The 115,343-nt window shown below is 72.4% G+C and carries 90 protein-coding genes and 9 pseudogenes (1 of these 99 running past the window's edge); 59 read left to right on the top strand and 40 right to left on the bottom strand.

Annotated elements, in window-relative coordinates:
* From ACZ7LB_RS25905 to ACZ7LB_RS25880, 6 genes and pseudogenes are all read right to left on the bottom strand, one after another.
* A pseudogene (locus ACZ7LB_RS25905) lies at window positions 1-2,957 on the bottom strand (SDR family NAD(P)-dependent oxidoreductase) (its annotated part extends 1,429 nt beyond the left edge of the window); the annotation flags it as partial.
* Window positions 2,958-2,987: 30 nt separating this feature from the next.
* On the bottom strand, window positions 2,988-3,854 hold the full coding sequence (gene fabD / locus ACZ7LB_RS25900) for an ACP S-malonyltransferase (protein WP_471471612.1): 867 nt from the start codon (window positions 3,852-3,854) through the stop codon (window positions 2,988-2,990).
* 310 nt (window positions 3,855-4,164) lie between these two features.
* Window positions 4,165-5,583 carry a PfaD family polyunsaturated fatty acid/polyketide biosynthesis protein gene (locus ACZ7LB_RS25895; RefSeq protein WP_471471611.1) on the bottom strand — a complete coding sequence of 473 codons (1,419 nt, stop codon included), beginning with the start codon at window positions 5,581-5,583 and terminating at the stop codon, window positions 4,165-4,167.
* A 330-nt stretch (window positions 5,584-5,913) separates the two neighbouring features.
* On the bottom strand, window positions 5,914-6,660 hold the full coding sequence (locus ACZ7LB_RS25890) for a 4'-phosphopantetheinyl transferase family protein (RefSeq protein WP_471471610.1): 747 nt from the start codon (window positions 6,658-6,660) through the stop codon (window positions 5,914-5,916).
* A 127-nt stretch (window positions 6,661-6,787) separates the two neighbouring features.
* A complete protein-coding gene (locus ACZ7LB_RS25885) occupies window positions 6,788-7,300 on the bottom strand; it encodes a hypothetical protein (RefSeq protein ID WP_161228342.1) in 513 nt (170 codons plus the stop codon).
* 198 nt (window positions 7,301-7,498) lie between these two features.
* The gene (locus ACZ7LB_RS25880; protein ID WP_471471609.1) at window positions 7,499-8,188 is read right to left on the bottom strand and encodes a YczE/YyaS/YitT family protein; all 690 of its coding nucleotides are present in this window, start codon (window positions 8,186-8,188) and stop codon (window positions 7,499-7,501) included.
* Between the two features lie 261 nt (window positions 8,189-8,449).
* Between ACZ7LB_RS25880 and ACZ7LB_RS25875 the strand changes: the two genes are divergently transcribed.
* Window positions 8,450-8,956 (top strand): GbsR/MarR family transcriptional regulator, encoded by a 507-nt coding sequence (locus tag ACZ7LB_RS25875; protein ID WP_471471608.1) that lies wholly within the window; start codon window positions 8,450-8,452, stop codon window positions 8,954-8,956.
* Between the two features lie 693 nt (window positions 8,957-9,649).
* Here ACZ7LB_RS25875 and ACZ7LB_RS25870 read toward each other — a convergent pair.
* On the bottom strand, window positions 9,650-10,279 hold the full coding sequence (locus ACZ7LB_RS25870) for an HAD-IA family hydrolase (protein ID WP_471471607.1): 630 nt from the start codon (window positions 10,277-10,279) through the stop codon (window positions 9,650-9,652).
* A 188-nt stretch (window positions 10,280-10,467) separates the two neighbouring features.
* Between ACZ7LB_RS25870 and ACZ7LB_RS25865 the strand changes: the two genes are divergently transcribed.
* The 8 genes from ACZ7LB_RS25865 to ACZ7LB_RS25830 all read left to right on the top strand — a co-directional run bounded on the left by ACZ7LB_RS25865 (window position 10,468) and on the right by ACZ7LB_RS25830 (window position 18,887).
* Window positions 10,468-11,676 (top strand): helix-turn-helix domain-containing protein, encoded by a 1,209-nt coding sequence (locus tag ACZ7LB_RS25865; protein ID WP_471471606.1) that lies wholly within the window; start codon window positions 10,468-10,470, stop codon window positions 11,674-11,676.
* 147 nt (window positions 11,677-11,823) lie between these two features.
* Window positions 11,824-12,033: a hypothetical protein gene (locus ACZ7LB_RS25860; protein ID WP_265291755.1), complete on the top strand. Its 210-nt coding sequence runs from the start codon at window positions 11,824-11,826 to the stop codon at window positions 12,031-12,033.
* A gap of 1,671 nt (window positions 12,034-13,704) precedes the next feature.
* Window positions 13,705-15,054 (top strand): histidine kinase, encoded by a 1,350-nt coding sequence (locus ACZ7LB_RS25855; RefSeq protein ID WP_471471605.1) that lies wholly within the window; start codon window positions 13,705-13,707, stop codon window positions 15,052-15,054.
* The gene (locus ACZ7LB_RS25850) at window positions 15,047-15,484 is read left to right on the top strand and encodes a roadblock/LC7 domain-containing protein (RefSeq protein ID WP_265291753.1); all 438 of its coding nucleotides are present in this window, start codon (window positions 15,047-15,049) and stop codon (window positions 15,482-15,484) included. Before ACZ7LB_RS25855 ends, ACZ7LB_RS25850 begins: the two co-directional genes overlap by 8 nt.
* A 26-nt stretch (window positions 15,485-15,510) precedes the next feature.
* Window positions 15,511-15,840: a DUF742 domain-containing protein gene (locus ACZ7LB_RS25845; RefSeq protein ID WP_202551636.1), complete on the top strand. Its 330-nt coding sequence runs from the start codon at window positions 15,511-15,513 to the stop codon at window positions 15,838-15,840.
* Complete coding sequence (locus ACZ7LB_RS25840) at window positions 15,818-16,420, top strand: GTP-binding protein (protein ID WP_161228349.1); 603 nt, start codon at window positions 15,818-15,820, stop codon at window positions 16,418-16,420. Before ACZ7LB_RS25845 ends, ACZ7LB_RS25840 begins: the two co-directional genes overlap by 23 nt.
* Window positions 16,417-17,667, top strand: coding sequence for a cytochrome P450 family protein (locus tag ACZ7LB_RS25835; RefSeq protein WP_471471604.1), 1,251 nt, complete (start codon window positions 16,417-16,419; stop codon window positions 17,665-17,667). Before ACZ7LB_RS25840 ends, ACZ7LB_RS25835 begins: the two co-directional genes overlap by 4 nt.
* The gene (locus ACZ7LB_RS25830; RefSeq protein ID WP_471471631.1) at window positions 17,667-18,887 is read left to right on the top strand and encodes a cytochrome P450 family protein; all 1,221 of its coding nucleotides are present in this window, start codon (window positions 17,667-17,669) and stop codon (window positions 18,885-18,887) included. The genes ACZ7LB_RS25835 and ACZ7LB_RS25830 overlap by 1 nt, the downstream gene beginning before the upstream one ends.
* A 152-nt stretch (window positions 18,888-19,039) precedes the next feature.
* Here the strand turns inward: ACZ7LB_RS25830 and ACZ7LB_RS25825 are convergent, their stop codons facing one another.
* From ACZ7LB_RS25825 to ACZ7LB_RS25800, 6 genes are all read right to left on the bottom strand, one after another.
* Complete coding sequence (locus ACZ7LB_RS25825) at window positions 19,040-19,894, bottom strand: alpha/beta fold hydrolase (RefSeq protein WP_471471603.1); 855 nt, start codon at window positions 19,892-19,894, stop codon at window positions 19,040-19,042.
* Window positions 19,895-19,918: 24 nt separating this feature from the next.
* Complete coding sequence (locus ACZ7LB_RS25820) at window positions 19,919-20,716, bottom strand: 3-methyl-2-oxobutanoate hydroxymethyltransferase (protein WP_471471602.1); 798 nt, start codon at window positions 20,714-20,716, stop codon at window positions 19,919-19,921.
* Window positions 20,713-21,210 carry a 3-methyl-2-oxobutanoate hydroxymethyltransferase gene (locus ACZ7LB_RS25815; protein WP_471471601.1) on the bottom strand — a complete coding sequence of 166 codons (498 nt, stop codon included), beginning with the start codon at window positions 21,208-21,210 and terminating at the stop codon, window positions 20,713-20,715. Before ACZ7LB_RS25815 ends, ACZ7LB_RS25820 begins: the two co-directional genes overlap by 4 nt.
* 3 nt (window positions 21,211-21,213) lie before the next feature.
* Entirely contained in the window at window positions 21,214-22,494 is a 1,281-nt protein-coding gene (locus ACZ7LB_RS25810; RefSeq protein WP_471471600.1) for an aromatic ring-hydroxylating dioxygenase subunit alpha, read from the bottom strand.
* A 38-nt stretch (window positions 22,495-22,532) separates the two neighbouring features.
* Window positions 22,533-22,856, bottom strand: coding sequence for a 2Fe-2S iron-sulfur cluster-binding protein (locus ACZ7LB_RS25805; RefSeq protein WP_471471599.1), 324 nt, complete (start codon window positions 22,854-22,856; stop codon window positions 22,533-22,535).
* Window positions 22,857-23,213: 357 nt separating this feature from the next.
* Window positions 23,214-24,146 (bottom strand): ABC transporter substrate-binding protein, encoded by a 933-nt coding sequence (locus ACZ7LB_RS25800; RefSeq protein ID WP_471471598.1) that lies wholly within the window; start codon window positions 24,144-24,146, stop codon window positions 23,214-23,216.
* A gap of 252 nt (window positions 24,147-24,398) precedes the next feature.
* On the opposite strand from ACZ7LB_RS25800, the gene ACZ7LB_RS25795 reads away from it, so the two are divergent.
* The 3 genes from ACZ7LB_RS25795 to ACZ7LB_RS25785 are packed head-to-tail and all read left to right on the top strand — an operon-like array spanning window position 24,399 to window position 27,243.
* Window positions 24,399-25,547, top strand: coding sequence for a zinc-dependent alcohol dehydrogenase (locus ACZ7LB_RS25795; RefSeq protein WP_471471597.1), 1,149 nt, complete (start codon window positions 24,399-24,401; stop codon window positions 25,545-25,547).
* Window positions 25,547-26,254, top strand: a complete 708-nt coding sequence (locus ACZ7LB_RS25790; protein ID WP_471471595.1) for a 4-carboxy-4-hydroxy-2-oxoadipate aldolase/oxaloacetate decarboxylase — start codon at window positions 25,547-25,549, stop codon at window positions 26,252-26,254. The genes ACZ7LB_RS25795 and ACZ7LB_RS25790 overlap by 1 nt, the downstream gene beginning before the upstream one ends.
* Window positions 26,251-27,243, top strand: coding sequence for an amidohydrolase family protein (locus ACZ7LB_RS25785; RefSeq protein WP_471471593.1), 993 nt, complete (start codon window positions 26,251-26,253; stop codon window positions 27,241-27,243). The genes ACZ7LB_RS25790 and ACZ7LB_RS25785 overlap by 4 nt, the downstream gene beginning before the upstream one ends.
* 229 nt (window positions 27,244-27,472) lie before the next feature.
* On the opposite strand, the gene ACZ7LB_RS25780 is transcribed toward ACZ7LB_RS25785, so the two are convergent.
* Window positions 27,473-28,207 carry a FadR/GntR family transcriptional regulator gene (locus tag ACZ7LB_RS25780; RefSeq protein WP_471471591.1) on the bottom strand — a complete coding sequence of 245 codons (735 nt, stop codon included), beginning with the start codon at window positions 28,205-28,207 and terminating at the stop codon, window positions 27,473-27,475.
* A gap of 1,113 nt (window positions 28,208-29,320) precedes the next feature.
* Here ACZ7LB_RS25780 and ACZ7LB_RS25775 point away from each other — a divergent pair.
* The 7 genes from ACZ7LB_RS25775 to ACZ7LB_RS25745 all read left to right on the top strand — a co-directional run bounded on the left by ACZ7LB_RS25775 (window position 29,321) and on the right by ACZ7LB_RS25745 (window position 37,566).
* Window positions 29,321-30,157, top strand: coding sequence for an ABC transporter ATP-binding protein (locus tag ACZ7LB_RS25775; protein WP_471471589.1), 837 nt, complete (start codon window positions 29,321-29,323; stop codon window positions 30,155-30,157).
* Window positions 30,154-30,996 carry an ABC transporter permease gene (locus tag ACZ7LB_RS25770; protein ID WP_471471587.1) on the top strand — a complete coding sequence of 281 codons (843 nt, stop codon included), beginning with the start codon at window positions 30,154-30,156 and terminating at the stop codon, window positions 30,994-30,996. The genes ACZ7LB_RS25775 and ACZ7LB_RS25770 overlap by 4 nt, the downstream gene beginning before the upstream one ends.
* A 108-nt stretch (window positions 30,997-31,104) precedes the next feature.
* Complete coding sequence (locus ACZ7LB_RS25765; protein ID WP_471471585.1) at window positions 31,105-32,139, top strand: ABC transporter substrate-binding protein; 1,035 nt, start codon at window positions 31,105-31,107, stop codon at window positions 32,137-32,139.
* 43 nt (window positions 32,140-32,182) lie between these two features.
* Window positions 32,183-34,276, top strand: coding sequence for a hydantoinase/oxoprolinase family protein (locus ACZ7LB_RS25760; protein WP_471471583.1), 2,094 nt, complete (start codon window positions 32,183-32,185; stop codon window positions 34,274-34,276).
* The gene (locus ACZ7LB_RS25755; RefSeq protein WP_471471581.1) at window positions 34,273-35,988 is read left to right on the top strand and encodes a hydantoinase B/oxoprolinase family protein; all 1,716 of its coding nucleotides are present in this window, start codon (window positions 34,273-34,275) and stop codon (window positions 35,986-35,988) included. Before ACZ7LB_RS25760 ends, ACZ7LB_RS25755 begins: the two co-directional genes overlap by 4 nt.
* A 10-nt stretch (window positions 35,989-35,998) precedes the next feature.
* Window positions 35,999-36,811, top strand: a complete 813-nt coding sequence (locus ACZ7LB_RS25750; protein ID WP_471471580.1) for an NAD(P)-dependent oxidoreductase — start codon at window positions 35,999-36,001, stop codon at window positions 36,809-36,811.
* The gene (locus ACZ7LB_RS25745; RefSeq protein ID WP_471471578.1) at window positions 36,808-37,566 is read left to right on the top strand and encodes an SDR family NAD(P)-dependent oxidoreductase; all 759 of its coding nucleotides are present in this window, start codon (window positions 36,808-36,810) and stop codon (window positions 37,564-37,566) included. The genes ACZ7LB_RS25750 and ACZ7LB_RS25745 overlap by 4 nt, the downstream gene beginning before the upstream one ends.
* A 689-nt stretch (window positions 37,567-38,255) precedes the next feature.
* Here ACZ7LB_RS25745 and ACZ7LB_RS25740 read toward each other — a convergent pair.
* Complete coding sequence (locus ACZ7LB_RS25740) at window positions 38,256-39,662, bottom strand: MFS transporter (RefSeq protein WP_471471576.1); 1,407 nt, start codon at window positions 39,660-39,662, stop codon at window positions 38,256-38,258.
* A gap of 327 nt (window positions 39,663-39,989) precedes the next feature.
* Here ACZ7LB_RS25740 and ACZ7LB_RS25735 point away from each other — a divergent pair, with 327 nt between their 5' ends.
* Both ACZ7LB_RS25735 and ACZ7LB_RS25730 read left to right on the top strand, forming a co-directional pair.
* Entirely contained in the window at window positions 39,990-40,637 is a 648-nt protein-coding gene (locus ACZ7LB_RS25735) for a cupin domain-containing protein (RefSeq protein WP_471471574.1), read from the top strand.
* Window position 40,638: 1 nt separating this feature from the next.
* Window positions 40,639-41,247, top strand: coding sequence for a cupin domain-containing protein (locus ACZ7LB_RS25730; protein WP_471471572.1), 609 nt, complete (start codon window positions 40,639-40,641; stop codon window positions 41,245-41,247).
* Between the two features lie 256 nt (window positions 41,248-41,503).
* Here ACZ7LB_RS25730 and ACZ7LB_RS25725 read toward each other — a convergent pair whose 3' ends face one another.
* On the bottom strand, window positions 41,504-42,742 hold the full coding sequence (locus ACZ7LB_RS25725) for an NAD(P)/FAD-dependent oxidoreductase (RefSeq protein ID WP_471471570.1): 1,239 nt from the start codon (window positions 42,740-42,742) through the stop codon (window positions 41,504-41,506).
* 593 nt (window positions 42,743-43,335) lie between these two features.
* Here ACZ7LB_RS25725 and ACZ7LB_RS25720 point away from each other — a divergent pair.
* The 12 genes and pseudogenes from ACZ7LB_RS25720 (at window position 43,336) to ACZ7LB_RS25665 (ending at window position 60,698) form a co-directional block, all read left to right on the top strand.
* Window positions 43,336-43,926: a cysteine hydrolase family protein gene (locus ACZ7LB_RS25720; RefSeq protein WP_471471569.1), complete on the top strand. Its 591-nt coding sequence runs from the start codon at window positions 43,336-43,338 to the stop codon at window positions 43,924-43,926.
* A gap of 57 nt (window positions 43,927-43,983) precedes the next feature.
* A complete protein-coding gene (gene hypE / locus ACZ7LB_RS25715; protein ID WP_471471567.1) occupies window positions 43,984-45,009 on the top strand; it encodes a hydrogenase expression/formation protein HypE in 1,026 nt (341 codons plus the stop codon).
* Window positions 45,010-45,017: 8 nt separating this feature from the next.
* Window positions 45,018-47,390: a carbamoyltransferase HypF gene (hypF, locus tag ACZ7LB_RS25710; RefSeq protein WP_471471565.1), complete on the top strand. Its 2,373-nt coding sequence runs from the start codon at window positions 45,018-45,020 to the stop codon at window positions 47,388-47,390.
* Window positions 47,387-48,661 (top strand): ATP-grasp domain-containing protein, encoded by a 1,275-nt coding sequence (locus tag ACZ7LB_RS25705; protein WP_471471563.1) that lies wholly within the window; start codon window positions 47,387-47,389, stop codon window positions 48,659-48,661. Before hypF ends, ACZ7LB_RS25705 begins: the two co-directional genes overlap by 4 nt.
* A gap of 14 nt (window positions 48,662-48,675) precedes the next feature.
* On the top strand, window positions 48,676-51,306 hold the full coding sequence (locus tag ACZ7LB_RS25700; RefSeq protein ID WP_471471561.1) for an ATP-grasp domain-containing protein: 2,631 nt from the start codon (window positions 48,676-48,678) through the stop codon (window positions 51,304-51,306).
* Window positions 51,303-52,622 (top strand): MFS transporter, encoded by a 1,320-nt coding sequence (locus ACZ7LB_RS25695; RefSeq protein WP_471471559.1) that lies wholly within the window; start codon window positions 51,303-51,305, stop codon window positions 52,620-52,622. The genes ACZ7LB_RS25700 and ACZ7LB_RS25695 overlap by 4 nt, the downstream gene beginning before the upstream one ends.
* An 80-nt stretch (window positions 52,623-52,702) precedes the next feature.
* Window positions 52,703-54,250 (top strand): pyridoxal phosphate-dependent decarboxylase family protein, encoded by a 1,548-nt coding sequence (locus tag ACZ7LB_RS25690; RefSeq protein ID WP_471471558.1) that lies wholly within the window; start codon window positions 52,703-52,705, stop codon window positions 54,248-54,250.
* 70 nt (window positions 54,251-54,320) lie between these two features.
* Window positions 54,321-55,538 carry a fatty acid desaturase gene (locus ACZ7LB_RS25685; RefSeq protein WP_471471556.1) on the top strand — a complete coding sequence of 406 codons (1,218 nt, stop codon included), beginning with the start codon at window positions 54,321-54,323 and terminating at the stop codon, window positions 55,536-55,538.
* A 63-nt stretch (window positions 55,539-55,601) separates the two neighbouring features.
* The gene (locus tag ACZ7LB_RS25680; RefSeq protein WP_471471554.1) at window positions 55,602-56,045 is read left to right on the top strand and encodes a cobalamin-dependent protein; all 444 of its coding nucleotides are present in this window, start codon (window positions 55,602-55,604) and stop codon (window positions 56,043-56,045) included.
* Window positions 56,038-57,291: pseudogene (locus ACZ7LB_RS25675) on the top strand (methylaspartate mutase); the annotation flags it as partial. The gene ACZ7LB_RS25680 and the pseudogene ACZ7LB_RS25675, both read left to right, overlap by 8 nt.
* A gap of 168 nt (window positions 57,292-57,459) precedes the next feature.
* The gene (locus tag ACZ7LB_RS25670; protein WP_471471630.1) at window positions 57,460-58,854 is read left to right on the top strand and encodes an aminotransferase class III-fold pyridoxal phosphate-dependent enzyme; all 1,395 of its coding nucleotides are present in this window, start codon (window positions 57,460-57,462) and stop codon (window positions 58,852-58,854) included.
* Between the two features lie 965 nt (window positions 58,855-59,819).
* Window positions 59,820-60,698: a glycoside hydrolase family 19 protein gene (locus ACZ7LB_RS25665; protein WP_471471552.1), complete on the top strand. Its 879-nt coding sequence runs from the start codon at window positions 59,820-59,822 to the stop codon at window positions 60,696-60,698.
* Window positions 60,699-60,930: 232 nt separating this feature from the next.
* On the opposite strand, the gene ACZ7LB_RS25660 is transcribed toward ACZ7LB_RS25665, so the two are convergent.
* Complete coding sequence (locus ACZ7LB_RS25660) at window positions 60,931-61,410, bottom strand: winged helix-turn-helix transcriptional regulator (protein WP_471471550.1); 480 nt, start codon at window positions 61,408-61,410, stop codon at window positions 60,931-60,933.
* A gap of 87 nt (window positions 61,411-61,497) precedes the next feature.
* Here ACZ7LB_RS25660 and ACZ7LB_RS25655 point away from each other — a divergent pair, with 87 nt between their 5' ends.
* Complete coding sequence (locus tag ACZ7LB_RS25655) at window positions 61,498-62,727, top strand: MFS transporter (RefSeq protein WP_471471548.1); 1,230 nt, start codon at window positions 61,498-61,500, stop codon at window positions 62,725-62,727.
* A 115-nt stretch (window positions 62,728-62,842) separates the two neighbouring features.
* On the opposite strand, the gene ACZ7LB_RS25650 is transcribed toward ACZ7LB_RS25655, so the two are convergent.
* The 3 genes from ACZ7LB_RS25650 to ACZ7LB_RS25640 form a co-directional block, all read right to left on the bottom strand.
* Window positions 62,843-63,268 (bottom strand): ankyrin repeat domain-containing protein, encoded by a 426-nt coding sequence (locus tag ACZ7LB_RS25650; protein WP_471471546.1) that lies wholly within the window; start codon window positions 63,266-63,268, stop codon window positions 62,843-62,845.
* 278 nt (window positions 63,269-63,546) lie between these two features.
* Entirely contained in the window at window positions 63,547-65,007 is a 1,461-nt protein-coding gene (locus ACZ7LB_RS25645) for a catalase (RefSeq protein WP_471471545.1), read from the bottom strand.
* A gap of 745 nt (window positions 65,008-65,752) precedes the next feature.
* Window positions 65,753-65,965 (bottom strand): hypothetical protein, encoded by a 213-nt coding sequence (locus ACZ7LB_RS25640; RefSeq protein ID WP_471471543.1) that lies wholly within the window; start codon window positions 65,963-65,965, stop codon window positions 65,753-65,755.
* 866 nt (window positions 65,966-66,831) lie between these two features.
* Here ACZ7LB_RS25640 and ACZ7LB_RS25635 point away from each other — a divergent pair.
* From ACZ7LB_RS25635 to ACZ7LB_RS25595, 9 genes and pseudogenes are all read left to right on the top strand, one after another.
* Window positions 66,832-67,557 (top strand): S1 family peptidase, encoded by a 726-nt coding sequence (locus tag ACZ7LB_RS25635; protein ID WP_471471541.1) that lies wholly within the window; start codon window positions 66,832-66,834, stop codon window positions 67,555-67,557.
* Window positions 67,558-67,947: 390 nt separating this feature from the next.
* On the top strand, window positions 67,948-68,928 hold the full coding sequence (locus ACZ7LB_RS25630; RefSeq protein ID WP_471471539.1) for an AraC family transcriptional regulator: 981 nt from the start codon (window positions 67,948-67,950) through the stop codon (window positions 68,926-68,928).
* 354 nt (window positions 68,929-69,282) lie between these two features.
* Entirely contained in the window at window positions 69,283-70,179 is an 897-nt protein-coding gene (locus ACZ7LB_RS25625) for an alpha/beta hydrolase (protein WP_471471538.1), read from the top strand.
* A gap of 1 nt (window position 70,180) precedes the next feature.
* Window positions 70,181-71,815 (top strand): flavin-containing monooxygenase, encoded by a 1,635-nt coding sequence (locus ACZ7LB_RS25620; RefSeq protein ID WP_471471537.1) that lies wholly within the window; start codon window positions 70,181-70,183, stop codon window positions 71,813-71,815.
* 76 nt (window positions 71,816-71,891) lie between these two features.
* Window positions 71,892-73,028 (top strand): NAD(P)-dependent alcohol dehydrogenase, encoded by a 1,137-nt coding sequence (locus tag ACZ7LB_RS25615; protein WP_471471535.1) that lies wholly within the window; start codon window positions 71,892-71,894, stop codon window positions 73,026-73,028.
* Window positions 73,029-73,074: 46 nt separating this feature from the next.
* On the top strand, window positions 73,075-74,541 hold the full coding sequence (locus ACZ7LB_RS25610; protein WP_471471534.1) for an aldehyde dehydrogenase family protein: 1,467 nt from the start codon (window positions 73,075-73,077) through the stop codon (window positions 74,539-74,541).
* Window positions 74,542-74,572: 31 nt separating this feature from the next.
* On the top strand, window positions 74,573-75,319 hold the full coding sequence (locus ACZ7LB_RS25605) for an SDR family NAD(P)-dependent oxidoreductase (RefSeq protein WP_471471533.1): 747 nt from the start codon (window positions 74,573-74,575) through the stop codon (window positions 75,317-75,319).
* A gap of 1,869 nt (window positions 75,320-77,188) precedes the next feature.
* Window positions 77,189-77,746, top strand: a complete 558-nt coding sequence (locus ACZ7LB_RS25600; RefSeq protein WP_471471531.1) for an avidin/streptavidin family protein — start codon at window positions 77,189-77,191, stop codon at window positions 77,744-77,746.
* 1,157 nt (window positions 77,747-78,903) lie between these two features.
* Window positions 78,904-79,011: pseudogene (locus ACZ7LB_RS25595) on the top strand (hypothetical protein); the annotation flags it as partial.
* 195 nt (window positions 79,012-79,206) lie between these two features.
* Here ACZ7LB_RS25595 and ACZ7LB_RS25590 read toward each other — a convergent pair.
* Window positions 79,207-79,662 (bottom strand): annotated as a pseudogene (locus ACZ7LB_RS25590) (GNAT family N-acetyltransferase); the annotation flags it as partial.
* A 63-nt stretch (window positions 79,663-79,725) separates the two neighbouring features.
* On the opposite strand from ACZ7LB_RS25590, the gene ACZ7LB_RS25585 reads away from it, so the two are divergent.
* Together ACZ7LB_RS25585 and ACZ7LB_RS25580 are read left to right on the top strand one after the other, a co-directional pair.
* Complete coding sequence (locus tag ACZ7LB_RS25585; RefSeq protein WP_471471629.1) at window positions 79,726-80,199, top strand: IS3 family transposase; 474 nt, start codon at window positions 79,726-79,728, stop codon at window positions 80,197-80,199.
* A pseudogene (locus ACZ7LB_RS25580) lies at window positions 80,126-80,275 on the top strand (IS3-like element ISRhosp1 family transposase); the annotation flags it as partial. The gene ACZ7LB_RS25585 and the pseudogene ACZ7LB_RS25580, both read left to right, overlap by 74 nt.
* Before the next feature lie 435 nt (window positions 80,276-80,710).
* Here the strand turns inward: ACZ7LB_RS25580 and ACZ7LB_RS25575 are convergent.
* The 5 genes from ACZ7LB_RS25575 to ACZ7LB_RS25555 all read right to left on the bottom strand — a co-directional run bounded on the left by ACZ7LB_RS25575 (window position 80,711) and on the right by ACZ7LB_RS25555 (window position 85,814).
* Entirely contained in the window at window positions 80,711-81,532 is an 822-nt protein-coding gene (locus tag ACZ7LB_RS25575) for an ABC transporter ATP-binding protein (RefSeq protein ID WP_471471628.1), read from the bottom strand.
* 29 nt (window positions 81,533-81,561) lie between these two features.
* The gene (locus ACZ7LB_RS25570) at window positions 81,562-82,479 is read right to left on the bottom strand and encodes a FecCD family ABC transporter permease (protein ID WP_471471627.1); all 918 of its coding nucleotides are present in this window, start codon (window positions 82,477-82,479) and stop codon (window positions 81,562-81,564) included.
* A 143-nt stretch (window positions 82,480-82,622) separates the two neighbouring features.
* Window positions 82,623-83,615, bottom strand: coding sequence for a FecCD family ABC transporter permease (locus ACZ7LB_RS25565; protein ID WP_471471626.1), 993 nt, complete (start codon window positions 83,613-83,615; stop codon window positions 82,623-82,625).
* Between the two features lie 367 nt (window positions 83,616-83,982).
* Window positions 83,983-84,798, bottom strand: coding sequence for a siderophore-interacting protein (locus ACZ7LB_RS25560; protein ID WP_471471529.1), 816 nt, complete (start codon window positions 84,796-84,798; stop codon window positions 83,983-83,985).
* On the bottom strand, window positions 84,795-85,814 hold the full coding sequence (locus tag ACZ7LB_RS25555; RefSeq protein ID WP_471471527.1) for an ABC transporter substrate-binding protein: 1,020 nt from the start codon (window positions 85,812-85,814) through the stop codon (window positions 84,795-84,797). Before ACZ7LB_RS25555 ends, ACZ7LB_RS25560 begins: the two co-directional genes overlap by 4 nt.
* Before the next feature lie 101 nt (window positions 85,815-85,915).
* Between ACZ7LB_RS25555 and ACZ7LB_RS25550 the strand changes: the two genes are divergently transcribed.
* On the top strand, window positions 85,916-86,746 hold the full coding sequence (locus tag ACZ7LB_RS25550) for a helix-turn-helix transcriptional regulator (protein ID WP_471471525.1): 831 nt from the start codon (window positions 85,916-85,918) through the stop codon (window positions 86,744-86,746).
* 597 nt (window positions 86,747-87,343) lie between these two features.
* On the opposite strand, the gene ACZ7LB_RS25545 is transcribed toward ACZ7LB_RS25550, so the two are convergent.
* From ACZ7LB_RS25545 to ACZ7LB_RS25525, 5 genes are all read right to left on the bottom strand, one after another.
* Window positions 87,344-88,618, bottom strand: coding sequence for a beta-ketoacyl-[acyl-carrier-protein] synthase family protein (locus ACZ7LB_RS25545; RefSeq protein WP_471471523.1), 1,275 nt, complete (start codon window positions 88,616-88,618; stop codon window positions 87,344-87,346).
* The gene (locus ACZ7LB_RS25540; RefSeq protein WP_471471521.1) at window positions 88,611-89,819 is read right to left on the bottom strand and encodes an MFS transporter; all 1,209 of its coding nucleotides are present in this window, start codon (window positions 89,817-89,819) and stop codon (window positions 88,611-88,613) included. The genes ACZ7LB_RS25545 and ACZ7LB_RS25540 overlap by 8 nt, the downstream gene beginning before the upstream one ends.
* Window positions 89,820-89,916: 97 nt before the next feature.
* Window positions 89,917-91,128 carry a 5-aminolevulinate synthase gene (gene hemA / locus ACZ7LB_RS25535; protein WP_471471520.1) on the bottom strand — a complete coding sequence of 404 codons (1,212 nt, stop codon included), beginning with the start codon at window positions 91,126-91,128 and terminating at the stop codon, window positions 89,917-89,919.
* A gap of 28 nt (window positions 91,129-91,156) precedes the next feature.
* Window positions 91,157-92,701 carry a 3-hydroxyacyl-CoA dehydrogenase gene (locus tag ACZ7LB_RS25530; RefSeq protein WP_471471518.1) on the bottom strand — a complete coding sequence of 515 codons (1,545 nt, stop codon included), beginning with the start codon at window positions 92,699-92,701 and terminating at the stop codon, window positions 91,157-91,159.
* Window positions 92,702-93,437: 736 nt separating this feature from the next.
* Entirely contained in the window at window positions 93,438-93,830 is a 393-nt protein-coding gene (locus ACZ7LB_RS25525; protein WP_471471517.1) for a hypothetical protein, read from the bottom strand.
* A gap of 378 nt (window positions 93,831-94,208) precedes the next feature.
* On the opposite strand from ACZ7LB_RS25525, the gene ACZ7LB_RS25520 reads away from it, so the two are divergent.
* The 3 genes from ACZ7LB_RS25520 to ACZ7LB_RS25510 all read left to right on the top strand — a co-directional run bounded on the left by ACZ7LB_RS25520 (window position 94,209) and on the right by ACZ7LB_RS25510 (window position 97,253).
* A complete protein-coding gene (locus ACZ7LB_RS25520) occupies window positions 94,209-95,501 on the top strand; it encodes an extracellular solute-binding protein (RefSeq protein ID WP_471471515.1) in 1,293 nt (430 codons plus the stop codon).
* Window positions 95,491-96,405: a carbohydrate ABC transporter permease gene (locus ACZ7LB_RS25515; RefSeq protein WP_471471514.1), complete on the top strand. Its 915-nt coding sequence runs from the start codon at window positions 95,491-95,493 to the stop codon at window positions 96,403-96,405. Before ACZ7LB_RS25520 ends, ACZ7LB_RS25515 begins: the two co-directional genes overlap by 11 nt.
* A 68-nt stretch (window positions 96,406-96,473) precedes the next feature.
* Entirely contained in the window at window positions 96,474-97,253 is a 780-nt protein-coding gene (locus ACZ7LB_RS25510; RefSeq protein WP_471471625.1) for a carbohydrate ABC transporter permease, read from the top strand.
* A 655-nt stretch (window positions 97,254-97,908) separates the two neighbouring features.
* Here ACZ7LB_RS25510 and ACZ7LB_RS25505 read toward each other — a convergent pair.
* The 5 genes and pseudogenes from ACZ7LB_RS25505 to ACZ7LB_RS25485 all read right to left on the bottom strand — a co-directional run bounded on the left by ACZ7LB_RS25505 (window position 97,909) and on the right by ACZ7LB_RS25485 (window position 102,057).
* Window positions 97,909-98,532, bottom strand: coding sequence for a hypothetical protein (locus ACZ7LB_RS25505; protein WP_471471632.1), 624 nt, complete (start codon window positions 98,530-98,532; stop codon window positions 97,909-97,911).
* 40 nt (window positions 98,533-98,572) lie between these two features.
* Window positions 98,573-98,638, bottom strand: a pseudogene (locus ACZ7LB_RS25500) (hypothetical protein); the annotation flags it as partial.
* A gap of 228 nt (window positions 98,639-98,866) precedes the next feature.
* On the bottom strand, window positions 98,867-100,423 hold the full coding sequence (locus tag ACZ7LB_RS25495) for a xylulokinase (protein WP_471471512.1): 1,557 nt from the start codon (window positions 100,421-100,423) through the stop codon (window positions 98,867-98,869).
* Between the two features lie 27 nt (window positions 100,424-100,450).
* Complete coding sequence (locus ACZ7LB_RS25490; RefSeq protein WP_471471510.1) at window positions 100,451-101,125, bottom strand: hypothetical protein; 675 nt, start codon at window positions 101,123-101,125, stop codon at window positions 100,451-100,453.
* A 35-nt stretch (window positions 101,126-101,160) separates the two neighbouring features.
* Entirely contained in the window at window positions 101,161-102,057 is an 897-nt protein-coding gene (locus ACZ7LB_RS25485; RefSeq protein WP_471471508.1) for a DUF7973 family transport facilitator, read from the bottom strand.
* Window positions 102,058-102,175: 118 nt separating this feature from the next.
* Between ACZ7LB_RS25485 and ACZ7LB_RS25480 the strand changes: the two genes are divergently transcribed.
* Window positions 102,176-102,997 carry a DeoR/GlpR family DNA-binding transcription regulator gene (locus tag ACZ7LB_RS25480; protein WP_471471506.1) on the top strand — a complete coding sequence of 274 codons (822 nt, stop codon included), beginning with the start codon at window positions 102,176-102,178 and terminating at the stop codon, window positions 102,995-102,997.
* Window positions 102,998-103,021: 24 nt separating this feature from the next.
* Here the strand turns inward: ACZ7LB_RS25480 and ACZ7LB_RS25475 are convergent, their stop codons facing one another.
* Window positions 103,022-104,350, bottom strand: coding sequence for an aminotransferase class I/II-fold pyridoxal phosphate-dependent enzyme (locus ACZ7LB_RS25475; protein ID WP_471471504.1), 1,329 nt, complete (start codon window positions 104,348-104,350; stop codon window positions 103,022-103,024).
* Window positions 104,351-104,469: 119 nt separating this feature from the next.
* Here ACZ7LB_RS25475 and ACZ7LB_RS25470 point away from each other — a divergent pair, with 119 nt between their 5' ends.
* The 6 genes and pseudogenes from ACZ7LB_RS25470 to ACZ7LB_RS25445 all read left to right on the top strand — a co-directional run.
* Window positions 104,470-105,183, top strand: coding sequence for a YggS family pyridoxal phosphate-dependent enzyme (locus ACZ7LB_RS25470; protein ID WP_471471502.1), 714 nt, complete (start codon window positions 104,470-104,472; stop codon window positions 105,181-105,183).
* A gap of 269 nt (window positions 105,184-105,452) precedes the next feature.
* Window positions 105,453-106,034: a helix-turn-helix domain-containing protein gene (locus tag ACZ7LB_RS25465; protein ID WP_471471501.1), complete on the top strand. Its 582-nt coding sequence runs from the start codon at window positions 105,453-105,455 to the stop codon at window positions 106,032-106,034.
* Between the two features lie 1,155 nt (window positions 106,035-107,189).
* On the top strand, window positions 107,190-107,987 hold the full coding sequence (locus ACZ7LB_RS25460; RefSeq protein ID WP_471471499.1) for an aldolase: 798 nt from the start codon (window positions 107,190-107,192) through the stop codon (window positions 107,985-107,987).
* Window positions 107,987-108,913 carry a dihydrodipicolinate synthase family protein gene (locus ACZ7LB_RS25455; protein WP_471471497.1) on the top strand — a complete coding sequence of 309 codons (927 nt, stop codon included), beginning with the start codon at window positions 107,987-107,989 and terminating at the stop codon, window positions 108,911-108,913. The genes ACZ7LB_RS25460 and ACZ7LB_RS25455 overlap by 1 nt, the downstream gene beginning before the upstream one ends.
* 50 nt (window positions 108,914-108,963) lie before the next feature.
* Window positions 108,964-109,183, top strand: a pseudogene (locus ACZ7LB_RS25450) (transposase); the annotation flags it as partial.
* A gap of 21 nt (window positions 109,184-109,204) precedes the next feature.
* A pseudogene (locus ACZ7LB_RS25445) lies at window positions 109,205-110,169 on the top strand (CoA transferase); the annotation flags it as partial.
* A 98-nt stretch (window positions 110,170-110,267) separates the two neighbouring features.
* Here ACZ7LB_RS25445 and ACZ7LB_RS25440 read toward each other — a convergent pair.
* Entirely contained in the window at window positions 110,268-111,242 is a 975-nt protein-coding gene (locus tag ACZ7LB_RS25440; protein WP_471471495.1) for a helix-turn-helix transcriptional regulator, read from the bottom strand.
* 80 nt (window positions 111,243-111,322) lie between these two features.
* Here ACZ7LB_RS25440 and ACZ7LB_RS25435 point away from each other — a divergent pair, with 80 nt between their 5' ends.
* Window positions 111,323-112,057, top strand: coding sequence for an alpha/beta fold hydrolase (locus ACZ7LB_RS25435; protein ID WP_471471493.1), 735 nt, complete (start codon window positions 111,323-111,325; stop codon window positions 112,055-112,057).
* A gap of 245 nt (window positions 112,058-112,302) precedes the next feature.
* On the opposite strand, the gene ACZ7LB_RS25430 is transcribed toward ACZ7LB_RS25435, so the two are convergent.
* Both ACZ7LB_RS25430 and ACZ7LB_RS25425 read right to left on the bottom strand, forming a co-directional pair.
* Window positions 112,303-113,082, bottom strand: coding sequence for a glucose 1-dehydrogenase (locus tag ACZ7LB_RS25430; RefSeq protein ID WP_471471491.1), 780 nt, complete (start codon window positions 113,080-113,082; stop codon window positions 112,303-112,305).
* A 39-nt stretch (window positions 113,083-113,121) separates the two neighbouring features.
* On the bottom strand, window positions 113,122-113,925 hold the full coding sequence (locus ACZ7LB_RS25425; RefSeq protein WP_471471489.1) for an SDR family NAD(P)-dependent oxidoreductase: 804 nt from the start codon (window positions 113,923-113,925) through the stop codon (window positions 113,122-113,124).
* A 175-nt stretch (window positions 113,926-114,100) separates the two neighbouring features.
* Between ACZ7LB_RS25425 and ACZ7LB_RS25420 the strand changes: the two genes are divergently transcribed.
* Both ACZ7LB_RS25420 and ACZ7LB_RS25415 read left to right on the top strand, forming a co-directional pair.
* Window positions 114,101-114,757, top strand: a complete 657-nt coding sequence (locus ACZ7LB_RS25420) for a TetR family transcriptional regulator (RefSeq protein WP_471471487.1) — start codon at window positions 114,101-114,103, stop codon at window positions 114,755-114,757.
* Between the two features lie 88 nt (window positions 114,758-114,845).
* Window positions 114,846-115,086 (top strand): annotated as a pseudogene (locus ACZ7LB_RS25415) (hypothetical protein); the annotation flags it as partial.
* Window positions 115,087-115,343 lie beyond the last annotated feature (257 nt).

Genomic DNA, 115,343 nt, shown 5'->3' with positions numbered 1-115,343 from the left:
GCGGTGATGTGCCCGGGGCGCAGCGGCATGTCCTCGCGCACCGCCAGCACCTCCTCCACGTCGGCCGCCTCGTTCTTGCTGGCCAGACAGAGCAGGACGCCCTCCGCCCGCCGGGCCACGGCCCACTCCTGCACCGCGCGGTGCGCCGGACCCAGCCGCACCCCGCGCGGCCCGTCCTCGCCGACGACACCGCCCCACAGGGTGTTGTCGCAGTCCAGGACGATCACCTTGGTGGGCGCGGTCAGCACGCCGTGCGCCGCCCGGGCCACCCCGGCCGCCAGCGCGGCACAGCCCTCCCGGGTGAACGGGATGTGGGCGGCGGCCTCCCGCGCCCCGTCGTGGTGCGTCTCGCCCGCCGGGACGGTTCCGCCCGCCCAGCGCTCCCGCCCGAGCACACGCACGCCCGGCACCCCGTCGAGTTCCCGTGCGATCAGCGCCTCGGCGGCGGTCAGCTCCTCGTCCCGCCCCCGGCCCCCGGTGTGCCCGGGGGAGGGCGGGCACAGCAGCACCAGGATCGGTACGGGGCTGTGTGCCGCGTGGGCGCGCACGGCACGGGCGAACTCCCCTGCCGTGCGCTCGGTTTCACCGTCCGGCCAGTCCTGCGTCCGGACCAGGGCCGCCTTCGCACCCCGTTCCTGCGTGGCGAACACGCCGCCGGGGGAGAGGAGTTCCTGGAAGACCTGCCCGTATCCGGCGGGTCTGACGGCCAGTCCCAGCCCCAGCCGGTCGCACCAGTGCTGGAGCGGTTCCAGCAGCGGATCGAGCGTGAAGGTGGCCACGAGGCCGAGGTCGCGGTCCCGTACCGGCGGCGCGGCACCGGCGGGCACGGCACCCTCGCCACCGCCCGTCGCCACGTCGTCCGTCGCCGCGTCGGGCTCGGCCACGCCGCCTGTCCCTGCGCCGCCCGTGTCTGCGCCGCCCGTGTCTACGCCGTGTGTGCCCTCGCCGCCGGGTGTCCCCATGCCGTCCGTCCCCGCCCTGTCCGCTCCGGTCCCGTCCGCCCCTGCCGGCGCCGCGCCGTGGGCGTGCCGCGCGGTATCCGTACCGCCGTCCCCGGTGCCCGGGGCGTCCCGCGAGATGGGCCCGGGCTCAGTCCCGACTTCAGCTCCGGCCCCGACTTCGGCCCCGGCCCCCGTCCCGGTGTCCGCGCCCCCGTCCCGCGCGGGCTCCGCACCCGGGGCGCGGCCCGGGGCCGCCGCTCCGTACGTGTCCCCGGCGCGTCCGGTCCCCGGTGCCACACCCGGGCCGCCCCCGCCCGCCTCCGGGACCGGGGCGGGGGAGCCGCCGGACCCGTCACCACCGGGCTCCGCCGGGAGTCCCCGCCGGGTGTCCGCCGTCGCCGTCCCGTCCTCGGCGAAGGACAGCACCCGCACCCCGCCCGCCGGAGCGGACCCGCCCAGCGCGTCCGCCAGGGCCGCGGCCACCGGCTCCACCGGCGCGGCCCGTACGCCTCCCAGCGCGGCGGCGGTCATGCCGGTGCGCAGCCGGGGCGGGCGGGCGATCAGCCAGGCGGCGCCGGGGTGTTCGGCCGCCGCGGCGCGCACCAGGCCCTCGACGGCGCATTTGGCCGTCACATAGGCGGACCAGCCCGGCGGCGGGGCGGCCGCCCACGCGCTGGAGACGACGGCGATCCCGCCGCCCCGCCCGGCGACCTCCGCCGCGAGAGCGGCCAGCGGCTCCCGCACCAGCGCGAGCGCCCGCGCGACATGGGCGGCGGCGCGCTCCGACGTCCCCGGTTCCAGGGGGAGTTCGGCCGGGGTCGGGCCCGCGTTGAGCACCAGGACGTCGAGCCCGCCGGACTCGGCCCGGACCCGCTCCAGCACCCCGGCGGCCCACTCCGGGTCGGCGGCGTCCCCGGGCACCGGCCGCAGGCGCGCCCCCGCCCCACCGAGCCGCCCGGCGGCGGCCCGCGCCTCCTCGGCACCGTGGTGGAAGCCCGCGTACACCACGGCGCCCTGGAGCGCGAGCGCCTGCGCGACGGCCGCGCCGAGCCCCCGGCTGGCCCCGACGACCAGGGCGGTACGACCCCGCAGCGGCTCCCCGCCCGGCAACGCCGCCGCGAGCGCCCCGACATCGGCCACCGGGGCCTCGGCGCGGTGGAAGGCGCGTACGTCGACGGAGGCGCGCACCCCGGACACCCCGGCGCTGCCGGTGAGCCGCAGCATCCGGAACCGCTCCCGGACGTCGGCCACCTCGGCGTCGGCGGTGAAGCCCCCGGCGGGCCCGCCCGCCCCGTCCTCCGGGCGGAACACCGCCTCGAAGTCCGACAGCAGCGCCGCACGGCCGGGCGCCTCCATCCCGGCCAGATAGCTGACCCACGCGAGGACCCCGACGTACGCCGGTCCGACCCCTCGCTCCGCCAGGCCGAGTTCGCCGACCAGCCGGTCCACGGCCGCCCAGCGCGGCGCGTACCCCTCACCGAGGGCAAGCCCGGGAGCGAACTCGCCGAGGGCGGCGTCGCGCGCCCGCGCCCGCCGCACCCCCGGGCCGTCCCCGTCCCCGTCCCCGGAGACCGGCGCACCGGACGCGCCCTCCACGCCGTCCCCCGGAGCGGAGCCGTCCACGCCTGGCGCGTCCGCCACGCCCTCCCCGGTCCCGGTGACCGGCCGGAACTCAGCCGTCACCTCCAGGAGCGCCCGGCTGCCGTCCCGGAGGCGGGCCACGGCACGCCCGGCCGTGTCCTCCACGATCTCGCGGGTGTACTCCTGGTCGGCGTGCACCGGCGCGTGGAACCGGGCGGAGATCCGCACCGGCGCCCGCCCGGACCGGGGCTCCAGGCCGGACAGCGTGAGCAGCACGCCGAGCACCCCGTGGACCACGGGGGTGCCGAAGGCCGTGCGCCGCGCGTAGCCGGGGTCGACGTGCAGCGGGTTCTCGTCGGCGCTGGCCCGCCGGAACAGGTCGACCACGGCGGCGGAGGCCCGCGTCCGGATCGGCGTCGTCTGGTCGTCTTCCATGGTCGCCTCTCGACTCGCTCGCTCGTGGGGTCAGGCGGGGGCGGACAGTGCCGGGTGCCGGGCCGTGACCCGGGCGATGAGCCCGGTCAGCACCCGGCCGGGCCCGACCTCCCGGAACTCCGGACCGGGCCGCTCCAGCAGATGCGCGACGGTGTCCGACCAGCGCACCGGGGCGGTGATCTGGCGGGTGAGCAGGGTGGCGGGGTCGTCCCCGCCGTACGGCCGGGCGGTCACGTTCGAGATGACCTCGATCCGGGGCGGTGACAGCCGGTACTGGGCGAGGAAGCCGCCGAACTCGGCGGCGGCGCCGGCCATCCGGCGGGAGTGGAAGGCCCCGCCCACGTTCAGCGGCACCACCGCCCCCGCCTCGCCGCCGAAGACCTCCCGGAGCCGGGCGATCTCCTCGCGGGGACCGGAGACGACCGTCTGGTCGGGCGCGTTGAGATTGGCGACGTCGACCTCCGGAGCCCGTTCGGCGAGGATCTCCCGGATGCGCCCCTCGTCGACGCCCATCACCGCGGCCATGCCGCCCTCCGGCGCCCTGGCCATCAACTCGCCCCGGCGCAGCACGATTTCGAGACCGGTCAGAAAGTCGAAGGTCCCCGCCGCGAACAGCGCCACGTACTCGCCGAGGCTGTGGCCGGCGACCACGTCCGGCACCAGGCCCGTCTCGCGGACGGTGTCCAGATAGGCCAGCGCGCTCACGGCGTACATCGCGGTCTGGGTGTTCCGGGTGTCGGTCAGCTCGCGGGGGGAGGCGTTGAGACACAGGTCAGCGAGGGAGCGGCCGAGGACCGAGTCGGCCTGGCGCACCAGGTGGGGGAATTTCGGGAAGAGGTCCCGGCCGATGCCGGGGCGGTGCGAGCCCTGGCCGGGGAACACGTGGATGAGCGTCATGTCCGGTTCTCCCAAGGGAAGATGGGGGGCTGGGGGCCGGTCGCGGGGGACGGGCGGGGTGGGCGTGGACGGCCCTTCGGCCGGGACCGCCGCGGCCCGTCGGCGGAAGCGGACGGCGGCGGACGCGGACCGCGGCGCGCGGGCGGGTTTAGGGCCTCTCGTTTGGATCACGCCGGGCTCGCGGGCCCTGGCGCCGCACCTCGCCGCGTTGTCGTCGGTCGCCGGGGCTCCGCCCCGGCTCCCTCCTCCGCCTCGCGACGCATGGCGCCGGACCCCGCTCCCCGATCCGGCCCGACCCGAACGAAAGACCCTAGGCCGCGGCGTGCGGCCGGTGCGGGGCGGCGGGGCGGGCGGCGCGGGCGAGCAGGTCGGCCGCGCCGGTCATGATCAGCCGGGCGAGGTCGTCCGGGTGGCGGGCGCGCCAGTCCTCCCGGTCCGTGCCGCGCAGCCGCTCGTTGAGTGCCCCGAGCGCCGGCCCGCACGGGATCTGGAAGTCGACGCGGCGGTCCGTGTCACCCTCCATGGCGGCCCGGGTCGCCCGGGCGAAGTACCAGGTGAAGACCAGCGCCATCCGGCGCTTCGGGTCCGCCTCGGCGCGCTCGACCACGGACGGGCGGGTGGCGGCGTAGCGGGCCCGCACCTCCTGCCACACCTCGTCGAAGGTCCTGCCGAGGATGCGCCGCTGGACGTGGTCCGCCGTCGCGGGATCGAGGTCGTCCAGCGACCCGTGCCGCAGCCACAGCTCGTAGAGCTTGTTCGCCCGGGCCGGGAAGAACAGGCCCCGGCGCAGCACCTGCGCCCTGGCACCCAGTTCGAACATGTCCCCGGCGGGCACCAGCGCGGTGTCCTGCACCTGGGCGCGCTGGAGCAGGTCCTTGGCGGCGTCCGAGGTGCCCGCCTCCACGGTGCACTGGTTGACGCTGCCGGTCAGCACGAAGTCGGCACCCATCACGAAGGCGGCGGCGGCCCCCTCGGGAGTGCCGATGCCGCCCGCCGCGCCGACCCGGACCCGCCGTGTCCCGGCGGCACCCGGTGCCTCCCGGTCGCGCAGGGCGAGGAGCGCGGGCAGCAGGGCGGTGAGCGGACGCTGGTCGGTGTGGCCGCCGGAGTCCGCCTCCGCGCAGAGGTCGTCGCACATGACGACCGACGGGGCGAGCCGCGCCTCCCGCTCGCTGATGCGGCCCGCGGTGGCCAGCTCGCGCACCATCGCCGGGGGCGGCGCGGACAGGAACGCGCGGGCCACCTCCTGGCGGGACACCTTCGCCAGGATCCGGTGCGGGGTGCGCACGGTGCCGTCGGCGGCGAGGCGCGCGCCCGTCAGCCGGTAGCGCACCAGCGCGGGTGTGATCCGCACGAACGAGGCGGCCTCGATCCGTTCCACGCCGTGCGCGAGGAGAGCGTCGACGGTGCGCTCCTCGCGGTCCGGACGGGAGGCGAGGAGGTTGACCCCGAAGGGCCGCCCGGCGCCGAGCCCGGCGCGGATGCGCCGCAGCCCCGCGTCGAGCTCGTCCGGTGCGAGGCCGCCCGCGCCGAAGTAGCCGAGGAGCCCCGCCCGGCCCATGCGGACCACCAGTTCGACGGAGGCGATGGCCTTGTACATCGACCCCGAGGCGTACGCGTAGGCGACGCCGTGGTCGGCACGGAATTCCGCGCTGCCGAGGTCCTCCGGCCGAGGACCGGGCCGGGGCACGGCGGCCCGCGGACCTGACGTGGCGTCGGGCGAGAGCAAGGGAGTCCTCCATGAGGGACGACGGTCGATGACGGGGAGGGAACGGGGCGACGGGGACGAGGACGACGGGGGACGAGGACGACGGGACGGACACGGACGCCGATCGGCGGCGCCCGGACACCCGGCGCGAGGCCGGTGCGGGTGCGGCGCGCGGCAGCCCGGGACGCCCCGGCGGCCTGGGCACCGGACGGCGGGACCACCGCACGGTCGCGCCTGACCACGCCCCACAGGGACCCCCGCACCGGGCGAGCCCACCGGGGACACCCCGCACCGGGCCCGCCGCGCCAGGACAGCCGGACGGACGCCACGCGGCACCGGGCCGTACGCCCCCTACGGCGGCGGGGCCTCGCGCAGGGCGAACCGCAGCGGCTCGTCCGCCCGCCCCGCCACGCACACCGCCGCGTGGAACCCGGCGGGCATCCGGACGGAGCCGTAGCGCCAGCGGTCGGGCCGGTCCGCCAGTGAGGGCCCGAGCACGAGCCGTGGACCGCCCCCGCCGCCGGAGAACAGGACGGAGACGTCCCGCAGCGGCAGCGAGAGGCCCCGCCCCCGGGCCTTCACATACGCCTCCTTGAACACCCACGCCTCCAGGAACCGGGCCTTCCACTCCCGCGCGGGCAGCCGGCGCAGCTCCTCCGTCTCGGATTCGGACATCACCCGGTGGACCAGGCCGGGCAGGGAGATCCGCGGGTCGTCCCGCTCGACGTCCACCCCGACCGCGCGGCCCCGGGCGACACCGAGCAGGCACATGCCGCGCGAGTGCGACAGGTTGAAGTCGAGGTCGAGACCCAGCCGGCGGTGCACGGACGGCTTTCCGTACGCATTGGACTCGAACTCCCACTCCCCGGGCGCGAGATCGGCGTACCGGGACAGACAGCGGCGGACCAGCGAGCGCGCCAGGACGTACTGCGCCCGGTCCCGGGCGAAGTGGAACCGTTCCGCCCGGTCGCGTTCCTCCGGTGACAGGAACCGCTCGTGCGCGTCCGTTCCGGCGGGGCGGCCGTCCCGTCCCGCGAGGGACGCCGTCCACAGGTGGACGTCCGTCCCGCTCAGGACGGCGCGGGCCGGTCCGGTCACCGTCCCCCGCCGCCCTCCGGGAGGCGGGCGCGGGCGGTGGCCCGTCCCGGACGCGCGGGGCGGGGCCCGGCGCGGCGCCCCCGGCGGGCCGTCCGGGAGCGCCCGGGCGACGACCCGGCGGGCCGGATCAGTTCGCCGCCGCGTTGCGGTGCTCCTCGAAGACGTCGAAGACGCCCTCCAGCTTGCGGGAGATGACGCCGTACAGCCGCTCCATCCGCCGCAGCCGCTCCAGCCGCTCCTCCGGCTGGTCCTTGAGGACGTCCAGGCCGTGCTGGACCGCCGCGTGGAACTCGGGTATCCGGCGGAAGGAGTGCTCCACGGCGTTGGGCCACGCGCCGTCGTTGAGGGTGAGGTGGTAGTCGTCGCCGCCGGGGATCGGCTCCCGGCTGTAGACGCCCGGCGGGGTCAGCAGGTCGGCGATCCAGTCCACCGGCTCCCGGGGGATGTCCAGCGTCCGGGCGATCTCGTCGGCGCTCTGCTTCGCCGGGTAGTTGATGATCATCCAGCCGATGACGTAGCCGCGCTCCCACTCCATTCCGTCGGTGATGTGGTAGTGCTCGGCGATCTTGTGGACGAAGGACTTCTCGGCCTCGGTGAGGGTCGAGCGCTCGGAGAGGGCACCCTCGGTCTTTTCGGTCATGCGCTCAAGTATTGGCGCCCCGAATGACCGGTCAAGGTGTCCGCGAGTGGCGCCCGGGAGATTCCGCAAGCATTCCCACCGATCGCTGACGGGCGATCACCATCGCTCTGTACTGGCACTTTTCCCTCACCTTTCTCGTAGCTGACGTGCGCTTCGCATTCCGCTTCATTCGCCGCTGGGATGCAGTCCAGGCAACCCTCACGGAGAGCTGCCCGACATTTGTCGTGCCCGTGCGCCGCGCGCCGGATCGTCGGACAGGCCGTGGTTGCGCAGCCGCAGCACCCGGTGGTTGAGCGCCATGCAGGGCTGGATCAGACCGTCGACGAAGACCAGGAAGCACAGCGTCCCGATGCCGACCGGACCGCCGAGCAGGAACCCGGCCGCGAGCAGCACGGCCTCCACGCCCGCCTTGGCCGCCCAGAACGGCCATCTCCACCGCAGGGTCATGGAGATGACGACGAGGTCCATGGCCCGGATGCCGATGCCGCTCATGATGATCAGTGCGCTGCCGTAGGCGCACAGCGGCACCGCGGCCACGAGGGACGGGACGTTCCCGGCCGGCGACAGGTCGGCGAGCAGCATCAGGTCGATCAGGCTTCCGCAGAGGAAGAAGGTGACGAACGGGGCCACGACCGGGCGCCGCCGGTTCCAGGCGGCCCACACGGCGATGCACACCACGGCGATCCCGGCCTGGGCGATGCCGATGGTGAGGGGGAGGTGCTCCTTGAGTCCCAGGGCGAGCACGTCCAGGGGGTCGGTGCCGAGGTCGGAGTGGATGAACAGGGTGGCTCCCGCGGCGAACACGGCGCAGCCGGCCAGATAGACGCCCAGCCGTCCGGCCAGGCCGGCGGCGGGCAGGGGGGAGCGCGGAGCGGGCGGTCGGGGCATGGGGGTCCTTCGCGTCGGGGACGACGGTCTGCTGCACTCGCTGTGACGTTACGAAGGTCCGTGCAAGCCGTGTATCAGGGCAAGGCAAGGCAAAGGGCAAGAAAGCGCAGGGAATGCGAAGGACCCGGCCCTGGTCCCGGTCTCGGCCCCGGCCCCGGGAGGCACGGCGCGGGCCGCCGGAGCCGGGCGGGGCGGTGCGGCCGCGGCTGAGGGCACCCGGTGGGACCGGCCGGTTCCCAGTGTTCGGGGTATCCTGAACGAATGGAACAGAGCGCACCGGGCCGGCCGCCCGCCACCGAGGAAGAGCTGGCCTTCGTGGAGGAGGCCGCGATCAGCCTTGAGCGGCAGGGGTTGTTCCGGATGGCCGGGCGGGTGCTCGCCTGGCTGCTGATCTGCGATCCGGTGGAGCAGACCGCCGGGGACCTGGTCGAGGTGCTCCGGGCCAGCAAGGGGTCGGTCAGCGCGGCGACGCGCTTCCTGGTGCCCAGCGGCATGGTGGAGAAGATCTCCCGCCCCGGGGAGCGCCGGGACTACTACCGGATCAAGGAAGGCGTGTGGCCGGTGCTCGCCAAGAGCCAGGCCGAGCACTACCAGTCGTTCGTCGACATCACGGAACAGGGGCTGCGCATCCTGCGGGACGCCCCGGCGCACCGCAAGGAGCGGCTGCGGACCATGCACGACTTCTACGCGTGGCTGGCCAAGGAGATGCCGGTGCTCTGGAAGCGCTGGGAGGAGGAGCAGGGCGCCCGCGGCGCGGGCCGGCCCTGACCGGCCGGGAAGCCCCGCGCGCACGCCCGGTCACGCGTCCGCCCGCGCCCGTCGGCGGTGACCCGCTGAAGCGTCCCCGCTCGGCCCGCGGCGCCGTCCGTCCCGGGGCCGGACGCCGGGGCGGTGCGCCGGCGCCATGGCCGGGACCGCCGTGCGCCCCCGCCGCCGGACGGTCACGGGGTCCTCGTACGCGATCACGCCTCCCCGCCCCCGGGCGTACGGGAATTCCGGGTGTCCCGCGCCGTGGTCGTGGCGCACCACGCCCCCGCGCCGGGAATCACCGGGAACGCTCCGACGGCGGATCTCCCTCGGTCCGCCGTCGGAATATGAACGTCCCTCGACAAACAGGTGACGTTTCCCCGGTGGCCGCTCCGGCCGACGCTCTTGCGCGAACCGTTCGGTGAGGGGTGTGGAGAAACCATTTTCCGAACGATCGGGGGAGGGGTCGCCGATTGAAGCGGAACCGGATCTGGTGGGTTCCGCCGGAAAGGCAAAGACAGTCCGAGCCGGGGTGCGGACATCTTCCGCACCCCGCCCGTGAGATGAAGGGGATTCCCCTCCGGAACCACGGAGGGGAAGTGAGGAGATCATTCCCCTTTCGCCCCGGCCGGGCCCCGCGCGCGACGGTCCCCGGAATCGGATCACCGCACCGGATTCACCCGGGGAATGCGCGCGGTGCCGCCGGAATCCGCGTCAAGCCGCCCTGCTCTCCAGCAGCGCGTCGAGCCGCGCCGCCGTCGCCCCGGGATCCGCCGTGTGATGGATGGTGCGGATTCCGAGCCGCTCCGCCGGCGGGAGATTGCGGGCGTGGTCGTCGACGAACACGCATTCCGGCCCGGTCAGGCCCAGTGCGTCCAGTGCCCGCCGGTAGATCGGGTCCGAGGGCTTGCGGACGCCCTCGCGCTCGGAGAGGATCACCGCGTCGAACGCGTCCTCGCCCATGCCCAGCGCCTCGTAGGGGTTGTACGGGTCCAGGCCGAAGCTGTTCGAGAGCAGCGCCACCTTGACGCCCGCGGCGCGCGCCCGGTCCGCCGCCGCCACGATGGCCCGCTCGGGGCGGAGGCGGGCGAGCGCCCGGCGCATGAGGTCGGTCGGGTCGATGCCGAGGATGCCGCCGATCACCTCGTTCCACTCCTTCTGGGTGGCCTCGCCGACCTCGAGCCGGGCGTAGACCGCCGAGCCCTCGGGATGCTCGCCCAGGGCGTGGAAGTAGGCGCCGGGTTCAAGGCCTTCGGACCGCTCGAATGCCTGTCCGTTCAGCCGCATGCACGTGGTGAGGACCCCGCCGAAGTCGAGGATCAGGCCGCGGTAGGAGGAGAGCAAAATGGAACTCCTTGCGAGACGCGGAACACGGGTCGGCCGCCCGCCGCCGTGGCCGGGAGACCTCGCAGCGTCCTCCGCCGGGGAAAAGGCGGTCGGCACGGGTTCTTCGGCCCGCCGACTGCCCTACGCTGGCCCCGATTGCTTCGCTCCCACGGAGGACAGACCAAATCATGTTAAGTGCACGATCTTTGTTCAGTATCGGGCAAAGAGTCAAGTACTTCCGCGAACGGCGCGGCATCTCGCAAAGGGGCCTCGGGGAGTTGATCGGCCGCTCGGAGAACTGGGTCTACAAGGTCGAGCACGAACAGATCCCCGTCGACAAGCTTTCGCTGCTCCTGGATCTCGCGAGGGTTCTGCGCTGCACCCTGGAAAACCTCACGGGCGGATTCCTGTCCGGCGTCGGAGCGCGCCTCGACACGGAGCACGAACACGTTCCCGCGATCCGCGGCGCCCTCTCCCTGCCGTCCTCCGTCGTGCCCCCCGTCGCCGGCCCGCTCTGCGCCCGGGCGTTCGAAAGGGATGTCGACGCGGCGTGGAAGATCTACGAGACCCAGTCCAAGGGCCGGTACCAGGACGTCGGCGCCCGCATTCCGCTGCTGCTGCGGCAGGGGAACGCCGTGCTGCGGGCCGCCGCCTCCGGCGCCGACGAGCGGACGGCGCTGCGCCAACTCGTCCGCCTCTACAGCCTCATGCAGATATGGCTGCGCCGGGTGGGGGAGCCGACCCTCGCCCGGGTCGCCGCCGACCGCGGACTGTCGCTCGCCGACAGCGCGGGCGACCCGGCCCTCATCGAGGCCGCCGCCTGGAACCTCTCCTGCGTCCTCACCTCCGTCGGCGAAGTGCGCGACAGCGTCGAGCTGGCGCGGGCGACGATCGCGACCTGCGCCCCCGGCGACTCGTCGTCCCGGGAGCACTGGTCGGTGCACGGCGCGCTGCACCTGCAGGCCGCCGTCGCCGCGGCGCGCGCCACCAAGGGACCCGCTGCCTGGGACCTCTACCGGGGAGCCAAGTCGGCCGTCGCGCGCGTCGGTTCGGGCCGCAACGACTGGCACACCTGCTTCGGGCCGGACAACGTGGCGATGCACGAGGTCCATCTGACCGCCGAGGAGGGCAACGCGAGCGAGGCCCTGCGGCTGGCGGACACGGTGGAGATCAACCCCCGGCTGCCGCTGGAGCGCCGTACGCGCTACCTGATCGAGGTCATGAACTGCAACCGCATCCAGCGCGACGACTACGCGACGGTGCATGTGCTGACCAAGTTGATGGACCAGTCGCCGGAAGAGATCGTTTTCTCGCCATTGGTGAGAGAAGCCGTGACCGAGCTGCTGAAGCGGGAACGGCCCCTGTTCCGTGATGCCCTGCGGACCGTGGCGGGTCACATCGGTGTCGCCGCGTGATCGTTAACTGGCCATCCCCGCCCTGAATCCCGCTCAGCCCTGAACCGGATTCAGGGTCCGTCCCGGCGGATGACCCTAAGCTGTGGAGCCATGACGAAGGGTCACCCGCCGGATGGGCCTTCCACCGCGTTCTTACCTGCCTGGCGAGTGGAGCGCGCGGAAGACTCGCCGCTCCACCACACCCAGGCCGGCCGGTTCGCCGTCCCGCTGAGCCTCATGCGCGGGACGCAGCGAGTGGAGGACCTGGCGCTGATCCTGACGGCCGATCAGATGGAGGCCCTGTACGAGGAGATCGGCACCATCCTCCATCTGCGCGGCCCGGCCGGACTGCCCCCGACCGCGGAGGCCGTCTCATGAACGCTCCGCGCGGCACGGCGGGCCGGTGCCCGCCTCGTGCCGTGCCCCGCGGCCCGGCGTCCCCGGTCTCCGCACGGAACAGGTCCGTGACGGAGCCACCACGCATGCCCCGCCCCCCTCAGGGGCGGACCGGAGCCCGGAAGGTGCCGGAGGCAACCGCCGGACCGGCTCCCGCCCGCCGCGCCACCGCGTTCCCCCACGGGGTCACCCCCTGCCCCCGTTGAGCGCGGACCGCCCGCCCCCGCCCTGTACGACCCGATGACCGCAGTGATCCCGCCACCGCCCCCCAGCGCGGAGGAGAACCGGGCTCCCGCAAGGAATAGTGCGATGCTCACAGAAGTCCCGTCCCCACCGCCCGCCGGACCGGCCGGCGTGCCCGCCCGGAACGCGGGCGGCGTCCACCCGAGCGATCTCCGGGAAACTCGGGGCAGGACCCGGCGGAGGACCGTCGCGGCCGGCCCCCGCCCGGTACGCGCACGCGTGCTCGGCGGTCCGGAGGTGCCCGCATGAGGATCCGGGACGTTCCCCCGCACTTACCGCAGGACCCCTTCCACCCGCGCACCGCGGCCACCGGCCGCCACCGCGGCCCCGCCGCCCCGTGCCACCGGCGGCTCCGCCCGCCCGCGGCGGACCGGGCGTCCGCCCCAGCCCCGGGCGACCGCCGGAGTGGTCCGGCGGCCCCGGACCAGGACGCCGACCCGTTCCCCGCCCCGCACCACGACGGCACCGGCAGCGGGCGGGGCGCCCACCGCCGGCCCACGCGGACCCCGCGCCTCCTCCCTGCGCACCGCGCCTCCCCCCGCGCGCACACCACGACGGGCCGCCCCGGGCCCGCGCAGCGGTGTGTCCGGGACGCGGTGAGCGGAGCCGGCTCCCCCTGCGGCCGGCGCGGGGGTCGTGCCCGGACGGCGTCCCCGCGTCGGCGGCCCCTTCCCGCTGAGGGCCGCCCCCGTGCCGTTCCGGAGGCCACCGGCCACCGCCGGGTCCACCTCCGCGCCGGGACCGCGCGGCACCGGGGCCCGGACCGGTGCGCCACCCCGCCGTGGCCGTCCCTCCGCGCCGCGCGCCGGCACGGGCCCCCGGCCCCTGCCGGGAACCGGCGGCGGCACGGGCCCGCCCGCCCCGGTCCGGCCGCTCCCGGCACCGCTCGCCGCGCCACCCGCGGGAACCGCCCGGCCCCGAACACGGACGGGGCAGCGCTCCTCCCCGTCCACCCCAGCCGCTCACACCCCCAGCCCCACAGCCAAGGAACCCGCCATGCCCTCGCCCCACGCGCCCATACCCCCGCCCGCCCCCAGGGCTGACGGCCGTACGGCGCTCCCCTCCTCGCCCCGGTCCCTCCGGGGCCGGGAGGCTCCCGCACGGCCGTCGGGACGGCGCGGGCACCGGGTCACCACCGGCGCCCCCACACCACCGGACACGCGGGTACCGCCCGGTACCGCGGACGGCGCCGCCACCGCCCCGCCCGTCCCGCTCCGTCCCGGACAACTCCCCCCGGCCGCCACCCCCACGGCCTCCCGCGCCCCCCGCGTCCGACGGCCGGCGGTGTCCGGACGATGACGCCGACCCCCGGGACGACCGTGCCCCCGACGGCGCCCCCCGAGTGCGGTGCCCCGGACGCCCCGCACCGGTCTCCCCTTCCTGTGAGGACATGACGTGTTCGATCCCTCAGTGACCGTAAGCGCGCTGCTCGGCGCCGGACTGGCCGCCGCATCGGCCGGTCTGATGGTCCAGACCCGCGCCAAACGCACCCAGGCCGCCCAGATCGCCCTGCTCGAGAAGCGGTGCGGCTCGGCCCTGGACCACCAGCGCGCGATGGAGGAGCAGCGGGACGCGGCCGTCGACTACAACCGCGCCGTCGAGACCGAGGTCCGGCACTTCGCCGACGCCCGGATGCCCGCGCTGATGGACACCCTCGCGCGCGGCCACCACGGCGTGCGGGTCCCCGGGCTGAGCCAGGAGCGCCTCGCCGGAGGCTCCGTCGACCTCGGCCACCAGGCGGTGATAGGGCTGTTCCAGGAGGCCGTCACCACGGTCCGGGAGCAGGTCGGGCGGACCGCCCGGTCCTCCGTGCGCGACATCATCGACGAGGCGCAGACCCAGCTCCACCGCTGTCAGATGAACGTCATCGCGGAGATGGAGCGGTACCCGGAGGGCACCGCCTACCACCAGAGCCTCATGGGCTTCGACCATCTGGTGACCCAGGCCCTGCAGTACCTCCAGCGCACCCGCATCCTCACCGGTTCGTGGCCCGGCCTCCAGCGGGCCGACTGCGAGTTCCGCGAGGTCGTCGAGTCCGCGCGCGGCCGGATCGGCGACTACCAGCGGGTCAAGTACGCCTACGACGAGGCCACCGGCAGCACCTGGCTCGAAGGGCGGGTCGTCGAGCCGGTCGCCGTCGCCCTGGCGGAACTGCTGTCCAACGCGACGTCGTACTCCGACGGCCAGGTCTTCGTGGAGGTGCAGGCCTTCCAGACCGGGTACTGCATCGTCGTCGACGACGGCGGACTCAACATGAACGCCTCGCAACGCACCCAGGCGGCAGCCCAGTTGACCCAGCACACCGTGCTGGACGTCACCACGCTCCAGGACACCCGGCAGCTCGGCTTCGCCGTCATCGGCCGCCTGGCCGGCGAGTACGGCTTCGCCGCCGACGTCAGCAGCACCTCCCCGTACGGCGGGGTGCGCGCCGTCCTGCGCATCCCGCGCGACCTGTTCGGACAGGGCCCGACCGAGGAGGAGGCCGCCGCCGAGCGCGCCGTCGCCGCCTCCTACGCGGCCCGCGCCGAGGCCCACCCCTACCAGGACGACGACCACGTCCAGGAACCCTCCGCCCAGGGCTCCGGCAACCAGCTTCCGCAGCGGCGCAGGCGTGCCCCCCGCCCCGCCGCCGCCCCCCGCAGCAGCGCTCCGGCTCCGGTGGACAACGCCGACGCGTTCTCGGAGAGTTTCGCCCGTCTGGCGCAGACGATCCGCGACACCGAGTCCGGACACCCCTTCGAAGGAGACCACCGTGCCTGACCAGCAGCCCGCCGCCGACACCCACGACATGTCCTGGGTCCTGAACCGTCTCACCCAGGAGAAGGGCGTCCTGAACGCCGTCCTCCTCAGCTCCGACGGCATGGTGCTGGCCCAGTCCGACACCGTCCACCGCGACACGGCCGAACGCGCCGCCGCCAGCGCCTCCAGCCTCTTCGGCCTCGGCCGCTCCATCGCCGAACTCGCCGACGCCCCCGAGGGGCAGAACACCCCCCGCAGGGTCATCATCGACCTGCCCGAGCACTGCATCCTCGTCTTCAGCGCCGGACACAACACGGCACTCGCGGTGGCCGTCGCCGCCGAGATGACCTCCCCCGAGGTGGCCGTCGCCTCGGGGGCCACCATCAAGGCCGTCAACGGCCTGGCTCCCGCGCTGTCCGCCCGGGAGCGGACCGCGTACAGGTCCGCGTGACGCCGCGCGGCCGCCGACGTGCCGGGATGGTGCGCCCCTACACCCCGACCGGGGGCAGGGCCGCACCCACCCGCCGCACCTTGGACCTGGCCACCCTCCTGATCGCCGACCCCGAGAAGCCGCTCCGGGGCCTGGACTCCCACTCCCACCGGCTGATGCAGCACTGCCTGCCCGGCGTCCTGTCGCTCGCCGAGGTCAGCACCGACCTGCAACTCCCCGCCGCCGTCACGAAGGTACTGGTCTCCTCCCTCGTCGACAGCGGCCACCTGATCAGCCGCAACCCTGTGCCCGCGGCACAGCAGCACGACATGCATCTGCTGGAGAGGATTCTGGATGCACTCCACAAGAAGCTCTGAGGGGAACTACCTGGCGCCCGGCGTCAGCCACTCGGTGAAGATCGTCGTGCTCGGCCCCTTCGCCGTCGGCAAGACCACCTTCGTCGGCGCGGTCTCCGAGATCCGCCCCGCCTCCACCGAGGAGCGGATGACCCGGGCCGGCGCGGTCGTCGACACCCTCAAGGGCCTGTCGGACAAGGACACCACGACGGTCGCCCTCGACTTCGGCCGCCTGACCCTGACCGACGACATCGTGCTCTACATGTTCGGCGGCCCCGGCCAGCCCCGGTTCAGCTACATGATCGACGAGCTGATGCAGGGCGCCCTCGGCGGAGTGGTCCTGGTCGACACCGCCCGGGTCACCGAGTCCTGGGACGCCATGGGCCGGATGGAGGAGGCGGACCTGCCCTACGTGGTCGCCGTCAACACCTTCGCCAACTCCCCGAACTACAGCGAGGCCGAACTCCGCCAGGCGCTGGACCTGCACCCCTCCACCCCCCTGGTGCTCTGCGACGTCCGCCACCAGGGCTCCGCGAAGACCCCCCTCATCGCGCTCATCTCCCACCTGCTGTCCCGCCCGAGCCTGGAGCCCGCCCCGTGACCACTCCGCCCCCCCTGTCGGCGAGCGGCTGCCCCATGCTCCACGGCCCCGCCTTCGCCGCCCAGCCCCGTGCCGTCTACGAGCAGCTGCGCGCCCAGGGCCCGGCCGGCTGGGCCGAGATCGCCCCCCAGGTCCACGCCCTCGTCGTCACCCGCCACCGCGCCGCCGTCACCCTCCTCAACGACACCCGCACCTATTCCAAGGACGCCCGCCTCTGGAAGGCCCTGAACAACGGGGAGATCCCCGAGCACAGCCCCGTGCTCGGGATGATGGCCTGGCGCCCCTCCGCCCTCTACACCGACGACGAGCAGCACGCCCGGCTGCGCTGGGCGATGGACGACTGCCTCGCCCGGATCAACCCCCACCAGCTCCGGGAGACCACCCGGCACAGCGCCCTGACCCTGATCGCCCGCATCATCGACAAGGGCCACGCGGACCTGATGGGCGACTTCGCGGACATCCTCCCCATGCTGGTCTTCGCGGAACTCCTCGGCTGCCCGCCCGAGAAGACCGCCCGCATGGTCCACGCCTGCCAGGACCTCATCAGCGCCGGGCCCGAAGCGGCGCGCGGCGCGACGGACTTCGCGGGACTCCTGTACGAACTCATCCAGATGCGACGCGTCCGGCCCGGCCAGGACCTCACCTCCTGGATGATCGGCCACGCCGCCGAACTCAGCGACGACGAGGCCCTCAACCAGCTCTTCTGCGCCGTCGGCGCCGGAATCATCCCCGTCGCCGCCTGCACCGCCTGGACCCTGCACCTGCTGCTGCGCGACGACGACTACGCCGGCAACCTCGCCGCCGGCACCCTCACCGTGCGCCGCGCCCTGGAGAAGGCCCTCTGGGAGCGGTCTCCCATGGCCAACTTCTCCGTCCACTACGCGCGTTACGACACCGTGCTGCACGGTGTGCACGTTCCCGGCGGCGTCCCGATCCTCATCTCCCACGCCGCCGCCAACACCGACCCGGCCCTGCCCCAGGGCCTCGGCTACGAGAACCGCAGCCACCTCGCCTGGTCGGCCGGACCGCACCGCTGCCCCGCCATCTCCCAGGCCACCACGATGGTGCAGACGGGGGTCGAGACCGTCCTCGACCAGCTCTGGGACATGAACCTGACCACCTCCGACCCCGAACCCCTGCTCCGCCACGGCCCCTTCCACCAGTGCCCGCAGTCGATGCCCGTCACCTTCCGCCCCAAATCGCACGACCGTCTTCCCGCCACCACTCTCGCAGGAGGTACTTCGTGATCAGCAGCCCCACAGTGAACCTGGACAGCAGCGGCGGCAGCCGTCTCTTCGCCCAGGCCGGCGAACTGCGGGCCGAGGGACCCGCAGTGCCCGTCGGCATGCCCCACGGCGTCGTCGCCTGGGCCGTCACCCGCGGAGACATCGCCAAACGGCTCCTCATCCACCCGCACGTGTCCAAGGACGCCCGCAAGTCCTGGCCCGGCCACACGCCCGGCTCCATACCGTGGCTGTACTCCTGGGTCGACGTGGTCAGCATGTTCACCTCCGACGGGGACGACCACAAGCGCCTGCGCCAGCTCGTCGGCCGCGCCTTCGCTCCCCGTCGCATCGAGGCGATGCGGCCCATCCTGGAGGCCATCGTCACCGACCTCCTGGACGGGATGGAGAGCCAGGAACGCACCGCGCCCCTCGACCTGCGCGAGCACTTCTCCTACCGTGTCCCCACCCGTCTGATCTGCGATCTGTTCGGCGTCCCCGTCGCTCAGCGCGACGAGATGCTGTGCGTCATCGACTCGGTGCTCGCCACCAACGCCTCGGCGGAGGAGGCGGAGGCGACGATGCGGAACCTCAACGCGGCGATGGAGCGGCTCATCGACTCCAAGCGGGAGGAGTCGGGCGAGGACATGACCAGCCTGCTGCTGGCCACCCACGAGGAGGACGGGGACCGGCTCAGCCACGCCGAGCTGGTCTCCACCCTCATCCTGATGATCGGCGCCGGCAGCGAGACCGCGGTGGCCATGCTCAACGGCGCCATACGCGAAATCCTGGCGCACCCGGCGCAGTTGGCGGAGGTGACGGCGCACCCCGAGCGCTGGAGGGACGTCACGGAGGAGGCCCTCCGCCTCCACCCGCCGATCATGTACCTGCCGCTGCGCTACGCGACGGCCGACATCGACCTCGGCGAGGGCGTCGTCATCCGCCGGGGCGAGGCCATCATCATCGGCTTCGGCGCCCACGGCAGGGACCCGGGCGTCCACGAGAACCCCGAGGACTTCGACATCGACCGGGCCGACAAGGACCACCTGGTGTTCGGCTACGGCATCCACCACTGCCTGGGCGCCGCCCTGGCGCGGCTGGAGGCCGAGGTCGCCCTGCCGGCCCTCTTCGCCCGCTTCCCCCGGCTGGCCCTCGCCCGGAGCGCCGGGGAGCTGGAGCCGCAACGTTCCTTCATAGGGAACGACATCAGCGCCCTCCCGGTGGTCCTGGACGCCGCCGCCTAGAACTTCCCGCTCGGACCCGGTTCCCGGGGCGGCCGTCACGGCCCCGGGGACCCGCGGCACACCCCGCCCGGCGGCGGCCCGGTCCGCCGCGGAGACGCCTCGGCCCGGGACCCGCCGACCGCACCCGGCAGGGCCCCGGGGCCGACCGCCCGTCAGGCGGGGTGGCGCCGCAGGAAGTCCAGCACCCGCTCGGCGCACGCCGCCGGGGTCTGCTCGGCGACCGGAACGTCCCAGTACTCGTTGACCGGCAGGCACTCCTGGAGGTGCCGGGCTGCGGACCGGGTGTGCGAGGCGTCCTCGCCGGGCACGATCAGCGCCGGCACGTCGAGCACCGCCAGGTCCTCCGGTTCCACACCGGGCACCGTGTCGCGGTCGAAGAGCACCCGGGAGGTGCCGGAGACGACCGTCAGATAGCGGTCCACGTCCGACGCCGCGTACGCGGCGGCGAAGGCGTCGTCACCGCGCAGCACCGCCGCCCAGGGACCGACCCGCGGGTCCTTGCTGAACCCGGCGCCGCTCGAACGGGCCAGGTCGACGACCGCCCGCAGCCCGTGCTCCATGACGAAGCCCAGGTGCTGGTGGAAGCGGCGCTGCTGGGCCGCGCGGTAGGTGTAGCCGCCGGCCGGGGAGAAGAGCACCATCCCGGCCACCCGGCCGGGATGCGCGACCGCCAGCGCGGCGGCACCGGAACAGCCGACGCAGCCGCCCATGGCGTGGGCCCGCTCGATGCCGAGATGGTCCAGCAGCCCCACGGCCTGGGCGACGTACTTGTCCCAGGAGAGCCGCTCGACACGGCCGCCCGAGCGGCCGGACTCCCGCCGGTCGAAGACCACACAGGTGTAGTGCGGCGACAGCGCCTCGATGAAGCCGAGACTCCGGTAACGGCCGAAGACGGTCCAGTTCTCCAGACTGGAGTCGAAGCCGCCGGGGCTGAACATCAGCAGGGCCGGTCCCCGCCCGACGGTCTCGTAGCGGGTGCGGAGCCCGTCGATCTCGATGGTGGGCATGACGCCTCCCTCTCTCGTGGTCACTCACTGGCCGCGGAGCCGCCGGCCGCCGCGGATGTCGGCGATGCACGCGCTGATCGCGTCGTGGGCCACCCGCGCCACGTTGGCGTAGGTGTCCGGCTCCTCGTCGAGATGCTTCGCGTGATAGCCGATGGCGGCGGTCGACATGCGGATCCGCCCGTCGAGCCAGGGGCCGCCGCCGAAGCCGCCGAGCACCGGAATGCCCACCGCCTCGACCACGGCGGGCCCGACGACCGGGCCGGAGTTGGTGAAGTTGAGCGCCACCGCGCCCGCCGACTCCAGCCGCCTGGCCTCGGCGACCATCTCGTCCAGCATCTCGTCGGGGACGAAGGAGCCCTCGGCGGCCGAGTAGGAGACGCCGTACTTCAGCGCCGTCTGCGGGGTGATGCCGAACTGCGCGAAGACCGGCACCCCGGCCCGGGTCACCGCCTCGACCGCCTCCGGGAAGTCGGCGGCCCCGTCGAGTTTGACCAGGTCCACCCCGGCCTCCTTGGCCAGGCGGACGGCGGCGGGCACCGCGTGCCCGGTCTGGAGCGGGCCGAACGGGAAGTCGCACGACACCAGCGCGTCGGTGACCCCCCGGCGCACCGCCTTGGCGACGACCAGCAGTTCGTCGAAGGTCACCTCCAACGGGTGCGCGTGGCCCCACAGGTTGACGCCCACCGAGTCGCCGACGGAGACGATGTCGGCACCGGCGCGGTCGGCGATCCGCGCCATCTGGTGGTCCCAGGCGACGATGCAGACGCTCTTCTCGCCGGCCGCCTTCATGGCCCGGAGCCCCGGGACGGTCATACGGCTCATGCGCGGGTCGCCTCCAGGAGTTCGACGAGGTCGTCGGCCTCGGCCGGAACCAGCAGGATCCGGGCGTACGGACGGAGGTGGAGGAGGGCCTCGCTGGTGAGCGCGCCCGGCGTGACGACCAGCCCGGCCGTCATGATGCCGCGCGCCGCGCACTCGCTGCCGATCGTGACGACCGCCTCGGCGTTCTCGCCGGTCACGGAGACCAGGACCACCGTGTTGGTGTCCTCCAGGGCCTCGGTGAGGGGGAGCGCCGCGCCGGACACCTCCCGCAGGGTCAGCCCGGGGTCCTCCACCGTGAAGAACCGGGCCCGGCCCCATTCGAGGCCGGCCGCGTCCCGGACGATCGCGGCTGCGGCCCCGTCGAGGGCGACGACCCGGGTGTTGCGGGCGGCGGCCAGCGGATAGTCGATCCGGAACGCCGCCTCCTTGGCCGTGGCCGCCTGCGCGCAGGCGCTCGGGCCGACCGGGACGGAGAGGTGCTCGTAGCCGCCCACGGCTCAGACCGTCGTGTGGGGCTTGGCGGGTTCGGCGACCATGGCGTCGCCGATTCCCTCGACGAAGGACTGGTCGGCCGGGAGCACGATCGCCACCGAGCGCACCCGCTGGTCCTGCGGACGGTTGCCCACCGGCTCGACGCCGTCCCGGAGCGCCTCGACGGCCTTCCGCAGCTTCTGGCGGGCCTTGATGATGCCGGCGTCGGTGGCGACCAGGCGCTCCTTGGTGCGGTCCACGATCGGGCCCATCGACTCCTGGAGCGAGGCGTCCTGGAGGGCGATCCCGGCGATGCCCGAGTAGGTCTCGCCGCGCCGCTGGGCCTCGCGGTCCATCAGGTAGTCGTTGTCCTTGTTGGCGAGCGGGCGGTAGGACGCGTCGTTGGCGCTGTGCACGCCGAAGCCGGCCCGCATCGCCGCGACCTCGTCCGCGGTGAGCCTGCGGGTCGGGTGGTAGTCGAAGGTCCAGGCCCAGCAGTTCTCGTCGTCGACGGGGACCCAGAAGTGGCCGTGCACCGGGTGGTCGCCGCGCGGCGGGACCATGGTGAAGTTGGGCAGCACCCAGGGGGTGACGCGCCAGTAGTAGTGGCCCTCCTCCGCGTTGCGGCGGGCGCCGATCAGCAGACCGCCCTCGTAGTCGACGACCTCGAAGAAGGGCTTCAGGTCGCCCTTGTTGTAGGCGTTGCCCTTGGAGCCCTTGAACAGCGGGTCGGTGTCGATGTTGTCGCCGTGCAGGAAGGTGACGTGGCTGGAGTCGATGCCGCCCTCCAGCGCCTGGAGCCAGTTGCACTCCTGGAACCGCTTGGAGGTGAACACCTGCCCCTCGGGCACCGTGTACGCCTCCCACTCCGGCTCGGGCGGCTGCTTGGCCGGGTCGCCCAGGTAGGCGAAGAGCACGTCGCCCCGCTTGACCAGCGGATACGACTTCAGCTTGACGTTGGCGCAGAAGTTGCTGGTCGCGGGCTCGCTCGGGACCTCGACGGCCTGACCGGTGACGTCGTACTTCCAGCCGTGGTACGGGCACCGGAGGCCGCCCTCCTCGTTGCGGCCGAACCACATCGAGACGCCGCGGTGCGCGCAGAACTCGTCGATGAGGCCGTAGCGGCCCTCGGAGTCGCGGAAGGCGATGAGCCGTTCGGAGAGGACCTTCACCCGCACCGGCGGGCAGTCGTTCTCGGGAAGCTCCTCGGCCAGGAGGACCGGCTGCCAGTAGCGGCGGAAGAGGTCACCCATGGGGGTGCCGGGACCGGTCTGGCAGAGGAGGTCGTTGATCTCGGGGCGCAGCATGGTGTTCCTTCCGGGTCGGGCGCGGTGGACGTGCGGGATCAGGGCTGGGTGGGCGGCACGTCGACCACGAGGCCGTCGAGCTCGTCGCAGAGGGCGATCTGACAGGCGAGGCGTGAGCACTCGCGCGGCTCGGAGACCCCCATGTCGATGAGATCCGCCTCGAGGTCGCCCGGCCCGCCGACCGCGTCCCGGTATTCGTCGCGAACCCAGACATGGCAGGTGGCGCAGGAGTTGTTTCCACCGCACTCGCCGAGGATGCCGGGGACCCCGTTGTGGAGCGCGGCGCTCATGACGTTCTCCCCGACTCCGGCGTCGACGGCGCGCTCGACGCCGTCACTGCCTACGTACACGACCTTCGGCACGGAAACCTCCTGACAACAAATGGCCTAACCATTATGCCTACATGCCGTCCGTGGCAGTCAAGCGCCGGTGCCGAAGACGTTGCCGTGGGCAGGGTGTCGCCCCTGGTGGCGGGCGTCCTGGGAGGTCCGCGGGGGCGTCCGGGCGGCAGGGGGCGGCGTGCGGAGCCGGGGCCGGGGCGGGCGCGCGGTGGCCCGGAGGGCGCCGGTGCGCGCCGCCACCCGGACGGCGCGCGACCATCCACCGGCTCACCGGCTCACCGGCTCACCGGCTCACCGGTCCGTCAGGCCCGTTGTCCCGCCGGGCGGTCGGTCGGTCCGGACGGCCCGGTCGCGCCCTGCGGGTGTCCTCGGCCGGGCTCAGCCGGTCAGCGTCAGGGTCCCGGGGGCGAAGACGTCCTCGATCCGTTCGGTCCGGCGGAGGATGTGCTGCGCCCGCGCGTCGGCCAGCAGCCGTTCCAGTACGGCGCGGTTGGGTTCGATCCCGTAGGGCAGCGGGTCCCGGCCGGTGGCGTCGAGGAGGCTGCCGAGCGTCCTGTCCTGCGCGGTCTCCCGCAGCCCGGCGCGCAACTCCCCGACGTACCGGTCCTTCGCCTCGGTGAACGCCCCGAACAGGGCCTCCGCCAGGCCCGGTCGCCCGGCGAGGAGTTCGTCGCGGACGACGACGAGGTGGTTGACCGGGAAGATGCCGTCCTCCACGGCCGCCCGCAGGCCGGCCTCCTCGGGGTCGGCGACGAGCGGGACCACGGAGGGGTGCTCGATCGCGGCGCCCACCACCGCGTCGACGGCTCCCGTCAGCAGCAGTTCCTCCAGCGGGACGCCGTCGGGCGCGGCCGTCACGTTCGCCGGGCGGACGTAGTCGGCGACGTGCTCCTCGTCCGTGCAGACCCAGGTGACGTCGTCGGGGTCGAGCCCCGCCTCCTGGAGGAAGGAGCGGCCCCACACCCCGGTGGTGACGGTGTAGCCGCGGTTCACCCCGACCCGCTTCCCGGCGAGGTCGGCGGGCGTCCCGACCGGGGAGTCCACGAGGACCTGGGTCGCGCCGTGATGGAAGGCGCGCACGAGGAAGACGGGCAGCGCGGTGAAGGCGACGCCGTGCTCCCGCGCGGTCAGATAGGTGGTCAGCGCCATCTCCGCGACGTCGTACTCCAGGCCGCGCACCATCCTGCGGAACCCCTTGACGAGGACGGGCTCGTCGGCGAACCGGAGGGTGTGCCCGGCCGGCGTCACGGTGCCGTCGAGGAGCGCCCGGTTGGCGCCCTGGGGGCGGGTGAGGGTCAGCAGTTCGGACATGTGGTCTCCCTGTCGGTCGTGCGTCGGTCGTGCGTCGGTCGTGCGTCGGTCGTGCGTCGGTCGTGCGTCGGTTGTGTGTCGGTGGTGCGCGGGGTGGAGGTCCGTGCGCGCCGGTCCGGTGGGTCCGTCCGTGCCGGTCCCGCGCCGTGACCCGGTGCGGGACCGGCCCCCGCGGGCGGCCCCGTGGACCGGTTGACGGTAATGATATTCTTTGGTTAGACCATTGCGCCAATATTGCCATCGGGAGAGCCCATGACAGAGACCGTGCTGGCGGCCGTGCGGACGGCGCCGGCGACCACCGAGCTGCGCGAGTTCGCCAGGCCCCGGATCGACGCCGAGTCGGCGCTCCTCAGGATCGAGGTCGCGGGCATCTGCGGCACCGATGTGAAGCTCTACAAGAACCCGCCCACGACCAGGGCCACCCGGGGTCCGGTGATCATGGGGCACGAGAACGTCGGCGTGATCGCCGAGGCGGGGGGGAAGTTCAAGCAGCGCCACGGGCTGCGCGAGGGCGACCGGGTCTTCGTCGAGCACTACGTGGCGTGCTTCTCCTGCCCGTGGTGCCGCATCGGCGAGTACCGCCACTGCGAGGCCACCGACTGGCGCACCAACGACGACGCCCGCCGCTTCGGCTACACCTCGGCCGACAACCCCGGCACCCTCTGGGGCGGCTTCTCCGAGTACATGTTCCTGCCGTGGAACGCCGTGCTCCACAAGATCCCGGACAGCATCACCGCCGAGGAGGCGGGTCTCGTGATGCCGCTCTCCAACGGCATCGAGTGGGCGCTGCTCACCGCGGGCGTCGGCTACAACGACACCGTCCTCATCCAGGGGCCGGGCCAGCAGGGCCTGGCCCAGCTGGTCGCGGCCAAGCAGGCGGGCGCCGCGCAGATCATCGTCTCGGGCACCACCCGCGACCGGGCGCGCTTCGAGCTGGCGAAGGAACTCGGCGCCGACGAGGTCGTCGACGTGCTCACCGAGGACCCCCGCGAGAAGATCATGGACCTGACCGGCGGCCGGGGCGTCGACCACGTCCTCGACTGCACGTCACGCGCGGGAACCGCGCCGGTGCTGCTGGGCGTCGACGTCCTCAAGCGCCGTGAGGGCACCCTGCTCATCCAGGGCGAGCTGGCGGCGTTCCCCGATTTCCCGGTCAAGCTGATCACCGAGAAGGCGATCACCATCAAGTCGGCGCGCGGCCACTCGTTCAACGCCTGCGAACTGGCCGTCGCCCAGCTCGCCTCGCACCGCTACCCGCTGGAGAAGCTGGCCACCCACCGCTACGGCATCGACCAGGTCGACCACGCGATCCGGGTCCTGGCCGGCGAGACCGACGAGGACGCCATCCACGTCTCGATGATGCCGGAACTGGTCGGCCGGCCCGGCGGGAGGGTCCGCTGATGGCCGGGACCGTCGTCACCGGTGTGCCGCGCGCCGACCGGGCGGTGGTCGACGCGCTCGCCGCGCACGGGGTCGCCACCGTCCACGAGGCCCAGGGCCGCACCGGGCTCCTCGGCTCGCACCTCACCCCCGTCTGGCCCGGCGCCCGGATCAGCGGCAGCGCGGTCACCGTCACCGTCGCCCCCGGCGACAACACCACGATCGCCGTCGCGGTGGAGCAGTGCGGGCCGGGCGACATCCTCGTCGTCGCCCCCACCGCACCCTGCGACATGGGGTACTTCGGGGATCTGCTCGCCGCCTCCGTCATGGCGCGCGGTGTGCGCGGACTGGTCATCGAGGCGGGCGTACGGGACGTCGCCGACCTGCGGGAGATGGGCTTTCCCGTCTGGTCCAGGGCCGTCTCGGCGGAGGGCACCGTCAAGGGCACCCTCGGCGACGTCAACGTCCCGATCGCCATCGGGGGCCGGATCGTCGAGCCCGGCGACGTCGTCGTCGCCGACGACGACGGCGTGGTCCGGGTCCGGCGGCGGGAGGCGGCCGAGGTGCTCGCCGCGTCCAGGGCCCGGGAGGAGAAGGAGGCCGTCTCGCGCGCCCGCTACGAGGCCGGGGAGATCGCCCTCGACGTCAACGGCATGCGCCCCCTGCTGGAGCGGGCGGGCATCCGCTACGTCGACCACACGACGTATCTGAAGGAGCGGCAGCGGTGATCATCGACATCCACGGCCACTACACCACGGCGCCGAAGGCGCTCCAGGACTTCCGCGACGCCCAGTTGGCGGGGGAGTCCGCCCGGCTCGCCCCGGTCGGCGACGACGAGGTGCGCGAGTCCGTCGAGGGCAACCAGCTCCGCGTCCTGCGGGAGCGCGGCGGGGACCTGATGCTGTTCTCCCCGAAGGCGTCGGGCATGGAGCACCACGTCCCCGACCCCGCCGTGGCGGACGCGTGGGCGCGGGCCTCCAACGACATGGTGCACCGGGTGGCGACCCTCTTCCCCGCGCACTTCGCCCCGGTCGCGCAGCTCCCGCAGACCCCGGACGGCAATCTCGGCGGCGTCCTCGCCGAGGTGCGCCGCACGGTCGGCGAACTCGGGTTCGTCGGGGTGAACCTGAACCCCGACCCGTCGGGCACCTGGGCGGGCCGCCCGATGACCGACGCGTCGTGGTTCCCGGTGTACGAGCTGCTGGAGGAGCTCGACGTCCCCGCCATGATCCATGTCTCGACGGCCTGCAACCCGAACTTCCACACCCTCGGCGCCCACTACCTCAACGCCGACACCAGCGTCTTCGTGCAACTGCTCCAGGGCGACGTCTTCCAGCGGTTCCCCGGACTGCGGTTCGTCATCCCGCACGGCGGCGGCGCGGTGCCGTACCACTGGGGCCGCTACCGGGGGCTGGCGATGCGCAACGGCTGGCAGGACCCGTCGGCCCTGCTGGCCAACCTCCACGTCGACACCTGCGTCTACCACCAGCCCGGGATCGACCTGCTGCTGGACGTCCTGCCCACCGGGAACGTGCTCTTCGCCTCGGAGATGCTCGGCGCGGTCCGCGGCGCCGACCCCGACACCGGCGTGGAGTGGGACGACACCCTCGTCTACGTGCGCAACGCCGGCCTCTCCGACGGGGCGCTGGCCGACGTGCTCACCCGCAACGCCCTGCGGGTCTATCCCCGCCTGGCCTCCCGGCTCGCCGCCGTGTGACGGCCCGCGCGGAGCGTGAGGGGTGCCTCCCCGGCCCGGGGAGGCACCCCTCGGCGCGCGCCGGGGCGAACACGGCTCCGGGAGAGGGCGCGACGGCCGCCGGACAGGGGGAAGGGCCCTCCCCGGGATGCGGGGAGGGCCCTCGGCACGCGGCGCGGCCGTCGCACGGCCGACGGTCGCGGAGCAGTACGGGGGAGGTGGGGGAAGGGCAGAGGGGAGCGGGGCGGGTTCAGCCGTCGACGCGCGAGGCGGTGCGCTCCAGGTGGTCCTTCATGATGCGCTCGGCCCCGGCCAGGTCCCGGCGCTGGATGGCGAGGACCAGTTCGCGGTGCTCGTCGCCGCCCTTCTTGCCCATCAGCGGCGCGCTCACCTTCGCCTCGCGCAGCGACATCAGCATCGGTCCGTGGAAGCTGTGGATCAGCATCGTCAGGGCCGGGTTGTGGGCGCACTCCGCGAGCCGGACGTGGAAGGCCGCCGACATCTGCATGTCGTAGGTGCCCGCGGCGAGGGCAGCCCGGCCCTCGTCGGTGAGGCGCATCAGCTCCGCGATGTCCTCCTCCGTCGCGCGCTCGATGATCAGCGGCAGGGCGCCGGTCTCCACGATCATCCGCGCCTCGGTGACGTCGGAGGCCGTGAGGGGGGACAGGCTCAGCAGATCGGCGAGCCCCTCGCCGAGGCGCTCCGTGGAGGGCGAGGTGACGAAGGCGCCACCGCGCGCGCCGACGCGGACGGCGACCAGCCCGCTCGCCTCCAGGACACGCAGGGCCTCGCGGATGGTCACCCGGCTCACCCCGAACTGCTCGCAGAGGTCGCGCTCGCTGGGCAGCCGGTCGCCCGGGCTCAGTTCGCCGTCCCGGATCAGCGCCTTGACCTGGTCGACGATCACCTGCGAAACGCGCGACATGCTGACGGGGCTGAAGAGATCAGCCTTGGGGCCGCGGTTCCCGTTGTTGGCAGTCGTCATATGGAGTCCCTTTACCGAAGTCATGAGCGGAGGCGCTTCCGAGCGTCCTGTAAAAGCTACCACCGTAATGGTCTGACCCGCAGGCCGCTGACCTGGGTGAGTGCGGCCGTCCGCGGCATGTGTACGGGCATACCGGCACCCAAGGGTCGGAAGTCCGCGGCGGCCTCCGGGGCCTCCGCCGGCCGGGGGTGTCGCGCCGGGCGGCGCGGGCCCGCGGGCCCTTCGGGGTGGGGATGAGGGGATGAACCCGGGCTCCCCGTCGTCCGGCCCTCGGGGCTCCCCGTCGTCTGGCCCTCCGGGGACCTCCGTCCGGCCCCTTCTCGGACTCGGTCCGGCCCTGCCGGGACCTCCGAACGGGGTGCGGCGCTCCCCGCACGGGGCCGCACGGGGCGGCCGGGCGGCCATGCCGGGCCGGCGTGCCGGTCCCGTACCGGGCTCTGCGGGCCGCCGGACCGGGCCGACGGCGGCTGGCCGGAATTCGCCGGGCGCCGCGGTGACCGGCCGACGGTACCCCACTGCAGCGGGGGCCGGTACGGGCCGGCCGCCACCGCTCCCGGACGGATGGAGGCGGGCGGGGGCGGGTCTCCGCCCGGGGGTGGCGGGGGAGCGGCGGGGCGCCGGAGTCCGGCGCGGGTCCGGTGTGCGGAAGATCGATGCCCGACCGCGTCCTGAGCCTCTTGCACGGCCGTGCGGCCTGGCGGATGCTGAGCCGGACATGATCTGTCATACCCCTACGACCTGCTGTTTCTCCGGTGATCAGGGCGTACCGGCCCTGTGTCCGGAAAGGTCGGCCGGCCGGTGGATCCGCCGGTGCGCGCCGCCCGCCCGGGGTGGTCGCGAGGGCCGGCGGCCGTCGTCCGGGCGGGGTGGGAAAGGAGGGCGGCGCGCGGCTCCCCGGGCCGTCCGCGCGCGGTGCCGCCGCGGTGCCGCACGGCGGCCCTTCCGGTGCCGGCGGGGTCGTACGGCCCGCCGTCGGAGCGTCGGTGGCCGGTTCCCGCCGGTGGGCCGGGACCGGCCCCACCTATTGCCAATGGTCTAACAGATATGCCATCGTGCGGAACATCGCACAGCGGGCCCCGTGTCGGCTCCGTAGATGAACATCCGGGAGTTCCCTTGCCCCACACCAACACCACTGAGCCGGTCGCTGTCACCACGCCGGCGGCATCCGAGAGCGTCCTCGAATTCGACCGTGTCACCGTCGAGTACAAGACCCCGATGGGTGGGGTCAACCGCGTCCTCGACGGCATCTCGCTCGATGTCAGGCGTGGTGAGTTCTGCGTCCTCGTCGGGACCAGCGGCTGTGGCAAGAGCACGATGCTCAACCTCGCGGCCGGCCTCATCGAGCCGACCGACGGCGAGGTCCGCCAGGACGGCCGCCCGGTCTCCGGGGTCAACACGCGCATCGGGTACGTCACGCAGGACGCCAACCTCATGCCGTGGAAGACCGTCCGCGAGAACCTGATGCTGCCGCTCGCGATCCGCAACTGGCCCGCCGACGAGCGGCCGGCCCGCGTGGAGCGCTGGATCGAGACGGTCGGCCTCGCCGGGTACGCCGACCACTATCCGCACGAGCTGTCGGGCGGCATGCAGAAGCGGGCGTCCATCGCCCGCACCCTCGTCTACGACCCCGAGATCATCCTCATGGACGAGCCGTTCGGTGCGCTCGACGCCATGACCAAGGTCGTGATGCAGGACGAACTCCTCCGGATCTGGCAGGAGGCGCGCAAGACCATCGTCTTCATCACCCACGACCTCACCGAGGCCATCGCCCTCGCCGACCGGGTCGTGGCCATGGGCAAGCACCCCGGGCGCGTCAAGGAGGTCCTCGACGTCCGCCTTCCCCGGCCCCGCGACGTCTTCCACCTCATGGACAACCGCGAGGCCACCGAGATGCACGACCGCCTCTGGGAGCTCATGCGCGACCAGATCACCGACGGGAGCAACCGATGAGCACGCTGACCCCCACGCAGGAGGCCACAGCGTCCGACGGCGCGCCCGCCGCCCGTTCACCCAAGCCGCCGCGCGGCGTCCGGCTCCGCCGCGCGCTGTTCGGGGTCAACACCGGCCGGATCGGCGTCGTGCTCGTGTTCCTCGCGCTCTGGCAGCTCGCCAGCGGCCGGTGGATCGAGGACTACCTGATCAGCAGCCCCGTCAAGGTGGCGGAGCGGTGCATCGACCTGATCCGCACCGGGCAGATCAACGAGCACTTCCAGGCGACCGCGATCGAGTTCGTCCTCGGCTACGTCTGCGGTGTCCTGCTCGGCCTGCTGCTCGGCCTCGCGCTCGGCGCCTGGCCCACCGTCGGCCGCGTGCTCGAACCGCTGATCTCGGCCCTGAACGGCATCCCCAAGATCGCGCTGGCACCGCTCCTGATCCTCTGGCTCGGCATCGGCATCGAGTCGAAGGTCGGCATCGCCGCCATGACGGTCTTCTTCGTCATGTTCTACAACGTCTACATCGGCATGCGCAGCGTCCCGACCCAGCTCGTCAACGCGATGCGCATCTTCGGCGCCGGGAAGATCGCCATCATCCGGACCGTCGTCCTGCCGTGCCTCACCTCCGCGATCCTCGCCGGCCTGCGCTCCGGCGTCCCGTTCGCCATCATCGGCGTCATCGTGGGCGAGTTCGTCGCCTCGACGCACGGCCTCGGCTACTACATCCGCCGGGCCAGCGACGCGTACGACGCGGCCGGCATCTTCGCCGGCATCGCCTTCCTCATGGTGCTCGTGTTCGCCATGAACCTCGTCGTCACCGTCTGGGAACGCCGGGTCACCCGCTGGCAGCGCTGACCCGTCCGCGTCCCTCGGACGGCACACCGCCCGGCGGGGGAGCCGGGCCCGTGACACACCACCCTCATCAGTCCGCCACGGCGGACAACAACGCATAAGGACATGGACATGCGCGCTTTCTCCGGGCGTCACAGAGTCGTGGGGGCCACGCTCGCCCTTCTCCTGGCGGGTTCCCTCGCCGCCTGCGGCAAGGACGACACCGCCTCGGACGGTGACACCAAGAAGGTGACCATCGGCAAGGCCGTCGACACCCTCGGCTACTCGATCGTCGACATCGCGATCGAGCAGGGATTCTTCAAGGAGCGGGGCCTGGACGTCGAGGTCGTGACGCTGGGCGGCAGTGCGGCCGCCAACTCGGCCCTCGCCGCGGGCGACCTCCAGTTCGCCGGCCTGGCCTCGCTCCCGTTCCTCCAGGCCCGCCAGAGCGGCATCGACGTCAAGTCGGTCGCCTCCCTGGACTACGGCGTGCCGCTGCAGCTCGTGGCCGGCGGCAAGCGCAAGGACAAGCTGAAGGCCGACGCCGGCCTCAAGGAGCGCCTCGAGGTGCTCAAGGGCGGCACGGTCGGCTTCGTGTCGTCGACCGACGGCGGGTTCATCGACCTGATGCTGGAGCAGGCCGGCCTCCCCAAGGACACCGTCCGCAAGGTCGCCTTCGAATCGGCCCAGGCCGCCGTCGCCGCCGTGGAGTTCGGGCGGCTCGACGCCGCGATCGGCTCGCCCCCCACCACCACCGCAGCCGTCGAGCGCGACGTCGTCGCCACGGTGGCCAGCGCCCGGGAGGTCCCCGAGTACGCCGAGATGACCTACGACCTCCTCGTCACGACCGGCAAGTACGCCAAGTCCAACCCCGAGACCGTGAAGGCCGTCGCGACGGCCGTGGCCAAGGCCAACAACTACGTCCGCGACAAGGCCAACCGCGCGGCCGTCGTCAAGTTCGAGACCGGGCACTTCAAGGGATTCAGCGCCTCCACGATCGAGACCAGCCTCGACATCGTCACCTTCGCCGAGGGCGGCAGGCAGAGCCAGGAGCAGTGGGACAACGCCCTGGCCACGTTCGAGTCCGGCGGTCTGCTGAAGGGCGGCAAGGCGGTCGAGGGCGAGGCGTGGACCAACGAGTACATCGACAGCGCGAAGCTCGGCTGACTCGCGACCCGGATCACGAGCAGACGCGACAGATAGAGGACACATGCAGCAGGACACAACTCCGACGCGCACCTGGATGATCGGTGTCGACGTCGGTGGCACCTTCACCGACGGAGTGCTGATCCGGCCGGGCGCGGAGACCCTCGCGGTGAAGACCCCGACCATGAGCCACGACCCCGTCAAGGGGCTGCTCACCTCGCTGGACGCCATCGCGGCGGCGGCCGGTACCAGCCGCTCCGAACTCCTCGGCCAGGCGGGCAAGTTCGCCTACGGCACCACCCAGGCCGCGAACATGGTCGTCGAGGGCGTCGGCGCCGAGACCGCCTTCCTGACCACGGCCGGCTTCCGGGACACCCTGGTCATCGCGGGCATCGGCCGGGACCGCATCGGCCAGGACCTGACCAGCTCGCGCGCCCCGAGCCTCGTCGCCCGCGGCGACATCCACGAGGTCGCCGAGCGCGTCGACGCCAAGGGCCGGGTCCTGGCACCGCTCGACGAGGACGCCGTACGGGCCCTCGCCGCCGAACTCCGGGCGAAGGGCACCGAGTCGGTCGGCGTCTGCTTCCTCTGGTCGTTCGTCAACGACGAGCACGAGGCACGGGTCGCGGAGATCTTCCGCGAGGAGGGCGACTGGTTCGTCACCGCCTCCTCCGAGTGCGCGCCCGTGCTCGGCGAGTACGAGCGCAGCGCGACCACCGCGCTCAACGCCCTGCTCGGCCCCCCGGTCCGCCGGCACCTCATGTCGGTGAACGACCAGCTCGTCGCCGAGGGACTGCCGGTGCGGCCGCTGGTGATGACCTCGGCGGGCGGACTGCTCTCCCTCTCCGACGCCTCCGAGACCCCGGTCTCCCTGCTCTCCTCCGGCCCCGCCGGCGGCGTCCTCGCCTGTCGCGACCTGGCCGAGCGCATGGGCCTGAAGAACGTCATCACCGGTGACATGGGCGGCACGACCTTCGACGTCAGCCTGATCACGGACGGCGAGGTGAACCGGTCCGACCGCACCATCCTGGTCGGCCAGGAGATCGCCACCGCCGCCGTGGACATCGTCTCCGTCGGCGCGGGCGGCGGCAGCATCGCCTGGGTCGAGCGCGGCCAGCGCCTCAAGATCGGCCCGCGCAGCGCGGGCGCCTTCCCCGGCCCCGCCTGCTACGGCCGGGGCGGCGAGGAACCGACGACCACCGACGCCAACCTCGTCCTCGGCCGGCTCAACTCCGACGGCCTCGCCAAGGGCAGCCTGAGCCTGGACCGCGAGGCGTCCCTCAAGGCCCTCCAGCCGCTCGGCGAGGAACTCGGGGTCTCCGCCGAGGAGGCCGCCGCCGGAATGCTGGCGATCGTCGACGCCGCCATGGCCGACGCCATCCGCGCGCAGACCGTCTCCCGGGGCCTCGACCCGCGCGAGTACACCTACTTCGCCTTCGGCGGCGGCGGCGCCCTGCACGCGGCCTCCATCGCGCAGGAACTCGGCATCCGCCACGTGGTCATCCCGCAGCTCGGCCCCGTCTTCTCCGCGTACGGCATCGTCTCCAGCGACATCCAGCACGTGCTGACCCGCAGCGTCCCTGTCGCCGTCCAGGACGTCGGCACGCTCGGCTCGGTCATCTCCGAACTGGAGCACCGCGGCGACGGCAACCTGGAACTCGACGGAGTCCCGCGCGAGAACCGGCGGTTCGTCCGCATGGCCAAGATGCGCTTCCGCGGCCAGATGCACTCGGTCGACGTCCAGTTCGGCGACGGACCCGTCGACACCGCGCTCGCCGAGGCGGCCTCGCGGGACTTCGTCGCCAAGTACGAGTCCCTGTTCGGCGCGGGCACCGCCTCCCCGGACGCGGGCATCGAGGTCGTCACCATCAGCGTGCACGCCGTCGGCCGCATCCAGCGGCCCGAGCAGGCGGCCGGCGAGGCCGTCGAACGGACGGCGGAGCCCGTCGGCACCCGCCGCACCTGGACCGGCACCGGCTTCGAGGAGGTGCCGCGCTACGTCGGCCCCCTGGAGCCCGGCGTGCGCGTCCCCGGCCCGGCCCTCATCGACCTGCCCGGCACCAGCGTCTGGCTGCCGGCCGAGGCCACCGCGCACATCGACACCATCGGGTCGGTCAACCTGATGTTCGGAGACGAGACGGAGGACGGTGTCGCATGAACGCGATGACCGACGCGGTCAAGGGTGAGATCATCCAGAACCGCCTCATGCAGATCGCCCAGGAGGCGGGCCTGGTCCTCCAGCGCTGCGCCGTGAGCCCGGGCGTGGTCGAGGCGAAGGACCTCGGCTTCAACATCGCCGACGCGGACGGCCGCACCATCGTCTACTCGACCTGGATGCCCCGCCACGGCACCACGCTCAACTACATGCTGAAGGCCTGCATGGAGCGGTTCGCCGACGACATCCGCCCCGGCGACATGTACCTGGTGAACGACCCGCACGCCGGCGCGCTCCACTCGCTCGACCTGGCCCTGATGGCCCCGGTCTTCGTCGACGGACAGCTCGTCGCCTGGGTGGGCAACGCCACCCACCACATCGACGTCGGCGCCATGAGTCCCGGACGGGCGCCGCTGGCGACCGACTGGTTCCAGGAAGGCATCATCTTCAAGCCGATCCGGCTCGTCGAGGACAGCAGGATCCGCGAGGACATCTTCGGCCTCTTCGTCGACAACGTCCGCATGCCGCGCTACCAGTCGCTGGACCTGAAGGCCCAGATCTCCGCCAACTTCGCCGCCCTCTCCAAGATCGAGGACCTGGTCGGCAAGTTCGGCCTCGACGCCTTCCGGCGCAGTTGCGAGACCACCATCGCCATCTCGGAGGAGGCCGCCCGCGAACGCATCGGAGCCCTCGCCGACGGCGTCTACACCTCGATCGAACACCTCGACTACGACCGGCACTACACGCTGAAGGCCGTGCTCACCGTCAAGGACGGGTCGATGCACTTCGACCTCACCGGGACCGACCCCGAGTCCTCGACCTTCATCAACTGCGCGGTCCCCTGCACCATCGCCAACTTCCACAACATCCTGGCCTGCCAGCTCTTCCCGGACCAGACCGTCAACGACGGCACGTTCGCCCCGATCACCTTCGAGATCCCCTCCGGCACCCTGCTGAGCTGCAACGCCCCCGCACCGTGCTCGGGCGCCTCGACGATCACCGGCTGGAAGGCCCAGCAGCTCGCCCTGGACTGCATCAGCCAGGCGCTGGCCGGCACCGACTTCGAGTTCCGCGCCCAGGCGCAGTGGGGCTGGGGCTTCACCGACGTGCAGTGGACCGGCGTCGACCCCGACGGCCGCAACTTCATCATGCGCGGCGACCAGACGCTGCACGGCGGCGGCGCCCGCGCCGGGGCCGACGGCATCGACGTCGCCAACATCGCCGGCTCGACCAACACCTCGATCACCAGCATCGAGTCCTACGAGCAGCGCTACCCGGTCCTCTACCTGTCCCGGAAGGTCGTCCCCGACTCCGCGGGCGACGGCAGGTTCCGCGGCGGACTCGCCGGCGAGTGGACCCGCGTCCTCTACGGCATCGACGAGGCCGACGACATGACCTTCTACATCGGCCGCGACTACGGGGCCCGCGGCACGGCGGGCGGCGAGGACGGGACGCCCTCGCGCATCACCATGAAGCGCGGCACCAACGTGTTCGACCTGTTCGGCAAGGGCAGGGTCCCGGACTTCGACGACCTGGCCGGCGCCGAGGAACTGCTCCCGCAGATGCCCGTGTCCCTCGACCGCAAGGTGCGCGCCGGCGATGTCGTCCACGTCCGCGGCATGGGCGGCGGCGGATACGGACCGCCCGCGGAACGCGCCCGGGAAGCGGCCGACGCCGACGTCCGCGAGGGCTTCGTCACCCCCGCCACGCACTGAGAGGACAGAAGTGTCTGACATCAAGAAGGTGGGCGTCATCGGCTGGGGCCGGATGGGCGCCGAAATGGGCAGGTGGCTCATCGGGGCCGACTGGTCCGTCACGGCCCTCGACCCCAGCGAGACGGCCCGCGCCGCCGCGCGCGAGGCCGGCGCCGACATCGCGGACTCCGTCACGGAGATCGGCGCGAGCAGCGACCTGATCCTGGTCATCGTCGTCGACGACGACCAGGTGAACACGATCGTCGCCGGTCCGGAGGGCCTCCTCGCGTCGGCCCGGCCCGGCACCGTGATCGCCGTCTGCTCCTCGGTCCGCCCCGACACCTGCGCGAAGCTGGCGGAGACCGCCGCCGAGCAGGGCGTGTCGGTCATCGACGTGGCCCTCGTCGGCGGCGAGCGCGCGGCCGAGCAGGCCGGTCTCACCCTGATGTGCGGCGGCGACGCCGACGCCATCGACCGGGCCGGAGCGCCGTTCTCGTCGTTCGCGATCAACGTCATCCACGTGGGCGGGCCCGGCGCGGGCCAGGTCGCCAAGAGCGCCAACAACGTGCTCATGTGGAGCGCGATCCGCATCGACGTCGAGGTCCTGCGCCTGTCCAAGACCCTGGGCGTCGAGCCGTCCAAGATGCGCAGCATCCTCAACGCCGGCACCGGCGGCAACCGCGTGCTGACCGACTGGGGCCTGCACCGGCTGCGCTGGCCCGCGAAGGACCTGGAGGTCGCCCTCGCGCTCGCCGAGGAGGCCGGGGTCGACGTGCCCTACGTACGGGCCCTGCAACCCCTGATGGCCGAACTGTCGGTGGCGGACCTGGAGGCACTGCGATGAGCGCTTCGATGGAAGGGCGCCGGATCATCGTCACCGGCGCCGGACGCAACGTCGGCGAGGCCGTCGCGGCCGAACTGGTCGCCCGGGGCGCCCGGGTCGCCGTCGTCGACCTGGACCCCGCGACCGCCGCCCGCACGGCCGACGCCCTCAACGACCGCTCACCCGGCAGCGCCTGCGCCGTGGCCTGCGACGTCTCCGACTCCGCGGACGTCGCGCGCATGGTGAAGGAGGTCCGGGCCGCCCTCGGCGGCGTCGACGGCCTGGTCAACTCGGTCGCGATCACGGACCGCGGCAGGACCGTCCTCACCATCGGAGACGACGAGTGGGACCGGGTGCTCCGGATCTCCCTCACCAGCGTGCTCTACACGGTGCGCGAGGTCGCCAGGACCATGGTCGAGGACGGTGCGAAGGGATCGATCGTCAACATCGGCAGCACCTCGGGGTACCAGCCGCGCGCCAACGCCATCGCCTATCCGACGGCCAAGGCCGCTCTGCTGGCGCTGAACAAGTCCCTGGCCCTGCAACTGGGCCACCAGGGCATCCGGGTCAACAGCGTCACCCCGAACAAGGTCGGCTCCCCGGTCGGTGAGGCCGAGGAGCGCGACCGCCCCCGCAACAACCTCGTCGGCCGCGGCTGCGAGCCGGTCGACATCGCGAAGGCCGTCGCGTTCGTGATGTCGGAGGACGCCGGGTTCGTCACCGGTGTCGACCTCGTCGTAGACGGCGGCGCCCTGGTCTCCATGAGCATGGACTGACCCGGGCACCCGCCCGTCCCACCACCCGAGGGCTGTCCCGTACTCCGCACCGGTTCGCCGGCGGGGTACGGGGCAGCCCGTTTTCACGGGCCGGGGGACCGTTCCGAGTAACGCTAAACCTGAGGGTGAGAGTTGTGAGGGACGGCGTTCCTGCCGAGAGCGGACGACAGGGGAGCGGGCGGACCGGTGGCACCGCGCCGTGCGACATCGGCCGGGGCACCGGAGGGTGCCGCGCGGCCGGGTGGGAAGCGGCGGTGCGCCCGGGCGGACGGCGTGGTGCACCGGGACGACGCGGCCCCGGGGGCGGTCGGACGGGGTCCGTCGCGGACGGACCGGGCCGGCTCCCGACGGGCCGCGCCGCATCCGGGCGGCTCACGAGGGGGCCACGGCCGCCGACCTGGCGGGACCGTCTTCTCCCGGGGCTCCGGGGCGGTCTTCTCCCCGGCCCCGGAACGCGGTCGGCTCCTTCGCGCACGGCGCGTGGGAGCCGGGATTCTCATGAGAGGGTCCGGGGCCGGGACATGGGGCCGGCCGGGGGCCGGTGGCGATGGGTGCCGGGGAGGCCGGCGGCCGGCGGTACGACCACCGCGGGGCGCGCGCGGCCGGACGGCGACGAGGCGGGTCGAGCGGTGCGCCCGGCCGCCGGTGCCACCACCATGGACGGTGACGGTCGTGCCCCCTGCGGGGTCTCAGTCCGCCCGGCCGGTGGACGTGGCGGCCCGTCCGGCACCGTCCCGGGCCGCAGCCTCACCCCCGATGCCCCGGATCAGCGGGAGCAGCAGCAGGATGACCACCGCCAGCGCCAGGAACAGGGAGGCGAAGGCGGTGGCCGAGTTCCCGGTCCGGGCCAGCACCGAGGTGACCACGGCGATCGACACGATGGCCCCGGCCTGCCGGAACATCCCGCGCAGCCCGGAAACCGCGGCTATCTGCCCCTGGGCGTGCTCCAGGGTGGCGTTGTTCGCGGCCGGCGCCGCCATGCCGATACCGAGGCCCGCGACACAGGTGGACAGCGCCAGCCACCAGTAGCCCGACATCCCGGGCGGCGGCAGCGCCATGGCGCCGAAGCCGGACGCCATGACGGTGAAGCCGATGAGCATCGGCACCCGGTTCCCGGTACGGCTCAGGGCGAACGCCGTCAGGGTCGACACCAGGGTCATGCCGATCGCCCGCGCGATCAGCAGCGAGCCGGCCTGGAGCGGCTCGATCCCGTACCGGAGGGCGGCGTAGAAGGGGAGCATGGCGGTGAAGCCGATGGCGGCACAGCCGAAGACCAGGTTCACCACGTTGACGGTCCTGAAGTGGCGGCCCGTGATCAGGTCGAGCGGGACCAGGGGCTCCGGTGTCCGCCGCGCCCTCCTGGTGAAGAGCACCAGGCCGACCAGCCCGGCCGCCCCCGGGCCGACGACCTGCCAGCTGTGCGCCGGCGCGCCCTCGCCGAACGTCGTGATCGCGGTCATGACGCCCAGCAGCGCGGCGGCCAGGGTGACGGCGCCCCATCCGTCCATCCGCACACCGGTGCGGCGGCGCCCGGCCGGGAAGACCAGTGCCCCGAGGACGATCAGGAGCAGGCAGAAGGGCACGTTCGCGAGGAAGATGACGCGCCACGAGGCGTACTCGACGATGTAGCCGCCCGCGACCGGGCCGAGCACGCCACCGATCGGATAGACGCTGGTGAAGAGGCCGATCGCCTTGCCGCGGTCGCGTCCGAACTGCTCCGACATGATGCCGCTGGCCGCGGGCATGAAGCAGCCGCCCCCGATGGACTGAAGCGCCCGGAAGACGATCAGCGCGTACACGGAGGGGGCCATGGCGCACAGCAGGGACGCCACGCCGAACACGGCGGCGGCGGCGAGGAAGACCCGCCGGGGACCGTACAGATCGCTCAGCTTGCCCGCGATGGGCATGGTCACCATCTGCCCGAGCGCGTACACCGTGATCGTCCAGCCCACGAGCGGAACGGATGTGTCCAAATCGTGCTGGAGGGTGGAGAGCGCGGTGGCGAGGATCGTCTGATCGACGCCCACCAGCAGCAGGCCGATCGAGGCCACGCCGAAGACGGTCCAACGGCCCGGCAGAGGGGCGTCGTGGTGCATGACGGGACACCCTTCGAAGGCGGCCTGAAGACCGGTGGGTAACTATCCTAAAGTAAAAATGGTTATACCACATGAAGATAAAGCCGATTGGGTCACCGGGGGGATCGGCATCCCGGCGCGCTTCGGCACGCCACGGCGCCCCTGGCATGCGTTGCGGGCGGCGGGCGGCGGGCGGCGGGCGGCGGGGTCGGGGGTGGGGGCGGGAGGGTGAGTGAAGGTGCGACCCACCTCGCCCGCCCGGGGGTGAAAGCGGAAGGGGTGGGTTGACCGGCCGACGCATCGTGACTAACCTCGCGCTGGTAAGACCATTAAGCCAAGGAGCAACGAGTGACTGACGACGCGTTTGCTGCCCATGGGCACGAGCACGAGCATGAACACGGGCATGAGCACGAGGACGGGAGCGCGGAGGACGCGCGTCTCGCCGGGCTCTACCACAGCAAGAAGGACCGCGTCTTCGTGCGCGGCATCCAGGGCGAGTACAACCTTGACGCGGAGCTGGCCCGGCTCCGGTCGATGCCCCGCGTCCGCAAGGCCTCCGAGATCAAGTTCGTGGACGGCCCGCAGGCGTACAGCCGCCACTACGTCGAGCCGAAGGACGGCATCAGCCAGCTCTTCCACCTGCACCTGGAGGAGTACGGGCCGGGCGGCAAGTCCCAGAAGCACGGCCATGTGAACGAGGCCGCGTTCTACATCCTCGACGGTGTCGGCTACGAGATCCACGACGAGATCCGGTACGACTGGAAGGCCGGCGACGTCGCGATCGTGCACAACAACTGTGTGCACCAGCACTTCAACGCCTCGGCCGACAAGCCCGCGCGGGCGCTCGTCCTCAAGACCAAGCCGATGTACCTCTTCATGAACATGCTCTTCCAGAAGCAGGTGGAGCCGAGGCAGCTCGAGCCCACCCCCGAGGGCGTCGGCTACGAGGTCCGCGAGGAAGAGGACGACTTCAACCACCCGGAAGGGGGCTACTGAGATGGCATGGGACGAGGCCGGAGTCTGGATCGCGGGCGACGAGGAGGCACCGCTCTACCGGAAGCTGCTCGAGGACGCCGAGGCGGCGCCCGAGCGCAACGCCGGGCGGCGCAAGGTGCTGCACCCGGAGGACATGCCGTGGGAGATGTCCCGCCAGGGGCTGCTGAAGCACCTGCTGAACGACGACATGAACACCCGCATGGAGACGGTCGACGCCTACATGCAGATCATCCCGCCGGGGAGCAGGTCGGGTAAGCACCGCCACCTCGCCGAGGAGTGCCTGTACGTCGTGGAGGGGCGCGGGTACGACCTGCACCAGGACTGCGACGTCGAGATCACCGACACGTACCACTGGAAGCCGCAGGAGAAGGTGCAGCGCTTCGAGTGGGAGGCGGGCGACGTGATCTACGTGCCGCCGAACACGATCCACCAGCACTTCAACGCCGACCCGGAGCGCCCCGCGCGCCTGATCTCGGCGATCAACCGGATCTTCAAGCACTCGGGCCTGAACGATCTGGAGCAGCTCGAGGACGCCCCGGAGTACGACCCGGAGGTCGTGCTCAACGCCGAGAGCATCCGCGACTACCTCCGCCCGCGGGCGCGGTCCTGAGCCGTGTCCCGGAGGCCGGCCGCGGCGGCGCCGACGTGCCGCCCGTACGGCGGACCCGACGGGCCCTCGCGGCGTGCGGAGCACCGGGGCCCGCCCCGGAGACCTGGAGAGGCGCCCGGCCGGAACGATCCGGCCGGGCGCCTCTCGGGGCTGTGGGGCGACGGATCCGGGCGGGGCGCCGGGGGTTCGGTACGGGGCGGAGCCCGGACGGGGCGGGCCCGGACCCGTGTGACCGGGCCGGCCCGCCCCGTCGGCGTCAGGCGCCCCGGACCATCAGGTCCCTGAGCGCGGTGCCGGTGTCGCCGACCCGGTCCAGCGGCAGTGAGCCGCCGGTTTCCAGGACCTTCTTGACGACCATGTAGTCGCGGGGCGCGTTGACGGCGTCCACCGCGATGATCCCGCCCTCGCGGAAGTAGAGGACGGAGAAGCTCTCCGAGGCCGCGTCGCCGCGCACCACGACCGTGTCGTGACCGGTGCCCAGTCCCGCTATCTGGAGCTTGAGGTCGGCCTGGTCGGACCAGAACCACGGCACCGCGGCCAGCGGCGCGGGCGATCCGGCGAGGGTGCCCGCCGCGACGCGGGCCTGGGCGATGGCGTTGCCCACCGACTCGATCCGGACCACCCGGCCGTCCCCGGTGTCCAGACTGGTGCAGTCGCCCGCGGCCACGACCCGCGGATCGCTGGTGCGCCCGCAGGCGTCGACCACGATGCCCGCCTCGACGCGGAGGCCGAGCCGCTCGGCCAGTTCGGTGTGGGGGACCAGGCCGATGCCGACCAGGACGAGGTCGGCGGGGACGCTGCTGCCGTCGGACAGGGCCACGGAGGTGACCCGTCTCCCGTCGCCCTCGAAGCCGACGACGCCGCGGTCGAGGAGCACCCTGGCACCCCGGCGCTCGTGCGCGGCGCGGTAGAAGTCCGAGGTCACGGGGGCGACGGCGCGGGCGAGCAGCCGGTCGAGCGCCTCGACGACGACGACCTCCTTGCCCAGGGCGCGCGCGACGGCCGCGGCCTCCAGCCCGATGAAGCCGCCGCCGACCACGACGACGTCGCGCGCGGAGTCGAGCGCGCCCCGCAGGCGCAGCGCGTCGTCGATGTCCCGGAGGTGGAGCACGCCGTCCAGGCCGGCGCCCGGGACCGTGAGCCGTCGTGGTGTGCCGCCCGTGGTGAGCGCGAGCCGCCCGAAGCCGAAGGACCGGCCGGAGCGGGTGGTCGCGGTGCCCGCGCCGTCGGCGTCGAGCGCGATGTCGGTGACCCACTCGCCGGTCACCACGTCGATGGCGTGGTCGCGGTAGTAGTCGGGGGAGCGGAGCAGCAGGCTCTCCTCGGTGGCCCCGCCCGCGAGGAACGCCTTCGACAGGGGCGGCCGCTGGTAGGGGAGGCGCGGCTCCGCTCCGACGAGGGTCACGGGGGCGGTGCTCCCGCCCTCGCGCAACGAGGCGGCGACTTGGGCGCCCGCCTGGCTGGCTCCGATGATGAGGATCCCGGGGTGCGGCATGACTGAACTCCTCCGTATGGTAATACCATTTAACCACGTGGGGGGAGTGGGGGTGAAGTGCCCCCGTCCGGGAGTCCCGCGGTGGAGTTCCGTCGCGGAGTCTCCCGCGCCCGAGGCGCCCTCCCGGGCCCTTCGTCGCGACGGCCCCGGCGGAACCCGCGTCCGGGACCGCCGGGCCGGTGCGGACCCCGCCCCCGCCCGAGCGAAGAGCCGTCGAACGGCCGTCCTGGTGAAGGAAGTTGGGGGCTCCGCGTGGCCGAAAGCCTCGCGTTCTACGCGTGCATTCAGGTCACATATTCTCCACGATGTGAAGATCTTGACGTGCTGTTCACGGCTGTGCGAAGGTCTCACCGCTCTGAGGAATTCCGACGCTCCGCCTCGGGCCGCGCAACAGAAATCCACGGCACGTGCCGCGGAGGCTGTCCTTCTCCAGCAGAGTCCGTGGTGCCCGGACCCGGTCCGAAACCGTCGGCGTGAACACACCCGTCCCACCGCAACACTCCACGCATTCAGGCACCTTCGATCCGGCTGCCCGTGTGCCGCCACGCACCGCTGACCCCACTGGGCTTCGAAGACCTCGAGGATGAATCACCATGGGCAAGATCGCCGTACTCACGAACGACCTGCAGGCCGATGTCGTCCACAAGACCCCCGAGCGCACCGCCGCCATGGCCGAGGCGCAGCCGCGCTTCGTGAAGTTCCTCGGCGAGATGCGCCAGCGCGGGCACGGCGTCTACCACCTGCAACTGGTGAACCTGCCGGACGACCCCAACGTGGAGCGCGCCCCCGACGGCACCCTTCCCCTCCAGCGCGGCAGCGCCGGCGGGGCCATCCTGCACGACTTCACCGCCCCGTCCGACGTCGTCGTGGAGAAGACCAAGGACAGCGGCTTCTACGAGACCGAACTGCACGGGCTGCTCCAGGCGGCGGGCGTCGACACCGTGCTGGTCACCGGACTGCAGACGCAGATCTGCGTCCAGACCACCGCCGCCGACGCCTTCTTCCGCGGCTACAACATCTGGGTCCCCTCCGACTGCGTGGTCTCCGGTGACCCCGAGGCCCGCGACCGCTCCCTCGAATGGCTGCGCGGGTACTGCGCGACCGTCGCCGACTCCGCCGAGATCCTGGAGACCCTCGACACCGGGGGCGAGCTGCCCCGCAAGGTCGTCAAGATCCTGCCGTAGCCCCTCCGGCACCCCGGCCCGCACCCCCACGATCCGCACGCCCCGAAGGGATATCGGATGAGCAGCACGGCAGCCGGCCTCGGCGAAGTAGTCCTCGACCACGGAAGCGGGACCCAGCTCAGCCACGAGCTGCTCTCCCTCATCGTGGAGACCCTCGGCGACGTCTACATCGGGGAGATGGAGGACAGCGCGATGCTGCCCATCACCGGCGGGCGGATCGCGATGACCACCGACTCCTTCGTCGTCGACCCGCCGTTCTTCGGCAACGGCGACATCGGGAAAATCGCCGTCTGCGGCACGGTCAACGACCTCGCCGTGGTCGGCTCCAGGCCCCTCTACCTGACCCTCGGCATGATCCTGGAGACCGGACTGCCGATCGCGCGCCTCTTACGGGTCCTCACCTCGATACGGGAGACCGCCCGCGAGGCCGGAGTCCGGATCGTGTGCGGCGACACCAAGGTGGTGCGCAAGGGCGAGGCGGACCAGATCTACCTCAACACCGCCGGGGTCGGGGTGTTCGAGCGGACGCCCCTGCGCATGACGAACGTCAGGCCCGGCGACCGGGTCGTCCTCAGCGGCCCGATCGGCAACCACACCGTGCACCTGCTCTCGATCCGCGAGGGCCTGGGCTTCGAGCAGCGCGTGCTCAGCGACTGCGCGCCGGTCAACGGCATGCTCGACCAGTTGTTCGCCGCCGTGGGGGAGGGCGACGTGCACTCGGTGCGCGACGTCACCCGGGGCGGACTGGCCGCCGTGCTCCAGGAGTACGCGGAGGCGACCGGGCACACCATCCGGATGGAACAGCGGGCCCTGCCCGTCCAGTTCGAGACCGTCATGGCGATGGACATGCTCGGGATCAACCCGATCCACTCCGCCAACGAGGGCTGCGTCTGCCTCTTCGTCGACCCGTCGGCCGAGCAGGCCGTGCTCGACTCCCTCCGCTCGCACCGCTACGGTACGGGCGCGGTGACCATCGGCGAGGTCACCGACCGGCCGGAGGCCCAGGTGCTCCTGCGGGACGAGGACGGCCGCGACACCGTGGTCGAGGAACTCCGGGGCGCCGAACTCCCCCGGCTCTGCTGACCCCGCCCATGACCATGGAGCAGACACCTCCCGCGAGCCGCCGGAGCATTCGCGTCAGCGGCGTCGTCCAGGGCGTCGGATACCGGCCCTTCGTCTACAAGACCGCCCTCGCACTCCAGTTGACCGGATGGGTCCTCAACGACCCCGAAGGCGTGCTGATCGATGTCACCGGACCGCCCGGTGTGCTCGACGACTTCACCGCCCGGCTCACCGGACAGGCACCCCCGCAGGCCCGCGTCACCTCGGTGACCGTCCGCGAACTGCCGCCGGAGCACGGACCCGGGGGCTTCGCCATCCGGGAGAGCGTGCACACCGGCAGCCGGAGCACCATCGTCCCCGCCGACGGCCACGTCTGCGCGGACTGCCTCGCCGAACTCCGCGACCCGGCCGACCGCCGCTACCGCTACCCGTTCATCAACTGCACCAACTGCGGGCCGCGTTACTCGATCGTGAAGGCGCTGCCCTACGACCGGGCGCAGACGACCATGGCGGCCTTCACCATGTGCCCCGACTGCGCCGGGGAGTACACCGATCCGCTGGACCGCCGCTACCACGCCCAGCCCAACGCCTGCCGCGACTGCGGGCCCCGACTGCTGCTCGCCGACGCCCACGGCAACCTGCGCGAGGGAGAGGACGCCCTCGACGCCACCGTCCGGGCACTCGCGGCGGGGCGCATCGTCGCCGTCAAGAGCGTCGGCGGCTTCCACCTGGCCGTCGACGCGCGCAACGCGGAGGCCATCGACAGGCTCAGGGCGGGCAAGCGGCGGGACTCCAAGCCGTTCGCGGTGATGGCGCGCGACCTGGACACCGTCGCCGGATTCGCCGAGTTCAGCACCGCCGAGGCCGATCTGCTCGGATCGTCGTCCCGCCCCATCGTCCTGGTGCGCAAGCGGCCCGGAGGGCTCCCGGAGGCCATCGCCCCGCGCAACCCCAACCTCGGCGTCATGCTCCCCTCCGCCCCCCAGCACCACCTGCTGGTGGACAGCGAGGGACTGAGCGCCCTCGTCATGACCAGCGGCAACATCTCCGGCTACCCGATCGCCTACCGCAACGAGGAGGCGCTGGAGCACCTCTTCGCCGTCGCCGACCTGGTGCTCCACAACGACCGGGACATCGAGACCCGGGTCGACGACTCACTGGTGCGGCACTCGACCCACCCCGGACTCGACCGGCCCGTGGTGAGCTTCCTGCGCCGATCGCGCGGATACGCCCCCTACCCGGTCGAGGTCGGTACCGAACTGGCCCCGCTGGTCGCCTACGGTGCGGAGCTGAAGACCACCGTGGCGCTCTCCAGCGGCACCCGCGTCTACCTCAGCCAGCACATCGGCGACCTCAAGAACGACGAGACCTGGGAATCCCACCAGCAGACGGCCCGGCACCTCGCCGCCCTCCACGAACTGACCCCCCGGCACGCCGCGGTGGACCTCCATCCGCAGTTCCGGGCCACCCGCCTCGCCCTCGGGGCACAGGGCGCGGAGTTCGAGGACGTCGTCCAGGTGCAGCACCACCACGCGCACATGGCCTCCTGCATGGCGGAGAACCGGCTCTCCGGCACCACGCTCGGCGTGGTATTCGACGGAGCCGGATACGGCGAGGACGGCACCACCTGGGGCGGCGAGTTCCTGCTCGGCACCTACCGCGAGGCACGGCGCGTCGCCCACCTGCGCACCGTGCCGCTGCTCGGCGGCGACCGCGCGGTGCGGGAACCCGTCCGGACCGGCTTCGCCCTGGCGCTGGACACCTTCGGCGACCCCGGAGCGGCCGCCGCGGCCTTCCCCGTGCTGGAGACCCTCGACGACCAGCAGCGGCACGTCTTCACCACCATGGTGCGGCGCGGCGTCAACGCCCCGCCGGCCTCCAGCATGGGCCGGCTCTTCGACGCGGTGGCGGCACTGCTGGACATCACCACCCACGCCGAGTACGAGGCACAGGGCCCCATCGAACTGGAGGGGCTCCTCGAACGGGACCTGACGATGGCCGCGCCGGGGGAGCGCTACCGGTTCGGCCAGGACACCCTCGCGGGGACCACCGAGATCGACCCGCGCCCCGTGGTGCGGGCCATGGCCGACGACCTGGCGGCCGGCGTGGGCACCGCCACCGTCAGCCGCCGGTTCCACTCCGGCGTCGTCGACATGGTGGTCGCACGCTGCCGCGCGGTGCGCGACGAGGGGGACGGACCGGCCACCCGCCAGGTGGTCCTGTCCGGCGGCGTCTTCCTCAACGAGTTCCTGCTCGTCAACTGCCTGGTGGAACTCCGCCGCGCCGGATTCGACACCCACTGCCAGCAGCAGGTGCCCACCAACGACGGCGGGATCGCCCTGGGACAGATCATGGTCGCCAACGCCCGGCTGGCGGAGCCGAGAACGGAGCCGACGCGATGACGCCGCCCCCCGGGCACACCGTCGTGCTGCACCGCTGGCGGGACCGGCACGCCCTCTACGCCGACTACCTCGACCACGACGCCCACCGGGTCAGCTATGTGACGACGCGGCTGGGCCGCGCCTCCGTACCGCCCGGCGCGGCCGCCGTCGCCGAGGTCGCCGCCACCGACTCGCCGGCCGAGGTCCGGGCCGCCGTGGCCGGTCTGGCCGCCCGGTTCGGCCCGGTGCGGCGCCTGCTGGCCCTGAACGAGGGCGACCTGGACACCGCCGCCGGACTGCGGACCGAACTCGGCCTGCCCGGACAGACCACCGCCGAACTGGAGCGGTTCCGGGACAAGCTCACGATGGTCGCCCTCGTGGACCGGGCGGGCATCCCCGTCCCCCGCTACGCCGACGTCGGCAGCCGCGACGCCGTACGGGAGTTCGCCGGAACCCACGGATGGCCCGTCGTGGTCAAACCGCGCCGGGGCACCGCCAGCCGCGGGGTGACCGTCCTGCGGGGCCCGGCCGACCTGGACGCCCGCGGGGCGTTCGACACGGAACCCGCCGAGCCCCGCATCGTCCAGACGTTCGTCGCCGACCCGGTCTTCCACATCGACGGCCTGTGGACCGGCACCCGCCTCGGCCCCTGGCGGGCGTCCCGCTACGTCAACAACTGCCGGGACTTCACCGACGGCACCTTCCTCGGCTCCGTCGAGGTCGACGACGCCGAACTCCGCGCACCCCTGGCCGGCTTCACCGCCGCGGTGGCCGGTGCCCTGGGCGGGGGCCGGCCCTGGGTCTTCCACCTGGAGGCATTCGTGGGCCCCGGCGGGGACGGGCCGCCGCGGCTCACCTTCCTGGAGGCCGGGGCCAGGGTGGGCGGAGGGGAGATCCCCTTCGTCTGGCGGGAGGTCCACGGAATCGACCTGATGGCCGCCGCCGCGCGGATCCAACTGGGCCGCGCCCCGGCCCTCCCCGCCCCGCCCCCCACCCGGCCGGACGCCACCGCAGGATGGCTGCTGCTGCCGGTGCCCGTCGAGACCCCCTGCCGGGTCGTCGGCGTCACCCGCCCGCCGGACGGCCCCGGACCCGGCACCGGCCCCTACGCCCACGTGGTGCCCCGGCCGGGCACCGTCATCCCCCGGACCGGCGGCTACGAGCACGTCGCCGCCCGCTTCCGGTTCCGCGGCGCCTCCAGCCACGAGGTGGAGGCGGCCGTCAAGAAGACCGCGGGGGAGTTCGCCGTCCACTGCGAGCCCCTGCCGCGCCGAGCACCACACCGACGATGAAATGCGAGCGACCGATGCGTGATCCCAAGAGCCATCTCATAGTGGTGGGGAGCCGGTTGAAGGCCTACCGGGAGTTCGCCATGGCCTCCCTGGCCCAGGAGTACGAGATCGCTCTGGTGACCTCGCAGGGCATCACCTGGGAGAAGCCGTACGTCTCCGCGTACCGGACGGCCGACACCACCGACCCCGTGGCGCTGCGCGCGGCGGTCGAGGAACTGCTCACCGAGGTGCCCGCCGGCACCGGGCTGTTCACCTGGGACGAACTGTCGCTGATCGCGACCGCCGAGGTGGCCGAGGGGCTGGGCCTGCGCCATCTGTCGTCGGGGGCCGCCGCCGCGTGCCGGGACAAGTACACGACCCGCCGCCTGCTGGACCTGGCCGGGCTGCCCGGCGTGCGGCACCGGCTGGCGCACTCCGCCGAGGAGGCGTCGGCCGCCGCCGCCGACATCGGCTACCCGGTGGTGCTCAAGCCGCGCTCCCTGGCGGGCAGCATGGGCGTCACGGTCGTGCGCGACGCAGACGCCCTCCGGGACGCCTACACGGCGGTCGCCGGGACGACCTTCCCCGGCCTCCGCGCCGAGACCGGGGTACTGGTCGAGGAGTACCTCCGAGGTCCCGAGATCAGTGTCGACTGCTGCGTCGTCGACGGCGAGGCCCGGCCCGTGTTCGTCGCGCGCAAGCGCCTCGGCTTCGACCCCTCCTTCGAGGAGGTCGGCCACCTGGTCGGCCCCTGGCGCCACGAGCCGTGGGCGGCGGAGGTCGAGGAACTGGTCGGATCCGCGCACCGGGCGCTCGGCATCGACCTGGGCCTCACCCACACCGAGATCCGGCTGACCCCCTCGGGCTGCCGCCTGATCGAGCTGAACGGCCGCCTCGGCGGCGACCTCATCCCCCGCCTCGGCGCACTGGCCACCGGGATCGACCTGCCCCTGGCCGGCGCCGCCCTGGCCGGCGGCTCGCACCCCGCGCTCACCCCCGCCCACGACCGGTGGGCCGAGGTCCGCTTCCTCTACCCGCCGCACGACGGCGTACTGGAGCGCCTGGAACTGGGCCGCGCGGCCGAGGTGCCGGGAGTGGCCGAGGTCGTCGTGCTCGCCGGCCCCGGCGACGAACTGCTGCTGCCCCCGCGCGCCCTCACCCCCCGCACCGCCGCGGTGATCGCCGTCGCCGACGACGCCGCCGCCTGCACCGAGGCCCTGGACCGGGCCGAGGCGGAGATCGTCCCGGTGCTCGCCGGGTCCCCGCTGGACGGTCTGGGGGCCCTGATGGAGAACCCGGTCACCCGCCGCTACCTCGCTCCGGAGAACGGTCTGGAGAACATGGTGGTGCCCGAGCTGCGCAACGACTGGAACAGCTACGGAGCGGGCGGCGGCAGGGCCCTCAACCGGCCGGTGTTCCTGGCGACCGCCGACCGGCTGCGGCTGGAGGCCGACCTCAACGGACTGTTCGCCCTGCTCACCACCATCCCCGACCGCCTCTTCGGCGGGGACCGGCAGGCGTTCGCCGAGGCGGTCGGCATGACCCCCACCCAGATCGAGCTGGTGACGCGCGGCGCCGGACGCCGCATGCCCGCGATGTCCCGGGCCGACATGTACCGCGAGCCCGGTGGCTTCAAGCTGATGGAGCTGAACACCGGCAGCTCGCTCGGCGGCTGGCAGATGGGCGAGTTCTCCCGTCCGGCCGACCGCAACAAGGCGTTCCGGGACTTCGCCGACGCCGAGGGACTGGTCCACCCGGACCCGATCGGACGGATCGCGGACGTGCTGCGCGCCGAGGCGGCCGACGCCGGGTTCGTCCTCCCGGCCCGCCCGGTCCTGGCCCTCACCGAGTGGCCCGACGGCTACGACCACACCAAGCCCTGGCTCGACTTCGTGGTGCCCGACTGGCTGCGGCACGGATTCGACACGGTGGTGTGCAGCCTCGCCGAGTTCGACTACCGCGACGGAGTGCCGTACATCCACGGCCGCAAGGTCGACGTGGTCTACCGGATCTTCCTGCCCGGAGAGATGGCCGACGAGCAGCGCAGCCACGATCTGGTCGACCCGCTCCTGGACGCCGTCGGCCGGGGCCACACCTTCCTGTTCGCCGGCCTCGACTGCGAGCTGTACGGCAACAAGGGCAGTCTCGCGATGCTCAGCGACGAACGCCACCGCGACGCCTTCACCGCCGACGAGCACGCCCTGATCGACCGCATCCTGCCGTGGACCCGCTTCCTGCGCGACGAGACCGTGCGGCGCGACGGCAAGGACATCGACCTCCTGCCCCACGTCCGGGAGAACAAGGACCGGCTCGCCCTCAAGCCCACCCTGCTCTACGGCGGAGTGGGCGTCATCCCCGGCTGGTCCGTCGGCCAGGAGGAGTGGGAGGGCCACATCCGGGCCGCCGTGGACGGCCCCTACGTGGTCCAGGAACGCGTCCTGCCCGTCGCCGAGCGGTTCGTCGCCGACGACGGCGCCGGCTTCGAGCGGATGGTCGTCGCCTACGGGGTCCTGATGGTCGGCGGGTCCTACGCGGGCATGCTGGTGCGCGGCACCCCCGACCCCCGGGTCGGCATCGTCAGCATGTCCAACGGGGCGCAGATCGGCTGCTGCTACCACACCCCCGACGCCACCGGGACGGGATCCGCCGCCGGGACCGCGACATGACCCGCACGAAGGACACCGGACCCCGGCACTTCGGCGGCCTGTGGCGCGACGCGGAGTTCCTCAAACTCTGGTCCGGCGAGGCCGTCTCCCAAATGGGCGCCCAGGTCACACAGTTGGCCCTGCCCCTCGCGGCCGTCTACCAGTTCGAGGCGTCCTCCACCCAGCTCGGGCTGCTGAACGCGGCCAGCTTCGCCCCGTTCCTGGGAGTCACGCTCTTCATCGGCGTCTGGGTCGACCGGCGCCGTCGGCTGCCGCTGATGATCTGGAGCAACACCGGGCGCGCCGTGTTGGTCGGCAGCGTGCCGCTGTGCGCGGTGCTGGACGTGCTGAGCATCGGGTACCTCTACGCCGCGGCCCTGCTGATCGGTGTCCTCACCGTGCTCTTCGACGTCGCCTACCAGTCCTACCTCCCCTCCCTGATCAGACGCGAGCAACTGGTGGAGGGCAACAGCAAGCTCCAGGCCACCAGTTCCCTCGCCCAGATCGGCGGACCCGGGCTGGCCGGACTCCTGGTCGGCTGGCTCACCGCCCCGATCGCGCTGCTGGCCAACGCGTTCAGCTACGTCGTCTCCGTCACCGGACTGCTCGCGATCCGCCGGCCCGAGCCCGCCCCGGCCGCTCCCGAACAGCGCGTCAGCACCGGCCGCAGCATCGCGGAGGGACTGCGGACGGTCCTCCACGACCGGTACATCAGGGCCATCGCCCTGGAGGCCGGGACCTACAACCTCTGCTGGATGTCCCTCCAGACGGTGTTCGTCCTCTACGCGGCCCGGGAACTGGGCATGGGCCCGGCCACCATCGGCCTCGTCCTCGGCGTCGGCGCGGTCGGATCCCTGATCGGCGCGGTCGGCGCGAGCCGGCTCAAGCAGCGGCTGGGCCTCGGGCGGGCGGTCGTCGTGGAGTTGGTCCTGTGCTGCGCCGCACCCGTCCTCATCCCCCTCGCGCCCGGCACCGGCCCCCTGTCGTACACCCTGTACATCACCGCCTTCGCCTGCTGCGGCATCGGCTCGACCATGTCCACCATCCACGTGGTGAGCCTGCGCCAGGTGATCACACCGGCCCATCTGCTCGGCCGGGTCAACGCCGGGTGCCGCTTCATCGCCTGGGGACCGCTGCCCCTGGGCGCGCTGATCGGCGGATACCTGGGTGACGCCATCGGGCTGCGGACCACGCTGTTCGCCACGGCGGGCGGCTTCCTGCTCGCCCTGCTGTGGGTGCTCCTCTCACCCGTGCCCGGACTGAGGGACTTCCCCGCCGCCCCACTCCCCGAACCCGCCGCCGCGGCCGCCGGAACGAGGACCGACTCCCCCGAATAGGGCGCCCGGCCACCACCGCGCCCGGCTCCCCGCACCGCCCGTCACCGTCGTCGCCCGCCCCACCACGTAGGAGGTCACGCGTGACCACGAACGAGCCCGGCTCCCTCTACCAGCCCGCCGGAACCCCCGCCGGACTGGAGAGCGTGCGGAATCTGGTGAACAGCGCCCTGGACATCCTCCAGGAGGTCTCCGCCGCCCGCGTCGGCCCCGTCGCACCCGGCGGGCCGGCGGGCGCCCGGGCCGCGGCGGACCGCGCGCTCACCGGCCCGCTGCTCCCCGAGGAGGGCGGCGACCCCGCCACCGTCCTCGCGGAGCTGATCCGCCCGTACGCCGAATGGGCGGTGGACATCACCCACCCCGCCGCGCTGGCCAGGATGCAGCCCCCGCCCACCGACGTCGCCGCCACCGCCGAACTGGTCGCCGCCGTCCTCAACCAGTCCCTGCACGCCTGGGAGAGCGGCCCCTTCGCCCTCGAACTGGACCGCTGGCTCATCGCCCGGCTGGCCGAACTCGTGGGCTACGACCCGGCGGAGGCCGGCGGCGCGCTCACCCCCGGCGGCAGCGTCTCCAACCTCATGGCGATGACCATGGCCCGCGACACCACCCTGGGGGAGAGGACCGGCGCCCACCCCTTCGCCGGCGGACTGCGCCCCCTGGCGGCCCAGCCCGTCGTGCTCTGCCCGGAGGGCGTGCACTTCTCCATCGAACGCGCCGTCCGCCTGCTCGGCCTGGGCGACGAGCACCTCCTCACCGTCCCCGTGGACAAGAACGGCCGGATGATCCCCGAGGAGGCCGACCGCATCCTCACCGAACTCCCCGGCCACCGGATCGCCGTCGCCCTCGTCGCCGTCGCGGGCTCCACCGACCTCGGCATCGTCGACCCCCTCCCGGAACTCGCCGCGATCGCCCGGCGGCACCACGTCTGGCTGCACGCCGACGCGGCCTACGGAGCCGGAGCGCTCTTCTCCCCCCGGCTGCGCGGCATGCTCGACGGACTGGCCGAGGCCGACTCGGTCACCGTCGACCTCCACAAGTTCGGCTGGTCACCCGCCTCCTCCGCCGTCCTGCTGGTCCGCCGTGCCGAGACCCTGCTCTCCTTCGGCCTCCAGCCCACCACCTGCCTCAGCGCCGACGACGACACCTGCGCCGGATACATCGGCCTCCAGAACACCAACCTGCAGACCACCCGGCGCGCCGACGCCCTCAAGATCGCGGTCACCCTGCGCACCCTCGGCAGCAGGGCCATGGGCGCCATGGTGGACACCTGCCACGACCTCGCCCGGCACGCCGCCGCCCGGATCGCGGCCGACCCCCGGATGGAACTCGGCACCGAACCGCCTCTCACCGCCGTCCTGTTCCGCTACCTCCCCGGCGGCGGACTCGACACCGACGCCTTCAACGCGGCACTCCGGCGCCGGACCATGGAGGAGGGCCGTGCGCTCATCGCCCGCACCCACATCGCCCGCGAGGGCGGCGGCAGCAGCGTCTTCCTCAAGCTGATGCTGCTGAACCCCGAGACCACCACCACACAACTCGACGCCGTGCTCGACGAGTTGCTCGAACTGGCCGCCGCCATGGAGGCCGAGGCACTGCGGGCCCCCACCCGGGACACCACCGCCCGCGGTTGAACGGCGCCCGTCCGCCGACGCGTTCCAGATGTCCCGGCGCAGCCCGAAGCCCAGCGGAGAGAGAGCGGCGATGACCGAGGTGAACGACCCGCGCACGCGCACCGGCGAGGAGCCCGGCGCGCCGGACGGCGTACGCGAATCCATGCGCGCCCTGCCGCGCGTGTTCGCCCTGCCGCTCACCCTGCTGACCGGCCGCCCCCACGCCGGCCAGCGGCCGGTCCACTACACCCCCACCCGGCACCTGCTCAACGCCGCCACATCCATCGCCTGCGGTCTCGCCCTCAGCGGGACCGCGCTCCGGGCCGCGGGCTGGCCGCTCCTCCTCCTGCTGCCCGGATGGGCGATGACCCTCCACGGGGCCCGCAACCTGCGCATGATGATCTACCACCAGTGCGCCCACCAGAACATGTGGCGCCGCCGCCGCGCCGACACCGCCCTGGGCCGGGCCCTCGCCGCCCTGCTGCTCGTACAGGACTTCGGGCGGTACAGCGCCGAGCACGTCGGCGACCACCACGCCCTGCACCACATGACCCGCCGCGACCCCACCGTCCAGGCCATCCTGGTGAGCCTGGAACTGCGCCCCGGCATGTCCCGCCGCCGGATGTGGCGCCGCGTCCTCGGCAAGACCGTCTCCCCCTGGTTCCACACCAGGTTCCTCCTCGCCCGGATCCGCTCCTACTTCTCCTTCGCGAGCACCGGCTGGCGGCTGGCCTCCCTGACGGGCCTCGCCGCTGTCGCGGCCCTCGCCACCTGGCTCCACCTCTGGCTCTTCGTCCTGCTGGCCTGGGTGCTGCCCGTGACGGTCCTCTTCCAGATCAGCAACGTCCTGCGGCTGTGCGTCAAACACACCTTCCCCGCCCCCGGCCAGACCGTCCGCCGGGGCAAGCCGTACTTCGCGGGCCTCACCAACGCCATCTTCATCGGAGAGGCCGCCCCGCCGCCCGGCCTGCCCCCGCTGCGCCGCTACGCGGCCTGGACACGCTGGTGGACGAGGATGCTGCTGATCCACTTCCCCAGCCGGTACCTGGTCCTCACCGGTGACACCGTCGTCCACGACTTCCACCACCGGCATCCGATGACCAAGGACTGGGCGAACTACCTCTTCGGCCGGGAGGACGACCACCGCCGCGGCAGTCCGGGCTGGCCCGGCTACCACGAGGTCTGGGGACTCGTCGCCGCCATCGACCTGGTCTTCGACTCCCTGCGCGACGCCGACCCCGACGAGTACCACCCCGACCGGCTCGCCGAGGTGAACCACCGTGAACTGTTCATGGCCTTCGACGACTGAGCCCCCGGCCCGCACCGGCCGGAACCATCCCGCGACCACCCGGACCCAGGAGGCACGGCGCCGATGACCACCATCTCAGGGCAGGGCGGACGGCTCGTCGTCCTGGGCGTCGCCGAGAGCGACGCGCACGCCGTCGCCAACCAGCTGATCGCCATGCAACTGCGCGACCACGGATTCACCGTGGTCAACCTCGGCGTCTGCACGCCCCTGAGCGAGTTCGCCGACGCCCTGGACCGCCATCCCCGGGCCGAGGCCGTCCTGATCGGCACCCTCAACGGCCACGCCCACCAGGACCTCAGGACCCTGCCCGCGCTGCGCGCCGCCGGCCGGCTGAACCGCTCCGTCGTGGTGGGCGGCAACATCTCGGTCGGCAGCCGCAAGGACGGCGCGGCCGAACGGCGGCTGTACGACCTGGGCGTCGACCACGTGCTCCGCGACGCCGGGGAACTCGTGCTGCTCCTCGACAGACTCCACGCGGCGATGACGGCCGGACTGCCGAATGGCTGACCTGAACGGACTCGAACTGGCCCCGGAGGTCGCCGCGGACCTGCCCGGCTGGAACGACGTGCTCGCCCACCTCCGGGATCCCCGGCGGCCCCGCGTCGTCGACGTCCTGCGCGGCGCCGACGCCACCGGCCGCCCCGCCGTCCAGCCCCGCTGCGGCGTCGGCGGACACCGGGAGATGCTGGCCCTGCTGCGCCAACTGGAGCCCGCCGGACCCGACATCCTCTCCGTCACCATCGACGCCCACACCAGGCTGCGGAACTACGGCACCGCCCGCGAGCTGATCCGCGCCGACCCGGCCGACCTCAACGGCTACCCGCTGGTGTCGCACGGCTGGCGGCGCGGCCGGGAACTGGCCGGGGCCGTCCGGGTCCCGCTGGAGGTCCGGCACGGATCGCCCGACGGCCGCGACCTGTTCGCCGTGTCCCTCGCCGCCGGAATCACCTCCTTCGAGGGCGGCGGCATCGGCTACAACCTCCCGTACTCCAAGGACGTGCCCCTCGCCCGCTCGATGCGGGCCTGGCAGCAGGTGGACGCCCTGTGCGGCACCCTCGCCACCGCCGGGGTGGTCATCGACCGCGAACTCTTCGGCACGCTCACCGCCGTCCTCGTCCCCCCGTCCGTCAGCCTCGCCATGACCATGCTGGAGGGCGTCGCGGCGGTCCGCGAAGGCGTCCGCTGCCTCTCCATCGCCTATCCGCAGGGCGGCGAACCCCATCAGGACATCGCCGCGCTGCGCGCCGTCCGGACCCTGGCCCGCCGCTACCTCGGAACAGCGGCCGAGGTGTACCCGGTGCTCCACGAGTTCATGGGCGTCTTCCCGGCCACTCCCGAGTTCGCGGGCCTGCTCATCCTCCACGGCGGCCTGACCGCCCGGCTCGGCGGCGCCACCAAGCTGATCAGCAAGACCGTGCAGGAGGCGTACGGCATCCCCGACGCCGCGGCCAACGCCAGCGGCCTGCGCACCGCCGCCCTGGGCGCCTCGCACCTCCTCGACTTCGTCCGCGTCGACGAGGACCGGGTCGCCGAGGAACAGCACTGGATCGAACGCGAGGTCGCCGAGATCATCGAGCCGGTCCTCGCCGGGGCCGACCTGTTCGACGGCATCGACGCGGCCTTCCGCGCCGGCCGCCTGGACATCCCCTTCAGCGCCAGCGTCCACGCCCGCTCCGAGGTGATCCCCCGGCGGGACCGGTCCGGCGCCATCCGCTACGGGCACAGCGGGGGGCTGCCGTTCTCCGCCGCCGTGCTGCGCCGCCAGGCCGCCCTGCTCCGGGAACCGGACGGGGTCCGGCCGCTCACCCGGATCGAGGCGGCCACCGCCGACATCCACTACTTCACCGACCAGGAGAACGCCGTCCTTCCCGGCCGTTCCCGCCACCCCTCCGTACCGCCCACGGCCCCGATCGAGGATCTGATGACCGACACTCCGACCGCCCCGCAGCCGTCCGCGACCGCACCGGACCCGGAGAAAGGCGCCCGCGTCGTCGCCGACGACCGGGCCCACCTCTTCCACTCCTGGGCCGCCCAGGGAAGCGTGCGGCCGATGCCCGTGGCAGGCGCCGCCGGGCGGTACTTCTGGGACTACTCCGGGAAGCGCTACCTGGACTTCTCCTCGCAGTTCATCAACCTGAACATCGGGCACGCGCACCCCAGGGTGGTCGCGGCGATCAAGGAGCAGGCCGACGAGATCTGCATGATCGCGTCGATCTTCGCCAACGACAAGCGCGGCGAGGCCGCCCGGCTCATCGCCGGACTGGCCCCCGAGGGCCTCGACCGGGTCTTCTTCACCAACGGCGGGGCCGAGGCCAACGAACACGCGGTGCGGATGGCCCGCATGCGGACCGGCCGCCCCAAGGTGCTCTCCGCCTACCGCTCCTACCACGGCGGCACCTCGACGGCGATCAGCCTGACCGGCGACCCGCGCCGCTGGGCCAACGAGCAGTCCGGCAGCGCCTCCGGAAACGTCGCCCACTTCTTCGGCCCCTACCTCTACCGCTCGCACTTCCACGCGACCACCGAGGCCGAGGAGTGCGCACGCGCCCTCGCCCACCTCGAACAGGTCATCGCCTTCGAGGGCCCCGCCACGATCGCCGCGATCGTGCTGGAGACCGTCGTCGGCACCGCCGGCGTCCTCGTGCCGCCCCCCGGGTACCTCCAGGGCGTCCGTGAACTGTGCGACCGCCACGGCATCCTCTACATCGCCGACGAGGTGATGTCCGGCTTCGGACGCACCGGCGCCTGGTTCGCCGTGGACCACTGGGACGTCACCCCCGACCTCATCACCTTCGCCAAGGGGGTCAACTCCGGGTACGTGCCGCTCGGCGGCGTGATCATCTCCGACGCCGTGTACGAGACCTTCCGCGACGTGACCTACCCCGGCGGGCTCACCTACTCCGGGCACCCGCTGGCCTGTGCCGCCGCCGTCGCCACCATCACCGCGATGCGCGAGGAGGGGGTCAACGAGAACGCCGCGCGCGTGGGACGGGACGTCATCGGACCGGGTCTGCGCGCCATCGCGCAGCGCCACCCGTCGGTCGGCGAGGTGCGCGGACTCGGTGTCTTCTGGGCGGTGGAGCTGGTCCGCGACCGCGAGACGCGCGAGATGCTCGTCCCCTACGCGGCGGGCGGCGAACTGACGCGCCCGGTGGACGAGGTGGTGGCCGCGTGCAAGGAGGGCGGCATGTGGCCCGTGTACAACTACAACCGGATCCATGTCGTCCCGCCCTGCAACATCACCGACGAGGAGGCCCGCGAGGGACTCGCCGTCCTGGACGAGGCGCTCCACGCGGCGGACAAGTACGTCGGCTGACGGACCCGGCGGTGCCCGGGGTGACGACCGCTCCCGGGCACCGCGGCGCGGGCCGACGCGCGGCCCCCTCCAGGGCGCCCCGGGAAGGGACCTGCCACCTCCGCTCAGCGTCGCCCGTCTGAAGCTCCTCCTTTCTCGGTCGAGCCGAACATCCCCCGGCGTGTCTCCCCCCGGTGGGTCTCCCGCCCCCGCCGCCGCTCGCCGTCTCCTGCCTACCGTCTCCGGCCGTGCGCCCCCGGCCCGCCGTGCCGGTACCGCCGCGCGAGGGCCTCTCCGCCCCGTGGGACGAGGGCAGAACGAGCCGTTCCGAGGCGTGCCGGAAGGGCCTTCGACCGGTGTGTGCGGCCGTTCCCACGGGGGCGGTTTCCGGCCGCCCGGAACACGCGGGCCGATCCTTCGCATGTGCCAAGCGGATGTCGGACGATGTCGCTCAACTTCCCCTGATATGAGACGGGTTGCGCGGCGCTTCCTCCTTTTCCGTCGAGCGCCTCTCGCGGCCCGCCGCAGGAGTCGCGTGCCCGTCCCGGGCCCGGAGGGGCCGACGGCCGGTGTCGCGCCGAACCCCTGCCCCATGTGTGCTGGTGCGAATGTGCGGTTGTGATGCCGACGGGGGAGCCGGGAGGGGGCCTGGGCTCTGCGCCGCCGGTGCCCGGGTTCGCCGGACGGGGGAGCCGAGGGGGCGCCGGGGGCCTCGGTGTCGTGGCGGTCGCGGAGGGATGCGGCCTCGGGGCACGGGGCCTGACCTGGCGTGTCGGACTGTCAGGTTCCGATTTGTGTGGCGCGGTTGGACTGGTGAGGGAGCGTCAGCTCTGGTGAAGACGTGACGGGAGTGTGCGTGTGGGGTGTTGGTGACTTGTGGGGTTTGAGTATTGGTCTGGACCTTGACGGGGTTGCTGAGTGTCGGGTTGGGTGTGGGAAGACGTTGACGATCACTTGGCCGGTTTTTGACCGAGCGAGGAGCTTCTGTGCTGAAGCAACGCTTTTTCGTTCCTGTTGCCGTCGCTGCCCTGGTGGGTGGCCTGACGACCGTGGTGGCCTCTTCGGCGACCGCGGCACCCGGTGCCGAGTCCGTGGCCACCTGCGCCTACACGTGGGGCAAGGGTGAGGCCTACACCGGCGGCAAGACGGTGTCCCACGGTGGCCGTAACTGGACCGCGAAGTGGTGGAGCTACAACGACACCCCGGGCGGTGCCGCCGGAGTGTGGAAGGACGCGGGCGAGTGCCGCGAGTTCGTGGTGAGCGAGGCGCAGTTCGAGGAGATGTTCCCGAACCGCGACCCGTTCTTCACGTACCGGGGTCTGGTCGACGCGCTGAGCGCGTACCCGGAGTTCGCGGGCGTGGGCAGTGACGCGGACCGCAGGCGCGAGGTGGCGGCGTTCCTCGGGAACATCAACCACGAGACCGCGGGCCTGAAGTACATCGTGGAGCAGAACAAGGCGAACTACCCGCACTACTGCGACACGGACAAGGAGTACGGCTGCCCGGCCGGCGGTGACGCCTACTACGGGCGCGGTCCGATCCAGCTGAGCTGGAACTTCAACTACAAGGAGGCGGGAGAGGCCCTCGGTCTGGACCTGCTGAAGGACCCGTGGATGGTCGAGCGCCGCGCGGACGTCGCGTGGATGACCGCCCTGTGGTACTGGAACACCCAGACCGGTCCGGGGACCATGACGGCCCACGAGGCCATGGTGGGGGGCCACGGCTTCGGTGAGACGATCCGGAGCATCAACGGAACCCTGGAGTGCAACGGCGGCAACCCCCGTCAGGTGGAGAGCCGGATCGCCTCCTACACCCGCTTCGCCGAGATCCTGGGGACCACGCCGGGTGACAACCTGAGCTGCTGATCCCCCGCTGCCCGGTCCCGGTGACCGGCTGCCCCTCCCGGCCCGTGCCCGCGTCAGCGGTCACGGGCCGGACCCGTTCCCGGACCCGTTCCCGGACCCGCGGCGGTGGTCTCCGGGCCGGCGGAGAGGCGTCCCGGCCGCGCGGCCCCGGTGCCCGGAAGCCGTCGCCCACGAGTCCCGGTGATCCCGTCGCGGGGCGGGGTCCGGACCGCCGCGCGGCCCTTTCGCGCCGTCAGGGCTCCCTGCGCACATGGGTGGTGGCGGAGCCGAGGGGGGTGCCGTCGGCCGCCTCCGGGGTCAGGTCGGGCACGGGGGCGCCGTGGTCGTCGACCAGGACGGAATGGTGCTCGCCGGGGGCGTAGGCGTGGCGCTGACCCCATTGGCGCAGGGCGAGGACGACGGTGAACAGGTCGCGGCCGGCGCCGGTGAGGACGTACTCCTGGCGGCGGCCGGACGCCGCGGTGCGCCGGGCGAGCAGCCCGTGCGCGGTGAGCCTGCGCAGCCGGGTCGTGAGGATGTTGCGGGCGATGCCGGTGCGCCGCTGGAACTCGGTGAAGGAGCGGGCGCCGTCCATCGCGTCGCGGACGACGAGCAGGCTCCAGCGGTCGCCGACGAGGTCGAGGGCGCGGGCGACGGGGCAGTCGGGATCGGTCCAGCCGGCGTCCGGGGCGCCGGGTGCGCCGTCGGCGGTGCCGGGGGTGGCGGATGACATGGCACCTCCGGTTCGGTTGCGGAACGGAACCATCATGCCGTACGGTCCGATCGGTTGCATTCTGCTACTGATCGGGATGGGGGAGCGATGGACGCATGGCGGCGGTCACTGCTCGCGGTGGTGTGCGGTGTCGCGGTGGCGGGCGTCTACGCCGCGCAGCCGGTGCTGGGGGTGATGGGGCGCGACCTGGGGGTGCCGGCCGGACTGGCGGGCTGGATCGTCGCCGCGGGTCAGTGCGGCTATCTGGCCGGCCTGGTCCTGCTGGTGCCGGTCGGCGACGTGGTGGACCGGCGGCGGCTGATGGCGGTTCATCTGGCGGTCACCGCGGGCGGTCTCGTCCTGACGGCCGCCGCGCCCACGGCCTGGGCGGTGTTCGCGGGGCTGGCGGTGGTGGGGCTGTTCGCCGTGGTGGTGCAGACCGCGGTGGCCTACGCGGCCTCCGTCTCGGCGCCCGGTGAACGGGGGCGGAGCATCGGCGTGGTGACGTCGGGCGTCGTGGTGGGCATCCTGGGCGCGCGGGTGGTCACCGGCGTGCTCGCGGAGGCGTGGGGCTGGCGGAGCGTCTACGGGGTCCTCGCGGCGCTGTCCCTCCTCCTGGCCGTCCTGGTCCTGGCCGTCCTGCCGCCCGATGTCCGGCCCGCCCGGCCCGCCGCCGGGTACGCGGACGCCCTGGCGTCCCTCGGCGCGCTGTTCACGCGGCGGTTCTTCCTGGTGCGCGGGCTGATCGCGTTCTTCCTCTTCGCGTCGTTCGGGACGCTGTGGAGCGGTCTGTCGCTGCCGCTGGCGGACGAGCCGTGGCAGCTCGGCGAGAGCCGGATCGGTCTGTTCGGGCTGGTGGGACTCGCCGGTGCGCTGGGCGCGGCCCGCGCGGGGCGGTGGGCGGACGCGGGGCGGGCGGTGCCGGTCACCGGTCTCGGCCTCGCCCTGCTGATCGCCTCCTGGGCGGCCATCGCCCGGCTGCCGTGGTCGCTGTGGCTGCTGGCGGCCGGGATCGTGCTCCTCGACTTCGCGGTCCAGGCCGTCCACGTCAGCAACCAGCACCTGCTGACCACCGCGCGTCCGGACCGGGTCAGCGGGGTCATCGGCGGCTACATGGTCTTCTACTCGCTGGGTTCCGCGCTCGGCGCCGCCTCGGCCACCGCGCTCTACACCGCCCGGGGCTGGCCCTCGACGAGTCTCCTCGGCGCGGCCTTCGCCGCCTGCGCACTCGCCGTCTGGGCGGTCGGCGGACGGACGGTCCACGCCGCCCCCGCCCCGGTCGCCGAAGGACCGGAACCCGCCGGGGCCGGACGCGGGATGCCGGGCGGGGCGGGCTGACGAGCCTCGGGCACCGGTTCCGCCCCCTCTCCGCCCCGGTGTCCACGCGGGGCCGGTACCGGTGGGATCTCCGTCCGCCGGGGCCTGTGCCGCCGCCCCGCCGGGAGGCGGCGGCCTACGGGGCGGTCGCGGCCGTCCCCGGAGCGGGCCGGGTGTCGGGGGCGAGGAGGTGGGCGCGGTGGAAGAGGACCGCGGCGTCGCGCGCGGTGGGCGTGCCGGTGTCGAGGTCCGCTCCGGCCCGGTGGAGGAGGATCACGACGTCGTCGTTCCCCTTGAACAGGGCGCCGGCGACGGGGGACTGGCCGCGGTCGTTGAGCAGATCGGGGTCGGCGCCGCGGTCGAGAAGGGCGTGGACGGTGGCGGTGTGCCCGTGGTAGGCGGCGAGCATGAGGAGGGTGTTGCCGGCGCCGTCGCGGGTGTCGACGGGCAGGCCGTGGGCGATGAACTCGCCGATCTCACCGGTCCTGCCCTCGCGTGCCAGGTCCATGGCGAGGGCGATGACGCGCTCGGTCTGCTCGGCGGTGAGTGCGCTGCTGTCCATGGGGCTCCTGCCGTCGTCCGTGCTCGTCGTCATCCGCTGCCGCTGCCGCTGCCGCTGCCGCTGCCTCTGCCTCGCTCGGATCCGGTCGGGCGGCGGAGCGCCCCGGTTCCCCAGGTGCGATGGGGCGCCCGCGCCGTGCCGGGTGCGGGCGCCCCTCCAGGGTGTCCGTCGTCGCGCGGCCCCCGGGACCTGGAGCGGTTCCGGGGGCCGCGGCGCCGTGCCGTCCGCCGCCGGGACCGGCCGCCGCGCGGCGGGGCCGGTCACCCGGGGCGGATCGGCTAGGAGGCGCTGGCGAGCGCCTCGATGGCCTTGCGGACGCCCTCGCCGTAGGCGGGGTCGGCCTGGGTGCAGTTGGCGATGTGGCGCTCGATGGTCTCCTGCGAGGCACCGTCGATGGCGCGGGCGGTGTTCTCGAACAGGGCCTTCTGCTGCTCGGGGCTCATGAGGCGGAACAGGTCGCCCGGCTGCTCGAAGTAGTTGTCGTCGTCGGCGCGGTAGTCGAAGCGGTCGGCGACGGCACCCACGGCCTGGCCGGGCTCGCGGTAGCGGGGCTGCTCCTGCCAGCGTCCGTAGGAGTTGGGCTCGATGCCCGGGGTGGCCCCCTGGTTGCCGTCGACGCGCATGCCGCCGTCGCGGTGGAAGGAGTTCACCGGGTTCTTCGGGGCGTTGACGGGGATCTGGTGGTGGTTGACCCCGAGGCGGTAGCGCTGGGCGTCGCCGTAGGAGAAGAGGCGGCCCTGCAGCATCCGGTCGGGGGAGAAGCCGATGCCCGGCACCACGTTGGCGGGGCTGAACGCGGCCTGCTCGACGTCGGCGAAGTAGTTCTCGGGGTTGCGGTTGAGCTCCCACTCGCCGACCTCGATCAGCGGGTAGTCCTTCTTGGACCAGACCTTGGTGAGGTCGAAGGGGTGGAAGCGGTAGTGCTCGGCGTCGGCCTCCGGCATGACCTGGATGAACAGCTTCCACCGGGGGAAGTCGCCGCCCTCGATCGCGTCGAACAGGTCGCGCTGGTGGGACTCGCGGTCCTTGCCGACCAGGGCCTCGGCCTCGGCGTCGGTCAGGTTCTCGATGCCCTGCTGGGTGCGGTGGTGGAACTTCACCCAGAACCGCTCGCCCTCGGCGTTGACCAGGCTGTAGGTGTGGGAGCCGAAGCCGTGCATGTGCCGGTAGGAGGCCGGGATGCCGCGGTCCGACATGACGATCGTGACCTGGTGCAGGGCCTCGGGGAGGTTGGTCCAGAAGTCCCAGTTGTTCTCGGGGTCGCGCAGGTTGGTGCGCGGGTCGCGCTTGACCGCGTGGTTGAGGTCGGGGAACTTCAGCGGGTCGCGGAAGAAGAAGACGGGGGTGTTGTTCCCGACGAGGTCCCAGATGCCCTCGTCGGTGTAGAACTTCAGGGCGAAGCCGCGGATGTCGCGTTCGGCGTCGGCGGCGCCGCGCTCGCCGGCCACGGTGGAGAACCGGGCGAAGAGCTGGGTCTGCTTGCCGACCTCGGAGAAGATGTCCGCGCTGGTGTACCGGCTGATGTCGTGGGTCACCGTGAACGTGCCGAAGGCACCCGAGCCCTTGGCGTGCATCCGGCGCTCGGGGATGACCTCGCGGTCGAAGTGCGCGAGCTTCTCCAGGAACCACACGTCCTGCAGCAGCATGGGGCCGCGCGCGCCGGACGTGAGGGAGTTCTGGTTGTCGGGAACCGGCGCACCGGCCACCGTGGTCAACGGCTTCTGGTTGTTCTCGGGCAAGGCTCGCTCCTCGGTGGATCGGTCTTCGCGTGCGCTCGGGGTCCGGCGGTCCCGGCAGGGCGGGGTCCGGAGCGCCGCACCGGGCCGTACCCGCCTTACCCTACATTGGACATAATCCAAATCAAGGTGTCATCCAGGAGAAAGGCTGTCGCCGGATGAGGCGACGGCCGCCGCGCGGAGGACGCGGGCACCGGTGGCTGCGGAGGTGTGGCGCATGGTGCTCTCCCGGAGTCCTGGGGCGCGGGCGGCGTCCGGTGGTGCGGATGGTGCGTCAGGGGGCCGAGGCCCGCTGACGCAGACCATGGTCGCCCGGCCGCCCCCGGACCGCACGTCCGGCGGCACCCGGACTGCCGGAACGCCCCGGTCCGGCGGGGGAGGCGTCGCCGCCCGCCGCCATCCCCGGCGGCCCGCTGCCCTCCCCGGCCGTCCGCCGCCATCCGTCTCCGCCCGTCGCCGTGCCACCCGTCCGGTCCGGGCCGTCGGTCCCGTCCGTCCCGCCGTTCAGGTCCCACGGCGTCCGCCCCGCCCCGCCGGCGCGGTGCCGTGTCCGGCGGGCCGTGGCCCCGCCCCGTCGCCGCTTCCGGACGCCGGACTCCGCCCCGGCGCCGCGCGCCCGGCCGCGACGGCCGGGGGACCTGGTCCCGCGGGGGCCGGGCGGATCATCCGGCCGGGTCCGTCCCGTCGGCCATGCGGAGCACGTCCCGGCAGGTGAGGGGCCGTTGGGGTGACCGCGCGGCCAGGACCGTCAGGGCCCTTCGGGCTCCTGGGCCAGCCGGAAGGCCGGCAGGGCGTGCCGGTCGCCCGCGTAGGAGCACACGCGCAGGAGCGTCACGGCGCGTTCGTCGCGCGCGTCGGCGAAGCGGTCCGGGGCTCCGGCGAGCAGCTCGAAGTCCTGGCTGCCGCCCGCCGCCCCGGCCACGGCGGTGACGGTCAGCGCCCCGAACCCCTCCGAGGACACCGAGGCGGCCTTCGCGAGGGAGTGCGCTGCCGGGGCCTCTCGTTTGGATCATGCCGGGCTCGCGGGGTCCGGGCCTGACCCGAACGAAAGACCCTGGGGCCGCGCAGATCCCGATGAGTCCCTCGCCCGTCCCCGTGTCCACGCCCCATGCCCGCAGCGCCTCGTGGCGGCGCTCCCGGCGCCACGGCTCCCGGTCCACCAGCGCCAGCAGGACACGGCCGAGCCGCACGCACCGGCGCCACACCTCGTCCCGGTCGGTGCCCATGACCGGCCCCAGGGGCGGCCGGTCGGCCCCCGCACCCGCGCCGCGCGTGCGCCCCCGTCCGACGGGCGCGCGGAACCGGCCCGTTCGCCGTCCCGCCGCCGTGTCGCCGGTACGGCCGCCGGCGGCATCGGCCGGTGCCCCGTGCGGTCCATCGGCAGCCCTTCCCGGGGACGGCCGCCCGCCCGTCCCCTCCCGCCGGACCGTAGACGCACGGCGTCGGGCGCGGGAGAGGGATACCGGCCAGTCCCGCGCCGCTCGGCATCCGGTCTCGTCGGCTCGGCGGAGCGCCGGGCCGGTGCCGCCCTCGCCGCCGGAGGGCCGGTCCGCCCGTCGCCGAGGCGAGGGATCGTGTGGCGCGGGGGCCGGGGCTCGGACGCCTTTCCGGTGGTGAGGGTGCCGGGGGGCGGCCCCGGTGTCCGGCGGGGCGGCCCGTGCGCGGACCGCGCGCGAGGTGTCGAGGGGCCTTCCCGCGCACCCGGAGGGGGCCGGTGCGCCTGCGCGGAGGGGGACCGGATCCCCGTGCGAGGTTGGCGGTTTTCGGTCTGACCGGCCGGCGCGGAAGGCGCCAGCATGGCGACAGGTGCATGCCATAGGAGGCGTCATGATCCCCTCACGTTCCCCGAGCGCCCGGCGAACGGCGCTGAGGGCCGTCGTCGTCCTGGCGATGCTCCTCGGCTGGTACGCCGCCGACGGCGGGTCCGCCCGCGCGGCGCAGGGTGCCGGGGACCGGGCCGGGCAGCGGGCGGCCGTCACCGTGCGCGGCGGGGACGCCCTCTACAGCCCCGGCGCCCGCTGCACCGTGGGCTTCAACGCCCGCTCCGGTTCCGCCACGTACGCGCTGGTGACGGGCCAGTGCGCCACCCGGGGCGGCCCCACCTGGTACGCCGATCCGGCCCTGACCATCAGTGTCGGCGTCACCGCGGGCGTGCGGTTCCCCGGCAACGACTACGCGAGCATCCGGTACACCAACACGTCGGCCGCCTACCCGGGCGAGGTCTCCCTGGGCGGCGCGGGCACCCTCGACATCACCGGCGCGGGCAGTCCCGTCGTGGGCCAGACGGTCTGCCACGCCGGAAGGGTCAGCGGATACCGCTGCGGGACGGTCCAGGCCGTGAACGTCACCATCAGCTACGGCGGCGGCACCGTCACCGGGCTGTTCCGGTCCAACGCCTGCGCCGACGCCGGGGACATCGGCGGCCCCGCCTTCTCCGGCGGGACGGCACTGGGCGTGATCGTCGCCGCCAGCGGCAACTGCGCGGCGGGAGGCTCCACCTACTACCAGCCGGTGACGCCGTGGCTCGCGGCGTACGGGCTCAGCGTCTACTGACCGAACCCGAGGGGGAGTTCGGGCGGACCGGACCGGTTCCCGGGCGGGGCGGCCGGTGCGCCCGGCTCACCACGGCCGTACCGCGCGCCGCCGTCGACGACCGGTTCCCCCCGTGCGCCGAGGGCGGGCGGCGCCCCCGCGACGGTACCTGGGCCCCGCCCCTGCGGTGGCGCGAGCGGGCCGGAGGCCGGTCGGCGGCGATACGGTACCCCCGCACCAGGGCGTGCGCACCAAGGGGGTCCGGCGCATCGTCCGGCCACGCCGCTCCTCCGCCGAGCGGATGCCTGGTGGATGCCGGGTGGGACCTCCTTGACCCGGTGGATTCCTCTGGCCATAGGATCAGGGGAGTGACACGGGCCACACGGGGGTGTACCGGTACGAGGGAGTGTGATGGCGCCGGCACCGAACACGCCGCCCCCGGCAAGCGGTCACCTGCGGTTCAGCCGCCCCGAGACGTTCAGTTCGACGGTCAGTTCCCTGTACCGCCCCGTCGTCCTGGAGTCGGCGCCCCGCACCCGGTTCTCCGGCGGCATCGAGGCCCGCCGGATCGACGATCTGCTGCTGAGCCGGGTGGAGGCCACGACCCACGAGTTCCGGCGGGTGGCCGGGGACACCGGGGCACCCGGGCCCCAGAGCGGACCCGTCAAGGTGTTCGCCCTGGTCGAGGGCGTCGCCGTCCTCCGGCAGGACGAACACGAGGTCGTCCTCGAACCGGGCGGGCTGGGGCTCGTCGACACCGCCCGCGCCTACGACATCCTGGGGGACGGCGGTTTCGACTGCCTGATCCTGATGCTCCCCGGCCGCAGGCTGGGTCTGCGGCCGGACGACCTCGCCGAGCTGTCGGCCGCGCGGTTCGACGCGGGCGCGCTCGACGAACTGGTCGTCCCCTATCTGTCGGGCCTGGCACGGAACCTGCCGGTCCTCGACGGAGCGGCCGGCCGCCGGGTCGCGCACACCACCGTGGAACTCCTCTCCGCGCTGCTCCAGGCCCAGCTCGGCCCCCGGCTGCCGCAGGCGCGGATCCACCGCGCGGAGCTGACCGAGCGGGCGCAGATGTTCGTACGGGAGCACCTGGACGACCGCGCGCTCTCGCCGGGCGCGATCGCGGAGGCCCTGCACGTGTCACCCCGGTACGTGCACTCCCTGTTCAGCTCGGCCGGAACCACGGTCTCCGCCTTCGTCCGCGCCCAGCGGCTGGAGGCGTCCCGCCGGGACCTGGCCGACCCGCACCTGGCCCACCTGGCCATCGCCGACGTGGCCGCCCGCCGGGGGTTCTCCGACGGCGCGCACTTCACCCGCGCCTTCAAGGACGCCTATGGCGTGACCCCCAGCGCGTTCCGCCGCACCGCCGCGCTCCCGCCCCCGGACTGACCCCCGCCGCGCCTCCGGGGCCCCCGCGCCCGGGGCCGGGACCGCCGCGCGTGGCGGGACGCCGCCGCCCGGTCCCGCGCCGTCCTCCGCCGCGCCTCCGGCCTCCGGTCACCCCCTCGCCGACGACCGGCACCAGGCACCCACCGTCCGATGTCGGCACCCGGCACCCCGCACCCACCGTCCGATGCCGGGTGCCCGACGGCCGACGCCCGACGCCCGAAACCCGCCCCCGGCCGGTCGTTCCGTGCGCTGTGCGGCAATCCGCTGTGCAGACAGGTTCAAGCCTTGGCCCCACCCTCCTCGCCAGCATGTGAGAGCCGTCATGGAGACGGCCCTGACACGCGGAGGTTCCCCATGAGCGCTGAGCAACTCGGTGCCCTGCTCGCCGCGGCCGCCGAGTCCGGCGGCTCCGCCCCCGACTTCTCCGACCCGCCGGAGAAGGCACGGAAGGACTTCGCCGCGTTCCTCGCCGGCCTGCCGGTCCCCGACGGGATCACCGTCCGACCGCACGAGGTCGCGGGCGTACCCGGGCTGCTGGTCCGGCCCGAGGACGGATCCGGCGCCATAGGCGCCCTCTACCTGCACGGCGGCGCCTACGTCGCCGGTGACCCCGGGGGATACCTCGGCATCATCGGCGGCATCGCCCGGGAGAGCGGGTGCGCCGTCTTCGCCCCGGACTACACGCTCGCGCCGGACAAGCGCTTCCCCGGCGCCGTCGAGGAGGCGTCCGCCGTCTACCGGGCCCTGGCGGACGAGGTCGGCGCCCACCGGCTCACGGTCGTGGGGGACTCGGCGGGCGGCGGCCTGGTGCTCGCGGTCCTGCTCGCCGCCCGCGACGCCGGGACCCCCCAGCCCGCCGCGGCGGTCGCCCTGTCGCCCTGGGCCGACCTGACCTGCTCGGGCGCCTCGGTCACCGAACGCGCCGACCGCGACCCGCTGCTCTCCGGCCGCCAGCTCCTGCACGCGGCCGGCGTCTACCTGGGGGACACCGACCCCCGGGAACCGCTGGCCTCACCGGTCTTCGCCGACCTGTCGGGGCTCGCGCCCCTCACCGTGCACGTCGGCAGCGAGGAGATCCTCCACGACGACGCCGTCCGCGTCGCCGAGGCCGCGGGCGGCACCCTGCGGGTCTGGGAGGGCATGGTCCACGACTGGGCCCTGTTCTGGTTCGCCGTCGACGAGAGCGCACAGGTCCTGGCGGACGTCGGCGCGACCGTCGCGGCAGCGGCCGCCGGGCGCGGGGAGGCGTGACATGACGGAGAACACCACCCCCGGCCGGCACGACGTGATCATCATCGGCGCGGGCGCCGCCGGCCTGTACATGCTGCACACCTGCCGGCGGATGGGCCTGGACGCGGTCGTGCTGGAGCGCGGCGACGGCGTGGGAGGCACCTGGTACTGGAACCGGTACCCGGGCGCCCGGTGCGACGTGGAGAGCCTGGACTACTCCTACTCCTTCGACGAGGACCTCCAGCGCGAGTGGCGCTGGGCCGAGAAGTACGCCACCCAGCCGGAGATCCTCGCCTACCTGGAGCACGTGGCCGACCGCTTCGACCTGCGCCGGGACATCCGCCTCGGGGCCGACGTGGTCGCCGCGGACTTCGACGAGGCCGACGGCACCTGGCGCGTGCGGACCGCGGACGGCCGCGAGACCACCGCGACCTGGGTGGTCGCCGCCACCGGCGTGCTCTCCGCGCCGAAGCGGACCCGGTTCCCCGGACAGGACGACTTCACCGGCACCGTCCTGAACAGCGCGCGGTGGCCGGCCGGGGGATACGACTTCACCGGGAAGCGGGTCGCCGTCATCGGCACCGGCTCCACCGGCATCCAGATCACCCCGCTCGTCGCACAGGACGCCGCGAAGGTGTTCGTCCTCCAGCGCACCCCCAGCTTCTCCGTCCCGGCCCACAACCGGACGCTCACCGACGAGGAGTTCACCGCCGCCGTCGCCCGCTACCCCGAGCGCCGCCGCACCGCCCGCACCACCCTCCTGGGCGTGGACACCCGCAACCCCGACGTGTCCACCTTCGACGTGTCCGAGGAGGAGGCGCAGGCCGCCTACCGGAAGACCTTCGACTACGGCGGCCCGATGAAGCTGCTGACGACGTTCAACGACCCGATCGTCGACAAGAGGGCCAACGACGTCGTCGCCGCCTTCCTCGCCGACCGCATCCGCGAGCGGGTCGGCGACCCCGAACTCGCCGAACGGCTCATCCCCGACCACCCGGTCGGCGCCCGCCGCCTCTGCGTCGACACCGACTACTACGAGACCCTGACCCGGGACAACGTCGAACTCGTCGACCTGCGCGAGACTCCCCTCATCGGCTTCACCCCCACCGGCGTCCGCACCGCCGCGGCCGACCACGACGTCGACGTCGTCGTCCTCGCCACGGGCTTCGACGCCATCACCGGACCGCTGCGCGGCATCGACCCGCACGGCCGCGGCGGAGCGTCCCTGCGCGGCAAGTGGGACGCCCACCCGGCCAGTTACCTCGGCGTCATGGTGGCCGGGTTCCCGAACCTGTTCACCATCACCGGGCCGCTGAGCCCCTCGGTCAACAGCAACATGTTCGTGGCGATCGAACAGCACGTGGAGTTCATCGCGAAGCTCCTCGCCCACGCCGCGGAACACGGCCACGCCGTCATCGAGGCCACCCCCGAGGCGGAGGAGCGCTGGACCGCCCACGCCGCCGAGGTCGCGGCGGGGACCGTCTTCCCCCTCGCCGACTCCTGGTACAACGGCGCGAACATCGCGGGCAAGGCCGGCGCCGTCCTGCCCTACCTCGGCGGGATCGGCGGCTACCAGGCACGCCTCGACGAGATCGCCGCCGACGGCTTCCGCGGCTTCGAGACCGCCGTCCGTCCGGCCGCCGCCCCCTCCGCCTGACCGAGCGCCCACCCCTCCCCACCGGCGGGCGTGCCCCCGTACGCCCGCCCCCAACCACGGCAGGAGACCCCGCACCATGACCATCCGGATCCGCGCGAGCGTCGTCGAGGAAGTCGGCGCCCCCTTCACCTGCACCGACCTGGAGATCGACGACCCGGGCCCCGGCGAGATCCTCGTCCGCGTCGTCGCCTCCGGCGTCTGCCACACCGACGCCAACACCCGCGGCGGCGACATGCCGATGCCGCTGCCCGGCGTGCTCGGCCACGAGGGAGCGGGCGTCGTCGAGGCGGTCGGCCCCGGCGTCACCAGCCCCCGCCCCGGCGACCACGTGGTCCTCGGCTGGCCCTCCTGCGGGGAGTGCCGCAACTGCCGCGAGGGCGAGCCGCGCTACTGCCTCGGCATCGCCCCGGCGCTGGTCGGGGGCGTGCGCCTGACCGGCGAGAAGGCGGGCACCTCCGGCTACCGCCGCCTCGACGGCACCCCCGTCTCGGGCCACTTCTTCGGCCAGTCCTCGTTCGCCACCCACGCCCTCGCCCTCGCCGGACAGGCCGTCGTCATCCCCCGCGACGTCCCGCTCGACATCGCCGGCCCGCTCGCCTGCGGCATCGTCACCGGCGCGGGCGCCGTGCTCAACACAGCCAGGCCCCGCGCCGGGGACAGCATCGTGGTCTACGGGGCCGGGGCGGTCGGCCTGGCGGCCGTCATGGCGGCGAGGAACACCCCGGCCACGACCATCGTGGCCGTCGACGTCCACGACTCCCGGCTCGCCCTCGCGAGCCGCTACGGCGCGACCCACGTCGTCGACGCCTCCTCCACCCCCGACACCGTCGCGACGGTGCGGGAGATCATCGGCGGCAGCGCCGACTTCGCGCTCGACTGCACCGGCGTCATCCCCGTCGTCGAGCAGGCCGTCGAGACCGTCGGCATGCTCGGAACGGCCATCCTCATCGGGGGCGCGCCGGCCGGGGCGGCCTTCAGCGCCGACCACTTCCGCACCCTGTTCGGCAAGCGCATCGTCGGCACCCTCGGCGGCAGCGGCGACTCCCAGCGGCTCATTCCCGCCCTGCTCGCCCTCTGGCGCCAGGGCCGGTTCCCCTTCGACGAACTCGTGGACACCTTCGACTTCGAGGACATCGAGGGAGCCCTGGAGGCCAGCCGCCGCGGCGACGTCATCAAGCCCGTCGTCCGCATGCCCGACCCCGCCGCCCCGTGACCATCCGCCCCGTCACCATCCGCCCCACGAGCGCCGAGGAGTCTCCATGACCGAGGACACCACCGAGAGCCCCGTCTGGGAGGGCAGGCTCTACTCCCGCGGCTGGCGGACCGGGTCGGGCGACCCGCTCACCGTCACCGCCCCCGGCACCGGCCGGGTCCTGGGCACCGTCGCCGGTGCCACCACCGCCGACCTGGACCAGGCCGTGGAGAGCGCGCGCGCCGCCCAGCGCGCCTGGGCCGCCGCGCCGTACACCGTCCGGGCCGCCGTCCTGCACCGGGCCGCGGCCCTCCTGGAGGCCGACCCCGGCCGCCTCATGCAGATCCTGGTCGCCGAGTCCGGCTCGGGACGGGCGAAGGCCGGGTTCGAGACCGGACTCGTCGTCTCCGAACTGCGCGAGTCGGCGGCGCTGGCCTCGCACCCGTCGGGCGAGATCCTGCGCTCGGCCAAGCCCCGCCTGTCCCTGGCCCGTCGCGTCCCGCTCGGCGTGGTGGGCGTCATCGCGCCCTTCAACTTCCCGGCCATCCTCGCCCTGAGATCGGTGGCACCGGCGCTCGCCCTCGGCAACGCGGTGGTGCTCAAGCCCGACCCCCGCACCTCCGTCTCCGGCGGCCTCGCGCTCGCGGCGCTGCTGGACGAGGCGGGCCTGCCCGAGGGCCTGCTCCACGTGCTTCCCGGCGGCGGCGAACTGGGCGCGGCCCTGGTGGCCCACCCGGAGGTGCCGTGCCTCTCGTTCACCGGGTCCACCGCCGCCGGCCGCAGGATCGCCGGGAGCGCCGCACCGCTGCTCAAGCGGGTGCACCTGGAACTCGGCGGGAACAACGCGATGCTGGTGCTGCCGGACGCCGACGTCCGGGCCGCGGCCTCCGTCGCGGCCTGGGGCTCCTTCCTGCACCAGGGCCAGATCTGCATGACGACCGGACGGCACCTGGTGCACCGCTCCCTCGCCGACGAGTACGTGGCCGCCCTCGCCGAGAGGGCCGCCGGGCTGCCGGTCGGCGACCCGGCCGACCCGGCGAACGCCCTGGGCCCCCTCATCGACGAGCGGCAGCGCGACCGTGTGCACGCCCTCGTGACCGGTGCCGTCGCCGGGGGCGCCACCCTAGTCGCCGGGGGCGAGTACGACGGGCTGTACTACCGGCCGACGGTCCTGACCGGAGTGGCGCCGGACAATCCGGCGTGGACCGAGGAGATCTTCGGCCCGGTCGCCCCCGTACAGGTCTACGACGACGTCGACGAGGCCCTCGACATCATCAACGCCTCCGAGTACGGGCTGTCCGTCTCCATCCTGACCGGCGATCCGCACGCCGCGTTCGGCCTGTGCGACCGCATCGCCTCCGGCGCGGTCCACATCAACGACGCGACCGTCGACGACGAGGCGGTCGCTCCGTTCGGCGGGACCAAGTCATCCGGGACGGGCGGCCGCTTCGGGGGTCCCCACGCCAACCTCGACACCTTCACCGAGATCCAGTGGGTCACTCTGCAAGGTGAGATAGAGCGTTACGATCACTAATATAGATATATGTAGAAAAGGGTGAATCTACATGCGATTCAGTGGCAAGGTCGCTCTGGTCACCGGAGCGGGCTCGGGGATCGGCCGCGCGATCACACTGCGCCTGGCCGGCGAGGGTGCCGTGGTCGTGGCCGGTGACATCAACCTCGCCGGTGCCGAGGAGACCATCGGTCTGGCCGAGAAGGCGGGCGGCAGGGGGCTGGCGATGGCCCAGGACGTCGCCGACCCGGCCGACGCCGAACGCGCCGTGGGCACGGCGGTGGACCGGTTCGGCGGTCTGCACCTGGCCGTCAACAACGCCGGAATCCCCGGGGTGAACCTGCCGATCGCCGATCTGGGCATCGAGGACTGGAACCGGCTCATCGCCATCAACCTCAGCGGTGTCGCCTACGGGCTGCACTTCCAGGTCCCCGCGATCATCGCCTCCGGCGGCGGCGCCATCGTCAACATGGCCTCCATCGCCGGTGCCGTCGCCGTCCCCGAGAACCCCGCCTACACGGCCTCCAAGCACGGTGTCGTCGGCCTCACCAAGGCCGCCGGTGCCGACTACGGAGCGTCCGGCGTACGGGTCAACGCCGTGGGCCCGGGGTTCATCGCGACCCCGCTGCTGGCCGAACTCCCGGCCGAGGTCACCGCGGGCGTCGCCGCCAAGCACGCCCTGGGCAGGCTGGGCCGCGAGGACGAGGTCGCCGCGATGACGGCCTTCCTGCTCAGCGACGACGCCTCCTTCGTCACCGGCAGCTACCACGTCGTGGACGGCGGCTACACGGCGGTGTGAGACGGGCCCGGGCGAGGGGGTGTCCTCGCCCGGGCCCTCCGCGTCCATCCGCGGAGCCGGGACTGGTACCGGGGCCGGGTCATGGCGGGGTCATGGCGGGGTTCGGACGAGGTGCCGTCGGGGCGCCGCTCGGGGACGGTGCTCCGTCACTCCGGCCTCGGCACACTCGCCCCGTTTCCTGTCGCCCCGCCCGTCGGTCCCCGTACGGGGCGGGGTGGGGCGTCGGTGTCGGCTTCGGCACCGGCGTGTGGCCGTGCGACGGAGGGGACGGGGGCGCCACTGCCGGGTGCGTCAGGACGCTTGTGCTGCGGGGGTCCGGCGGCCACCCGCCGACGGGACACTGCGCGAGCAATGGGTGGCCATCGCCCCGAGCCCACCGGGCATGTCACCGCCGTGTCGTACGGCGCCGGCTCACCGTGTGCCCGGAGTCATCGGCCTGGCAACGAAGGCCCGGATCATCGCGGCTGCCAACCAGTCGGCGGGGCACATGGTCATCCGCACCCTGCGGATTCTGGCACCCGGCACGGTGCCGGTGCCGGTGCCTGAGCCGGCCGACTCCGGCCCGGAGCCCGCGGCCGCGCCCGCCGGGCCGCCGTGCACCCGTGAGACCGCCTCGGACGGCTACCGCCGCGCGATCTCCGCCCACCAGGAGGTCGTCGTGCCGTCCCGAGTGGAGTCGACCCGGGGATTGCGGAGGGCGGTCGAGTGGCATACCGCCGCGCTGCGCGAGCTGTCCAGCAGGACGTTTCCTGAGGCCGATGTCGTCCTGGACAATGCGCCGTCCCCGATCGAGCAGGGCCGCGTCGGTCGTCGCCGCGAGGCTGACGCCTCCTACGCGGCGGCTTCGCGCCGGGGCAGGGCACGGTTGGGGCGCGGAGGAGGGTGCCCGCGAGGTCGGGCCACAGGCTGGTCTTGCACTGGCGTGCCAGCAGGAAGCGCCAGAAACCGAAGTTCAGCTCCGCGATGACCTTCCCGCGTGGGACGGTGGCGCCGCCCCGCCCGGCGCACTCCTGAGCCTGGGCGATGTCGCCGCGGGCCTTGCCGGGAAGACCGGGTGGCCCCCGTGCTTTCCCCGCTCGGCGCCACGTCATCAGGACGGGCGGGCCGGGCAGGCGTCGGCGCTCCCGTGGGGAGGCCGGGAGGGCCGACGCCGCCCGCGCCAAGGCGGCCTGGATAGGGCGGTGGTTCCGTACCGAGGGTCACCGTCGATGTCACCATTGCACTGATTTCGGTCATCCAACAGGCTCGTGACCGAATTCGACAGTGTGGCCGTGCTGACGGCGGAGGGCCAAGACGGCTGCGAGGTCGAGTCCCGCACGGACGCCTCGGTCGCGCGCCCGTACGAGGTGCTCGGGCCGGACGGGTGGGGCGTGTCCTCGCCCTGCTCGGGCCGGTGGCCGGAGAGGTGCCGGCCTCCGGCGACATCCCCTTCCCCAATCCGATGGGGCTGCCCGCGTGCGACCACCGAACGCGACGGGCCATCGAAAGGAGCTGGATCTTTCTCTCTGGAAAGAATCACCATTGATCGCGGATCATTATTGAACACGGATTCTTCTTGCCGCTGTTTTCCGCCTCCGTGAATTCCTGTTCCGTTCAGCCGGAAACAGTCTTGCGTCCGAATCCGGTGCCGACGGCGATCTCGCGGCTCCTGCCGCGCCCACCACGAAGAACGAGGCAGAGGCCGCCCTGCCTCCGCCCGGGCCGGCACACCGGCCCAGGGACACGAGTGGCGCTCCCGTAATCCCATGCCGTCTTCAAGGAAGTCCGGAATTTCACTGTCGAGGTCTGCGGAGATTGGGAGAGGCTACTGAACCACGGGCGTCACCATGTCGCTCATCAGTCTCGTGGACACTGATCAGGGGAGAATTCGTGTCTCACAAGAAAAAGACCGTGCTCACTGCCGCCGTGGCCGCCTCGCTCGCCCTCGTCGCCTTCGGCGCGAACGCCTCCGCCGACGCGGGCACGGCCAAGACGAAGGCGGCGAAGGCCACCGCCGTGACCGGCCTCAGCGGTACCTGGTACAACGAACTCGGTTCGACCTTCACGGTGACCGCGGACGCGAACGGCAATCTCACCGGCACATACGACTCGGCGGTCGGCAACGCCGAGAACCAGTACGTGGTGAAGGGCCGTTACGACACCCTTCCCGCGCCGGACCACGGCACGGCACTGGGCTGGACCGTCTCCTGGCGCAACGACTACCGCAACGCCCACTCCGCGACCACCTGGAGCGGCCAGTACTTCGGCGGTTCCAACCCGCGGATCAGCACCCAGTGGCTGCTGACGTCCGGCACCACCTCCGCCGACCAGTGGAAGTCGACGCTGGTCGGCCATGACGAGTTCACCAAGACCGAGCCGTCCGCCGCCAAGATCGCCGCGGCCCGCAAGGCCGGCGTGAACGGTGGGGCCCCCTCCGCACTGAAGTGACGCGCCGACCCGAGCCTGTCGGGACGACGCATCCCCCGAAGGCGCCCGAGACGATTCCCTCTCGGGCGCCCTGCGCCGTGAAGATCCGCGCCAGATCGTCTGCCTAAGCGTTGTCCCGTAACTACTGGTCGCGGGTGAGATGATCTTGCTGTGGCTGGTGTGACCACGGCTGCTCTCAAGATGCAACAGCAAAATGGGCGGATCTCCCCCGAGGGGCTGCTGCCCGTCCTTGAGGGAATCGCTGCCCCCTTAACGTGCCGAAGTCAATGACCTCGTCACAGGCGCGGCCGCCACCAGGCCGCTCGACGGAAGTGTTTTTGGAGTCTACGTTGGTGAATCCGCATGCATTTCCGGTGCGGTGAGTAGTGCACGGGAATGGGTCAAGGGCAACGGGCACTTTCCGGAAAAAGGATGCATCGAGCCTCTCGCCGTACATTGAGAGTGTGTCTCACGTGGCGAGTTTCGCGAGCTTTCATCCCGTCGCCTGTGGAGACCCGGGTATCAGCGTGCCGGGCGGCATCATCGACGTACCGGAAGACCTCACCGAGCCGGGACAGCGCCGGTGCACCGCTCGCCCGACCGGCCAGGGCCCGCCGCACCGCACGGCGTCATGGCCACCACCTCGTCCGACCACATCTCCGCCGCCGCTCACCCGGCCACCTCGGACCAGCCGCCGGTCGTCATCCGCGACGAGACGGCCGTCGTGCCACGCACAGCAGCGCAGGAGAACAGGAGCGTCCGGTTGCACGGCGGTCGCGTCGCCCACACCGCCCGCCAGGAGCCCTCCGGCCGGTGCCGCATGGTCTGCGACACCCTGCCCCTCCACCCGGACGACTTCGACCGCCCCCCGAGCGACACCCTCTGCCGCGCCTGCAGCCGAGTGCCGCGCCTCGCCGTCGACCCGGTCGCCGCGCCGCGCTCCCACACCGTGCGGCCCGCGCCGCGCGCGAGCGGGCCGACGCCATGCCGGCCGAGCGGATCCGGACCGTGCGCGCCGAGTAGGACGGCACGGGACCTTTCCCCGAGTGGTGGACACCTCTGATGCCGGCCCCGGCAGGGGTCGGGCAGGAAGCATTTCTCATGGTGATGGAGGTCTACTCGCCCGCAGGACCTTCTTCGGGCAGCGCGGCGAACTGCGCCAGCAGTACCGCGAGGGCATGGAGGGCCAGCTCGGCGCCCTCGGACCGGCCCTGAACGCGGTGGTGCTGTGCAACAGCCTCTGCATCGACGCCGCCGTCACACAACTGGCCGCCGACGGCTTCCCCGTCACCGACGAACTGCTCGCCCGGCTCTCCCCACTCCAGTACGACCACATCAGCTTCCTCGCCCGCCACGCCTCCACCCGGCCGGCCGTGACGGGCGAGTGCCCACCACCGCTTTCGTCAGCGCCTTCGCGGCGGTCACAGCCGATACATGGCAGGTGTGCGCCGATCTCGCCCTCACCCGGCTTGTGGTGCGCTTCAGGAGAACTTGTACCCGGCGAAGTCGGCGACGTGCACATACCCAATGCGCTGGTAGAGAGCGTTACTGGTGTGATTGTCCGGGTCCGTGAACAGGACGACGTCCGTCGCGCCCGCGGCGAGCGCTGCCCGGCTCACCTCGACCGTCACGGCGCCCGCGTAGCCGCGGCCTCGGAGGTGGGCCGGGGTGTAGACGGGATCGATCCTTGCCATGCTGCCGATGACCGAGGTCGCGGCCGCCATCGAGACGGGGATGCCGTCCGGAGTCTCCCAGAAGGTGAAGTGCCGGTCGCCGAAGCGCGAGTCCTCCCAGGAGCCGGCGTCGATCAAGTCGATGGAGGACTGCTCCCCGACGTCGACGCAGAACTCACGGCACCAGCGCACGACGTGTTCGCGGTCTGTCCCGTCCGTGAGTCGGCCCCTGCCAGGAGTCGGCGAACGCGGTGGCGGTGTCGTGGTGGCTGTACCTGGTTGATCCATGCGGAGGAGGCGAACCATCCGATCGTTCTGTCGTGCCGGGTGCTGAAACCCGCCCGCTCCTCCTGCTACGCCCGGCGCGAGGGCGAGGCTGTCCGCCGTGCCCGGCAGGCCGCCGACGACGCGCTCGCGCACGAGATCACCGCGGTGCACATCGCCTCCCGGCACACCTACGGTGTCCCGCGTATCCACGCCGAACCGCGCCGTCCGGTCCGGCGGGTGAACCGCAAACGCGTCGCCCGTGTGATGCGTGAGCGCGACATCCGCGGTGTCACCCGGCGCAAGAGGCGTTCACCGACCCGGCCGGACGCGAAGGCGAAGCAGGCCCCGGACCTGATCGGCCGCGGCTTCCACACCGAGCGGCCCGGCACCGGGCCGGCCGGCGGCATCACCTGCCTGCCCACCGCCGAAGGCTGGCTCTACCTCGCCCGCTTGGCCGGACCTGGCCACCCGCGAGGCCGTCGGCCACGCCACGGCCGGTCACCACCGCGCCGGACTCGTCGTCGACGCTCCTGACATGGCCCGCGGCCGGGGCGGCCTGGAGTCCGGCCGCGCGATCCACAGCGATCGCGGCAGTGAAGGCACCTCAGCCAAGTTCCGGGACCGAACAGGGAAGTTGGGGCTGCGGCAGAGCTGGGGACGCACCGGATCACGCTTCGGCGACGCTGCCGCGGAGAGCTTCTGGGCCCTGCTCAAGGAGGAGGTCGGCACCCGTGTCCGGCCCGACCGGGCCACCGCCCGAGCCGAGGTCTTCTCCTTCATCGAGACCTCCTGCAACCGCCGCCGCCTGCGAAAGCACCGGACTTTCGGCTACCTCACCCCGACCGAGACCAGGCAGCGGCACCAGCACGCCCTCGCGGCACAACGATCACGTGTCCGAGACCACGGGGAAACGTCAATTGTGCGGTCCTCCCGTCCAGCCGGCATGCCTGCGCACGCTCACAAGGGACCGGAAGCGATGACTTGGGCAGCGGCGGCTGCCCAGCCGTGGTCCACGAGCGGCCCGGCGAGGCGGGACGCGATGGTGTCAGGCGGCCGGGACCACCAGTGGAGTTCCGGTCACCGGGTCCGGGACGATCACGTTCGGCAGGCCGAGGACCTCTTCGATCAGAACCGTGTCCACGATGTCCACGGGCCGGCCCTCCGCATGGACGCGGCCGTCCCTCATGGCCACGAGGTGGTCGGCGAACCGGCATGCCTGGTTGATGTCATGGAGCACCGCGATGACGGTGCGACCGCTGTCGCGCAGCGCGGCGAGCAGCGACAGCAGTTGGTACTGATGGGCGAGGTCCAGGTACGTCGTCGGCTCGTCGAGCAGCAGGTACGGCGTCTCCTGCGCCAGCGCCATCGCGATCCAGGCCCGCTGACGCTGGCCTCCGGAGAGCTGCGCGACCGGACGGTCCGCCAGTTCGGTCACACCGGCCGCAGCCATCGCCTCCCGTACGGCCCGGGCGTCGGCGGCCGTCGTGACGGAGAACGCCGAACGGTGCGGGAAACGTCCACGCGCGACGAGTTGCCGTACCAGCAGGTTCTCCGGGACCGTGAGTTCCTGCGGAAGGAAGCCGATCTGCCGGGCGAGTGCCTTCGGTGGGTACGTCTCCATGGCGCGACCGTCGAGGAACACCGCGCCGGATGACGGCTTGAGAAGCCGGACGAAGGCGCGGAGGAGGGTCGACTTCCCGGAGGCGTTGGCGCCGACGATGGCGGTGAACGCGCCGTCCGGAACGTCCAGACTGAGGTGGGTGGAGATCGTCCGGTCGCCGTAGGAGAGGGTGAGGTCACGCGCCGTCAGTCGCGGACCGGCGGCCGGTGTCCCGGTGCCGGTCGCGGCTGCCGTTCGGGTCGTCATCGGGGATTCGGTCGGGACGTCGGGCTCGGTCACGGTCGGTTGACTTCCTTGATGAGCAGCCAGAGAAGGTAGAGACCGCCGATCGCGGTCGTCACCGCGCCGACCGGCAGCGCGATCGGGGCGATCAGGGTCTGTGCGATCAGATCGGCGGCCAGGAGCAGCACCGCGCCGGTCAGTGCCGCCGGTGCCAGCGGCACTCCGGGCGCGTTGGTGAGGCGTCGTCCGATCTGCGGCGCGGCGAGCGCGATGAACGCGATCGGACCGGCGACCGCGGTCACGGTGGCGGTGCAGCAGACCCCCGCCGCGATCGTCAGGAGCCGGTGCCGGCTCAGGCTGACTCCCGTGGTGACCGCGAGGTCATCGCCGAGCCCGGTCTGGTGCATGGCGCGGGACACGGCGGCGAGCAGGCCCGCGAGCGCCGCGGCGATGACCAGCGGGAGGGTCAGGTCGTCCCAGCCGATCCCGTTGAGGGAACCCGCGCTCCAGCCGGACGCGGCGAGGGCGACGTCCAGCTCGGCCCGGAGCACGATCCAGGCGTTCAGGGCGGTGAGCATCGCGTTCACACCGATGCCGATCACGATGAGCCGCAGGCCGCTGAGTCCCGATCGCAGTGACAGCAGCAGGATGACCGTCGCCGTGAGCAGTCCGCCCGCGACCGAGCCGAGGGCGAGCTGGGCGGCGGTTCCGCCGAACACCGTGATCGAGACCAGCGCGCCGGTGTACGCCCCGGTGTCGAGGCCGATCACGTCAGGGCTGCCGAGCGCGTTACGGGTGAGATTCTGGAAGACGGCCCCCGCGCAGCCCAGCAGCGCGCCGAAGACACAGGCTGCGGTGGTGCGGGGCAGTCGCCATTCCCGGACGACGATCACCGACTCTCCCTGCCCGGCGAGTGCGCGCAGTGCCTCCGCCGGGGTGCTCCAGGTGTCGCCCCGGCAGAGTCCGGCCATGAAGAGCGCCAGCAGCACCCCGAGGAGCGCGGTCGCGCCCAGGACCGTACGCCGTTCGAGGCCGAACGGCGTACGGGACTCCTCGTGCCCGGACGGGGCGAGGGCGTCGGGGGGAATGGGTGTCGAGGGAGGGTTCGTGCTGGTCACAGTGGCCTCGCCCCATGGCGTTGGGTGGTCCAGATGAGCACCGGAGCGCCGATGAACGCGGTCACGACGGCCACCGGCACCTCACCGGTCCTGAGCAGCACCCGCGACGCGATGTCCGAGACCAGCAGCAGGACCGGCCCCAGGACCATGGAGTACGCCATCAGCCACGGCACCGATCCGCCCGCCGGCCGCCGGACCAGGTGCGGAACCATCAGCCCCAGAAAGGCGATCGGTCCGGCCACGGCCGTCGCCGCGCCCGCGAGCAGGGTGATGACGACGAGTACGGTCAGCCGGGAGCGCACGACATGGATACCGAGCGCGTGGGCCACGTCCTCCCCGAGCGACAGGGCGTTCAGCGGCCGGGTGAGCGCCATCGCGCAGACCAGGGCCACGACGATCGTCAGGACCGGCAGCGTGAGCGGGAGCTGTTCGCGGCCCGCCAGCGAGCCGACGGCCCAGAACCGGAAGTGGTCGAAGGCGTCCGGCAGCGTCAGCCGCAGCCCCAGGGAGATCCCCGCGAGTACGGAGCTGAGGGCGACGCCCGCGAGGACCAGTCGCAACGGAGCCGCCCGGCCGACGGCCTGGACCACGAGAGCGGCGAGCAGTGAACCGATGAGCGCGAGCCCCAGCTGTCCGGCCTGGGAGCCCGCGAGCCCGAACACCGTGCCGAGCGTGATGGCGAACCCGGCTCCGGCAGTCACTCCGAGGATGCCCGGCTCGGCCAGCGGGTTACGGGTCAGCGTCTGCATCAGCGCGCCCGCGGCGGCGAGGGCCGCGCCCGCGCAGATCCCCAGGATCGTCCTGGGCACCCGGATGCCACGGACGATCAGATGGTCGTCCGTGCCGGCGTACCCGGTGAAGGCCCGCCACACCTCGGCGGGCGGGACCGTGTGGGATCCGATGCTCACACTCGCGACCGCGACGACGGCGAGCAGACCGAGAGCGGCGAGCAGGAACGCGGTCCTGGGCAGGGCGACGGCTTCTTCCAGGGGCGGCCCGTCCTTCGGGGGCGCCTCTCCGTCTTCTCGCGGAAGCGCCGCCGTTCGCGGGTGCGCCCCTTCCCACGGGGGCGCGGCTCCCCGCGGCGTCTCCCCTTCCCGAGGATTCGGCCCGGCCTGACCGAACGCGGCTCCGCCCGGGGCCCCGTGCTCCTCCGGGGACCCGGAACCCTGCGGGTGCGGGGCTTCCTGCGGGCACGCCCCTGGCCCGGTGCCACCGGACCCCCGCGTCCGACCGGCCTCGTCCGTGCTCTCGGACACCGGTGGAGCCCCGGACTCGTACGGTTCCGGCTCACCGACCGGGCCCGTGTCCCTCGGTGTTCCCGCGGAAGCGCCCGTGCGCGCCCGGCCGGGTGGATCAGTCATCAAGGCCGGCGACACCGCGCTTCCAGTACCCCGTGAACAGCGCGTCGACCCGACCCCTGGCCCAGGCACGCAGCGGTTTGATGTCATCGGCCTCGCCAGCGGCGAACAGGAACACGCCCGTCGGGGGAAGGACGAGGGCCTCGACCGCGGCCGCGAGGAGGGAGCGGTTCTCCTCCCGTACGAGCCGGGTGAACTCCACTCCGGCGCGCGAGGCGAGCGGATAGGCGTGCTCGTCTGCGTGCTCGGTCTCGATCACGAAGTGGGCCGAGACCTCACACGGGGACTCCTCGAGCCAGCGCGCGGCGGCCGGGAGCGCGGTGGCGTCGACCGCGAAGACATAGTGGTCGTAGGTGTGCGGGAACGCCTTCGCTCCCGGTGGTCCGGCGATCGCGACCGGGTCGCCCGGTTCGGCGGCGAGGGCCCACTCGGACGCGGTTCCGCCCGGATGGAGCACGAAGTCCAGGTCCAGTTCGCCGGATTCGGCGTCGAACCGCCGGACGGTGTACTTCCGGGCGGTGGGCAGAGGGCGCGGCCAGTCGAGCATCAGCCGGTCGTTGCTGACCGGGAGCCGGAGGGTGCCGTCCGGATCGGGGAAGAGGATCATGACGTGATCGTCGGCCTGGTAGCTGTGGAAGCCGTTGAGGGAGGTGCCGCCGAGGGTGAGCCGCATCATGCGGGGGCTCACCCGCTCCTTGCGGAGCAGCGGTACGGTGCGTATGCCGATCGGATAGCCGATCCGCACGGTGCCGCTGCCCGACCGGTGGTGCGCGGCGACCCTCTCGCGCGGATTGAGGCGTTCGATACTCATCGGTCGAGCAGTGGCGCGAGCGCCTTGTCGGTGGCTTCCAGCGTCTTGACCGCCGAGGCGTAGGTGGCGGCTTCGGTGAAGGCCAGCGGGAAGACCTTTCCGGCCTTGACCGCGGGCAGGTTCTTCCACAGTTCGGAGTCGAGCACGTACTGCACGGGCTCGCTCACCGAACCGTCGTCCTCCACGGTGTAGGTGATGGCGTCCGCGTCGGCGAGGCTCGCGGGAAGCTCCTCGATGGAGGGGAACTCGCTGACGTCGAGCGAGCCGCCCCCCTTCTCCTTCACCCGGCCGTAGTACGTCACTCCGATGTCCTGGGCGATGTTGGTGCCCCAGGACTGGCCGAACTCACGGTGGAAGGTCCCCTTGGCGACATCGCCGTAGGCCCCGACATGGCCGAAGTCCACCCCCTTGAGGGCCCCGGCGTACTTCGCGGTCAACTCGGCCGCCTTCTTCTCGTACGCGGCGCGGCCCTTCTCGAAGTGGCCGAGCCTGCCCGCGGCGTCGGCCTGCCGCTTGGAGAGGTCACGCCAGGCTGAGGGGACGGTGGGGCCGATGGCCACGACGGGGGCGATGGACTCCAGACGCTTGACGTCGATGTCGGCGATGACCGGCTTGGGCACCCCGATGACGATGAGGTCCGGCTTGGTGCTCGCGATGGCCTCGTAGTTCGTCTCCGCCGCGAGGGCGCCCGCGACCTTCTTCAGACCCTTGTAGGTGGCGAGGTCGTCCTTGTCCATCATCGCCAGGCCCCGGTCCCACGTGGAGATGCCCACCAGATCGGCACCGGCCTCGATCAGGACCGGGACGGCGTAGCCGGTGGCGACGACCCGCTTGGGATCGACCGGAATCTCGACCCTGCCGTTGTCGGCGGCGAACACACGGGTCTTGGCCGTTTCACCGGACTTCCCGCCGGAGCCCGAGCCGGACGTGCCGCAGCCGGCCAGCAGGGCGATCGGGAGCGTCGCCGCTCCGGCGATGAGAGCGCGTGACACACGGCGCGAGGGGCGAGAGGACATGAGGGCGTTCCTTAGGGATGCACAAGTGGTGCGAACAGGGGCCGAATCGTCCGGAACTTCCGGGCGATTCAGTTAGGTTAGCCTTACTTAAAATCGGTTTGATGTCGATGAGAGGTCACCTCATGTCGATCACAGGACCCGGCCGTACGGATCCGGTCCGCTGCGACGAGTACGCCTACGGCCTCGGCGACCCCGCCGGTATCCTCGTGCTGCGGTACCGCTCCGCCGGGGCCCTGGAGTTCGGCACGAGCCGCCAGGACTTCCTTCACCAGCTCTACTGGTCGCCGGACGGCGTGCTGTCGACCGTGTACGGCCGGCACCGCGGCTTCGTGGGACCGCAGGAGGCGTTGTGGTCCGAGCGTGCCGTCGACCACGAGGTGCGGGCCGCCGACCGGCAGACCGTGTACCGGATCTGTCTGCGTCAGGTGCCCGAAGCACTGGCCGAACTGCGCATCGGCCCCGTGGCCGTCGGAGAGCAGGCGGCCCGGCTCATCGAGACGATCGCCTCCCCCGGCTTCGGGGAGAGCGAGGCGCTCACCGCACGGCAGCGGATTCTGGCGGATCTCCGTCCGTCTCCTCAGGACGTCGCCGATCCGCGCGCCTTCGGTCACGGCCACGCGCTGGCCGTCACGCGGCTGATGTCCCACGACCCCGGGGACGCCACCCGGCTCGACGAGTGGGCCGCACGGCTCCACATCAGCGTGAAGAGCCTGCAGAGGGACTTCCTGCGCGAGTTCGGCACTTCGTACACCCACTGGCGCACCGGGCTCCGGCTCCGGGCTGCCCGCGTGCTGCTGGGCGCCGAACCGGTCGCGACGGTCGCCCGCCGCGTCGGATACGCGAGTTCGTCGGCCTTCGTCGTGGCGTTCACGAAGGAGTACGGGCAGACGCCCGGCCGGTACATCCGCGCCCTGCGGGACGACGAACGCTGATCCCCTTTCGCCGTGCTGCCGTGCTGCCGTGCTGCCGTGCTGCCGTGCTGCCGGGCGCGATCCGCGTGATCCCGGGCCCGTATCGACCGTGCACCGTGCCGCGCGGGGTCGTCGACGGGGCCGTTCCCGTGCCCGGCTCGGTGCGGCCCGCCTGCGCCTCTGAGTCGGCAGCCGCGCGGGATCCTCCGGCTCGTCATGCGGGCGAGGGGGTGCTCGACGCGGGTGCGGGCCTTGCGGTGGGAGGTGCTGTGGTCCTCCTTCCGGGCCGGCGGTGGTGCGGGGTGGTCAGGCCGGTGCCCCGGTGTCCCGGTCGCCGCCGTCGGCGTCGACGACGACCTGGTGGTTGGTGGAGTGGCGGTGGTTCCCGCTGGAGGCGGTGACGGTCCGGTGCGGGTGGTCCGACCCGGAACAGGTGCACGGACCACGGCAACCCGGCCGCCCCGAGCCTCGCCCGATCACCCGCGGCGGCACCTTGGACTGGGTGCCCGCACCGCGAACGTGGCGGTCTCCGCCCATCTGACGGGCACCGCTGACGGCGTGTCCCGTCGGTGGTACGTCCCGCCGAGGGATACGCCGGGGTGGCCCGGGGCGCGGATCTCAGGCCGCCGCCCCCATCGCCAGCACGGACGTCTGACTCCCGAAGGCGAACGACATGGACACCGCGAGATCGAACGAGGTGTCACGGGCGCCCTCCGCCACGTGGTCGTGGTCGCACTCCGGGTCGGGCGTCGTCAGATTGATCGTCGGCGCGAGCCGCTGGTGGTGCAGCATCAAAGCGGTGGAGGCGGCGTTGATGATCCCGGCCAGACCGAAGGTGTGCCCGTAGATCGGCTTGTTGGAGCTGATCGGGGGCAACGCCCCGGGGCCGCGGCCGGGGTACAGCGCGCGCAGGGCCCGGCTCTCGGCGAGGTCGTTGTAGCGGGTCGCGGTCCCGTGGGCGCAGAAGTAGCCCACCTCGTCCGGGCGGCGCCCGGCCTCGTCCAGGGCCTCCACCACCAGACCGGCGGTGACCTTGCCGGTCAGGTCCATGGTGGTGGGGTGCTCGGCCTCGTTCATCGAGGCGTGGGCGAGGACACGGGCGTACACCCGGGCCCCGCGCCGCAGGGCGGTCGACTCCCGCTCCAGGCACAGCACCACGGAGCCCTCGCCGAGGGCGAACCCCTCGCGGTCGGCGCTGTAGGGGCGCACCGCGCGGGACGGGTCCTCGCACTCCGTGGAGAGCACACCGTTGCCCAGCGCCCGGTAGCAGTGCGCCACCTCGGGCAGGATGGGGAACTCGTGGCCGCCGACCAGGACGGCGTCGCTGCTGCCCGCCCGCAACTCCCGCAGGGCCAGGCCGATCGCCTGGTGGCCGCCGACGCAGGCGTTGCTGACAGTCGTGACGAGGCCCTGCGCCCCGGTGTGGATGGCGGCCAGACTGGCCGGGGTGCCGGGCAGCCCGCGGAACATGGCGCCCTTGTCGTCGTACGCAGCCGGGTCCTCGCCGCGCAGCACCGGCTGCCACCAGGAGAGCGGGCCGCGCGACGAGGAGAAGACCACGCTGAGCCGCCGGGGATCGACGTCCCCCTGGGCCAGGCCCGCGTCGTCGCGGGCCTGGACGAGCGCGGACATCGCGATCAGGATCTCCCGGCTGTACTTGCGGGCGTGGGAGGGGGCGAGGCCGGGCAGGCGGGCGGTGTGGTCGAAGTCGCGTATCTCGGCCGCCGCGTGCACGGGCAGCCCCTCGGCGGGGCCGTCGAACCGGGTGAGGGCCCCGATCTGGGACCGCCCGCCCGAGACGTGCCGCCAGAACTCCGCGGCCGATCCGGTGCCGGGCAGCAGGGTGCCTATCCCGGTGATGACGACGGGGTCGTCGGCAGGTCGGTCAGTCATCGTCGGAAACTCCTTGCCGCGCGGGAGCACTGCGTGTCTCCCGCACCGGACCGGTGGGGGTCGGACGTCCGTAGGTGAGGGCCGCGACGGTGACGGCGACGGCCGCGAGGACGAAGGCGGGCACGGCGGTCGACTCGGGGCCCCAGGCGTTGACGAGGAGGCCGCCGGCCGCGCCGCCGATGGCGATGCCCAGGTACAGGGCCGAACTGTTGAGCGCCACGGTGAAGGGGCCGCTCGCCTCGCTGAGCGAAAGCAGCCGGTGCTGCTGGGGCACGAGGTACATCCATCCGGTGGCGCCCCAGACGAACAGGGCGACGCCGGCCCCCATCAGGGACCCGGACCACAGCGGCAGCAGGGCCAGGTCCACCGCCATGCCGCCGACGGCGAGCAGGAGCACCGCCCGGTTGCCCAGCCGGTCGGTGACGATTCCGGCGATGGCGTTGCCCGCGACGGCGCCGACGCCGAAGACGAACAGCAGCACCGACAGCGCCCGCCCGCCGTGGGTGGCGTCCTGGAGCACCGGGCCGATGTACGTGTAGACCACGTGCTCGGAGGTGACGGCGAGCAGGGTGACCGACAGGGTGATCAGGACGGCCGGACTGCGCAGGCCCGCGAGCCGTTCGGCCAGCGGATGCCTGCCCGCGGGCGCCAGCCTGGGCAGCATCAGGACCCCCAGCAGCGCGACCCCGCCCAGCGCGGCGACCGCCCACAGCGTGGCCCGCCAGCCCGCCAGGCCGCCGATCCAGGTGCCGATCGGCACCCCCAGCGCGGTGGCCACGGTCAGGCCGCCGATGACGATGCCCAGTGCCCGGCCCCTGCGCTCCTCGGGGACCAGGGACGCGGCGGCGGCTGAAGCCTGGGGCGTGTACGAGGCGGCGCCGAGCGCGGCGACGAACCGGCCCGCCGCGACCCATCCGTAGGAGCCGCCCAGTGCGGAGATCACGTTGCCGAGGATGAACACCCCCAGCCCGCAGGCCAGTACGGTCCGGCGGGACAGCGGGCCGGTGATCGTGGCGCTGACCGGGGCGGACAGCGCGTATGTCAGGGAGAACACGGTGATCAGCTGACCGGCGGCACCGGGGGAGACACGGAGGTCGTCCGCGATCTCCGGCAGCACACCGGCGATCACGAACGCGTCCGTGCCGATGGCGAAGGCGCCCACCGCTAGCAGCCAGAGCACGGGCGGGGTTGCGTTTTTCACGGGAATCCTTGGAATCTTGTGTTCAGGTTCGGCCGTCGCCCCGGCACGAGCGCCGTTCCGGCACTCGTGCCGGGGCGACGGCCGCCGGCCGGTGCGATCAGCGGTTGCGGGGAAGACCGGCCGCCGACCACACGGCGTCGAGTGCCTCGACGAACGCCTGGACGTCCTCGGCCGTGTGACGGGAGGTGGGCGTGACGCGCAGCCGCTCGGTGCCCGCGGGCACGGTCGGCGCGTTCACCGGCTGGACGTAGATGCCGTGGTCGCCCAGGAGCAGCGCGCTGACCTCCTTGTTGCGGTGCGGGTCGCCGACGAGCACCGGGACCACGTGGCTGTCCCGCGAGATGACCGGGATGCCCCGCGCGGCCAGCGCCTCCTTCAGCTCCGACGCGCGCGCCCGCAGCAGGTCCCGCTGGGTGGAGTCGTGGCGGACCAGACGCAGTGCGGACAGCGCGCCGGCCACCAGCGGCGCCGGGGCGGAGGTGCTGAAGACGAACGGGGCCGCGAAGGTCCGCACGCTGTCGATGACCGAGGCCGGCCCGGCGATGTAACCGCCGGCCCCGCCGAGCCCCTTGCCGAAACCGCCCTGGAAGACGGTGATCCGGTCGCGGACGCCCCGCTCCTCCGCGTAGCCGGAGCCCTCCTCGCCGTAGATGCCGACCGCGTGGATCTCGTCCAGGTAGGTCAGGGCGCCGAACTCGTCGGCGACGTCCACGATCTCCCGGACCGGGGAGAAGTCGCCCTCCATGGAGTACAGGGACTCGAAGACGACCAGCTTGGGCGCGTCCGGGTCCGTCTCCTCCAGGAGCTTGCGCAGATGGCCCGTGTCGTTGTGGCGGAAGATCCTCTTCTGCGCGCCGCTGTTGCGGACGCCCTGGATGATGGACGCGTGGTTCAGCTCGTCGGAGACGATCACCAGACCGGGTATGCGCCGGCCCAGCACCGACAGGGTGGCGTCGTTGGCCGCGAAGCCGGTGCTGAACAGCAGCGCCCGCTCCTTGCCGTAGAGCGAGACGAGCTCGGCCTCCAGGTCCTCGTGGAAGGTGCTGGTGCCCGAGATGCTGCGCGCGCCGCCGGTGCCCAGGCCCACGCCGCGCACCGCGTCGGCGACCGCGTCGATGACCGCCGGGTGGTGGCTCAGCGAGAGATAGTCGTTGGAGCACCAGACGGTGATCTCGCGCGGACCGTCGGCGGCGTGGAGCACGGCCCGCGGGGCCGTCTCGGCGCGGCGCTCCAGATTCAGGTACGTCCGGTAGCGCCCCTGCTCTTTGGCCGACGCGACGTCCTGGGCGAGGTGTGACAGAGCCTGCATCGGTGGTGTGTCCCTTTCCGGCATGGGGTCAGGCCGCGAGCGGGCCGGTGCGCAGCGCGCCGCGGCGCAGTGCGGGGGAGGGGCGGTAGTGCCCGTCCCGGTGTTCGTCGTCGAGGTTCTCCAGCAGGGCGAGGACCGAGGGCAGCCCGATCCGCTCGCCCCAGGCGACGGGCCCCAGCGGGTAGTTGGTGCCCAGGCGCATGGCGGTGTCGATGTCGGCGGCGCTCGCCAGGCCGTCGGCCACAGCGTCCAGCGCGATGTTGACGAGCATGGCGACGGTGCGGAACACCAGCAGCCCCGGGATGTCGTCCACCGTGCTGACGTCCTTGCCCAGCAGCTGGAACAGGCCCACCGCGGCGTCCCGCGAGGCGTCGGACACCTCGCCGCTCACCGCCAGGGCGGTACGGGAGGAGGTGGCGAAGTCCGGGCTCAGGTCGAACAGGACGACCGGACGTTCCGTACGCCGGGCGTGCCGGTCGGCGGTACGCCCGTCGGTCAGACGCAGCAGCGTCCCGTCGGACAGTTCGAACATCCCGTCCAGAGCGCTGCCGCCGGCGGCCGCCACCCGCTCGACGGGGATCCCGGCCGTGACGAGCACGTCCACGAGTCCTCCGGCGGGCCCGGCGTCACCGTGCAGACGCACCTGACGCGGCGGCGGTACGGACACCGGGGTGTGGGTGTCGGGAGCGGGCCGGACGGCGCCGGGCCCGTGGTCGTAGAACCCTCGGCCCGCCTTGCGGCCGAGATACCCGGCCTCCACCAGTTTGCGCTGGACGAGGGAGGGGGCGAAGCGCGCGTCGTGGTGGAAGGAGCTCCACACTCCCCGGGTGACCGCCTCGTTGACGTCGTGGCCGATGAGGTCCATCAGGGCGCAGGGGCCCATGGCGAAGCCCCCCGCGCCCGTGAGGACGGCGTCGATGGTGGCCGGTGACGCCGCCCGCTGTTCCCGGGTGCGCAGCGCCTCCCCGTAGAAGGGGCGTGCCACCCGGTTGACGATGAATCCGGGCAGGTCGGCGGAGAGCACCGGGGTCTTTCCCCAGCGTTCCGCGGTCCTGCGCAGGAAACGGGTGGTGCCCTCGGCCGTGGACGGCGCGGAGACCACTTCGACCAGCGCCATCAGGGGAGCCGGATTGAAGAAGTGCAGTCCCGCGAACCGGGACGGGTTTTCCAGGCCGGCGGCGAGAGCGGTCACGGACAGGGATGACGTGTTGGTGGCGATGACGGTTTCCTCGCCCACATGCTTCTCGATGTGCGCCAGAAGTGCGGACTTGGCCGCCATGTCCTCGTGCACGGACTCCACGACGAGGCCGGCCGATGCCGCTTCGGATAATTCTTCCGAGGTGCTCAGCCGGTCCAGGGCGGCGAGCGCTTCCTCTTTGCCCAGCCGCCCCTTGTCGACCAGCCGGAGGATGCGGCTCTCGATTTCCTCCCGGCCTCGGCGGGAGCTGCCCGCGCGACGGGTCAGCAGGAGCACCCGGTGGCCGGCGAGGAGCGCGACCTGGGATATCCCGGCTCCCATGGCACCGGCTCCGACGACGGTCACAAGGTCGTCCGGTTGCTTGTACGACTTCACAGGATTCCTCGGGGGGAATGGGCTCTACGCCGTGGCGTCCGAACTTCTCCATCAGCACCTTGAGTCAACTTAAGGCACCCGCTCGGACATGGCCGGGGCGTGCAACATGCCGTTCATGGAGGTTTCATCGAGGGCTGCGATTTCCCGCGTTGGTGTCGATCTCGGTGAGGGTCGGTCGTGTTGTTTCAGGGGTTGGTGTTACGGGGCTGGTCAGTGGGCTTTGCGGGTGAGTGTCTTCTTGGGGCCCGGATGGCCGCTGGATCGGACCGGGTGCTGGAAGTCCAACAGGACCTCGGCCGGGGCTTCGCCGGCGTGCCGATCAGCGGCGCGAAGCGAGACCGGACTTCCGGCACCTCCAATCCCGGAACTGGCCCGCACCCGGACGCCCGACAGTCCGCCTGCTGATTTCCGGTCGCTGGAGCGGACCGCGCACAGCATCAGCAAGGCCTTCGAGCACGCGATCGACTGGACGGTCGGCCGTGGCCGACCTCGTCAACACCTACCCCTTGCCGATCCCCACCACGCCCCGCTTGTTCGCACAAATGGCCTTGCGCATCCGGCACGCCGTCGACACCGAGCAGGCGATCACCTTGCTCACCTCTGGCACCACCTCCCGTCGCCCGGCCCACCGGATCGGCCCGTGCCGCGGCAGATGCCCGCCTCCGTTTCCCTGAGCTTCGCACCTGGCTCGCCGATCAGCGGATCACAGGCTCGGGAGCAGCGGACTCCCCTGATCTCAAGAAATCTGGTACCAGCAGGTCGGAGGTTCACCATCCGACAGGCCCATCGCGCCAGGACACGAGTTGCCGGGCGTGGGCGTCCAGGAACGAGACACCGGTCCAACTGATCGCTGGGGGGGGAATCCTGGCGGGGCCGCGATCCGGGTGACGGTGTTCGTGGCCCGGTCCATCTGTACGTAGTTTGCCGAGTATTCGACTCCCTCGGGTACAAAGTATTCAAGATCGTTCGGGTTGGCCGACAGCTTGACATAGGTGCTGACAGTAAAGGTGATCCCGTACCGGACCGGCGAGCTCGAATTCACCCGCGCATGATTCGTGCACTTCCACAGCGTCTTCTTCAGCGGTTCTTCGAACTCGCGGTTGAAATTCAGGTTCGTGCTGTTGGTCATGGGCGTCAGGTCTTCTGACACTCCATCGCCGCCCAAGTTGTCGTTCCAAAGGCGCCCCTTGACCCAGCCGCTGCCGTCCCTCGCGTTCGGCTCATTGACGAGGGTGCACTCGGTGGCGCCGGGACTCGATCCCCCGTACAACGCGCAACCGGCACCGGCAGGGTGGAAAGGCCCGGTGTGGCCTGAGCGTGTCGTGTGCGTCTCCGTGCCGACCGGTGTCTCCACGGCCTCGTGGTACGTACCAAGTCACGTGTGGAGTCCTCACCGCCTTCTTCCGGTCGAAATCCCCTCGCGTCGTGCGGGTCCGCGATCAGGTGGGTAGGGAGGACTCCGGCCACTGACCCCGCACGCCCCGACGAACCCGCACGGAGGAATCCGATGGCACTGCGCATGTCCGGCCGGTACCTGGTCCTGGGATCCCTCCTCCTGCTCACGGTCGCGGGGTGCGGTTCCGGTGGCACCGACGCCTCCGGTAATCGAGGAGGAGACGAACTGACGGTGTGGCTGGCGGTCGACGCCAAGGAGAGTTGGCCGAAGCTGGTCGCCTCCGCCAACAGCCGGTTCGAGAAGGAGCACCCGGGGGTAAAGGTCAACGTCCAGTACCAGCAGTGGGCGACGAAGACCCAGAAGCTCGACGCGGTCCTCGCCGGCCGGCATGTGCCCGACGTGGTGGAGATGGGCAACAGTGAGACCACCAACTACATCGTCAACGACACCTTCGCCCCGCTGGACCCGAAGGCCTTCGAGCATTCCGGGGATTGGCTGCCGGCGCTCGCCGACGCCTGCCGACGCGACGGCAGAACCTACTGTGTGCCGTACTACGCGGGCGCGCGGGTCGGCGTCTACCGCACCGACTACTTCCAGCAGGCGGGCATCACCCGGGCCCCGCGCACCTATCGTGAACTGATCGCCGGTCTCGACCGGTTGAAGGAGACGTTCAGCCCGGAGGACCCCCGGTTCTCGGCGTTCTACCTACCGGGGCGCTACTGGTCCGCCGCCATGGCCTTCGTCAAGGATGCCGGCGGAGAGATGGCGGTCGAGAAGGACGGCCGCTGGCACGGCGCCCTCTCCTCGTCGAAGTCGGTCGCCGGGCTCACCGTCTGGAAGAAGCTCCTGGACGACTACTACGTGGGTGACCGCGCCAAGGACAACGGTGACCAGCCGGCTGTCGTCGGGCAGGGGAAGGTCGGCGTCTTCTACGGAAACACCTGGGAGGCTCAGGCGGCCACCGACCCCAGGTCCGGCGGAGACCCCGGGCTGAAGGGGAAGTTCGCCACCTTCGCCTTCCCCGGCCCGTCCGGGAAGCTGCTCCCGCCCTTCCTCGGCGGAAGCACTCTGGCCGTGCCCGCCAAGTCGGCGAACAAGGACCTTGCCACGGACTGGATCCGCGTCTTCACCGACGAGAAGTCCCAGCGGCAACTGATCGCCGCCAACACCCTGCCCAACAACACGTCCCAGCTCGCGGAGGTCGCCGCCGACGGTGTCAACGGCCCGGCGGCCCGGGCGGCCACGCGCGGCTGGGTCACACCCCTCGCCCCCGGCTGGACATCGGTGGAGAAGTCCAACATCCTGCCGGAAATGCTGGAGCGCATCGCCACCGGCAAGGCGTCCGTCCAGGACGCCGCTCGGGAGGCGGACCGCCGTATCGACGCCGTGATCAATGAGCGCTGAGCCGCTCCGGCGCCGACTGCGCCTCCTGCTGCCCTACCTGCTGATCGCGCCGACACTGCTGGCACTTCTGGTGGTCCTCGGCTATCCGCTGGTCGACATGGCGACCCTGGCCTTCCAGGACATGACCCGCAGGGAACTGTTCAGCGGTGCCACGCCGCCCTGGGTCGGGCTGCGGCAGTTCCGGACGATCCTCGGCGACGAGTTCTTCTGGACGGTGGTGGCCCGCACCGTGCTGTTCACCGTTGTCTGCGTGAGCCTGACGATGGTGCTCGGTCTGTTCACGGCCTTGCTGATGCGACGGACCTCGCCGTGGGTGCGGGCCGTGCTGGCCGGCACGCTCGTCGCCGTGTGGGCGATGCCGGTGATGGTGGCGTCGGCGATCTTCCGCTGGCTCTTCGACGCGGACTACGGAGTGGTCAACTGGCTGCTGTCGCAACTGCCCAGCGTGGACATGGCCCGGCACAACTGGTTCACCGACCCCTGGCAGGGCTTCGCCGTGATCACCGCGGTCGTCGTCTGGGGCGCGCTGCCGTTCGCCGCCGTCACCCTTCAGGCGGCACTCGCCCAGATCCCCCCGGAGATGGAGGAGGCGGCTCGTATCGACGGCGCACGTCCCTCCCAGGTCCTTCGCCACATCACCCTGCCGGCCGTCAAGCCGGTGCTCGTGGTGGTCACCACCCTGATGGCCATCTGGGACTTCGGCGTCTTCAACCAGGTCTGGCTGATGCGCGGCGGGCAGCCCGAGCGTGAGTACTACGTGCTCGGCGTGTACTCGTTCATCGAGTCGTTCGCCGCCAACCGTTACAGCACTGGTGCGGCCATCGCCGTGGTCACCGTCGTCCTGCTGCTTGTCGGGGCCGTGGTCTACCTGCGGCAGATGCTGAAGCTGGGAGAAGCCGAGTGAGAACGGGACAGCGACGAAGGAACCCGGCGCGACGGACCCGTCGCCGCTACGACGTCCTCGGTCTGGCCGTGGCCGCCGTCGTGGGGTTCCCCGTCTACTGGATGGTCCTCACGGCATTCCGGCCCGCGACCGAGATCCTCGCCCTGCCACCCGAGTTCTGGCCCCGGAATCCCACCCTCGCCAACTTCGCGCGGGCGATGGGCACAGAGACCTTCTGGTCCAACGTCCGCTCCAGTGTCGTCATCGGCGTCGGCACGGTCCTGGCCTCCCTGCTGGTCGGCACCCTCGCCGCATTCGCCCTGGCCCGTTTCCGCTTCGCCGGCCGCAAGGCGTTCGTCGTGGTCATCCTCACGGTCCAGATGATCCCGCTCGCCGCCCTCATCATCCCCGTCTACCTGCTGCTGAACGAAGTGGGCCTCACCGACAGCCTCGTCGGCGTCATCCTCACCTACCTCGTCTTCACCCTGCCGTTCACGGTGTGGATGCTGCGTGGCTTCGTCGCGGCGGTCCCGGTGGAACTGGAGGAGGCGGCGATGGTCGACGGCTGCGGAAGGATCGGCGCGTTCGTCCGCATAGTCCTTCCACTGCTCGCTCCCGGTCTGGTGGCCACCTCGGTCTTCGCGATGGTCCAGGCGTGGAACGAGTACGTCCTCGTCTACGTCCTGTTGTCCACTCAGGAGAAGCAGACTCTCAGCATCTGGCTGGTCTCCTTCCAGACCAGCTTCGGAACCGACTACGGCGGGCTGATGGCTGGAGCCACACTCACCGCCCTGCCCGTCGTGGTCTTCTTCCTCGTGCTCCAGCGCAGAATCGCCGCGGGGCTGGTCACCGGAGCGGTCAAGGGCTGAGCCCGGGAGGGTCTTGAACCGCCCCGGCTCGAACGGAGAGTCGATTTCACGAAAGGATCGACTCACGGCACCACCTTCCCGCTACCCGCACGCGCCGGTCAGGTACATCCGGCGTCCACCCGAGACGACGCTCGGCCTCCTGAGGCTGATCCGTTGGATTGGACACCCCTGACAATGGATCCTGATGGTCCGGGAAGCGATGTCCGGGTGGGATGCCAGTCTTCGTACCCGGAGGAATCCCGGAGGGACGCCTCGCGCTGCAGCGCGCCGGAGACGGCAAGCGCATGTACGCGGCCGTGGCCGCTGAGCTCGGGACTACCGGGAAGACACCGCGCACGTGGGTCCGCAAGGACACTGATCCGAACGTGCCGGCCGTCCGGGGCGGGAGCGGCCCCGGAGAGCCGGGCCGGCGAGTTGGCCCGGCTGCCCTTCGCTGTCGTGGACGTTGCCTGCTGATGGCCGAGAAGGAGTGGAGGCCGGAGCGGATGCGTGGCGGGAGCGGGCCCGCGGCATCGGGGGGGAGGTGCCGTCTTCCGTTTCGTGCGTGAGGGCACTGTGGCGGAGCCGGTGAAGCGTCCAGCCGTCCAGGTCCTCGATGTCGTCGGGTGAGGCGAGCGGGTTGGCCGGCAGCCGGGTGTCCTCCTCGAAGATCTCCTCAGGGCGGCGGTAGAACCGGGTCCGGCCGGTCTCGGGGCACACGTCGAGCGTCGGCGTTCCGGCAGGAGCCTTGCGGTCGGTGAGAAACAGCGGGCCGCGCGTACGGCGGGCGATGTGCCGGGGCAGCAGCTGGGCGGTGCCGGACTTCCGGTGAATCCACTCGGCCGTCCCGCTCGGCCGTCCCGCCCTTGGCGGTGATCCTGCCGCGCTTGTCCTGCGGGTAGAGGTCTTCCACGTTGAGGCACAACACCTCGTCGGCCCGTGGGGCGGACTCGTAGAGCATCTTCCACCGCGTCTTCTCCCGCAGTGCGACGTCGAGGCGCCACGGGGCGGCGATCTGGTTCTCCGCGAGAGCCTCGGCGCGGTCCGGGGGTGCCGGCGGCCGCTCAATGCCGATCGTGGGATCGCCTTCGATCCGGCCCTGGCGCTGCCACCAGCCGATCGCCCTGCGGGCGATGGACGGCTCCCGGTTGACGGTGTCGGTCGACGGGCGAGGGCCCGGTGTGATCCCCCCTCTGAGCGCTCGGACGTGCGAGCCGTCCGCGGCGCAGTCGTCCTGGTCCAGCAGGCCGGCGCGGCGCAGTTCGGTCAGCAGGGCGGGTGTGCAGGCGTGGCCGGACACCGGCCTCGGTCCAGTCCCGCAGCCGGCGCCAGGCCGTCACCCCGGAGCAGCCCACGGTCTCCGCCGGGACGTCGCGCCAGGCCGCACCGGTCCGCAGCACGTACATCACCCCGGCGAGTGCCACACGGTCCGGGACACGCAACCGCCCGGCCGCGTGCGCAGCCGCCGGGTGTGTGCGCCGGGTGTCCGTGTCCCCGGACGGGTGGGAGGCCCCCGTCCGTCCGGGCACAGGCCCGAGACGAACGGAGGCCTCTCGTCCTCCCGGCAGTCAAAGGGTCGGGGACGGCTGCCGCGAGGAGCCGGGGGGCGCCCCGTGCGCGGGGGCGGCGCGGGGTCAGCGGGTCTGCGCTGCCGACAGCGCGCGGTACACACCGCTTTCGGACAGGGCCTTGTAGGCCCGCCGGTAGATGTCCCACAGCTCGGTGTACCGCTTGTGGCAGGCGGGGTCGGGACGGAAGATGCGGTCGACGTGGACGGTGGCGTTCACCCCTTCCTCGACGTCGTCGAACACTCCGGCCCCGACGGCGCCGAGGATCGCCGCCCCGAGTACGGCGCACTCGCCCTCGCGCAGTACGGCGGTCGGTTTGCCGTAGACGTCGGCCTGGATCTGGCACCAGAGTTCGGATTTGGTGGCGCCGCCGGCGAGACGGATCTCGTTGAGTTCCAGGCCCATCGCGTCGTAGCCGTCGAGAACTTCCCGGGCCTCGTAGGCCACGCCCTCCAGGACGGCGCGGGCCATGTCGCCGAGGGTGTGTTTGAGGGTCAGTCCCAGAAAGCCCGCCCGCGCGTGCTCGTCGTAGTGCGGGGTCATCGAGCCGGCCAGATACGGGTGGAAGACCAGTCCGTTGGCGCCGGCCGGCGAGTCCGCGGCGAGGGCGTTGATGACGATGTAGGGGTCGGTCCTGGTGAAGGGCTCGATGTAGCGGGCCATGTAGCCGATGTTGTCGCGGAACCACCGGTAGGCGGCTCCCGCGGCGGCCTGGATCCCCTCCGCCTCCCACGCCCGGTACGGGGTGGCGTGCACGGACCGGGTGATGACCCGGTTGGGGTCGTTCACCGGCTCGGCGAGGAAGGCGACGGAGTTGCCCGCCGTGCCGAAGGTCAGCTCGCACAGGCCCGGTCTGATGGCGCCGGCCCCGATCCCCGCGCATTGCTGGTCGCCGCCGCCGGTGGAGACGGGCAGGCCGACGGGCAGCCCGGTGCGCCGGGCCACGGCGGGGGTGACCGCGCCGACCCGGTGGCCGGAAGGGACGATCGAGGGGAGCAGGTCGGCGGAGATGCCGACGAGGTCCAGGAGTTCCCCGCTCCAGGCGAAGCTGTCGACGTCCATCAGGCCGAACAGGGACGCGTTGGAGTGGTCGACGACGTAGTCCGGCACGTCGCTGAGCCGGCGCAGGAAGTACTCCTGGGTGCTGAGGATCTTGCTGGTGCGCCGCAGCACGTCCGGTTCGTTCTGCGCCACCCAGAGGATCTTCCCGATGGGCCAGAAGGCGCTGATCGGCAGGCCGGTGATGGCGTAGAAGCGTTCGTCGCCGATCTCCCGGCGCAGTTGGTCCAGTTGCGCGGTGTGCCGCGCGTCCTGCCAGGACAGTCCCCGGCCGTCGCGCAGGACGTTGCCGTCGGCGTCGATGTAGAGGTGCAGGCCGCGCTGGGTGGACAGCCCCAGTGAGCGGATCTCCTGCGGATCGACGCCGGAGGTCTCCACGACGCGGCGGATGACCTCGAAGTTGGCGTCGTCCAGAAGGCGGATGTCCTGGTCGACCCACCCGGGATGCGGGTACTCGCATCCGTACTCGCTGGTGGCCGCCGCGACGACGACCCCGGTCGTGTCGTACATCTTGGCCCGGGCGCTGGTGGTCCCGTTGTCGAGTCCGATGATGTAGCCGGCCATCATGTCCTCCTTGACATGGTTCGCTGGTCAGATCGCGGTGTCGATGGCCCACCGCAGTTGCGCGGCGAGCGAGGGGGCTGCGGGCAGGGCCGAGTCGAGCACGGCACTGCCGATGGTGAAGGCCCAGAAGTCCAGGTCGGCGAGGTGCCGAATGCGTTCCCGGCTGTCGACCGAGCCCGCGTTGACCACCTGGAGGCCCCGCACCGACGCGACCTCCCGGAGCAGGAGGTCCACGTCACCGGTGTAGCGGTAGCCCAGCAGCATGGTTCCGCTGACGCCTTCGGTGGCGACGAGCTTCTCGCAGCCGGAGACGATCTCGTCGATGGTGCCGCGCAGGCGGCCGGGCTCGCTGTTGACGTCTCCGACGGTGGGGTAGTAGCCGATCGGCGCACCCTCGACGACTTCGAGTACGGCGTCGGTGTGGGTGCCCCCGATGAGGATGTCCGCCCCGAGCCGCAGGGCCAGTCGGGCGGCCTCACGTTCCGTCTCGGGGTCGGCGCCGACGACCTCGATCACCAGCCTGCGCCCGTCCGCCACGATGCGTTCGCCGAGCCTCGCGAGGTCGGCGAGGGAGTGGCCGACGTTCTTGAAGCCGACGTAGGGCAGTTCCTCGGCGGTGAGCGAAGCGGCGACGGCGGCGTAGACCTCGTGCGCGTCCGGAATGGTGACGTCGTGCTTGGTGAGCATGAACTGGGTGATCATGGTGATTCTTCTCTTCTCGTTGCGGAAAACAGGGATCAGGTCAGGGCGTGGGCGGCGAGGACGAAGCTGGTCAGGGTCCAGATCGCACCGGCCGGAGGGTCGATGTGGGTGTCCCCGTGGTTCTGGATCGCCCTGGCCCAGAATTCGCCGAGCAGCCCGGCCGCGCCCCCGACCGCGGCCCCCACGAGGACGGAGCCGCTCAGGTGTGCCGCAGTCGCGGCTGTGAGCGTCATGTGGTGGGTGACCGGCACTCCCTTTCCCACGGCGGCGAAGCCGAGGGAGACGGCGGACACGGCGAATCCGAGTCCGACGGCGGCCGAGCCCAGTTCGGGCCGGGCCTCGGCCAGTGCGAGGGTGGCGTAGGAGGCCAGCAGGCCCGCGACCACTCCGAGGAGCGCCGCCTGCGACATGCGGCACTGGTGCGGGACCCAGGCCTCGTCAGCGGTGGGTCTGAAGCGTCGGCGCAGGGTGGTGCCGTGCGGCAGGTGGCCGAACAGTCCGCGGTGGCCGAAGATCAGGCGGGCTGTCACGCCCAGGACGACGACGATGAGGGCGGTCGCGTTGGTGTACTGGTTCAGGGTGCTGCCCCACAGTCCCATGATCGTTTGCCCGGCGAGGCCGAACACGCCTCCGATGAGGAGTGGGCCGGCTTTGCCGAGTTCGGCCAGGGAGAAGGCGATGTCCTTTCCGTCGGTGATGTGCTTGCGTCGCATGGCATAGGCGGCCGCGGCGGCCCCGCCGGCGAACGCGACGTGCGGGCCGAACAGGGGGCCGTTGGCCACCACGTCCAGGAACGTGGGACTACCGCCCGCGAGGACGATCGAGATCCCGGCGATCAGGGCCATCCCGCAGAAGATGAAAGATGCCAGTGCACCGATCGCCGCTCCGAACGCGCCGCCGGCGAACGCCGTCAACAGTGTTGGTGCGTCCATGCCTGCCTCCACTGTATGCATGTTGCGTTTCTGTTCGCAAGGTTGCGGATTGCGCTCACCGTAGAGCTATACGGGCATGTTGACAACACTGAAGGTGCAAGGATTTGCCTGAACTCGCATGAAAGGGAACAGTGACCGCATGGCAACGCAAGGAAACGCAACCGACGAGACCCTTCTGAAGTCACAGCGGCACGAACGCATCCTTGCCATGCTCAAAAGGTCTGGGCAGGTGCACGCGGGCGCCTTGGGCGAGCTGTTCAAGGTCTCCGCCTACACCATCCGGCGCGACCTCGACGAGTTGGCCGATGCCGGGGCGCTGCAGCGTGTGCACGGCGGAGCCGTGCTCGCCTCGCACGTCCCGAAGAGCTACGAGGAACGCAAGGGCAGCGGGATCGGGGAGAAGACGCAGAGCGCACGCGCCGCGCTGGCTCTCATCGCCGAGGACGACGTCGTCATCATCGACGGCGGCAGCACCACGGCCGCCCTGGTGCAGGCGTTGCCCACCGGGTACCCGGCCACCTTCATCACCCACAGCCCCGCGATCGCCAATGAGCTCCTGAGCCGCTCCGTCCGGGAGGCGATCCTCATCGGCGGCCGGCTCGACCCGCACTCACGCGTTGCCGTCGGCGCCCTGCCCGTCGAGGCCTACGCCAAGATCTCCGCCGACATCTGCTTCCTCGGCATCTGGGGGCTCAGCATCAGCCAGGGCGTCACATCGCCGTACTACGACGAAGCGCAGGTGCGCAGCGCCATGGTGGGTGCGGCCAACAAAGTCGTCGGCCTCGCCGTGGCGGACAAGCTCGGCACCGGTGGGCCGTTCGCCGTCGCGCCCGCGAGCGCGCTGACGCACCTTTCCGTCGAAGAGGGCGTTCCCGGCGAACTGACCCGGCCCTTCGAGGAGATCGGCATCCGGATCCTCGGGCCGGGACCGCGGTCGTGAGGCCTCATCAGGTGGACGTCGTTCTCACCGGATTCCGGCCGAGGCACGAGAGACCTCTTCGGCGGCCTCGGCCAGGTCGTCGGCGAGCAGCACCGACTGATCGCCACTGAGCAGATGCGCCGTCAGCCGCAGATGCCTGGACGGCGCGGACCGGAGGAGGGAGAAGCTGTCGCCGGCGCGGGCGAGCCATCCCCGCCGCAGCAGCCGTTCGGACACGGCTCGGGCGTCCGCGCCCACCGGCACCCAGAGGTTGAGTCCGTCACCGGGCCGCACCTCGATGCCGCGCGCCCGCAGCAGGTGCGCGAACCGGTCGTTGCGCTCCGCGTAATGTGTGCCGGCCCGCTCGATCAGAGCCTGCGTGGCCGGATCGGTGAGCAGGGCGGCGGCCTGGCGCTGGAGCAGATGGCTGGTCCACGTGCGGCCCGGCCCGATCCGGGTCGCGAGGCGCTGCGCCGTCGTCAGGTCACTGGCGACCAGGGCGACACGCAGATCCGGTCCGAGGAACTTCGACAGGGACCGCACCAGCGCCCACCGGGCGTGGTCCGGCGGGACGATGCTTCGGTACGGCGAGCGGGAGAGCAGGGAGAAATGGTCGTCCTCCACGATCAGAACGTGCCGGTGTCCGGCCAGGACCGAGCGCAGCTCCTCGGCGCGGGCAGCGGACAGGCCCGCTCCCGAGGGGTTGTGGGCGCGCGGTGTGCACACCACGGCACGCACCCCCCGGCCGAGCGCGGACCGTAGCCCCCCGGCCGTCATCCCCTCCGCGTCGACCGGCACGGGGACGGGCCGGTACCCCGCGAGACGCACGGTGTTGATGCTGGCCATGAAGCAGGGGTCCTCCAGCGCCACGGCGTCCCCGTGCATGAGGGCCTGGGCCAGCAGTCTCTCCACCGCCTCGACGGCGCCGCCCGTGACCGTCAGGTGGGTCCCGCGGGGCTGATCGTCCTTCAGCCACGGCAGTGCCCACCGGGCCAGGGCGGGGTCGATCGTAGGCTCCCCGTACAGCACCGGCCGGGCCTGCGCCGGGCAGGCCGTGGAGAGGCCGGGCAGGAGGGCGGGGTCCGGGTTGCCGTGGCCCACGTCGCGCAGGGGGCTGTCCGCCGCGGAGCCCTCCTGGTCGACGGTGCCGACGGCTTCGGTGACCAGGGTTCCGGCCCGCCCCCGGCCGACGGCCACGCCCGCCCGGATCAGCGTCCGGTAGGCGGCCATGACCGTGTTCCTGTTGACGGCCAGCTGCTCGGCCAGCTGCCGCACGGGAGGCAGTGCCGTGCCTGGGGTCAGCTCCCCCGCGTCACTGAGTGCACGGACACTCGCCGCGATCTCGCCCGCCGTGCTCCCGGTGATCCGCATCATCACTCCCTCGTCTTGGCATAAGCCATGCTAGCTTTTGTCCTATGCCAATGGAATCAGTAGGGTCTCCCTCTCCTTACCCGACGGCAGAGAACGTCGCGGACTTCGTTCGCAGTCTCGGCGTGGTCCGCGCCCGCATCGACTCCGCCGCCGAACGCACCGGACGCACCGGGGGAGAGGTCCGGCTCCTGCCCGTCAGCAAGACCGTGCCCGAGGAACGCGTCCGCCTGGCCGTCGCGGCCGGCTGCCGCGTCCTTGGAGAGAACAAGGTCCAGGAGGCGAAGCGCAAGTGGCGGAACCTCTCCGACCTGGAAGTGTCCTGGTCGGTGATCGGCCACCTCCAGACCAACAAGGCCAAGGACATCGCCGAATTCGCCGCCGAGTTCCAGGCCCTCGACAGCCTGCGCGCCGCCGAGGCCCTCGACCGGCGCCTGCAGGCCGCGGGCAGGGGGCTGGACGTCTATGTCCAGGTGAACACCTCGGCGGAGGACTCCAAGTACGGCCTGCCACCCGAGGAGCTGACCGGCTTCCTGAGGAAACTGCCGGACTTCACGGCGCTGCGGGTCCAGGGTCTGATGACCCTGGCCGTCTTCAGCCCGGATACCGAACGGGTCCGTTCCTGCTTCCGCCTCCTGCGCGGTCTGCGTGACCGGGCCCGTGATCTCGACCTCGTCGGACCGGGCGGATTGTCCATGGGGATGTCCGGTGACTACGAGACCGCCGTCGAGGAGGGTGCCACCGTGGTCCGCGTCGGTCAGGCGGTGTTCGGCGCCCGGCCCCTGCCCGACAGTCATTTCTGGCCGGGCGTCGTCGCGGACGGCAGCGGCGCCCCGTGAGGGACCGCGCGGACCTTCTGGTGGTTCGCGGCGGTGCCGGGCTCATCGCGCACGGCTTCCGGCACCGCATCCCGTCCGGCGCCCGGCGGACGACCACGGGGATGACGGCGCGACCCCGGCGGATCGGGATGTGGCCGGGATGTCATCCTTCGAGAGTGACCGCACGTGTCGCACACACGGTGGGCGTTGTCGGTGACCAGGCTCCTGGGCGCCATACTGGGGTCTTGCCCGGCCATCGTGCGGCGTGGGACGGACGAAGGGGAACGGCAGTGATCAACAGGGTGCGACAGTTGCGCAAGGAGCGCCTCATGACCCTGGAGACGCTGGCCGAACGCGCCGGTGTCACCAAGAGCTACCTGTCCAAGGTCGAGCGGGGCCAGAGCGTCCCGTCGATCGCCATCAGCGCCTCACTCGCCAAGGCTCTCCACGTACCTCTCGACAACCTCTTCGCCGACGCCGGGGAACTCACTGACGTCACGGTCACCCGAGCCGGCGAACGCCAGTCGCTCACCGCCGACGACGAGGCCGGGACCCGTTACGAGGGCATAGCCCTCGAGGCCAGCACCAAGAGCATGACCCCCTTCATGCTCTACCCCCCGCACGACGCCGGACCCGTCCCCTTCCGCGACCACCCCGGTGAGGAGTTCATCTTCGTCCACCACGGGCGGGCCGAACTCATCCTCCCATCCCGCACCATCACCCTCGACCCGGGCGACTGCGCCTACTTCAAGGCCACTCAGCCGCACAAGGTCCGCTCCCTCGGCCCAGAACGCGCCGCCGTCCTCCTCCTCGTCTCCGAGGGCCACGCACACGCGGACGCCGTGAACGCACCGCGTCTCCGGCTCCCGTGACCGCCGGCCGGGCACGAGCGCACGCCTCCGGATGGGCCGGGCGGTCCAGGCGCGGCTCGGCGTCGTGGAAAGGGTCGTCGACGAACACGCGGTGAGGGCCTGCCCATCCGGGATGGGCGGTCGGACGGAAGCAGTACGGGCCAGACACGTCCTTGAGACCGGGATGGCCCTGCGCTCCCGCCATGACTGATCATGCCGCTCGTGCCCCGCAGCATGACGGCGAGGGCTTCGGGCACGAGGGTCGACAGTGCCTCCGCGCTCCCGTCCTCGGGCGGCGTCAGGGACACCGCCCAGGCGTCGGACGGGTCGCGCCGCCGCTCGACCAGGCGCTCGGTCGTCAGGGTCCTGACCGCGTCGCTGATCGTCGGCGGTGAAGGGGCCGACGCCAGTCAGGCCGTTCAGCCGCCGAGGGCGAAGGCATCGGCGAGCAGCGTGAGCATGTCCGCCGGCGGCGGTGAGAGCCGGTACAGGTCGGCGCGAGCGCGTCACCGGCCACTGAGAAATGCCTGCACGACGTGCCGTCCACCGGTTGCGCGGGTGCCCCGGCTCCGGGGGAGGCTGTCCGTCAGGCGCCGCTCTCTTCCGTCCTCGCTGGAGAAGTCGTCGAACCGGTTTCGGGCGGTCGAGGACGGCCCAGGGCCGAAACCGCGACCCGTGTGCCACACCTCGATCCTGCCCCGGTCAGACCGGCCCCGCCTGCCACGCAGGAGGCGAACGCCCAGGGACACGGGGGCATGCCCGTGCCGGACTCCGTTCGTGACCGACTCGCTCGTCACGAGGGTGGTCTCACCGATGAGTTGTGGGACATGCCACGCGTTGAGCCGTTCCGCGATGTGAGCGCGTGCGGCACGGGCGACATGATCCGTCGGCGGGAGCGCAGGGGGCCCCGCCGGTCCTGGGGAGTGGGAGTGGCCTGGGAGACATGAAGCGGCGTACTCATGGCAGTGCCTCAGCCCTCGCGCAGATGGCTGCGCCCCGTTTCGTATGTGCCCGATTCACAAAGCATTTGGGTGCCATCTGCGCAACCGGGTCCGCCCTTGCGGCATGACACAAGGTGTCCTATGGTGAACCATGTTTACTCCGGTGCCGCTTCCGAGCGGCACGATGCGGACGTGGGGCTCGTCGGCAAGACGTCCCCAGGACTGGAGCGGAAAGATGGCAAAGACCCTGCGAGACTCGAAGGACGTGCTCGTCGACCGCGCTCAGCGGCAGATGAACGACCACTTCGGTGACTCGAAGCTGACAACACGGCAGAAGCTGGCCCTGACATGCCGCATCGCCTTCGACGGCGGACACGACTCCGGGCTCGCGGGCCAGATCAGTGCCCGCGGGCAGAAGACCGGCACCTACTACACCCAGCGCCTGGGCCTCGGTTTCGACGAGATCACCGAGGACAACCTCCTGCTGGTCGACGAGGACCTCCAGGTACTGGAGGGGGACGGCATGCCCAACCCCGCCAACCGGTTCCACTCCTGGATCTACCGCACCCGCAAGGACGTGAACTGCATCGTCCACACGCACTCCCTGCACACCGCGGCGCTCGCCATGCTGGAAGTCCCCCTCGTGATCTCCCAGATGGACACCACGCCCCTGTACGACGACTGCGCCTTCCTGAAGGAATGGCCAGGCGTCCCCGTGGGCAACGAGGAGGGCGAGATCATCTCCGCGGCCCTCGGCGACAAGCGCGCCATCCTCCTGGCCCACCACGGCCAGCTGGTCACCGGAGCCACCGTCGAGGAGGCCTGCAACCTGGCGATTCTCATCGAGCGCGCCGCCCGCCTCCAACTGCTCGCCATGGCCGCGGGGACCATCCAGCCCCTCGACCCGGTTCTGGCCCGGGAGGCCCACGACTGGACCGGCACGGAGCGCCGCAGCAAGGCCAACTTCGCCTACTACGCCCGCCGGGCGCTGCGCAACCACCCCGACTGCGTCTCGGAGCAGGTGGAACTCTGATGGCGAATCCGCCGCTGAGGGGCATCATCTCCTACCCCGTCACCCCCTTCGATACCGCCACTGGCGACCTCGACCTCGACGCGCTGCGCCGGCTCACCAACGACCTGGTGGAGGCGGGCAGTCACGGAATCGCCCCGCTGGGCAGCACGGGGGAGAGCGCCTACCTGCGCGACATCGAGTGGGATGCCGTCTGCGAGACCACACTGCAGACGGTCGCGGGCCGGGTCCCCACCCTGGTCGGTGTCTCCCACTGGAGCACGGAAGGCGCGGTACGCCGTGCCCGGATGGCCGCACGGAACGGGGCTGCCGCGATCATGGTGCTGCCGCAGGTGTACTGGAAGCTGACCGAGTCCGAACTCGTGCGGCACTTCAGCGCGGTGGCTGCGGCGACCGACCTGCCCATGATGCTCTACAACAACCCGGGCACCAGCGGTGTGGACCTGCAGCCGGAAACGGTGGTTGCGCTCGCCCGCAAGATCCCCAACCTGACCATGGTCAAGGAGAGTTCCGGCATCGTCGCCCGGTTCCGGTCCATCCAGGACCTGTCCGACGGGGCGCTGTCCGTCTACAACGGCAACAACCCGGTCGCGCTCGAAGCCTTCCGCTCCGGCGCCGTCGGCTGGTGCACCGCATCACCCTGCCTGGTCCCGCAGTGGGCCCTGGCACTCCACACCGCGGCGACCGGCGGCGAGGACGAGCGGGCCGAGGCCATCCTGGCCGAGCTCCTGCCCTTCCTCCAGTTCATCGTCGGCTACGGCCTGCCACGTGCCATCAAGGCTGGCCTCGAACTACAGCAGCGCGACGTCGGTCTGCCGCGGGCGCCCCTGTTGCCCCTGCCCGACCAGGAGACGAAGCAACTCAACGAAATCCTCGACCGGTTGACCTCCAACCCCCTGGTGGGCAACCCCACAGGTCCGGCCGTTTGAGATCCCGAGCCGCTCGCGCCGCCGGCCACGCGAGCGGCTCAGGCCCGGGCCTCGACGTCCACCTCATCCTGGACAACCACGCGACCCACAAGACGCCCGACATCAGGAAGTGGCCGCTGGCCCACCCGCGGTTCCAGATGCGCTGCACGCCCACCAGCGCGTCCTGGCTGAACCTGGTGGAGCGGTGGTTCGCCGAACTCACGCAGAAGAAGCTCAAGCGCGGCGTCCACCGCTCCGTCCAGGGCCTTGAACCCGTACATCCGCTCCTGGCGGGTCCGTCAGACGAGCGGTGTGGCCGGGACGATCGCGGGGCGTACCGCGCTGGAGGTGGGGGAGGCCGTGTACGCGGCGGGCGGTCTGGCTGTCGCGGCCCGCGGCCCCGAGGAGTGGGCCAAGAGCGAGCAGGGAGTCCTGGTCGCGAAGCGGCCGCTGTTGACGATGTCGCGCCTCGACGACTCGCCGGGCCGGGTGCTCGGTGACGCCGCACTGCCGTGCGCGGGGCTGCGCGTCCTGGACCTGACCCGGGTGCTCGCCGGACCGGTCGCCACCCGGACGCTGGCGCTGCTCGGTGCGGACGTGCTGCGGATCGACGCCCCGCAGCTGCCGGAAAGTCAGCAGGCCCACAACGACACGGGAATGGGCAAGCGCTCGACCACCTCGGACCTGAGTGACGCCACCGGCCGCCGGTCTTCGAGGAACTGCTCGAAGAGGCGCACATGGTGGTCACCGGCTACCGGCCGGGCACGCTGGACCGGTTCGGGCCGACGCCCGAGGCGTTCGCCGGGCGCCGTCCGGGTCTTGTGACCGCCCAACTGTCCGCGTGGGGCGGCTCTTACGGACCGTGGCACGAGCGGCGCGGCTTCGACAGCCTGGTCCAGGCGGCCACCGGCATCGCCGAACGGGAAGGCTCGCCGGACTCGCCCGGCGCGCTGTCCGCCCAGAAGCTCGACCACGGCACCGGCTATCTGCTGGCGGCCGGGGTGCTGCGCGCGCTCACCGAGCAGCACCGCGCGGGTGGTACCCGGCTGGTCCGCCTGGCCCTGACGCATACCGCGCGCCGGCCGGTCCACGGCCTGGCCTCCGCTCCGGGCGAGGGCGACGGCTTCGACGCCGGGCGCCGGCTGACCGAGACCGACGGGCCCACGGGGCGGCTGCGGCATGCGCTGCCGCCGGTGTCGTGCGAGGGAGGCCCGGTGACCTGGGCACGCCCGCCGGGCCTGTGGGGCAGGGACGCCACAGTCCGGGCCGGTGCTTGACGAAAAGCCGCGGAGTGAGCGGAGCAAACTATCAGGACGTGGTCCCCGTGCATGCGGGGACGACCACCCTTCCGGTACTGCCGCGGTGAATCCGGCATCTACCGCGGTGGTTCTTCCGGCCCCCGCTGGGCGGCCGCGGTGAGCTGGGCGGCCAGATTCTTGAGCGCCTGCCGTAGTTCGTCGGGATGGTGGATGGTGAAGGGCCATTCCAGGGAGGCGAGCATGTGGGCCATGCCGTCCAGCCGTTCTGCCCGTGCGTGCATGAGGACGCCGGTGGGCCGGGCGGTGAGGGTCACCACTGAGTGAGGCAGTCGGCGGGCGATCTCATCGAGGGGGCCATGGATCGTCACCTCGACCTGCCAGCGGTAGGGCCCCTGGGCGAGGGTCGAGGTCAGGTGGGCGACGGGGTCGAAGCCGTCGGGTGCGGTGAAGCCTTCGGCTCGGGGGGTGACGGAGGCGATGCGGTCGATGCGGAAGGTACGCAGGCTGCCGCGGAGGTGGTCGTGGCCGACGACGTACCAGCGGCCGGTGTGGAAGACCACGCCGTAGGGGTCGATGTCGCGTTCGGTGTGGTCCTGGCGCCAGGACCGGTGGCTGATACCGGCGGTCGCGCGGGCGCGGGAGGCCTGGGCCAGTGCCAGCAGGACGCCGGTTCCGGGTGCCTGCCCGATCACGGCGTTGGCGGTGAAGGACAGGGTCTCCCGCATGTCGGCGAGCGGTTCGCGCAGGGCGTGCGGGAGCACCCGCTCGATCTTGGCCAAGGCGCCGGCACTGGCCGGCGCGGCAGTGCCCATGCCCAGGCGTTCTGCCGCGAGCAGGCCGAGAACGACGGCGAGGGCCTCGTCATTGGTGAGGACCAGAGGGGGCATGCGGTAGCCGCGGGCCAGTCGGTAGCCGCCGTAGCGGCCGCGTTCGGCCTCCACGGGGATGCCCAGTTCCCGCAGGTGCGCGATGTACCGGCGCACCGTGCGGACGTCGGTGTCCAGCCGGTCGGCCAGCTCCACCCCGGTGAGCCGGGCGTTGGACTGAAGGAGTTCCAGCAGGGTCAGCACACGGGTCAGGGGATGCGACATGGATCACTCGGCATTTCAGGGCGGATTCTGTCCTGTATCCACTCTACGCTCCCCGCAGCACCTCACTACAGGGAGATCACATGGCCACCTTCGTACTCGTTCCCGGCGCCTGGCTCGGGGCATGGGCCTGGGAAGACACCGCCCGAGCTCTGCGGGAGCACGGTCACACGGCGCTGCCGCTGACACTCACGGGCCTGGCCGAGCACGCAGACCTGGGCGGACCCCAGACGGACCTGGACACGCACATCGCGGACATCACGGGATTCGTCGAGCGGAACGATCTGCGCGACGTCACGCTGGTCGCCCACAGCTACGCGGCTGCTCCGGTCACCGGGGCAGCCGGACGTCTCGGTGACCGGCTGGAACGCGTGATCTACGTGGACAGCGCCCCGTTCGCCGCAGGCATGCGCATGCTCGACCTCATGCCACCGCAAGAGGCGGACCAGCTGCGCCAGCAGGTCGACGCGTCTGGAGACGGGTGGCGGCTACCGATGCCGTCGTTTGAGGTCCTCGGCCTGTCCAGCAGCCTCGACGGGCTCGACGAGGGCCGGCGGAACGTTCTGCGCGCGCGTGCCACCCCTCAGCCGTTCGGCACCTATACGCAGCGCCTCGCCGGCCCGGCCGAGCTCAGCGTCGGTGTGGACCGTGTCCTGGTCGCGTGCCAAGACTTCACGGGACTGCTGGATGCCGGGGTGCCGATGCTGGCCTACCTGAACCAGCCGCCGTGGCGGCGCTTCGACCTGCCCACCGGACACTGGCCGATGCTGTCCGCGCCCGCCGAACTCGCCGGCATCCTCGACGAGGTCGTCTCCTGACCGCGCTGGATGAGAGGCACAGCCCGTTGCCTGACCACGAACGCCTCCGCCGGCTGCGGGCCCACGCCCACGCCCAGGCCCTGGCCGGCGGAGCACGGGAGGGCTCCGCCGAGGCGGTCGTGCGACGGGTCTTCGCCATCCGGGCCCAGTACTGCAACGACACGGAGTGTCGTTGCAGTACTGGGCCCGGCTCAACCGCCTCGGCACCCACCCCCGGCCGTGCGGCGCCCGTCCGCAGCCCGCGCTCACTGCCCCATGACGTACGCGACGGTCGGGCCCGTGGTCCAGCCCCCGTCGACCGCGAGTTCGGCCCCGGTGACGTAGGACGCGGCGTCCGAGAGCAGGAAGACGACCGCGCCGGCGATCTCGTCGGCCTCGCCGACCCGGCCCATGGGCGTGTTGGGGTACTTGCCCTCGCCCCGCTCGATGCCGGTGGCCGCGGTCATCGGGGTGTACGTCATCCCCGGATGCACGGAGTTCACGCGGATGCGTGCGGTGCCCAGTTCCACGGCGCCGATCTTCGTGAGCCCGCGGACACCCCACTTTGAGGCACCGTAGCCGGCCGTGAGGGCGAGGCCCATCAGGCCGGCCGCGGACGAGATGTTGACGATCGATCCGCCACCGGCCTCCTTCAGCGCGGGGATCACGGTCTTCATGCCGATGAAGACGCCCGTGAGATTGATGTCGAGCACCTTGCGGAAGTGCTCGACGGACTCGGACTCCAGCAGGCTGCCGGTCGAGATGCCAGCGTTGTTCACCAGGCCGTGCAGTGCCCCGAACTCGGTGACGGCGAAGTCTGCGACCCGCCGCCAGTCCTCCTGCGAGGTCACATCGTGGTGCAGGAAGCGGGTGCGATCGCCGAGTTCGCGGGCCGTGCGCTCGCCGTCCTCGTCCAGGACGTCGGTGATCAGGACGTGGGCCCCGGCGGCCACCGCCTGCCGGGCCGCCTCCGCGCCCAGGCCCCGGGCGCCGCCGGTGACGATCAGGTTCTTGCCGCTCAGGTCGTGGCGGGGGGACTCGTGCATGGTGTGCTCCATATCCAGGGGTCCGTGAGGACGTGGGGATCATAAGTGGGTGCCGCCGTCGACGCGGACCTCGGTGCCGGTGATGAACCGGCCGTCCTCCGACGCCAGCATCGCGACGACCGACGCCACCGTTTCCGGACCGGCGAATCCCTGGCCGAGCGCCGGGGTGAGCTTCGCGAACAGGCTCATGTCGGCGTCCTCGGGCAGGCCCGGCCCGGCGCTCTGCCCGCTGGCCCCGCTGCCGTCCGTCATGCCCGAGGAGATGGAGCCGGGCTGCACGGCGGTGAAGCGGATGCCGCGGCTCGCGTACTCGGAGGCCAGCGCGTGGGTCATGGACTGGACGCCGCCCTTGCTCGCGGCGTAGGCCGCCATGTAGGGGTGCGCGAAGACCGCCGAGGTCGAGCTGAAGTTGACGACGGCCGCGTCCTCGCCCTCCAGGAGCGCCGGAATCGCCTCGCGGATCACCAGGAACGTGCCGACAAGGTTCACCGTCAGGACGCGGGTGAAGTCCGCCACGCTGGTCTCCTCGGTGTGCGAGGAGCGCAGGATGCCGGCCGCGTTGACGAGGACGTCCAGCCCGCCGAGCGTCTCGGTCGCGGCCCGCACACCCTCGCGTACCGAGGTCTCGTCCGCGATGTCGACGACGAGGGTGGTGAGCCGGTCCGCGTGGGCACCGGCCTTGCCCCGGGTGTCCTTCAGGCCCGGCTCGCTGACGTCCGCCGCGACGACGGTGCCGCCCTCCGCGAGCAGGCGCAGCACGGTGGCCTGGCCGATGCCCGAGCCGCCACCGGTGACCAGGGCGCGACGGCCGTCGTAGCGGAGGGAGTGGTTCTTGTGAGTCATGTGCGCTCTCCTGCTCGGCCCGCCGACGACATCGGACAAGCGTCTCTCGGCGCCCGTCCCGGCCTGTCCTGCCCGTCGGTGCCCTTTCCTTCCGCTTCACCGTACGTCTAGGTGGCATGCTTTGCCACTACGACATGATGTGCCCCCGCATGGTGGCAGACCTTACGCTTCTGGGGTGAGCACCGAGCCACCACCCCTGTCCCTGACCGAACGCCGCAAGGCCGCCACCCAGCTCGACATCGCGCACGCGGCGGCCGAGCTCTTCGCCACCCGGGGCCCGGAAGCCACGACGGCGGAGGAGATCGCCCGGCGGGCGGGGGTCGCGCTGCGGACCTTCTACCGGTACTTCCGCTCCAAGCAGGACGCCGTCGGCCCGCTGCTCACGGTCGGCGCCGACCGGTGGCGCGCGCTGCTGGCCGAGACGCCACCGGGCACCGCGCTGGGTCCGGCCCTGCGCGGCGCGGTCGAACAGGCGCTGGCGACACCGGACCCCCAGGCCACGGAGGCGCTTCTGCGCACACGGGGCCTGCTGCGCGCCGCGGCGGACGATCCCGCGCTGCGTGCCGTCTGGTACCGCGTGAACCAGGAATCGGAGGAGCTGCTCGTCCCGGTCATCGCCCGGCTGACGGACGGCCGCCGCGACCCACTGGACGTGCGTCTGGTCGCCGCCGCGGCCACCGACGCCATCCGGGTCGCCCTGGAGGTCTGGTCCGGCACCGAGGCGGCGACCGAGGGCCCCGGCTCCCCCGCCGACCTGGCGGTGCACTGCCTGCGGCGCCTCCTGGGCGGCGAGGTCACGGCAGAGGACGAGGACGACGCCGCCCAACGGTAGTGATCAGGCAGGCGGACCGGCCGGCCCGCCGCCCGATGGCACGGGCGAGGGGCGGCAAGGTCGGTGACGGCCTCCCGGGCGGGCACCGTCCCGTCCCGGGCCCCCTGACCACCGCCCGCTCCGCGGGCATCACGGTCCTCGGCCTGGTACTCCCGGCTGCCCTGAGCTGCCCCGCCCTGCCCGTGGCCCCGCACGGGACCTGGGCTGCGGTGCACTGTCAGTACGCGGTCCAGCCCATCCCGGACCGCCCGGACGGAGCAGTCATCGCCACCACCGCCCCGGGCCGGTGGACCGGCGAACCGGTCCGTGTCCTCGTCCTGACCCCCTGACGCCGACACCGGACCAGGCCTGCCCGGGCCAGGTGGTGGCGGCCTGGCCGATGCACTCGGCCAGGCACAGGATCTCGGTGTGTTCTGAGCGGCTCCGTGCGCCGGGTGGCGGACGGCTGCCCTGGAGCGGCCGTCGGGGTGAGGTTCCCCTCGTAGCGTGGAGTCCGTGACAGCAGGGGATGTTGGTTGTCATGGCGGAGAAACGTCGCAAGTTCACGGCGGAGTTTCGTGAGGGGGCGGTACGCATCGTGACGGAG

Source organism: Streptomyces sp. NPDC107521 (assembly GCF_055598485.1).
The sequence above is the reverse complement of the archived record's forward strand: the minus strand, read 5'-3'. Positions and strand labels throughout refer to the sequence as shown.

Bases quoted from the DNA above. Each gene is read 5' to 3' on its own strand.
- fabD (WP_471471612.1), bottom strand. From the start codon at position 3,854: ATGACGCTCATCCACGTGTTCCCCGGCCAGGGCTCGCACCGCCCCGGC.
- ACZ7LB_RS25885 (WP_161228342.1), bottom strand. From the start codon at position 7,300: ATGACCGAAAAGACCGAGGGTGCCCTCTCCGAGCGCTCGACCCTCACC.
- ACZ7LB_RS25880 (WP_471471609.1), bottom strand. From the start codon at position 8,188: ATGCCCCGACCGCCCGCTCCGCGCTCCCCCCTGCCCGCCGCCGGCCTG.
- ACZ7LB_RS25875 (WP_471471608.1), top strand. From the start codon at position 8,450: ATGGAACAGAGCGCACCGGGCCGGCCGCCCGCCACCGAGGAAGAGCTG.
- ACZ7LB_RS25845 (WP_202551636.1), top strand. From the start codon at position 15,511: ATGGTGCGCCCCTACACCCCGACCGGGGGCAGGGCCGCACCCACCCGC.
- ACZ7LB_RS25840 (WP_161228349.1), top strand. From the start codon at position 15,818: ATGCACTCCACAAGAAGCTCTGAGGGGAACTACCTGGCGCCCGGCGTC.
- ACZ7LB_RS25825 (WP_471471603.1), bottom strand. From the start codon at position 19,894: ATGCCCACCATCGAGATCGACGGGCTCCGCACCCGCTACGAGACCGTC.
- ACZ7LB_RS25820 (WP_471471602.1), bottom strand. From the start codon at position 20,716: ATGAGCCGTATGACCGTCCCGGGGCTCCGGGCCATGAAGGCGGCCGGC.
- ACZ7LB_RS25810 (WP_471471600.1), bottom strand. From the start codon at position 22,494: ATGCTGCGCCCCGAGATCAACGACCTCCTCTGCCAGACCGGTCCCGGC.
- ACZ7LB_RS25800 (WP_471471598.1), bottom strand. From the start codon at position 24,146: ATGTCCGAACTGCTGACCCTCACCCGCCCCCAGGGCGCCAACCGGGCG.
- ACZ7LB_RS25795 (WP_471471597.1), top strand. From the start codon at position 24,399: ATGACAGAGACCGTGCTGGCGGCCGTGCGGACGGCGCCGGCGACCACC.
- ACZ7LB_RS25790 (WP_471471595.1), top strand. From the start codon at position 25,547: ATGGCCGGGACCGTCGTCACCGGTGTGCCGCGCGCCGACCGGGCGGTG.
- ACZ7LB_RS25780 (WP_471471591.1), bottom strand. From the start codon at position 28,207: ATGACGACTGCCAACAACGGGAACCGCGGCCCCAAGGCTGATCTCTTC.
- ACZ7LB_RS25770 (WP_471471587.1), top strand. From the start codon at position 30,154: ATGAGCACGCTGACCCCCACGCAGGAGGCCACAGCGTCCGACGGCGCG.
- ACZ7LB_RS25765 (WP_471471585.1), top strand. From the start codon at position 31,105: ATGCGCGCTTTCTCCGGGCGTCACAGAGTCGTGGGGGCCACGCTCGCC.
- ACZ7LB_RS25760 (WP_471471583.1), top strand. From the start codon at position 32,183: ATGCAGCAGGACACAACTCCGACGCGCACCTGGATGATCGGTGTCGAC.
- ACZ7LB_RS25755 (WP_471471581.1), top strand. From the start codon at position 34,273: ATGAACGCGATGACCGACGCGGTCAAGGGTGAGATCATCCAGAACCGC.
- ACZ7LB_RS25745 (WP_471471578.1), top strand. From the start codon at position 36,808: ATGAGCGCTTCGATGGAAGGGCGCCGGATCATCGTCACCGGCGCCGGA.
- ACZ7LB_RS25740 (WP_471471576.1), bottom strand. From the start codon at position 39,662: ATGCACCACGACGCCCCTCTGCCGGGCCGTTGGACCGTCTTCGGCGTG.
- ACZ7LB_RS25730 (WP_471471572.1), top strand. From the start codon at position 40,639: ATGGCATGGGACGAGGCCGGAGTCTGGATCGCGGGCGACGAGGAGGCA.
- ACZ7LB_RS25725 (WP_471471570.1), bottom strand. From the start codon at position 42,742: ATGCCGCACCCCGGGATCCTCATCATCGGAGCCAGCCAGGCGGGCGCC.
- ACZ7LB_RS25720 (WP_471471569.1), top strand. From the start codon at position 43,336: ATGGGCAAGATCGCCGTACTCACGAACGACCTGCAGGCCGATGTCGTC.
- hypE (WP_471471567.1), top strand. From the start codon at position 43,984: ATGAGCAGCACGGCAGCCGGCCTCGGCGAAGTAGTCCTCGACCACGGA.
- hypF (WP_471471565.1), top strand. From the start codon at position 45,018: ATGACCATGGAGCAGACACCTCCCGCGAGCCGCCGGAGCATTCGCGTC.
- ACZ7LB_RS25705 (WP_471471563.1), top strand. From the start codon at position 47,387: ATGACGCCGCCCCCCGGGCACACCGTCGTGCTGCACCGCTGGCGGGAC.
- ACZ7LB_RS25700 (WP_471471561.1), top strand. From the start codon at position 48,676: ATGCGTGATCCCAAGAGCCATCTCATAGTGGTGGGGAGCCGGTTGAAG.
- ACZ7LB_RS25695 (WP_471471559.1), top strand. From the start codon at position 51,303: ATGACCCGCACGAAGGACACCGGACCCCGGCACTTCGGCGGCCTGTGG.
- ACZ7LB_RS25685 (WP_471471556.1), top strand. From the start codon at position 54,321: ATGACCGAGGTGAACGACCCGCGCACGCGCACCGGCGAGGAGCCCGGC.
- ACZ7LB_RS25680 (WP_471471554.1), top strand. From the start codon at position 55,602: ATGACCACCATCTCAGGGCAGGGCGGACGGCTCGTCGTCCTGGGCGTC.
- ACZ7LB_RS25670 (WP_471471630.1), top strand. From the start codon at position 57,460: ATGACCGACACTCCGACCGCCCCGCAGCCGTCCGCGACCGCACCGGAC.
- ACZ7LB_RS25660 (WP_471471550.1), bottom strand. From the start codon at position 61,410: ATGTCATCCGCCACCCCCGGCACCGCCGACGGCGCACCCGGCGCCCCG.
- ACZ7LB_RS25655 (WP_471471548.1), top strand. From the start codon at position 61,498: ATGGACGCATGGCGGCGGTCACTGCTCGCGGTGGTGTGCGGTGTCGCG.
- ACZ7LB_RS25650 (WP_471471546.1), bottom strand. From the start codon at position 63,268: ATGGACAGCAGCGCACTCACCGCCGAGCAGACCGAGCGCGTCATCGCC.
- ACZ7LB_RS25635 (WP_471471541.1), top strand. From the start codon at position 66,832: ATGATCCCCTCACGTTCCCCGAGCGCCCGGCGAACGGCGCTGAGGGCC.
- ACZ7LB_RS25630 (WP_471471539.1), top strand. From the start codon at position 67,948: ATGGCGCCGGCACCGAACACGCCGCCCCCGGCAAGCGGTCACCTGCGG.
- ACZ7LB_RS25625 (WP_471471538.1), top strand. From the start codon at position 69,283: ATGAGCGCTGAGCAACTCGGTGCCCTGCTCGCCGCGGCCGCCGAGTCC.
- ACZ7LB_RS25620 (WP_471471537.1), top strand. From the start codon at position 70,181: ATGACGGAGAACACCACCCCCGGCCGGCACGACGTGATCATCATCGGC.
- ACZ7LB_RS25615 (WP_471471535.1), top strand. From the start codon at position 71,892: ATGACCATCCGGATCCGCGCGAGCGTCGTCGAGGAAGTCGGCGCCCCC.
- ACZ7LB_RS25610 (WP_471471534.1), top strand. From the start codon at position 73,075: ATGACCGAGGACACCACCGAGAGCCCCGTCTGGGAGGGCAGGCTCTAC.
- ACZ7LB_RS25605 (WP_471471533.1), top strand. From the start codon at position 74,573: ATGCGATTCAGTGGCAAGGTCGCTCTGGTCACCGGAGCGGGCTCGGGG.
- ACZ7LB_RS25575 (WP_471471628.1), bottom strand. From the start codon at position 81,532: ATGACGACCCGAACGGCAGCCGCGACCGGCACCGGGACACCGGCCGCC.
- ACZ7LB_RS25570 (WP_471471627.1), bottom strand. From the start codon at position 82,479: ATGGCCGGACTCTGCCGGGGCGACACCTGGAGCACCCCGGCGGAGGCA.
- ACZ7LB_RS25560 (WP_471471529.1), bottom strand. From the start codon at position 84,798: ATGAGTATCGAACGCCTCAATCCGCGCGAGAGGGTCGCCGCGCACCAC.
- ACZ7LB_RS25555 (WP_471471527.1), bottom strand. From the start codon at position 85,814: ATGTCCTCTCGCCCCTCGCGCCGTGTGTCACGCGCTCTCATCGCCGGA.
- ACZ7LB_RS25550 (WP_471471525.1), top strand. From the start codon at position 85,916: ATGTCGATGAGAGGTCACCTCATGTCGATCACAGGACCCGGCCGTACG.
- ACZ7LB_RS25545 (WP_471471523.1), bottom strand. From the start codon at position 88,618: ATGACTGACCGACCTGCCGACGACCCCGTCGTCATCACCGGGATAGGC.
- hemA (WP_471471520.1), bottom strand. From the start codon at position 91,128: ATGCAGGCTCTGTCACACCTCGCCCAGGACGTCGCGTCGGCCAAAGAG.
- ACZ7LB_RS25525 (WP_471471517.1), bottom strand. From the start codon at position 93,830: ATGACCAACAGCACGAACCTGAATTTCAACCGCGAGTTCGAAGAACCG.
- ACZ7LB_RS25520 (WP_471471515.1), top strand. From the start codon at position 94,209: ATGGCACTGCGCATGTCCGGCCGGTACCTGGTCCTGGGATCCCTCCTC.
- ACZ7LB_RS25515 (WP_471471514.1), top strand. From the start codon at position 95,491: ATGAGCGCTGAGCCGCTCCGGCGCCGACTGCGCCTCCTGCTGCCCTAC.
- ACZ7LB_RS25495 (WP_471471512.1), bottom strand. From the start codon at position 100,423: ATGGCCGGCTACATCATCGGACTCGACAACGGGACCACCAGCGCCCGG.
- ACZ7LB_RS25490 (WP_471471510.1), bottom strand. From the start codon at position 101,125: ATGATCACCCAGTTCATGCTCACCAAGCACGACGTCACCATTCCGGAC.
- ACZ7LB_RS25485 (WP_471471508.1), bottom strand. From the start codon at position 102,057: ATGGACGCACCAACACTGTTGACGGCGTTCGCCGGCGGCGCGTTCGGA.
- ACZ7LB_RS25480 (WP_471471506.1), top strand. From the start codon at position 102,176: ATGAAAGGGAACAGTGACCGCATGGCAACGCAAGGAAACGCAACCGAC.
- ACZ7LB_RS25475 (WP_471471504.1), bottom strand. From the start codon at position 104,350: ATGATGCGGATCACCGGGAGCACGGCGGGCGAGATCGCGGCGAGTGTC.
- ACZ7LB_RS25460 (WP_471471499.1), top strand. From the start codon at position 107,190: ATGGCAAAGACCCTGCGAGACTCGAAGGACGTGCTCGTCGACCGCGCT.
- ACZ7LB_RS25455 (WP_471471497.1), top strand. From the start codon at position 107,987: ATGGCGAATCCGCCGCTGAGGGGCATCATCTCCTACCCCGTCACCCCC.
- ACZ7LB_RS25440 (WP_471471495.1), bottom strand. From the start codon at position 111,242: ATGTCGCATCCCCTGACCCGTGTGCTGACCCTGCTGGAACTCCTTCAG.
- ACZ7LB_RS25435 (WP_471471493.1), top strand. From the start codon at position 111,323: ATGGCCACCTTCGTACTCGTTCCCGGCGCCTGGCTCGGGGCATGGGCC.
- ACZ7LB_RS25430 (WP_471471491.1), bottom strand. From the start codon at position 113,082: ATGCACGAGTCCCCCCGCCACGACCTGAGCGGCAAGAACCTGATCGTC.
- ACZ7LB_RS25425 (WP_471471489.1), bottom strand. From the start codon at position 113,925: ATGACTCACAAGAACCACTCCCTCCGCTACGACGGCCGTCGCGCCCTG.